This is a genomic window from Mammaliicoccus sp. F-M27 (genome assembly GCF_022387115.1).
GTDB lineage: Bacteria > Bacillota > Bacilli > Staphylococcales > Staphylococcaceae > Mammaliicoccus > Mammaliicoccus vitulinus.
On sequence record NZ_JAJNIE010000003.1, the window covers coordinates 115,344 to 230,686 of the forward strand.

Annotated in this window: 119 protein-coding genes, 1 tRNA gene, 3 pseudogenes and 1 other annotated feature (2 of these 124 cut by a window edge); of the genes and pseudogenes, 33 read left to right on the plus strand and 90 right to left on the minus strand. The window is 33.0% G+C overall.

From position 1 onward, the window contains the following. The 6 genes from LQ598_RS05015 to pgsB all read right to left on the minus strand — a co-directional run. On the minus strand, positions 1-752 hold the 5' end (the start) of the coding sequence (locus LQ598_RS05015) for a flotillin family protein (protein ID WP_119609405.1). 766 nt of this gene lie to the left of the window's left edge; 752 of the gene's 1,518 nt are visible here — the first part of the coding sequence; it begins with the start codon at positions 750-752; its stop codon lies off the left edge, out of view. A gap of 472 nt (positions 753-1,224) precedes the next feature. Continuing rightward, positions 1,225-2,802 carry a gamma-glutamyltransferase gene (locus LQ598_RS05020; protein WP_119596286.1) on the minus strand — a complete coding sequence of 526 codons (1,578 nt, stop codon included), beginning with the start codon at positions 2,800-2,802 and terminating at the stop codon, positions 1,225-1,227. A 5-nt stretch (positions 2,803-2,807) separates the two neighbouring features. Beyond that, the gene (locus LQ598_RS05025) at positions 2,808-2,966 is read right to left on the minus strand and encodes a hypothetical protein (RefSeq protein ID WP_016912238.1); all 159 of its coding nucleotides are present in this window, start codon (positions 2,964-2,966) and stop codon (positions 2,808-2,810) included. Further along, positions 2,950-4,002 (minus strand): CapA family protein, encoded by a 1,053-nt coding sequence (locus LQ598_RS05030; protein WP_016912237.1) that lies wholly within the window; start codon positions 4,000-4,002, stop codon positions 2,950-2,952. The genes LQ598_RS05025 and LQ598_RS05030 overlap by 17 nt, the downstream gene beginning before the upstream one ends. 15 nt (positions 4,003-4,017) lie before the next feature. Further along, positions 4,018-4,470, minus strand: a complete 453-nt coding sequence (gene pgsC, locus LQ598_RS05035) for a poly-gamma-glutamate biosynthesis protein PgsC (RefSeq protein ID WP_016912236.1) — start codon at positions 4,468-4,470, stop codon at positions 4,018-4,020. A gap of 1 nt (position 4,471) precedes the next feature. Further along, on the minus strand, positions 4,472-5,629 hold the full coding sequence (pgsB, locus tag LQ598_RS05040) for a poly-gamma-glutamate synthase PgsB (RefSeq protein ID WP_016912235.1): 1,158 nt from the start codon (positions 5,627-5,629) through the stop codon (positions 4,472-4,474). A gap of 404 nt (positions 5,630-6,033) precedes the next feature. Here pgsB and LQ598_RS05045 point away from each other — a divergent pair, with 404 nt between their 5' ends. Further along, positions 6,034-6,606 (plus strand): GNAT family N-acetyltransferase, encoded by a 573-nt coding sequence (locus LQ598_RS05045; protein WP_119596285.1) that lies wholly within the window; start codon positions 6,034-6,036, stop codon positions 6,604-6,606. Between the two features lie 435 nt (positions 6,607-7,041). On the opposite strand, the gene LQ598_RS05050 is transcribed toward LQ598_RS05045, so the two are convergent. Continuing rightward, on the minus strand, positions 7,042-7,179 hold the full coding sequence (locus tag LQ598_RS05050) for a hypothetical protein (protein ID WP_158278555.1): 138 nt from the start codon (positions 7,177-7,179) through the stop codon (positions 7,042-7,044). Between the two features lie 347 nt (positions 7,180-7,526). Between LQ598_RS05050 and LQ598_RS05055 the strand changes: the two genes are divergently transcribed. Beyond that, entirely contained in the window at positions 7,527-7,736 is a 210-nt protein-coding gene (locus tag LQ598_RS05055) for a hypothetical protein (RefSeq protein ID WP_119609463.1), read from the plus strand. Positions 7,737-7,751: 15 nt separating this feature from the next. After that, positions 7,752-8,084, plus strand: coding sequence for a hypothetical protein (locus LQ598_RS05060; RefSeq protein WP_119596283.1), 333 nt, complete (start codon positions 7,752-7,754; stop codon positions 8,082-8,084). 233 nt (positions 8,085-8,317) lie between these two features. On the opposite strand, the gene LQ598_RS05065 is transcribed toward LQ598_RS05060, so the two are convergent. Then, on the minus strand, positions 8,318-9,256 hold the full coding sequence (locus LQ598_RS05065; RefSeq protein ID WP_119596282.1) for a helix-turn-helix transcriptional regulator: 939 nt from the start codon (positions 9,254-9,256) through the stop codon (positions 8,318-8,320). Positions 9,257-9,369: 113 nt separating this feature from the next. Here LQ598_RS05065 and LQ598_RS05070 point away from each other — a divergent pair, with 113 nt between their 5' ends. Then, positions 9,370-9,999: a DJ-1/PfpI family protein gene (locus LQ598_RS05070; RefSeq protein WP_107537496.1), complete on the plus strand. Its 630-nt coding sequence runs from the start codon at positions 9,370-9,372 to the stop codon at positions 9,997-9,999. Between the two features lie 436 nt (positions 10,000-10,435). On the opposite strand, the gene LQ598_RS05075 is transcribed toward LQ598_RS05070, so the two are convergent. The 5 genes from LQ598_RS05075 to LQ598_RS05095 all read right to left on the minus strand — a co-directional run bounded on the left by LQ598_RS05075 (position 10,436) and on the right by LQ598_RS05095 (position 14,387). Beyond that, positions 10,436-10,774 (minus strand): hypothetical protein, encoded by a 339-nt coding sequence (locus LQ598_RS05075; RefSeq protein WP_119596281.1) that lies wholly within the window; start codon positions 10,772-10,774, stop codon positions 10,436-10,438. Between the two features lie 665 nt (positions 10,775-11,439). After that, positions 11,440-11,652 (minus strand): VraH family peptide resistance protein, encoded by a 213-nt coding sequence (locus LQ598_RS05080; protein WP_107537504.1) that lies wholly within the window; start codon positions 11,650-11,652, stop codon positions 11,440-11,442. 375 nt (positions 11,653-12,027) lie between these two features. After that, positions 12,028-12,216 carry a hypothetical protein gene (locus LQ598_RS05085; RefSeq protein ID WP_119596280.1) on the minus strand — a complete coding sequence of 63 codons (189 nt, stop codon included), beginning with the start codon at positions 12,214-12,216 and terminating at the stop codon, positions 12,028-12,030. Between the two features lie 355 nt (positions 12,217-12,571). Next, entirely contained in the window at positions 12,572-13,819 is a 1,248-nt protein-coding gene (locus LQ598_RS05090) for an aminoacyltransferase (RefSeq protein WP_119609429.1), read from the minus strand. A gap of 85 nt (positions 13,820-13,904) precedes the next feature. Further along, positions 13,905-14,387: a CHAP domain-containing protein gene (locus LQ598_RS05095; RefSeq protein WP_016912229.1), complete on the minus strand. Its 483-nt coding sequence runs from the start codon at positions 14,385-14,387 to the stop codon at positions 13,905-13,907. A gap of 190 nt (positions 14,388-14,577) precedes the next feature. On the opposite strand from LQ598_RS05095, the gene LQ598_RS05100 reads away from it, so the two are divergent. The 4 genes from LQ598_RS05100 (at position 14,578) to LQ598_RS05115 (ending at position 18,116) form a co-directional block, all read left to right on the plus strand. Then, positions 14,578-14,668 (plus strand) — tRNA-Lys (locus LQ598_RS05100). Between the two features lie 501 nt (positions 14,669-15,169). After that, entirely contained in the window at positions 15,170-16,267 is a 1,098-nt protein-coding gene (locus tag LQ598_RS05105) for an efflux RND transporter periplasmic adaptor subunit (protein WP_107537080.1), read from the plus strand. Further along, on the plus strand, positions 16,264-16,944 hold the full coding sequence (locus LQ598_RS05110) for an ABC transporter ATP-binding protein (protein WP_107537079.1): 681 nt from the start codon (positions 16,264-16,266) through the stop codon (positions 16,942-16,944). The genes LQ598_RS05105 and LQ598_RS05110 overlap by 4 nt, the downstream gene beginning before the upstream one ends. Then, entirely contained in the window at positions 16,941-18,116 is a 1,176-nt protein-coding gene (locus LQ598_RS05115) for an ABC transporter permease (protein WP_107537078.1), read from the plus strand. Before LQ598_RS05110 ends, LQ598_RS05115 begins: the two co-directional genes overlap by 4 nt. A gap of 279 nt (positions 18,117-18,395) precedes the next feature. Here LQ598_RS05115 and LQ598_RS05120 read toward each other — a convergent pair whose 3' ends face one another. After that, a complete protein-coding gene (locus LQ598_RS05120; protein WP_016911901.1) occupies positions 18,396-18,857 on the minus strand; it encodes a nuclear transport factor 2 family protein in 462 nt (153 codons plus the stop codon). Positions 18,858-18,879: 22 nt separating this feature from the next. Then, positions 18,880-19,620, minus strand: coding sequence for an oxygen-insensitive NADPH nitroreductase (nfsA, locus tag LQ598_RS05125; protein WP_107537077.1), 741 nt, complete (start codon positions 19,618-19,620; stop codon positions 18,880-18,882). A gap of 131 nt (positions 19,621-19,751) precedes the next feature. On the opposite strand from nfsA, the gene LQ598_RS05130 reads away from it, so the two are divergent. Then, positions 19,752-20,102, plus strand: coding sequence for a winged helix-turn-helix transcriptional regulator (locus tag LQ598_RS05130; RefSeq protein WP_016911903.1), 351 nt, complete (start codon positions 19,752-19,754; stop codon positions 20,100-20,102). A gap of 139 nt (positions 20,103-20,241) precedes the next feature. Here LQ598_RS05130 and LQ598_RS05135 read toward each other — a convergent pair whose 3' ends face one another. Continuing rightward, positions 20,242-21,084 carry a LysR family transcriptional regulator gene (locus LQ598_RS05135; RefSeq protein ID WP_107537076.1) on the minus strand — a complete coding sequence of 281 codons (843 nt, stop codon included), beginning with the start codon at positions 21,082-21,084 and terminating at the stop codon, positions 20,242-20,244. Positions 21,085-21,181: 97 nt separating this feature from the next. Here LQ598_RS05135 and LQ598_RS05140 point away from each other — a divergent pair, with 97 nt between their 5' ends. From LQ598_RS05140 to LQ598_RS05150, 3 genes are all read left to right on the plus strand, one after another. Beyond that, on the plus strand, positions 21,182-22,168 hold the full coding sequence (locus LQ598_RS05140) for a YeiH family protein (RefSeq protein WP_239745335.1): 987 nt from the start codon (positions 21,182-21,184) through the stop codon (positions 22,166-22,168). Between the two features lie 60 nt (positions 22,169-22,228). Beyond that, positions 22,229-23,050, plus strand: a complete 822-nt coding sequence (locus tag LQ598_RS05145) for a trypsin-like serine peptidase (RefSeq protein ID WP_107559238.1) — start codon at positions 22,229-22,231, stop codon at positions 23,048-23,050. Positions 23,051-23,125: 75 nt separating this feature from the next. Beyond that, positions 23,126-23,542, plus strand: coding sequence for a DUF2188 domain-containing protein (locus LQ598_RS05150; protein WP_016911922.1), 417 nt, complete (start codon positions 23,126-23,128; stop codon positions 23,540-23,542). Positions 23,543-24,105: 563 nt separating this feature from the next. On the opposite strand, the gene LQ598_RS05155 is transcribed toward LQ598_RS05150, so the two are convergent. The 4 genes from LQ598_RS05155 to LQ598_RS05170 form a co-directional block, all read right to left on the minus strand. Further along, positions 24,106-24,480: a nuclear transport factor 2-like protein gene (locus tag LQ598_RS05155; protein WP_016912981.1), complete on the minus strand. Its 375-nt coding sequence runs from the start codon at positions 24,478-24,480 to the stop codon at positions 24,106-24,108. A 68-nt stretch (positions 24,481-24,548) separates the two neighbouring features. After that, positions 24,549-24,758 carry a hypothetical protein gene (locus LQ598_RS05160; protein WP_016912980.1) on the minus strand — a complete coding sequence of 70 codons (210 nt, stop codon included), beginning with the start codon at positions 24,756-24,758 and terminating at the stop codon, positions 24,549-24,551. A 139-nt stretch (positions 24,759-24,897) separates the two neighbouring features. Next, complete coding sequence (locus tag LQ598_RS05165; RefSeq protein ID WP_107559237.1) at positions 24,898-25,674, minus strand: GH25 family lysozyme; 777 nt, start codon at positions 25,672-25,674, stop codon at positions 24,898-24,900. A gap of 34 nt (positions 25,675-25,708) precedes the next feature. Then, complete coding sequence (locus tag LQ598_RS05170) at positions 25,709-25,912, minus strand: DUF6440 family protein (RefSeq protein ID WP_107559236.1); 204 nt, start codon at positions 25,910-25,912, stop codon at positions 25,709-25,711. A gap of 71 nt (positions 25,913-25,983) precedes the next feature. Between LQ598_RS05170 and LQ598_RS05175 the strand changes: the two genes are divergently transcribed. Further along, positions 25,984-26,298: a thioredoxin family protein gene (locus LQ598_RS05175; RefSeq protein WP_016912977.1), complete on the plus strand. Its 315-nt coding sequence runs from the start codon at positions 25,984-25,986 to the stop codon at positions 26,296-26,298. Positions 26,299-26,300: 2 nt separating this feature from the next. Here the strand turns inward: LQ598_RS05175 and isaB are convergent, their stop codons facing one another. From isaB to LQ598_RS05200, 5 genes are all read right to left on the minus strand, one after another. Next, entirely contained in the window at positions 26,301-26,852 is a 552-nt protein-coding gene (gene isaB, locus LQ598_RS05180) for an immunodominant staphylococcal antigen IsaB family protein (protein ID WP_016912976.1), read from the minus strand. A gap of 129 nt (positions 26,853-26,981) precedes the next feature. Then, entirely contained in the window at positions 26,982-27,191 is a 210-nt protein-coding gene (locus tag LQ598_RS05185; RefSeq protein WP_107559235.1) for a hypothetical protein, read from the minus strand. A gap of 14 nt (positions 27,192-27,205) precedes the next feature. Next, complete coding sequence (locus tag LQ598_RS05190) at positions 27,206-27,391, minus strand: helix-turn-helix transcriptional regulator (RefSeq protein WP_016912974.1); 186 nt, start codon at positions 27,389-27,391, stop codon at positions 27,206-27,208. A 13-nt stretch (positions 27,392-27,404) separates the two neighbouring features. Continuing rightward, positions 27,405-27,728, minus strand: a complete 324-nt coding sequence (locus LQ598_RS05195; RefSeq protein ID WP_107559234.1) for a hypothetical protein — start codon at positions 27,726-27,728, stop codon at positions 27,405-27,407. 389 nt (positions 27,729-28,117) lie between these two features. Then, positions 28,118-28,450 (minus strand): YflT domain-containing protein, encoded by a 333-nt coding sequence (locus LQ598_RS05200; protein ID WP_239745336.1) that lies wholly within the window; start codon positions 28,448-28,450, stop codon positions 28,118-28,120. Positions 28,451-28,602: 152 nt separating this feature from the next. Here LQ598_RS05200 and LQ598_RS05205 point away from each other — a divergent pair. The 8 genes and pseudogenes from LQ598_RS05205 to istB all read left to right on the plus strand — a co-directional run bounded on the left by LQ598_RS05205 (position 28,603) and on the right by istB (position 38,446). Beyond that, positions 28,603-29,597: pseudogene (locus LQ598_RS05205) on the plus strand (siderophore ABC transporter substrate-binding protein). Positions 29,598-30,192: 595 nt separating this feature from the next. Beyond that, entirely contained in the window at positions 30,193-31,701 is a 1,509-nt protein-coding gene (locus tag LQ598_RS05210) for a PTS mannitol transporter subunit IIBC (RefSeq protein ID WP_107556710.1), read from the plus strand. A gap of 24 nt (positions 31,702-31,725) precedes the next feature. Then, positions 31,726-33,771, plus strand: coding sequence for a BglG family transcription antiterminator (locus LQ598_RS05215; protein WP_107556709.1), 2,046 nt, complete (start codon positions 31,726-31,728; stop codon positions 33,769-33,771). A 6-nt stretch (positions 33,772-33,777) separates the two neighbouring features. Further along, positions 33,778-34,212 (plus strand): PTS mannitol transporter subunit IIA, encoded by a 435-nt coding sequence (locus LQ598_RS05220; RefSeq protein ID WP_016912938.1) that lies wholly within the window; start codon positions 33,778-33,780, stop codon positions 34,210-34,212. Next, positions 34,212-35,330 carry a mannitol-1-phosphate 5-dehydrogenase gene (locus LQ598_RS05225; RefSeq protein ID WP_016912937.1) on the plus strand — a complete coding sequence of 373 codons (1,119 nt, stop codon included), beginning with the start codon at positions 34,212-34,214 and terminating at the stop codon, positions 35,328-35,330. The genes LQ598_RS05220 and LQ598_RS05225 overlap by 1 nt, the downstream gene beginning before the upstream one ends. A gap of 373 nt (positions 35,331-35,703) precedes the next feature. Further along, a complete protein-coding gene (gene sarA / locus LQ598_RS05230) occupies positions 35,704-36,072 on the plus strand; it encodes a global transcriptional regulator SarA (protein WP_103323373.1) in 369 nt (122 codons plus the stop codon). Between the two features lie 332 nt (positions 36,073-36,404). After that, a pseudogene (istA, locus tag LQ598_RS05235) lies at positions 36,405-37,689 on the plus strand (IS21 family transposase). Beyond that, positions 37,682-38,446 (plus strand): annotated as a pseudogene (istB, locus tag LQ598_RS05240) (IS21-like element helper ATPase IstB). Before istA ends, istB begins: the two co-directional pseudogenes overlap by 8 nt. 253 nt (positions 38,447-38,699) lie before the next feature. Here the strand turns inward: istB and LQ598_RS05245 are convergent. The 22 genes from LQ598_RS05245 to LQ598_RS05350 form a co-directional block, all read right to left on the minus strand. Then, complete coding sequence (locus tag LQ598_RS05245) at positions 38,700-39,482, minus strand: alpha/beta fold hydrolase (RefSeq protein ID WP_107536932.1); 783 nt, start codon at positions 39,480-39,482, stop codon at positions 38,700-38,702. A gap of 131 nt (positions 39,483-39,613) precedes the next feature. After that, entirely contained in the window at positions 39,614-40,330 is a 717-nt protein-coding gene (locus tag LQ598_RS05250; protein ID WP_016912476.1) for a hypothetical protein, read from the minus strand. A gap of 94 nt (positions 40,331-40,424) precedes the next feature. Further along, complete coding sequence (locus LQ598_RS05255; RefSeq protein ID WP_016912475.1) at positions 40,425-40,952, minus strand: SA0570 family protein; 528 nt, start codon at positions 40,950-40,952, stop codon at positions 40,425-40,427. A gap of 123 nt (positions 40,953-41,075) precedes the next feature. Continuing rightward, a complete protein-coding gene (locus LQ598_RS05260; protein WP_107536934.1) occupies positions 41,076-41,855 on the minus strand; it encodes an alpha/beta fold hydrolase in 780 nt (259 codons plus the stop codon). After that, complete coding sequence (locus tag LQ598_RS05265) at positions 41,852-42,547, minus strand: HAD family hydrolase (RefSeq protein ID WP_016912473.1); 696 nt, start codon at positions 42,545-42,547, stop codon at positions 41,852-41,854. Before LQ598_RS05265 ends, LQ598_RS05260 begins: the two co-directional genes overlap by 4 nt. Before the next feature lie 148 nt (positions 42,548-42,695). Beyond that, complete coding sequence (locus LQ598_RS05270; protein WP_107536936.1) at positions 42,696-43,673, minus strand: FecCD family ABC transporter permease; 978 nt, start codon at positions 43,671-43,673, stop codon at positions 42,696-42,698. Beyond that, entirely contained in the window at positions 43,666-44,553 is an 888-nt protein-coding gene (locus tag LQ598_RS05275) for an ABC transporter substrate-binding protein (RefSeq protein WP_107536937.1), read from the minus strand. Before LQ598_RS05275 ends, LQ598_RS05270 begins: the two co-directional genes overlap by 8 nt. Before the next feature lie 96 nt (positions 44,554-44,649). Continuing rightward, positions 44,650-46,308, minus strand: coding sequence for an arginine--tRNA ligase (argS, locus tag LQ598_RS05280; RefSeq protein WP_107536938.1), 1,659 nt, complete (start codon positions 46,306-46,308; stop codon positions 44,650-44,652). Continuing rightward, positions 46,305-46,721 (minus strand): YwiB family protein, encoded by a 417-nt coding sequence (locus LQ598_RS05285; protein ID WP_107557317.1) that lies wholly within the window; start codon positions 46,719-46,721, stop codon positions 46,305-46,307. The genes argS and LQ598_RS05285 overlap by 4 nt, the downstream gene beginning before the upstream one ends. Before the next feature lie 205 nt (positions 46,722-46,926). Beyond that, positions 46,927-47,439 (minus strand): YwhD family protein, encoded by a 513-nt coding sequence (locus tag LQ598_RS05290; RefSeq protein WP_107536939.1) that lies wholly within the window; start codon positions 47,437-47,439, stop codon positions 46,927-46,929. Between the two features lie 68 nt (positions 47,440-47,507). Beyond that, positions 47,508-48,806, minus strand: a complete 1,299-nt coding sequence (locus tag LQ598_RS05295; protein ID WP_107536940.1) for an HD domain-containing protein — start codon at positions 48,804-48,806, stop codon at positions 47,508-47,510. A gap of 23 nt (positions 48,807-48,829) precedes the next feature. Beyond that, the gene (locus tag LQ598_RS05300; protein WP_107536941.1) at positions 48,830-49,591 is read right to left on the minus strand and encodes a 2-keto-4-pentenoate hydratase; all 762 of its coding nucleotides are present in this window, start codon (positions 49,589-49,591) and stop codon (positions 48,830-48,832) included. Between the two features lie 13 nt (positions 49,592-49,604). After that, positions 49,605-50,081: a GNAT family N-acetyltransferase gene (locus tag LQ598_RS05305; protein WP_103323525.1), complete on the minus strand. Its 477-nt coding sequence runs from the start codon at positions 50,079-50,081 to the stop codon at positions 49,605-49,607. Positions 50,082-51,012: 931 nt separating this feature from the next. Beyond that, the gene (locus LQ598_RS05310) at positions 51,013-51,339 is read right to left on the minus strand and encodes a YuzB family protein (RefSeq protein ID WP_016912389.1); all 327 of its coding nucleotides are present in this window, start codon (positions 51,337-51,339) and stop codon (positions 51,013-51,015) included. Between the two features lie 78 nt (positions 51,340-51,417). Then, positions 51,418-52,257, minus strand: a complete 840-nt coding sequence (locus tag LQ598_RS05315) for a lipoate--protein ligase family protein (protein WP_107537057.1) — start codon at positions 52,255-52,257, stop codon at positions 51,418-51,420. Between the two features lie 2 nt (positions 52,258-52,259). Further along, a complete protein-coding gene (gene pta / locus LQ598_RS05320; RefSeq protein ID WP_107537056.1) occupies positions 52,260-53,246 on the minus strand; it encodes a phosphate acetyltransferase in 987 nt (328 codons plus the stop codon). A 119-nt stretch (positions 53,247-53,365) separates the two neighbouring features. Continuing rightward, entirely contained in the window at positions 53,366-54,022 is a 657-nt protein-coding gene (locus LQ598_RS05325) for a hypothetical protein (protein WP_107557316.1), read from the minus strand. Between the two features lie 97 nt (positions 54,023-54,119). Continuing rightward, the gene (locus LQ598_RS05330) at positions 54,120-55,919 is read right to left on the minus strand and encodes a purple acid phosphatase family protein (protein ID WP_107537054.1); all 1,800 of its coding nucleotides are present in this window, start codon (positions 55,917-55,919) and stop codon (positions 54,120-54,122) included. A 274-nt stretch (positions 55,920-56,193) separates the two neighbouring features. Beyond that, positions 56,194-57,102 (minus strand): ABC transporter substrate-binding protein, encoded by a 909-nt coding sequence (locus tag LQ598_RS05335; RefSeq protein ID WP_107537053.1) that lies wholly within the window; start codon positions 57,100-57,102, stop codon positions 56,194-56,196. Between the two features lie 93 nt (positions 57,103-57,195). Next, a complete protein-coding gene (locus LQ598_RS05340) occupies positions 57,196-58,002 on the minus strand; it encodes a MetQ/NlpA family ABC transporter substrate-binding protein (RefSeq protein WP_107537052.1) in 807 nt (268 codons plus the stop codon). A gap of 7 nt (positions 58,003-58,009) precedes the next feature. Beyond that, on the minus strand, positions 58,010-58,681 hold the full coding sequence (gene emtB / locus LQ598_RS05345; protein WP_016912396.1) for a metal ABC transporter permease EmtB: 672 nt from the start codon (positions 58,679-58,681) through the stop codon (positions 58,010-58,012). Further along, entirely contained in the window at positions 58,678-59,400 is a 723-nt protein-coding gene (locus LQ598_RS05350; protein WP_107592893.1) for an ATP-binding cassette domain-containing protein, read from the minus strand. The genes emtB and LQ598_RS05350 overlap by 4 nt, the downstream gene beginning before the upstream one ends. 199 nt (positions 59,401-59,599) lie before the next feature. Here LQ598_RS05350 and hemQ point away from each other — a divergent pair, with 199 nt between their 5' ends. Further along, the gene (hemQ, locus tag LQ598_RS05355) at positions 59,600-60,352 is read left to right on the plus strand and encodes a hydrogen peroxide-dependent heme synthase (RefSeq protein WP_016912398.1); all 753 of its coding nucleotides are present in this window, start codon (positions 59,600-59,602) and stop codon (positions 60,350-60,352) included. Between the two features lie 140 nt (positions 60,353-60,492). Here the strand turns inward: hemQ and gltS are convergent, their stop codons facing one another. Next, positions 60,493-61,701: a sodium/glutamate symporter gene (gene gltS / locus LQ598_RS05360; protein ID WP_016912399.1), complete on the minus strand. Its 1,209-nt coding sequence runs from the start codon at positions 61,699-61,701 to the stop codon at positions 60,493-60,495. Positions 61,702-61,996: 295 nt separating this feature from the next. On the opposite strand from gltS, the gene LQ598_RS05365 reads away from it, so the two are divergent. Next, a complete protein-coding gene (locus tag LQ598_RS05365; protein WP_103322674.1) occupies positions 61,997-63,352 on the plus strand; it encodes an APC family permease in 1,356 nt (451 codons plus the stop codon). Positions 63,353-63,882: 530 nt separating this feature from the next. Here LQ598_RS05365 and LQ598_RS05370 read toward each other — a convergent pair. The 4 genes from LQ598_RS05370 to LQ598_RS05385 are packed head-to-tail and all read right to left on the minus strand — an operon-like array spanning position 63,883 to position 66,791. After that, positions 63,883-65,361 (minus strand): APC family permease, encoded by a 1,479-nt coding sequence (locus LQ598_RS05370; protein ID WP_107592892.1) that lies wholly within the window; start codon positions 65,359-65,361, stop codon positions 63,883-63,885. A gap of 51 nt (positions 65,362-65,412) precedes the next feature. Beyond that, positions 65,413-65,775: a DUF423 domain-containing protein gene (locus tag LQ598_RS05375; RefSeq protein WP_016913136.1), complete on the minus strand. Its 363-nt coding sequence runs from the start codon at positions 65,773-65,775 to the stop codon at positions 65,413-65,415. Positions 65,776-65,796: 21 nt separating this feature from the next. Further along, positions 65,797-66,135 (minus strand): DUF5327 family protein, encoded by a 339-nt coding sequence (locus LQ598_RS05380; RefSeq protein WP_103322672.1) that lies wholly within the window; start codon positions 66,133-66,135, stop codon positions 65,797-65,799. Then, complete coding sequence (locus LQ598_RS05385) at positions 66,132-66,791, minus strand: uracil-DNA glycosylase (protein WP_016913134.1); 660 nt, start codon at positions 66,789-66,791, stop codon at positions 66,132-66,134. The genes LQ598_RS05380 and LQ598_RS05385 overlap by 4 nt, the downstream gene beginning before the upstream one ends. A 114-nt stretch (positions 66,792-66,905) precedes the next feature. Here LQ598_RS05385 and thiD point away from each other — a divergent pair, with 114 nt between their 5' ends. Then, on the plus strand, positions 66,906-67,736 hold the full coding sequence (gene thiD / locus LQ598_RS05390) for a bifunctional hydroxymethylpyrimidine kinase/phosphomethylpyrimidine kinase (protein ID WP_103322671.1): 831 nt from the start codon (positions 66,906-66,908) through the stop codon (positions 67,734-67,736). 308 nt (positions 67,737-68,044) lie between these two features. On the opposite strand, the gene LQ598_RS05395 is transcribed toward thiD, so the two are convergent. From LQ598_RS05395 to LQ598_RS05410, 4 genes are all read right to left on the minus strand, one after another. Next, positions 68,045-68,380 carry a hypothetical protein gene (locus LQ598_RS05395; RefSeq protein WP_213017701.1) on the minus strand — a complete coding sequence of 112 codons (336 nt, stop codon included), beginning with the start codon at positions 68,378-68,380 and terminating at the stop codon, positions 68,045-68,047. Between the two features lie 95 nt (positions 68,381-68,475). After that, positions 68,476-69,216 (minus strand): glucosamine-6-phosphate deaminase, encoded by a 741-nt coding sequence (gene nagB / locus LQ598_RS05400; protein WP_107559089.1) that lies wholly within the window; start codon positions 69,214-69,216, stop codon positions 68,476-68,478. A gap of 2 nt (positions 69,217-69,218) precedes the next feature. Then, entirely contained in the window at positions 69,219-69,887 is a 669-nt protein-coding gene (locus LQ598_RS05405; RefSeq protein ID WP_016912557.1) for an N-acetylmannosamine-6-phosphate 2-epimerase, read from the minus strand. An 18-nt stretch (positions 69,888-69,905) separates the two neighbouring features. Beyond that, positions 69,906-71,438: a PTS transporter subunit EIIC gene (locus LQ598_RS05410; RefSeq protein WP_016912558.1), complete on the minus strand. Its 1,533-nt coding sequence runs from the start codon at positions 71,436-71,438 to the stop codon at positions 69,906-69,908. A gap of 125 nt (positions 71,439-71,563) precedes the next feature. Here LQ598_RS05410 and LQ598_RS05415 point away from each other — a divergent pair, with 125 nt between their 5' ends. The 4 genes from LQ598_RS05415 to folE2 all read left to right on the plus strand — a co-directional run bounded on the left by LQ598_RS05415 (position 71,564) and on the right by folE2 (position 74,386). Beyond that, positions 71,564-72,370 (plus strand): MurR/RpiR family transcriptional regulator, encoded by an 807-nt coding sequence (locus LQ598_RS05415; protein ID WP_016912559.1) that lies wholly within the window; start codon positions 71,564-71,566, stop codon positions 72,368-72,370. A gap of 78 nt (positions 72,371-72,448) precedes the next feature. Beyond that, on the plus strand, positions 72,449-72,808 hold the full coding sequence (locus LQ598_RS05420; RefSeq protein WP_016912560.1) for a YojF family protein: 360 nt from the start codon (positions 72,449-72,451) through the stop codon (positions 72,806-72,808). A gap of 12 nt (positions 72,809-72,820) precedes the next feature. Then, complete coding sequence (gene bshB2, locus LQ598_RS05425; RefSeq protein WP_107536368.1) at positions 72,821-73,489, plus strand: bacillithiol biosynthesis deacetylase BshB2; 669 nt, start codon at positions 72,821-72,823, stop codon at positions 73,487-73,489. Between the two features lie 18 nt (positions 73,490-73,507). After that, positions 73,508-74,386: a GTP cyclohydrolase FolE2 gene (gene folE2, locus LQ598_RS05430; RefSeq protein ID WP_016912562.1), complete on the plus strand. Its 879-nt coding sequence runs from the start codon at positions 73,508-73,510 to the stop codon at positions 74,384-74,386. A 53-nt stretch (positions 74,387-74,439) separates the two neighbouring features. Here the strand turns inward: folE2 and LQ598_RS05435 are convergent, their stop codons facing one another. The 3 genes from LQ598_RS05435 to tadA all read right to left on the minus strand — a co-directional run bounded on the left by LQ598_RS05435 (position 74,440) and on the right by tadA (position 76,538). Beyond that, the gene (locus LQ598_RS05435; RefSeq protein WP_107536369.1) at positions 74,440-75,021 is read right to left on the minus strand and encodes an NADPH-dependent FMN reductase; all 582 of its coding nucleotides are present in this window, start codon (positions 75,019-75,021) and stop codon (positions 74,440-74,442) included. Positions 75,022-75,126: 105 nt separating this feature from the next. Then, entirely contained in the window at positions 75,127-75,996 is an 870-nt protein-coding gene (locus LQ598_RS05440) for a Cof-type HAD-IIB family hydrolase (RefSeq protein WP_239745337.1), read from the minus strand. Between the two features lie 59 nt (positions 75,997-76,055). Then, the gene (gene tadA, locus LQ598_RS05445; protein WP_103322198.1) at positions 76,056-76,538 is read right to left on the minus strand and encodes a tRNA adenosine(34) deaminase TadA; all 483 of its coding nucleotides are present in this window, start codon (positions 76,536-76,538) and stop codon (positions 76,056-76,058) included. 68 nt (positions 76,539-76,606) lie between these two features. Here tadA and LQ598_RS05450 point away from each other — a divergent pair, with 68 nt between their 5' ends. Both LQ598_RS05450 and LQ598_RS05455 read left to right on the plus strand, forming a co-directional pair. Continuing rightward, positions 76,607-77,221, plus strand: a complete 615-nt coding sequence (locus LQ598_RS05450) for a deoxynucleoside kinase (RefSeq protein WP_103322199.1) — start codon at positions 76,607-76,609, stop codon at positions 77,219-77,221. Further along, the gene (locus LQ598_RS05455; RefSeq protein ID WP_016912566.1) at positions 77,211-77,879 is read left to right on the plus strand and encodes a deoxynucleoside kinase; all 669 of its coding nucleotides are present in this window, start codon (positions 77,211-77,213) and stop codon (positions 77,877-77,879) included. Before LQ598_RS05450 ends, LQ598_RS05455 begins: the two co-directional genes overlap by 11 nt. Before the next feature lie 332 nt (positions 77,880-78,211). Here LQ598_RS05455 and LQ598_RS05460 read toward each other — a convergent pair whose 3' ends face one another. From LQ598_RS05460 to LQ598_RS05475, 4 genes are all read right to left on the minus strand, one after another. Continuing rightward, positions 78,212-78,922: an HAD family hydrolase gene (locus tag LQ598_RS05460; RefSeq protein WP_107557147.1), complete on the minus strand. Its 711-nt coding sequence runs from the start codon at positions 78,920-78,922 to the stop codon at positions 78,212-78,214. A 63-nt stretch (positions 78,923-78,985) separates the two neighbouring features. Then, complete coding sequence (locus LQ598_RS05465; protein WP_016913184.1) at positions 78,986-80,080, minus strand: branched-chain amino acid aminotransferase; 1,095 nt, start codon at positions 80,078-80,080, stop codon at positions 78,986-78,988. Positions 80,081-80,186: 106 nt separating this feature from the next. Beyond that, entirely contained in the window at positions 80,187-81,149 is a 963-nt protein-coding gene (locus tag LQ598_RS05470) for an L-threonine 3-dehydrogenase (protein ID WP_239745338.1), read from the minus strand. A gap of 527 nt (positions 81,150-81,676) precedes the next feature. Continuing rightward, positions 81,677-82,864 (minus strand): glycine C-acetyltransferase, encoded by a 1,188-nt coding sequence (locus LQ598_RS05475; protein WP_107536371.1) that lies wholly within the window; start codon positions 82,862-82,864, stop codon positions 81,677-81,679. Between the two features lie 153 nt (positions 82,865-83,017). On the opposite strand from LQ598_RS05475, the gene LQ598_RS05480 reads away from it, so the two are divergent. Genes LQ598_RS05480 through LQ598_RS05490 form a run of 3 tightly spaced genes read left to right on the plus strand, consistent with a single transcriptional unit; the run spans position 83,018 to position 86,548 of the window. Beyond that, positions 83,018-84,187, plus strand: a complete 1,170-nt coding sequence (locus tag LQ598_RS05480) for an amidohydrolase (protein WP_103322203.1) — start codon at positions 83,018-83,020, stop codon at positions 84,185-84,187. Positions 84,188-84,189: 2 nt separating this feature from the next. Beyond that, positions 84,190-85,389 (plus strand): amidohydrolase, encoded by a 1,200-nt coding sequence (locus LQ598_RS05485; protein WP_239745339.1) that lies wholly within the window; start codon positions 84,190-84,192, stop codon positions 85,387-85,389. Next, on the plus strand, positions 85,373-86,548 hold the full coding sequence (locus tag LQ598_RS05490; RefSeq protein ID WP_016911149.1) for a M20 metallopeptidase family protein: 1,176 nt from the start codon (positions 85,373-85,375) through the stop codon (positions 86,546-86,548). The genes LQ598_RS05485 and LQ598_RS05490 overlap by 17 nt, the downstream gene beginning before the upstream one ends. Before the next feature lie 68 nt (positions 86,549-86,616). Here the strand turns inward: LQ598_RS05490 and tuf are convergent, their stop codons facing one another. The 27 genes from tuf to LQ598_RS05625 form a co-directional block, all read right to left on the minus strand. Then, a complete protein-coding gene (gene tuf / locus LQ598_RS05495; RefSeq protein ID WP_107536373.1) occupies positions 86,617-87,807 on the minus strand; it encodes an elongation factor Tu in 1,191 nt (396 codons plus the stop codon). A gap of 134 nt (positions 87,808-87,941) precedes the next feature. Continuing rightward, positions 87,942-90,020, minus strand: a complete 2,079-nt coding sequence (fusA, locus tag LQ598_RS05500) for an elongation factor G (RefSeq protein WP_107557148.1) — start codon at positions 90,018-90,020, stop codon at positions 87,942-87,944. A gap of 142 nt (positions 90,021-90,162) precedes the next feature. Continuing rightward, complete coding sequence (rpsG, locus tag LQ598_RS05505) at positions 90,163-90,633, minus strand: 30S ribosomal protein S7 (protein WP_016911152.1); 471 nt, start codon at positions 90,631-90,633, stop codon at positions 90,163-90,165. 85 nt (positions 90,634-90,718) lie between these two features. After that, positions 90,719-91,141, minus strand: a complete 423-nt coding sequence (gene rpsL, locus LQ598_RS05510) for a 30S ribosomal protein S12 (protein WP_016911153.1) — start codon at positions 91,139-91,141, stop codon at positions 90,719-90,721. A gap of 91 nt (positions 91,142-91,232) precedes the next feature. Continuing rightward, positions 91,233-91,487 (minus strand): ribosomal L7Ae/L30e/S12e/Gadd45 family protein, encoded by a 255-nt coding sequence (locus LQ598_RS05515; protein WP_016911154.1) that lies wholly within the window; start codon positions 91,485-91,487, stop codon positions 91,233-91,235. A 133-nt stretch (positions 91,488-91,620) separates the two neighbouring features. Then, on the minus strand, positions 91,621-95,238 hold the full coding sequence (gene rpoC / locus LQ598_RS05520) for a DNA-directed RNA polymerase subunit beta' (protein WP_107536375.1): 3,618 nt from the start codon (positions 95,236-95,238) through the stop codon (positions 91,621-91,623). 100 nt (positions 95,239-95,338) lie between these two features. Beyond that, a complete protein-coding gene (rpoB, locus tag LQ598_RS05525; protein WP_016911156.1) occupies positions 95,339-98,893 on the minus strand; it encodes a DNA-directed RNA polymerase subunit beta in 3,555 nt (1,184 codons plus the stop codon). Positions 98,894-99,099: 206 nt separating this feature from the next. Further along, positions 99,100-99,708 carry a class I SAM-dependent methyltransferase gene (locus tag LQ598_RS05530; RefSeq protein ID WP_107557149.1) on the minus strand — a complete coding sequence of 203 codons (609 nt, stop codon included), beginning with the start codon at positions 99,706-99,708 and terminating at the stop codon, positions 99,100-99,102. 82 nt (positions 99,709-99,790) lie between these two features. Next, positions 99,791-100,153, minus strand: a complete 363-nt coding sequence (gene rplL / locus LQ598_RS05535) for a 50S ribosomal protein L7/L12 (RefSeq protein ID WP_016911158.1) — start codon at positions 100,151-100,153, stop codon at positions 99,791-99,793. 40 nt (positions 100,154-100,193) lie between these two features. Next, a complete protein-coding gene (rplJ, locus tag LQ598_RS05540; RefSeq protein WP_107536376.1) occupies positions 100,194-100,700 on the minus strand; it encodes a 50S ribosomal protein L10 in 507 nt (168 codons plus the stop codon). 43 nt (positions 100,701-100,743) lie between these two features. After that, positions 100,744-100,884, minus strand: a sequence feature (ribosomal protein L10 leader region). 43 nt (positions 100,885-100,927) lie between these two features. Beyond that, positions 100,928-101,620 carry a 50S ribosomal protein L1 gene (gene rplA / locus LQ598_RS05545; protein ID WP_016911160.1) on the minus strand — a complete coding sequence of 231 codons (693 nt, stop codon included), beginning with the start codon at positions 101,618-101,620 and terminating at the stop codon, positions 100,928-100,930. A 115-nt stretch (positions 101,621-101,735) separates the two neighbouring features. Continuing rightward, on the minus strand, positions 101,736-102,158 hold the full coding sequence (gene rplK / locus LQ598_RS05550) for a 50S ribosomal protein L11 (protein ID WP_016911161.1): 423 nt from the start codon (positions 102,156-102,158) through the stop codon (positions 101,736-101,738). Positions 102,159-102,305: 147 nt separating this feature from the next. Then, a complete protein-coding gene (nusG, locus tag LQ598_RS05555) occupies positions 102,306-102,854 on the minus strand; it encodes a transcription termination/antitermination protein NusG (RefSeq protein WP_016911162.1) in 549 nt (182 codons plus the stop codon). Positions 102,855-102,868: 14 nt separating this feature from the next. Then, a complete protein-coding gene (gene secE, locus LQ598_RS05560; RefSeq protein WP_016911163.1) occupies positions 102,869-103,048 on the minus strand; it encodes a preprotein translocase subunit SecE in 180 nt (59 codons plus the stop codon). Between the two features lie 14 nt (positions 103,049-103,062). Beyond that, the gene (rpmG, locus tag LQ598_RS05565; RefSeq protein ID WP_083840509.1) at positions 103,063-103,203 is read right to left on the minus strand and encodes a 50S ribosomal protein L33; all 141 of its coding nucleotides are present in this window, start codon (positions 103,201-103,203) and stop codon (positions 103,063-103,065) included. A 50-nt stretch (positions 103,204-103,253) separates the two neighbouring features. After that, positions 103,254-103,868: an RNA polymerase sigma factor gene (locus LQ598_RS05570; protein ID WP_107536377.1), complete on the minus strand. Its 615-nt coding sequence runs from the start codon at positions 103,866-103,868 to the stop codon at positions 103,254-103,256. A gap of 78 nt (positions 103,869-103,946) precedes the next feature. Next, a complete protein-coding gene (locus tag LQ598_RS05575) occupies positions 103,947-104,465 on the minus strand; it encodes an NYN domain-containing protein (protein ID WP_016911165.1) in 519 nt (172 codons plus the stop codon). After that, a complete protein-coding gene (rlmB, locus tag LQ598_RS05580; protein WP_239745340.1) occupies positions 104,465-105,211 on the minus strand; it encodes a 23S rRNA (guanosine(2251)-2'-O)-methyltransferase RlmB in 747 nt (248 codons plus the stop codon). The genes LQ598_RS05575 and rlmB overlap by 1 nt, the downstream gene beginning before the upstream one ends. After that, positions 105,204-105,593 (minus strand): Mini-ribonuclease 3, encoded by a 390-nt coding sequence (locus tag LQ598_RS05585; RefSeq protein WP_162829036.1) that lies wholly within the window; start codon positions 105,591-105,593, stop codon positions 105,204-105,206. The genes rlmB and LQ598_RS05585 overlap by 8 nt, the downstream gene beginning before the upstream one ends. Positions 105,594-105,606: 13 nt before the next feature. Continuing rightward, the gene (gene cysS / locus LQ598_RS05590; RefSeq protein WP_016911168.1) at positions 105,607-107,010 is read right to left on the minus strand and encodes a cysteine--tRNA ligase; all 1,404 of its coding nucleotides are present in this window, start codon (positions 107,008-107,010) and stop codon (positions 105,607-105,609) included. Continuing rightward, positions 106,994-107,635 (minus strand): serine O-acetyltransferase, encoded by a 642-nt coding sequence (cysE, locus tag LQ598_RS05595; protein ID WP_016911169.1) that lies wholly within the window; start codon positions 107,633-107,635, stop codon positions 106,994-106,996. The genes cysS and cysE overlap by 17 nt, the downstream gene beginning before the upstream one ends. Positions 107,636-107,890: 255 nt before the next feature. Beyond that, positions 107,891-109,345 carry a glutamate--tRNA ligase gene (gltX, locus tag LQ598_RS05600; protein ID WP_016911170.1) on the minus strand — a complete coding sequence of 485 codons (1,455 nt, stop codon included), beginning with the start codon at positions 109,343-109,345 and terminating at the stop codon, positions 107,891-107,893. Positions 109,346-109,360: 15 nt separating this feature from the next. Continuing rightward, positions 109,361-109,840 (minus strand): 2-C-methyl-D-erythritol 2,4-cyclodiphosphate synthase, encoded by a 480-nt coding sequence (ispF, locus tag LQ598_RS05605; RefSeq protein WP_107557150.1) that lies wholly within the window; start codon positions 109,838-109,840, stop codon positions 109,361-109,363. Further along, positions 109,833-110,519, minus strand: coding sequence for a 2-C-methyl-D-erythritol 4-phosphate cytidylyltransferase (gene ispD, locus LQ598_RS05610; RefSeq protein WP_016911172.1), 687 nt, complete (start codon positions 110,517-110,519; stop codon positions 109,833-109,835). Before ispD ends, ispF begins: the two co-directional genes overlap by 8 nt. A 1-nt stretch (position 110,520) precedes the next feature. Beyond that, positions 110,521-111,579 (minus strand): PIN/TRAM domain-containing protein, encoded by a 1,059-nt coding sequence (locus LQ598_RS05615; RefSeq protein WP_016911173.1) that lies wholly within the window; start codon positions 111,577-111,579, stop codon positions 110,521-110,523. 22 nt (positions 111,580-111,601) lie between these two features. Next, positions 111,602-112,972 carry a DNA repair protein RadA gene (gene radA, locus LQ598_RS05620; RefSeq protein ID WP_103322210.1) on the minus strand — a complete coding sequence of 457 codons (1,371 nt, stop codon included), beginning with the start codon at positions 112,970-112,972 and terminating at the stop codon, positions 111,602-111,604. A 155-nt stretch (positions 112,973-113,127) separates the two neighbouring features. Continuing rightward, positions 113,128-115,343, minus strand: partial view of an ATP-dependent Clp protease ATP-binding subunit gene (locus LQ598_RS05625; RefSeq protein ID WP_107536380.1) — the 3' portion only. 247 nt of this gene lie beyond the right edge of the window; 2,216 of the gene's 2,463 nt are visible here — the last part of the coding sequence; its start codon lies off the right edge, out of view — the gene reads right to left on this strand; it ends in the stop codon at positions 113,128-113,130.

Below are 115,343 nucleotides of genomic sequence, written 5' to 3' on the forward strand. Positions count from 1 at the left end.
ACGTTCATTTGACGAGAAATTTTTTCTTTCTCAGTTAATTCCGTATTTTCTGCTATTTTCATTTCAGTTTCTCGTGAAGCATCACTTTCAGCAATATCAGCCTTTTTCTTAATCTTAGCAATCTCAGGTTTACCTAAGTTTTCTAAGTAACCTTCATTATCACTAATATCAGATAAGCCTAATGAAGTAATACTAAAGCCCATATTGTTGAGCTGTTCTTGAGCAACCTCAGTTACTTTATTATTAAATGCTTCTCTATCTGAGTTGATTTCCTCAACTGTCATTTTAGATAAGATAGCACGTAAGTTTGTATTTAAGACTTGCGATATCTCATCAGATACTTCGTCTTGTGACTTACCTAAGAATTGTTCAGCATATTTAACGATACCTTTTAATTGATCTGCAACCTTAACTGTAGCGACCGCCTCAGCTTCAATGCCGACACCAGCTTTAGTCCAAACAATAGGCGTTTTGATTTCTAATTGGAATGATTTTAATGAAACACGCGTTGATGATTGGAACATTTTCATTCTATAACCGCCACCACGTATCACTCTCATATGACGACCTTCATCATCTTGATAAACATTCGACTCAGTTTTTGGATCGCCGATGTTTGGCCCTGTAATAATTAAAGCTTCATTTGATGGAACCGTCTTAAATCTTGCTTTCATGTAAAGATACCAAACTATAGCTACAATTACTACAAGTCCGATTACGGCTGCAATGCCGATTAATATTAACAAATTCATATGACTCGTCTCCTATTTCTATATTTTATAATTGTTCACTTTAATTATTTTATTATAAATATAGTTTCAAGTATATAGAAGAATATATTTTTATAATTATTATTTTATTACACATATTTTTTTAAGTATTTAGTAGACTATAATTGTTTTTTGTAATTACTATTTTATTTATTATAAATAGTAATTATTAGTGTACCGTGATTTTATGTTTTTGTTTTTGTTTTCATATTTCTTACAAGCACTTTCCACTCCATGTACGTTCACTTAACAATTAGCTTCTCATTCTGCAATGGCGCTCATCTCTGTCCAAAACCATGAACAAAAGGATTTTCACGTTGTTTTAAATTATAATAAAAAGAAGCGTCTCTATAACGAGAACGCTTCTTTTTACTTGCCTACGCGCAATGTCTTCCCTTGTTTGTTTTTCTCCCATTAAAACTATAAAAACCATCGCTTCAGTAATAACTAATTGCTATCTATTACCTACATCTCTACCAGTTTCTACAGCATTATTCTCTTTGTTTAATATTGCAGCTTGTACACTCCCAAAATACGGTGTGTCTTTACCTTGTTTTACTTTATACCCCATTTTTTTAAACTGTTTAAGATAATCATCATCTATATCTTTTTCATAATAAACAGTATCTCCATCATTGTAAAATCTAGGTTTATCAATAATATCCTGTATACTTTTATCATCATTAAAATACTGTATCATTACTTGATTTAAAATCGTAGGTATTTTATTACCCCCTGGTGAACCAATACCCATTGTAAAGTCTTTACCTTCTATTATAGTAGGAGCTGTGTATGATCTAGGGAATTTATGTTTATCTCCCCTATTTGGATTTTTACTACCTTTTGAAAAATTATTCAAAGAATCATTTAAATAAAAGCCCTGATCTACAAATTTACCTGTGCCAAAATAGCTTGCTAAACTATTTGTAGTACTTGTAACTTGCCCTTCTTTATCTATAACTACGAAGTGTGTCGTGTTACCATCTGTACCATCTGAAGGTTTCATACCATTATATTTATCTAGGTCTTTATATTTATCAATTATATAGTCGCGCTCTAAATAATTATTGTATGCAGATTCTTGATCATTCACTATTTCTTTATTTTCTAAAACTAAATTTCTCCCTGAAATTATACTATTTACATATTCTTTTTTAGTATTTTTTTTATTAATAATCTCATCAAGTTTCAGTCCTTGAGCCATTAGTGTTCCGCCCAGTGGATTAGAAGCAGAATATATTTTATTCCCTTTGTAATCAGTTTCTATAGCTTCTTTATCTGCGGGTTGATAATTTTTAAAATCTTTTTTCTTAAGGTGACTATCCGCCTGATCTGCTATGTCACCAGCGATATCATCGTAAAAATAAGATACCCCATTATCACGTATACCTTCTAACGTTTTTGTTAGTGCTTTTTGCTTAACAATGTCCCCTTCTTCAAGTGGTTCAGAATCTTTAAAGAATGGAGAATCCTTATCTATATCGTCACCGTATATTTTGAGGCTTCTATCTAATTCATCATCAACTTCAAAACCATCTTTAGCTAGTGGTATAACATAATTCATTATCTTCTTCTCATCCATTGATCCACCATTTTTATGAGCTTGATGAAGACCACTTACTAATCCGGGTACACCCGTTTCATCACTCTTTTTATAGTTATATCCAGACATATCTTTATATTCTAGCAACCTTGGTTTTTCAAATTTCGAATTATTTTTAGTAATCATGGCTCCACCTCCGCCAAGACCTGAAGTATGAGGCTCTGTAATAGCTAAGGCGTATGAAACACCAATTGAAGCATCGACAGAGTTTCCTCCATCTTCTATAATTTTTTCTCCAATTTTAACTGCAATTGGATTATTGGATGCGACACCATAGCTTTTCTTTTTTGAATTTTTAGCTTCCGATATTTTGTTTTCGTACAAATTATCTTTATCTGACTTTTTTTGTGTACTACATAAATAAATTAAGGTTGAAATCAATAAAACTATGATCATGCTAATAAATAAGAATTTGCGATTATATATCATAAGATTTATTCTCCCTGATTTAAATAGTTAATTTTTGCTGCTTCAAGTTCAATTTTCTCTTTTGAGTATAATTTTTCATCTGAATGCATTGCTATAGTTAAAGTTAATGCGCCTAATATAGTAATAACAACAGTTGCATTAAGTAACTTATTTGCTAGTTTCATTGATAAATTCTCCTTTTTTCGTTGTCCAATCCATACTTGAGTCTTTAATATAATTCAGCATTTGATTATTTTTAATGACATTATCATTATTATTAGAAAGATAACCGCCCTTGAAATTAACTGGAATAACCTTTGTTTTTAATTTTTCATTTTCAATTTCTTGCTGAACAATAATGCTTTCATTATTTTTTGATAAAAAGTCTTGTGAAGTTAAATTTCCTAAGCTATAAAATATATGAGAATCTTTGTAACTTTCTATTTTTTGAATTACATTATTATTACCAATTATGACATCCGCTCCAGCGTCAACTAATGCATGTGCATATTCTCTTTGTCTTTCTGACACTGTCCTTTCATCCGGTACTCCCCAGTTCACACGAACTATTACTAAATCATTATTTTTATCTAAATCTTTAATTAAAGGAATAAAAGTTTTAGGATTCAATTTTATAGAAGTATTATTTTCTGAAGCATCTATAAATTTAGAGCTTGTATCACTAAAGGAAACAGTAGCTATTTCTTTCCCTTGATGAAATTGTTTTGAGATATTGTTATTAATAATATTTATTCCTTCATCAGATAAAAGGTTTGGATTGGATTGATCAATACTTTTAAATATACTTTGTGTATTCTTAAAATTCATATTATTGCTATTACCCAATGTCAAACTGTTAATATTATTATTACTAAGTGTTTTAATATCTTTAATATCTTTTTCGGGATTACTACTACTTAATTTTAAATTTGCAGATGTATAATTACTGTTATTTGTTAGATTTTTTAAAGGACTTAATATTTTTGATAAACTTTCCTTTTGACCTTTTTCTGCTAAATTAATATTTCCTAAATAAGTCACTACTAATTTATCATCCTCTTTTAAGCTACCAAATATATTTTTACCTTTATAAATATAGTTACCAAATATCATAAAACATACTAGTATAACTAATAATATTACAATATGCTTACTGGTTTGTTTTTTGTGCTTTTTCGATTTTTTTAATATTTGTTCTCCTATTGTAAGTTTTTTAGCCATTGCTTTTCTCCTTATTTATGTAATGAAACTATAGACAAATAATATTAAATAAGTAACAAAACTCAATAAAATTGTTGTTGATAACGTGATTATGACGCCTTGCTTTTGAATCGTATTGGCAATAATACCAGGTATAACTACACCGATACCACTTAACTGGAGTATCTCAAATGGCGCAATTGGATATATTAAGTCAAACATAAACTTAATAATCATGCCTGTTAATATCATAGCTGCAAATTTTCTTCTTCCATATAATATTGTTATTTTTCCAATTCCATGTACAACGATTATATAAGTCAAACAACTAATTAAAATAACTGATATTAACATTAGTGGTTGGTCGAATACTAACGCCAAATAACCTGGTACAACTAATCCTGCTGGATTTATGCCAAACTTTTCTGCAAAAATTAAACTTAATATAACACCTACAAATAACGAGAAGTATAATTCAGAACCTATCATGTTAGCTTTTCCCTTCTATGAAATTTACGATACTTTTTCCATTACCGTGGATATTACCTACACAGAATATTAAAGATTTTTGAGATTCTTTTAAAATTCTATCTTGGACTTCAGAAAATTCTTTACCTTCAAAATTGTAATAATTTATTTCTGGATAATCTTTCATTACTTCAGTAACCATTTGAGTGGTACTACCAGTTACGATTAACGTATCTATTTTGATTTTAGGAATGAATTTTTCTGTAAATAAGTATGTTCTATCTACCCTGTCATATCGGCAGTTCAAAATAATCACTACTTTTTCAAACGGATAGTTATAAGAATAAACCTTATCTAATATTGCTAAACTTGACTCCGGTTCATTAGCTGAAAAAGCATTTATGAAAATATTTGTATTATTATTAGCTTCATAATATTTTACTCTTACAGCCCCAGAATCTGGAGGTGCATTCAGCATGCCTTTCATTGCAACATCCTCATTTATACCTAAAGACTTAGCTACACCTAAAGCAATTGCAACATTATCTGGAAATACAATATAATCAAATTTTTTCAAATAATCTTCTGATATTTCATTTTTATCAACGACTATTAAGTCGGTTTTTCTATCTTGAGCGATTTTTTTATAATAGTTTGTATATTCATCTTGCATAACAACTGCCTTACCATTAAACGGTATAGTTGCAGCAAATGCTTCAGCTACCTCATCAAGAGTAGGCCCTAAAACATCCATATGATCTTCAAGAACGTTTACAATTACGCCAACGTTAGCCTTTACTAGATCATTCTGGAAAGTAATTTGGTAATCAGGATTAACAGCCATGCATTCATTAACCAATGAATCTGCATTTTGATGAACCACATGCCTCATAATAGCCTTTTGTTCACCAATATTAGCTCCTTGTGGCTTTCTTATTATTGGATCCTCTTTATCGGTATGCCAATATAAAATGCGCGCATCTGTTCCGGTAGTTTTAGCAATCACATTATGTTGATTTTCTTTTAAAATGCTAAAAATCAATCTCGTAATTGTAGACTTACCTCTAATTCCATTAATATTAATTCTTATGGGTATTTTTTTTATATTAGAATTGTGTTTGATCTTTTCTAATACACCTAGAGAAATAATAAGAAGTGTTAAGATTATTATTAATAACAAATTTCTAATTTCCTTTCTTTTTTTATTTCCCGGTTTTTTAGTGTGAATATTACTTTTTGAAGTGAATTTAATTTAGCTGTTTCTCTCGTGGATCTAAATTAAGGGGGGTATAAAATAGGTCAAAGAATTCCCATATCCTTTGAGTGATACCTGCGATTTAAACAATATCACAAATGAATATTATCATAGACTCTATTTATATACAATAAAAGAATTATTTTTAAACTTGAATAATATTTCTAATATTAATAATCAGACTATTTTGTTCTTAATTGTGTATAATAAACTTAATTAAGTTTACAAAAAATTTACTTTTACATACAAATGTACTCATATTTATAAAAGTAAGATTTTTATTCACTACGTTATAATAAATATATTCCAAAACAATAGGTGGTTTTTATATGAATAACAAAAATTTAACTTTTACTACGGATCGTTTAGAAATAAGACCGTTAGTAAATTCTGATTATGAAAGTTGGCTTAAAGGTTTTTTAGATAGAAACCCTTCCCAATATCAATATGACGATGGGTTAATAGATATGTCTGTCTGTACTAAAATTTGGTTTGAGGATTTGGTAAAAAAACATCATGAGTTAATAAAAAATGATGAGATGTATATTTTAGCTATATTTGATAAAAATAATCAGCATATAGGTATGATTGATTTAGTAACTATTAGACGTGGAATTTTCCAATGGGGAGAATGTGGATACTTTATACACAATCAATTTTGGAGAAATGGTTATGCCTATGAAGCATTAAGAAAAACTTTATATATTGCTGATAAAGAACTCGAATTCCATAGACTTGAAGCACATGTGAATTTAGATAATGATCCATCAATCAAGCTGTTACAAAAATCAGGTTTTGAATATGAATGTACTAGAAAAAACTTTATATATGAATTCGAACAATGGACTGATAATCACATTTATTATATTAATTTTGATGATAACAACAATCAACAAAATTAACATAATATAATCGTTTCTTCATCGAATAGAACTAGTGAATAAATTTAGAGAGATCTAAACGGTCCCTCTAAATTTATTCATTTTCAATATAAGTATATTATTAAAGGGGATAAGCGGCTATAATTCCAGTGTATATTTAAGGAGAAATTAAGGTTGTCTTTATTTTTACATAATTCTTATGATAAAGTTTGCTAAAAGGAGTGATAGTTTTGAAATTGTTTTTATTTATTGTGCAAATAATTTTGGCGATTTTTTTAGCATTTTTTGCCTATAAACAAATGAACCAAAATCATTTAGATACATGGTTTACTGTTTTTATAGTATTCTTTTCTATTTTCGTAATTTGGTATGATGACCGGTATCAAAAAAATTAAACTGAGCTTTTATGCCGAGAAAAAGGAGTTTTTGTCTGTTAACTAAAAATATTAAATATCCCTACGTAAAATTCATTTTTGATGTTGTCGGTATTCTTACTAGTGTTGGTATTTTATTAATGTTTATCTTCAATACATATGCTAATTTTAAATCTAATGGTAGTTCTTCATTTGGAATAAATATTATAGGTTCTAACATGATTTTATTATCTATTTTGATCTTGATTGTTGTTGTATGCGCTGTTTTTTCTTTCGTTTTGAAATTGATAAAAAAAGAGCGTTAATTTTAGGGGTATTTAATAAGTCTTGTGACAAAGTTTGATTAAAAAGGAGACAAAGAATGTTGATATTCTTATTTATTTTAGCTAGTGGTCTTTTGGGTTATTTTATGATCAGTCGTTCAAGAAAAAGGTAGGACACATATTTATGCCAAGAAAAGTTATTTATGTTAAGGATTCCGAGACTCAACATAAATAAAGCAATTTGAATAAAGCAATTATGTTGAGTAACATAAAAAATAAAAAAGCTATTTTTTATGGAGTTAAAATGATAAGTCTACGTGGAAGAAAATCTTCAGAAAAACGTTGGGATAAACATGTAGAACCGGCTTTAAAGAAAATTTTAAAACAAGAACAAGCTACATGGAAAAATATAGAAGGTCAGGTTGCACAAGCGTTAATGGGTACTGGTATTAAGGATTCTTCAGCTCGTAGTATTGCTTATTGGGTATCCGAAGTAAGTCAAACTTTAATATAAAGGAGTGTAATTTTTGTGAACAATGAAGAATTAGAGTATAGACTTTTATTGATTAAACAATCAATTGATGTTTTACAAGAAGAGTTAGCACCAAACTTAAAAACAAGAGATTTAGTCTTGTTACGTTATGGTTATAATTTGGATGAAATAAACAAGTTAGATGATTATTTATTTAATTTAATGATGGATAAGCGTGATATTACAAAGAAAGATTTTAAAGAAAAGTTATGTCAAATAAGAGAACTCCCAGAAATTCCAAACGGACAAGTTGATGATATTTTGGAAGGTTATAAAAATAGTGGTCTTTATATAAAGTTGATTGGTAATATTTTAAAAAAGGGCAATTGATCTTGGGGCTTTTTAAACGAGTGGAACGAGTTTCTTCTTGTCTTGAATAAAATATAATAAAGTTAAATAAGAAAACACTCTCATATTATTGTGGATGTTTTCATATTTAACTTTTTTTGTTATTTTTTATTTTAACCCTTTTTTATTATTTATAAATCTGAATAATAAAGCAGTAATTCCCATAATAATACTGTAATGAAAATTGATATCAAGACAATTAGTTAAAATTCTAACTAGTTTTCATTACTATACAAGTTAGCTAATTGCTCTATTTTTTGTTTTACTTGTGATCTAACATTCAATGGCCATAAACATTCACATTTATTCCCAAAGCTTAAAATCATATTATAGTAGTAATCGTTTTCTATAAATGGAAAGTTAACTATATAGTGATCATTACCATCTGATAAGCAATCTTCATATTTACAAAAATCAAGTACTCTATCTATAATCAATTTATGAATACGCAATTTTATAGTAATTTGTTTTGCTTTTAAAATATCAGAGAATTCTAATGTAGCTTTTTGAAATTTACGCGGTGTAAAAGCTTCATTCTCTAATTTTAAATTGGATATTCTAGACAGTTTAAATAATCGAAAATCATTACGATAACAACAATAACCATAAAAATACCATTGACTCCCTTTTAATATAATTTGATAAGCTTCAACTTTACGATACGATTTATTTCCATGTAGATCTATATAATCAAATGAAATTATTTTTTTCCTAGCAATGCTGATTTTCATTAATTCTAGATACGATTGTAAATTTCTATAACCTACCCATTGTGTTAAATCTATGAGTATTTGTTCTGTTTTAAATGCTATTTCCTCGGTTTTATCATTTGGAATAAAACTTTTCATTTTTACAATTGCATTGACTAATTCTTCATTCCCAACAAAATTTGTTAAGCTAGAAAGCCCCGTAAGTATAGTTGATATTTCCTCAGTTGAAAAAACACTTTTATCTACTTTATATTTTTCCATTATTTCAATACCACCATTTACTCCTGGAGTCGAAACTATTGGAATACCCGCGATGTTAATTGCATCTATATCGCGATAGATTGTACGGGTTGATACTTCAAATATATTTGAAAGCTCCTGTGCACTCACACGTCCTCTTTCAAGTAGAATCATAATAATACTTACCAGTCTGCTGATTTTCATTTATGAATACCCTCTTAGATTATTTTTTAATTGTTGACATAAAGTAGTCAACAATAAGTCTGTATAATTATAGTTGAATAAGCAATCTATCACAATTAAATGGAGGAAATACGATGAAAATAATATATATTTATATTCTTGATACTTTAGCCGATTGGGAAATAGCACATATTGTTGCAGAATTAAATTCAAAACGTTTTTTCAAGAAAGATGCTGCTGATATCTCAATAAAAGCTGTGAGTTATTCTGAAAGCCCAATTAAAACAATGGGAGGAATTGAGATGTCTCCAGATGTATTAGTCGATGATGTAGTTCTAAATAAAGAGAATATACTGTTACTCCCTGGGGCTGATACATGGAATGAATCAAAGCATGATTGTATTCTTGAGAAAGCTAAAACTTTACTTTCATTGGGGGCAACCGTTGGAGCAATTTGTGGTGCTACAGTTGCTCTTGCAAATAAGGGACTATTAGATGAACAACTTCATACGAGTAACGGGGAAGGTTTTCTTGAAATGCTCAGCTCAGAGTATATGGGGCGAAAGTTTTATATAAATGAACCGTCTGTTTCATCAAATAATATGATTACTGCTGGATCAACGGATAGTCTATCATGGACAAGAGATATTCTTGAAAGTTTAGATATATTTAATTCTAATACTTTAGAAGCTTGGTATAATTACTTTAATACAGGTGAAGCTAAATATTTCTTTGACCTAATGGAGACATTACCTTCTATGTAATAATGATTAAACAAAAATGTAAAGAAAAGCATAAAGGGCACTAGAATAAACTTATAACCATTAAGTATAGCTCTTTATTATTTTCAATTTTATTGCTAGGTTCAATTCCAAGAGACATCTTGAGATATTTGAACAGTCAATTAAAAGGGAAAGCATTCTACTCACATATTTCCCCAATGAGCCCGTTAAAAAGACTGTGACTTGTTAAATTATAAAATTAAAATAAACCATCTCAAAACTTTTCAAAGTTGTACGAGATGGTTTATTTTTTCGTTCTTTTTTACACCATCTTTTATTGTGAAGCAATCCAGTAATTGACGTTTATGACGAGAAAAATTAAAAAAAGAAAAGAACCCTAAATTAAACCGAACGATTGACACGCTTTTGGGTTTTTAGGGTTCAAAGTTTCTGTTCAAAAAGGAAATTGGAATAAATATTATTCATAAGAATTTAGTATTTCTTGACTTTTTTCTTGGAACATTTCAGAAATAATAAATGACTTTAAAATAGAAATTATATTTCTTCTTTTGAAAATAGGATTAATTTTCAAAGCTTTTTGTTCTAAAGCAAAATTATTACCGTTATAGTTTTTTATTAGTGTAGAGAATTCTCTTAAGTCTTTTTTAGATAAATCAAACAAAACTACAGTTTCCTGGATTGTAGGTTCTTTCATATCCTCAGCATGTAGTAGTCCAATAAGTGTTAATAAGCTAGTGTTGTGAAATCTTAATTTTTCAATTTCATCTAATAATAATTTGTATTCATTGCTTTCCAAAGAAATCTCTCCTTATAATAAAAATGCGTCTATAGCCCAAGCGATATTTCTAGCATAAGTTGTTGGAACTCCTGCAGAAAGTAAAGATTGGTAAATTTCACCGTGAATCATATTTTCTTATTAGTATATTTGGGTGGATACAATAAAAAATATAGAGATAAGTGATGAAAAAAATTTTTGTTTTTCATGTCTTGATAATAAGGGTAACTATTGTCGGGAAGGCTAGTTGCCCTTAAAGCATTGGTACGTCTAGTTTCAACCACAAGTTTTGAGTTTTTAGGGTTCAAAGTTTCTGTTCAAAAAGGAAATTGGAATAAATGTTATGAAAATAGTTTTGATTCTTATTATCAGTTTCTCTATTTTTAAGGTACTAAAATTTGAAGTACTAGAGAAATAAGGCATATAGTAATAGAAAAAATAGTTGAAAATATAAATACGTTTTTCCATGGAAGTCTTTTGTCATTGCGATTTAAAAAATTAATAGCAGTAGATATAATAAAAGTGGAGATTATAAATATCATAAATTCTGTAAAAGTTACCAAAAAATCGTCATCCTTTTGATCATAGTTTTGCGAGTTTCTTCTTGTCTTGATAATAAGGGTAACTATTTCGATTTGAAATGGTTACCCTTAATGTATTGGTATATCTAGTTTTGACCAAAAAAGTTACTTTTTATTTTCTAAATCATATTTTTTTGCTTCTTTTTTAGTTTCATCGCTTACTTCAAATAATAAATAATAAATTACAATACCGATTGGAACACCTAAGAATGGTGTTGTGAATGTACTTGCTATTAAAATCATAAGAATTAGCGAAATTAAATCCTCCCCATTCCATTTTTTGTTTAATAAATTATCTAACATTTCCTTAATCGACATAAACTAAACTCCTCCTTTTTAAAAACCTTTATCATATGTTCCGCTATATTAATAACAACTTCAAAGAGAAAATTAGAATGAAAATTTAAGTGTTTTTTTGTTTATTATATTTAATGAACCTTACTAAATATAATATATAAGCAATAAAAATAAATATATTAGCTAATAGAATTTGAGTAGTATTTATGTTGCCGAATTTGATACTAATTATTGTCCAAGATGTTATTACTATAAATAATAATAAACAAATCCATATATTAAAAAGTTTCTTCATAGTCTCACTCCTAAAATATTAGCAGAAAGTTGCACCGCCTGTTAAGCGATAAAATGCGCCAAAACCCTACCATGGAATTGGTTTAACTTTTGCTCTTTTAATCACTTTGCTTTTTTGTTATTTATAAATCTGATTAATAAAGCAGTAATTCCCATAAAAATAATTAAAATAAGCATGCTGATGTTAATTATTATTTTATATTGCTCATCACGTACAAATATTGAATTAATGATTATAGTTAAAGAAATAAGAATCAAAAGAATTGTAAAAATATTATATGTTTTTTTCATATTTATTTAACTCCTTGCTTTTTCAGCATACTTTTGTAAAGAATACTTCTTACTTCAAAAATATTTTATTTATAAACGAAACTAAACTGTAGATTAGGAAAGGTATTAATGAATAAATTATAATAATTATTATGTTGTCTTGCTGTTTAAAAACAAAATAAAACATAATAAAAACTAACAAGCTAGTTATTAAGCCTATTATAGGTAAATATTTGTAGTAAGTTTTTAAATTATTCTTATGTTTTTCGTTCATATGAACTCTCGCTTTTTTTATTTAGGTTCTCCAAAATTCATTTCAACTTTATCATATGTTCCGCTAAATTAATAACAACTTCAAAATGAATAATGGCATAAATTATTTAATTTTAGCTATCATTTTACTTATGAAATACCAATTTTTCTTTATCGGTTTTATGAAATCTCCTATATATTCTTCGATATCAGCGTTAAATCCTTTTTTAAATTGTTGAACGCCATAATCTTCAGATGTATCTGAAAAATCTCCGGTAACACCGTAAAAATTATATCTATTTATATTATGTTCTTTACTGAATTTGATCATATCCCCTTGGAGTTTGTAAGCACCCATAAACTCATTGTATCTTGGATTAGATCCACTTGATAAATAGTACATTTCATGATCATTATATACATATAACGCTGCTGCTAAGTCGATTTTTTCGCCATCTGTTTCTATTAAATTTTTAATTTTAGTCATTTTCTTTTCAGAACTTTTAAGTCTTTGCAACAGATTGGTCATAGCTGTCTTTTGTTTCTTAGAATTAGGATTTTCGTTTAATTTAGTTTCAGCTAATAGAACTTCTTCTTTTAGATTTTCGTTTTGTAAGTCTAATGTCTGTAAATATTCTTTTAGGTTAACTGTAGCTATTTTCAGCATAGAATTATCATGATATATTTTTTGCATTTCTTTGAAATATTCAAAACCTCTAAATGAAAAACCATGTTTTTCCTCAGCCATTTTAAATAATTCAAAAAATCTTTCTGTTTCGTTTATATTCAAATTTTCAATTTGTACGTTCATTTCTTCTGTTTTTTTGATATTGCGTCTTGTTTGGTAATTCATTTCTTTAAGTAGATCTTGTTCTGTTTTGTTTTTTAAGTCTAGTACAGATAACCAGCGTATTTGACTCATTGGTTGGTAACCAACTGAATACCCTTTATGTTTGTAACCTAGAGATTCTAAAATTGCTTTGAAATTTTGATGGTCGTACTCTTTTATAATTTGGCCATCAGCTGTGTGTGTTTTTATGACTAAGTATGGATCTACTAAAACAAATAGACAATTTTGTTTTAGTAGGTATTTCGTTAAGTTTTTAAAGAAGAAATTAACTAATTCTTTATCTTGGTAGTCCATTACAGGACCTCTATGTGAATAAAAGTATTTAAAAAATCTTAGTGTACGTGCTTCTGACAATAAAGAAGCTGCAACTATTTGATTATTTTCATCTTTTACTCCGACAATATGTACATCTTTTTTATTTTCATTTCGATATTCGAAGTGATTCGCGCTTTGAGTATAATGCGAAAAATTTTCTTGTGTGAATCTTTCGAATTCTTGTTTTGTAAGTTTTAAAAATTGCATAATATCACCTTTTCATATACATTAAAATAATATGGATATAAGTAATATATCCATATATTGGGTTCTAATTTTTTATTTTTTTGGATTAGTAAATATAGTTATAAGTTGCAGCTTGAGCTTTTGTTAAAGTTCTTGTTCCATAACCTAAACTAACATTGTAATTGTACTCTGATATTTGAATACTGCCATTTGCATTAACTTTTTCAACATAAGCTACGTGGCCTAGTCCGCCACCACCTTTTGAAGTTTGTAAAATAGCTCCTGCTACTGGTTTTCCACCTGTGCTAAAACCTGCATTTTGGGCTTCGCCTAGCCAATTTTTAGCATCCGTAAAACTTGATGGTAAATAACGTTTTGTTTGATTACGTTTATTATGTACATACCAAGTACAATTATTATTCCAATGGTAATTAGTTTGTGCTGTTGTGATTGGTCTTGGATAGTTATCTATAGCTGCAGCATGAGCTTCATGCTTTGAGAAGTTTGTTACTCCTGTATCTATATTTGTAACTCCTGTTAAAACTAAAGTTGATAAAATTGTGTATGTTGCTATTCTTTTAATACTCAATATATTCTCTCCTTGAATATTAGAACCCTCCAAAAGAGTATAACAATTATTTATAATTTTCAATGATTTTCATTAAATTAAAATATATGTTGTATTCTTTTATTATTATTGTTGTATTCATTGGTTATTTATGATATATTCTTTAAGTAATTAATTTATATTCTTTAAATATTTTATTTATATCATTTGTGGAGGGATACTCAAGCCTGGTTTAAGAGGATTGCCTTTTTAGGCAATTAGGAGCAGTAATGCTTGCGTTGGTTCAAATCCTTCTCCCTCCGTATACTAACCATTATTTATGTATTTAAAAGAGAGACCTAAACGGTCTCTCTTTTTTTGTTTATTTATTTCAATATTATTATTTTTGGATGCTAATAGTCATATTTATACCGTTTATTGTTATTTCTATTAATTATTTTTAGAATTTTTCGTAGGAACTATAAACCTAAGAACACATGCTAAGACGAATAGCGTTACTATAATGATTGTTCTAAATTGGCCACTCATATCTAAAAATAATGTTACTAGTATTATTAAAAAACCAATGATATATAGATTTTCTTTGAAACTTTGTTTCATAATGAACACCTCAATTAAAATTTATTAACACATAGGCGATATTACTACTAGCATGCCCACACTTCAACAGCGCATAATAATATTTGAAATAATTTATTATATAATTAATATTCTTAAATTTTATAAATCTTATTTTTAATTTATTCCAACTATGATAACATTTTTGTTGTGTGATTATAAAATGAGTATAGGAGTGTAACATTTTGAAGAAAAAAGTTCTTTGGATAATCGGTATTATCGCTCTTCTATTATTAGTCGGAGTTGCTTTTATTATTAAGCAGACGACAGCTGAAGGTGGAGATGATGATAAAAAAGATGATTATGATACATATGAAGTTAAGGAAGAATCCCCTTTAAATATATCTGGGAAAGCTGCACCTACTAAAATTAAAACGTATAACAATAATGATCAGTTAGGCGATTTTGTTAGCACTGTCGTTGAAGATGGTCAAAAGGTTAAACAAGGTGATCAGTTGATTAATTATAATATTAATGATCAAAAGCGCCAAGATTCACAAGAAAAAGTCGATGAGGCTCAAAAAAAGGTTGATCAAGATTACCAAAATATCAATCAACAGCCTAATAATAATGATTTACAAAAAACATTATCTAAAGACTTGGATGTCCTAAATGATACTCAAAAACAATTGTCTAAATATAATAGTCAAGTGAATGAAAGTATGTATGCATCGTTTGATGGTAAAGTTGAAATGGACAATGATAATGAAGCCAATAGCGGAGAGCCTGTTTTAAAATTAGTATCTGATGAATCTCAAATTAAAACATCTATTTCTGAATTTGATATTAATAAAATTAAAGTCGGAGATTCAGTTAATGTTTCAGTGAGCAGTACTGGTGATGAAGGTAAAGGTAAAGTTGCAAAAATTTCTGAATTACCTACTAGTTATGAAGATAAGAGCCAAGAAAGTGCAATGGGTGCATCTGAATCAGAAGGTGAAACGCCAGAGACGTCTAACCCTACTTCTAATAATCCTAGTGTCGGAAAAGACAATTCAAAATATCAAGTAACTGTTGGTAAGATTAATATTCCTATCCGCAGTGGCTTTTCAACTGAAGGTAAAATACCTTTAGATGCGATTAAATTACCTAAGTCTGTATTAGCAAAAGGCAACCATGTATTTGTTTTAGATAAGAACAATAAAGTTGAAAAACGACACATCAACATTACACGTCAAAATGGTGAAATTTTTGTTGAGAAAGGACTAAATTCTGGAGAAAAACTCATCGTTTCACCTAAGAAAACGTTAAATAATGGTGAAAAAGTTGAGGTATCTTCATGATAAATTTAGTGAATGTTAATCGACACTTTAAGAACGGAGAAGAAACAAACCATATTTTAAAAGATATCAATATTTCAATTGATACGGGTGAATTCATTGCCATTATGGGCCCATCTGGTTCAGGGAAAAGTACACTGATTAATATTTTGGGTTTTATAGATAGAGGTTACACAGGTCAATACTTGTTTAATGATGAAAACTATCAAAATGTTTCTGATAATAAACTTGCGTTTGTCAGAAATAAAACAGTTGGCTTTGTCTTTCAGAATTTCAAACTTATACAAAATAATACGATTATGGAGAATGTCAGTATTCCCCTATTATATTCAGGAATGTCTTCAAGAGAACGTAAGCAGCGTGTAGAATCTGTTTTAAGAGACGTAAACATTGAAGATAAAAAGAATTTAGTACCGAAAAAATTGTCTGGTGGTCAACAACAACGTGTCGCTATCGCTCGTTCTATTGTTAACAAACCAAAGTTCATCATTGCCGATGAACCAACTGGCGCACTCGACTCGCAAACATCTAAAGATATTATGGATTTATTCATACGTCTTAATCGTGAACAAAATACAACGATGATTATCGTTACGCATGATCGTAAAGTAGCAGAACAAGCCGACCGTGTTATCCATATTTTAGATGGACGTGTACAACGAGAAGAGGTGATTGAATGAAGAACTTACCAAATATCATCTCAATTTCACTTAAATCCATCATGAAAAATAAACGACGTAATATTTTTACAATGATTGGTATTATTATAGGTATCGCTGCAGTTATTACCATTATGTCGCTTGGTAATGGCTTTAAAAAGACAGCATCAGAAGAATTCGAAGACACGGGTGCAAGTAAAGGACAAGCCATGATTACCTATATGCCAGATGGTATGGAAGCTTCAGAAAACAACCCCTTCGATAAAGAAGATATTGAGCTCGTCAAACAAATTGACGGCGTGAACGATGCCAAAATCAAAGAAAATGAAGATGAAAGTTACTCTGCAGAAATGACGAATGCACAGAAACAATCTGATATTAATGTTTTCAAAAAAGAACAAGCAACTGATACATCAGAAGGCAAAGGTTTCTCTAAAACAGATAATGATTTAAATGAAAAAGTCGTTACGATAGATAATACTATAGCTGAAAATGTATTCAATAATGACGCTGTCGGAAAAACATTATTCATTGATGACCAAGGATTCAAAATCGTTGGCATTGTAAATAACGCTTTGTATGAAAATAGTGTTAATATGCCTAGTTCTACTTTCAACCGTTATATGAAAGACTTAAATCAAGATTTTCCACAGCTTGAATTAAAAATTTCTGATGATGGTAAGAAAAAAGAAATTGCAGATAAAGCAGCCAAACAATTAAACAAACATGGGTCTGGAATGAGCGAAGGTAGTTATCAATATTCAGATATGGAAGATGTCATGAAGAGTATTACACAAGTATTCGATGCCATCACTTATTTCGTAGCTGCCGTAGCAGGTATTTCACTCTTTATCGCAGGTATAGGTGTTATGAATGTGATGTACATATCCGTCGCAGAACGAACAGAAGAAATAGCCATACGACGAGCATTTGGTGCTAAAGGACGAGACATTGAAATCCAATTCTTAATCGAAAGTATCGTCTTATGTCTCATAGGCGGACTGATTGGCTTGATCATCGGTATATTAATATCCAAATTAGTCGCAGCCGTTACACCAGACATGGTACAAAGTGTCGTCAGCGTAGGTTCAATACTATTAGCAGTTGGCGTTTCAACACTCATCGGAATTGTATTTGGTTGGATACCAGCAAGATCCGCATCTAAGAAAGAGTTAATAGATATTATTAAATAAAATATAATTTTAAATAAAGTAATAAAGAGTACGGGCCATAAATGTCCTGAAAATTAAAAAGCAGTAGAAATTCATTATTAAAATTGAATTTCTACTGCTTTTCTTATTTAAAGTCCTTTTGGTAGCACTTAGAGCTACCATTTTTTATATTTTTTCGTTTGTTCTTTTAAGTACATGCTCTATATGTTGCAAGACTCACCAGACAAGCAACATACAAAACAATTAAACCTAAACTATCGTTTTTGATTCAAATACTTTAATACCTAACATTTAAAGATATTAATCAAGTAATGTCACATTTTCTTTACCCCAATATGCTTTTTGTTCAGTGACTTCACCTTGTTCGTTAAATTCGAATACATCTATTATATCAATAGAGATATTTTGTCCATTTACATCTACATATAGTTTAAATGCCATGGCTGCCGCATTTCCAAAAGAAGTACTTATAGGAGATATCAACTCTGCTCTTTGAGGTGTGAATGGTACATCAAAAATTTCTTTTAATTCATTAATCATATCTCCACCTCCAGTGGTAATAGGAGCTGTACCGACTGGATCTTCTCCTTTGAAATCACTGGAATAAGTAGCTCCAACACCTTTATGATTAATTGCATCAATGTGACTTTGCATTACTTGTTTCATGTGTTCTTCTGAAGGTTGGGCAGGTGCTATATTTAATTCTTCTTTTTCTTCTGTAAGATCTTCCATAAATGCTTTCCAACTAAAACGCTTATTCATATTTAAAACTCCTTTTTAATGATTATTTTATAGCATAACCTTGTTTATTAAGATAATTTAACATGTCCGGTTGAATGCTTCTTGCTAAATGATCATCAATATGATCGCTCCATCCTTTTATTTTTCTCGCAGTAAATGGTGCTGTTATTGGTCTACTCTCATAATACGCTCTCATTTGTTCATCATACGTTTTTATATCTTCTACATCAAAATCTTCATATTTATTGTTATGCATAACGACTTCTTGAGGTAATCTTGGTTTTAATGGGGCTTTTTCTTCTGCATGATGGCCGATACATAACCCTACTAACGGTATAACATACTTAGGTAATTCAAGTAGTTCAGATATTTCTTCAATATTTAGCCTAATACCACCGATATAAACACCACCTAATCCCATTGATTCAGCTGCTGTTAAAGCATTTTGTGCCATTAAACCAACATCAACAGCACCGATTTGTAAAAATTCTGTATAACTAATATCTACTTCCGGTGCTATTTGATGATTTCGATTAAAATCTGAACAAAATACCCAAAACTCTGCCGCTTCACCTATATAAGTTTGATCCCCACTAAGTTTCATCAGTTTATTGCGTACTTCTTTATCTGTTATACGAATAATCGATACAGCTTGTAGCAAACTAAATGATGAAGTTTGATTAGCAGAATTAAAAATATGATTAATTTGTTCTTCAGTTAATTGTTTATTTTCAAAGCTCCTTACAGAACTATGATTTTGTAGTAATTTTATTGTTTCATTCATGATAAATCCCTCTTTCTTTTTAATACTTTCTGATATACAATATATTAAAATACATAGTACCATAATGTAAGTAGGCAATAAAAAATGACATAGTATCAAAATTCGTACTAATGTGAATTGGAGGGGGTTATATGGTGAAAATATGTAATTATGGCTTTGACGAATCATTCGTGGAAGAACATAGAGATATGCATGGGATAGCATATACTCAAAATGTTTTATCTGGAAGATATAAAAATTTAATATTATGGTACTTAAAAGAAAATGATCGTAGATTTGGGGAAATCAAGAAATTTCTCACAAGCGTTTCACAAGGGTCTTTAACAAAACAACTTAGAGAATTGGAAAGTGATGAAATCATCACAAGAACAGTTTATCCAGAAGTGCCCCCTAAAGTTGTTTATGGATTATCCAAAAAAGGAAAAGATCTCATGCCAATAATAGATATGATGGAAGAATTCGGGAAGAAACATGGTAGATAAATTAATATATGCTTGAACTTCAATAAAAAAAGCTCCCTATCCGTGGAAATTAAATTCCGGATTGGGAGCTTTATTTTGATTTAAAAATTGTTTATTTGTATTTCTTTAAGTTGTATCACCTTAGATTACTCTTACTTCACTACCTAAAGTTATATGACTTAATTTCATCTATGATCGTATTGTATTTATTTGTTTTGTACCTTGCTTTGTTAGATACGATGAAGAAATTACGATATAAGTCTAAATCCGTTGTCGTTATAAATTCTTCATCAAATGACTTAATGGAGAAATTAGACAATATTGTATAACCCATATTTTGTTTAACGAGTTCTAAAATTAATTGGTTATCATTTATGACGACTTTACGTGACGTGAGGTTAAGTTGTTGTAATAACATATCTTGATAATATCTAATGCCAGAGCCTGTTTCTCTGACATAACATCTCATATCATTTAAGTTTTCATTAATCTTTTTATTTTTCACAAGTAATAACTTATCTCTTGTTAATACTTCGCTACTTATTTTGTCGTCTATTACTGGCTTCTCAATGATCCCTAAATCTATGGAGTAATCTTTTAAGCGACTTAAAATATCTGCTGAATTATATACATAAATATGTATGTTTAATTTTGGATACTTTGTTTGCAAGTGAATGGTTAAATCTAACAACATAGACTGTCCAAATGTATGACTTGTTCCTATTACAAACTTCCCTTTCACTTCTTCTTTATGCTGATTAATTTTTGTATATAATTGTTCATCTAATATCGCTAATTGACAGGCATAGTTATATAATTCTCTACCTTCTTCTGTTAATATGATTTGCTTTCTCGTATTTTCAAATATTTTAATTTGATACTTTTCTTCAAGTGTTTTGATATCTCTACTTATGGACGGTTGGGACTTAAATAGTTTTTCTGCGGCCTTTGTAAAACCGTCTTCTTCTACGATGAGTTTTAATATCTTCAATTTATCTTCCAACTTATCCACCTCATATCATTTTTGTTATATTATATATTTAAAAATAGCATTTCACAAATAATCAACTGCCCATTAAACTGTAGTTGAGGTGAAAGCTATGGGCATTCAAATGAACAAAAATTTCTTATTAGGTGTAGGATTCACATTTATTATAGCTATTGTGAGTATTTTGTTATCTAACTTACCTATTTTGAATAAAGTTGGCGCTTTAGCAATCGCCATCATAACAGCAATTATGTATAGACATTTTAAAGGTTATCCAACACAAATCGAATCGGGTATCGCTTTTTCTTCTAAGAAACTTTTAAGACTCGCCATTATACTTTATGGGTTAAAACTTAATTTATCTACGATTATTCATCAAGGAAGTACACTTTTAATATTTGATGTAGGTGTTGTCGCTTTTGCGATATGTTTTATTATGTTGCTTAATAAAATCATTAAAGGTGATAAAAACTTAGTATTATTATTAGGGATTGGTACGGGCGTATGTGGTGCAGCGGCTATTGCGGCAATTTCACCAATATTAAAATCTAAAGAGCGTGATATTGGTATAAGTGTTGGTTTAGTTGCGATTATGGGAACAATTTTTTCATTAACTTATACATTATTATTCGCTTTATTTCCTATGGATCCAACAGCTTATGGTATTTGGTCGGGTGCCAGTTTACATGAGATCGCACATGTCATATTAGCTGCTGATGCAGGTGGTTCAGAGGCACTTAGTATCGGGCTATTAACTAAATTAGGGAGAGTATTCTTACTTATTCCTTTAAGCATTATTTTCTTAGTTATCGTAAATAGAAAGAAATCTAATAAAGTTGCTCAAAAAATTGATTTTCCTTACTTCTTAATTGGCTTTTTAATAATGATTACTGTTAATACATTTGTGGACATTCCAGACGGCGTCTTAAATGTTATGAGCACATTTACAACATTAATCTTAATTATGGCAATGGTAGGCTTAGGGTTAAATGTATCGTTCAGCGACTTAAGAACAAAAGCACTCAAACCAATGATTGCAATGGCGATTACATCAGTCGTACTTTCAGTCATCACATATTTTGTAGCTGGCATTTTATAAACATTATATTAGGGTATAACATAGACAATATCTAATTTTGAGAAAGATTGTGATAAACCTATGTTATACCTTAAATTATATTTAGTACTTCTCATATCGGTATTTAATTATATTTTTGTACCTAATGACGAAACAGCAACTTATAAAGATACATTCACGAAAGCAACACATTCAGATTATGATGATGCTTTTAACCTTGGTTCACAAATACCAAATGATTCACTAACACTTAAACCATACAATACACATAGCAAAAATCATATCCAAGGAATTGGTAAAGTATCATCAGATGACACAGGCAAATCAGGAAGCGGCGCAACTGGTTTTGTCATTGATGACCATACCATTATTACCGCTTCACACGTAGCAAGTGATGACGATGGTAATAAAGAAACAAAGCAATTTTATTTCTATCCATCTAAATCAGATCAACAAATTCCTATGAAATTTAAAGTTAAAAAGTTTTATAAGTCATATGAAAGAGATGTAGCCGTACTTATTACAGAACAACGTTTATCTAAAAAAGTAAAACCGTTACAACTAGCATCCGAACAAGAAATAAAAAATATGAAATCTAAAGAACCACTGTACATGTTAGGATATCCGAACGAACATCAGTACAATGGTCAACTTATGTATCAATCAAAAGGTTACTTCCTTAAACCAACTAAAGATTACATTGAGTATATCGGACATTTGCATAGAACAGTCGGCTTTTCAGGGTCACCGGTGTTTAATAAAGACAATCACGTTGTCGGCATACATGCACATGGCATACGACCAGAAATAAAAATGAACCACCAATCAACAAGAGACATTTATACAGGTGGTCCACTCCTTACAGGAAAAACAAGAGATTTCATCAATCAACATCGTGAATGATAAGACGAAATTGTTTCACTTCATATATAAGTGGTAAACAATAAATGTATGTAAATATCGAAAGGATGATTATTTATGCCTTGGACAATGGATGATTACCCACAAAGTTGGAAAAATTTCGACGAGCTTAAAAGAAAAAAAGCTATTGATATTGGAAACGCTATGTTGAAAGACGGTTATAAAGAACAAGATACAATCCCTATTGCTACTAAACAAGCTGAAGAATGGTATAAAGATGCATCAAAAGAAGATTTAAACAAACTCAAAAATAAAAAAATCACACAACACGATGAAGATCGTTCTGCAAATCCTAAATTAAATGAGAAAGACGTACATGTATACTTTGAAGACGACGAATGGAAAATTAAAACAGATGGTGCTAAACAAGCAAGCGAAACATTTGATAAGAAAGAAGACGCGATGAAACGTGCTCGGAATATCACATCAAATCGAGATACAGAAATCATCGAGCATAAGAAAAATGAAAATTAAACACAAATAGAGTTAGGACATAAACGTCTTAGTTTAATGTTGATAGCCATTAAAGCTCAAGCAATTTATTTACTGTAGATGTCTTTACCAAAAACGCACAATATCTTCTGAGTCTTTGTGCGTTTTATCCAGATTTTACCAAAATCGCACGATATCTTCTGAGTCTTCGTGCGTTTTATCCATAATTTACCAGAATCGTACAATATCCTTTGAGTCTTCGTGCTTTTTATCCATATTTTACCAGAATCGCACAATATCTTCTGAGTCTTCGTGCGTTTTGGCCGTAACAATCATTGAACAACGTAATTCTAATTTCACTTGGATTCGTTCTCTACGATTTTGTAAAGTGCTGACGCCCGGGGGAATAGTATGAGAGAGAGACTACAGGCTCGAACCATACCCCCAGGCAAGCATGTACTTTCAAAATCGTAAGATTTTAAAATATAAAAAGATCTCTTCACTAGGCTAACCTAATGCAGAGATTTTTTATTTTGAGAATGGTTATTTATGTCCCAGAATCATTGGCATATTATCTATGATTCATTAAAGTTCTAATCATCATTTTATTGATTTGAGAATAATTGATCGTCTTTTGGTTGGTTTTCTAAATACACAATTTTTCCATTTGCATCTAATCTCGCAATATCTTTACCTTCTTGGGTATAAACGCCGGTCTCATATCTATTACCACAAATTGCCCAATGCGTTTCGAAACTACCATCTTCGTTTTGTGTCCAACCGTTATGCATATGTTTCAAGTCTTTGTTTGTTGTATACACACTTTTTACAAACTGTGTCCAAGCTTCTTTACCTTTAAATGTCTTATTATTCAATACAAATTCAATATCATCACTAAATAATGCATTTAACTTCTGGAAACTTTCTTCACTATATCTTGCTTCATCAAATAATATAAAATAGTCCTCTAATATTTTCATTTATTCACCTTCTTTTCATGTGATTATATCTTGCACATCGTTGGAAATAAATGATATCGACTTATGATTTAAATAACAAAATAAAATAAAACAATTAAACATATAAATAATAACAAGACACTTGTAAAGAATATCCACCCTTTATTTAATTCAGATTGATTTCGATTATTTTTAGACAGCATTGAATATATCATGCCGTCTTTCCCCATTAATATGATGATAGAATATGCTAGTAATATAAATAGAATAATGGCTAAAATAATAAATAATAAGTACATATGTTACACCCCTTTTTTCAAGTGCATCTATCTTACTATCCATTATAGTATATATTGTAACTATACACTCAATTATTCGATGCAAATAAAACTAGGATGAGATATAAATGTCCTAAACTCTAGATTTTTATAAGATTTTCTAAATAAACCAACTTGTTTGTACGTTTGGACCTAATACATTAGCATCTACATTTTGATCAAGTTCTTCTGAGTAATAACTATCTGTATACTGCCACAGCACGTGCTCTCTTTCAGGTTGTGCATCTTGATATGCTGCTAACCAATATCCGTCATATGACTGTACAGCAGTAGCGGTATGATTCAGCATAAAGTCTTCGTATGAATATAATAGTACTTTCTTATTTCCTGAATACTTTCTCATTTCATCTAACCATGCTTGTGTGCTCTCATCAGAGGTTCCTGATGTTACAGTTTCTTCTTCGTAATCATTAATGTAGAAGCTTGCGTTTGGTGCTCTATTGTACAATGCCTTTGCTTCTGTTCTTGCATCGCTAGCATTTTCGTACATACTATATGAATACACACCATATTTCATATTATTTTCTGCTAATAATTTTGAGTTTGTTGCAAAAGTTGCATCTTTATAATCTGAACCATATTGTGCTCTTAATATTATAAAATCATAATTCGCTTTTAATTTTTTAACTTGAGCGGATGTTAATGCTCCTTGCCACTCTGATAAATCTAGTATTGACTGATCTTTAGGAACGACTGCCGCTTCTTCAGTTTCTTGATTTTTTCTCAGTTGTGTATCTTTTTTATTTTCCATGTATTTCTTATAGCCATTACCCATTGTACCTTCTTCTTTTGATGCTTCTGCTACTTTTGATGATGTATTTATCATAATCATCAATAAAGTTATAGCTATTATGACACGCACAATTCTTTTAGACATTTAAATACTCCTTTTACTGTTATGGAAAACTCAATTATATTTTATCTATTATAGGGTTACCATTCTCATCTAATAAAGGCGTTAAACTGCTTCCAGCTCCTACCCATGCATGTATGTAATTTACGCCTGTTTCACGATCTACTATTACAGAGAATCTACCTAATGACTTAACTGTTTCTTTAGATTTTACGTAAAACCTTTCGTTATTTTCTTGATTGCTCTCTTTATTACCAAACATCTGATTCACTCCTTTTCTCATGTAATGGTATAATATTTGCTACTATATTTAAATGATAGGAGAATATTTTTATGAAAATTATTGATTCTTTTGACAAATTAAACGAAAAAATTGATGCACATGCATTCACTTTAATATATGTTTCTAGTGAAAATTGTTCAGTATGTAAAGCTGATCACCCAATCGTACAAAAAATGACTGAAGATTATCAAATTCCAGCTTATGAAATTGTTGCCGATCAAGTACCTGAAGCAGTTGGACAATTAAACTTGTTCACTTCACCCGTTGTATTACTTTATTACAATCAAAAAGAAGTCCATCGACAAGCCCGAATAATAGACTTTGATGAACTTCAATATCGTATTGAACAAATTACAAATTTATAACATTACTCGACTATTGTATAAAAATCAATTTTCGTTATCATACCATTTCCATCAGATGTGAAGGCAATTTTGTAACCATTTAAATCATAAGAATATTGACCTACTATACTACGAGGACTTCCCGTTTTAGTATAATCAAATCCATAAGATTCTCTAACATCATCTATAGATAAGTTAAATTGATTAGCGTTCGTCGGTTGTGCATTTGCATCTAAACCGTAATTACTATAAACATTTAAATTCTGATCATATAAATTAATATTTTTAGCTTCATCTTGATGTTCTTTAGCATAATCTTCATGTGCTGGTGTTTCATAACCATTTAATGAAAAGTTCCCTGATTCAAACCCTTTTTTGAAAGTGTCCGTTATAAAGAATCCAGGGTCATAACTTGCATATCCATTATAATAAGAAGTATAAGGTTGAGACGCTTGGCTTTCCATATTACTGTCGCTTGCTGCTTCCACTGTGTTCCCGTTGCTCGCTGCACCTACTGTAAATACTGACGCTAATGCTAAACCGCTTGAAACAAAAATCTTAGAAAATTTGTTCATTCGATTCCTCTCCCTTTTATAGATTATGTATCATAAATTGATACACCTTCATGCTACTACTTTAAAATTCAATTACAAGGGGTATAGAAGTAAACATTTATTGTTTTTTTATACTTTTGTTTAATAGTATTAATTTCGTGTAACGAATTTGAAATATGTTTGGATACTTGTAAATAAAATGATGCCAATTAATAATATTATCCAAACAACATTATATTCACCTGTGGTAAATTTTGTATATAAATTATAAATGACTAAAGCGAATATAAAATACACGACCGTATATTTAGATGCTATCAGTATATGTTGTTTTTCCATTTCATCTTGTTTTTTCAACACTATATTCCTTTCCTTTAAGAGAACAATTCATCCACCGTCACATTGAACGCTTTCGCTAATTTAAAAGCTAACGCCAAAGTTGGATCATATTTATCATTCTCAATTGCATTAATCGTCTGTCTCGTCACTTTAACGTTTTTACTTAACGTATCTTGTGACATCCCCATTTGCTTACGATATTCCTTAATTTTATTTTTCACGACTTTCCTACTTTCAACTGTATTTCTTCTTAACTATTAATACATTCATTGCATATACAATAAATAATATCACAACAAAGAATATCTCTGGATATTGAGTGAAAATATTATGCGCGTTTCCACTTATACCAGACAGTTTAATCGCTATATAAGACATTATCATCAAGAACATATAGCCAAACGTGTTAGACAATATTTCGAGTCTTATTCTTAATTGTCTTTCATCCAGCTGTCGTTCTTTTTTAAATTCTTTAGTATTAATTGCTATATATTTATAATAAACCGTCCACATCATCAATGTAATCATAATAAAAATCAACCACTTCAAAGCTATCAAATTAGCACCTCCAAATGTCAAAAACTTTTTACATTTATTATTCTAACATCTGTGCTAAATATGTCAAAAACTTTTTACATTTTGAGTTTGCGACAAATAAATATGAGCCAGGACATTAACATCCTAGATTAATATAAAAGAGCATGAATTCTTTGGAAAATAAGAATTCACACTCATTTTAACTGTCTACTTTGAAGTGAGCATATCAAGTCTTCGTGCGTTTTATCCAGATTTTACCAAAATCGCACGATATCTTTTGCTAGGCAAGCATGCACTTTCAAAATCGTAAAATTTAAAATAAAAAGATCTCTCCACTAGGCTATAACCTAATGGAGAGATTCTTTATTTTAAGCACGGGTATTTATGTCCCAGCTTCTTATACTATCTGATTATTCTAGTACTTCTTTTGCTTTATCATCTTTTGAGATTAAGAATACTTTATCTTCGTCCATTTTCTCTTCGTAGTCTTCTGCATCTTCTTTAGATAAACCTATTTCTATAAGTTTTGCTCTCAGTTCATCACCTTGTTTATCAAATGCTTTGCCAATATCTTTATTGTTGTAATCTATATTATTATAATCTGTATGTTCTACGATTCGTGCTGTACGGTCATCATCATGTGATAATACAAACACATCTGTCGGGTCGATATTTAATTCTTTCAGTTTGTTAATATCACGCTCTAATGATTCATCATTGATATAACTTTTTACTACTGTCATGAATAAATCCCCCATTTTCTATTTGATACTTGTTGTCTTCCCGTCTTATTTTTTATGAAACATTTTCACTTTTATTCAAATAACAGTTGTTATTTGTTGGTTCTTTTGTATAATTGATAATAATTATCAATTACATATTAAGGAGAACACCTATGAAAGAATACATCGTTGCAATTATATGCATGGTTTTATTACTATCTGCATGTAGTAACCACAATAAAAAAGAAGAAACGAACAATAAAGATACTGTCACGATTAAGAAGACTTATGAATATAAAGATAAGAACAAAGATCATAAACGAGGTCAGAAAAAAACTGAAACAATAAAAATTCCTAAAAATCCTAAAAAAGTTATTGTAATGGACTACGGAGCTCTTGATATCATGCAAGATTTGAACTTACAAAATCGTATAACTGCCATTCCTAAAGGTCCTAATGGTGATTTTTTACCAAGCTATTTATCAAAATTTAAAGACGATAAATATACCAACTTAGGTAATCCTGGAAGACCTAACTTCGAAAAAATTGCAGAAGAAAATCCTGATTTAATTTTAATTTCATTTAGACAAGCTTATACTAAAAATTTAGAAGAATTTAAGAAAGCAGCACCAAATGCTAAAGTGTTATATGTAAGCCCAGATGATGATCGATACTTAGATTCTATTAAAGAAAATGCAAATAATATCGGTAAAATATTTGAAAAAGAATCAGAAACAAAATCACTTATTAAAAAACTAGATAAAAAAGTTTCAACTGTAAAAAATAAAATTAATAATGACACAGTGATGTTTGCAAATATTGATCAAAAAGCATCAAAACATACGGTCAAACCGGGAGATACGGTGGCTTTTTAAGCGGTGACTTAGGCATTAAGCATATCGATCCAGACATGCCTGCAAACTCGAGCGGACAAGTCGTATCATATGAATATATAGCGAACAAGAATCCAGACAAAATCTTCTATATTAATAGAACAGATCAAGATACAAAAGACTTGCCACAAGCATTAAAAAATCCCGTCATCAAAAATGTGAATGCTATCAAAAATAATGACATCCTCAAGTTCGACGCAAACTCATGGTTCTTTGGTGCAGGTGGAATTAGCGCTACGATTAAACAGTTAGATGATATAGAAAAAGCATATTAATGAAGAAGAGTTTGGAGTGTATGGCGGGAGCTGGTCGGGGTCTGAATGTTGCTTGTTTGATCAGTCTTGCAACTTACAGTCCTCCTATGTTGCTTGTTTCGTCAGTCTTGCAACTTAGAACATGTACTTAAAAGAACAAACGAAAAAATTTTAAAAAAATGAATATTAGTAACGATTTTGTAAAGTGCTGACGCCTGAGGGAATAGTATGCGTGAGAGACTACAGGCTCGAACCATACCCCTAGGCAATCATGCACTTTCAAAATCGTAAGATTTCAAAAAAATAACAACTCATATCTAGCTGAATAAATCAGTGAAATGAGTTGTTATTTTTTTGAGTAGAATTTTATGTCTCAGCCTCTATGTAATATGAGTATTCTATCAAAATTAATTTCATAACATTATGAAGGAATCGCACAACAGTGTATAATTACATTGAAAACATTTTCATTCAAAAGCTTCAATTAAATTTGCTTATGGCACACATGTCAAAGTGGATGTGACAAAGTCGCGTTTACTATTCATTGTGTATGGGCTTACATCTTCGTATGATTAAGGTACAAAATACTTTTTATGTAAGGGAAGGTGTGTTAAATATGGCAGAACAAACAGAAAAGAAAAAAGGCATTGGTCCTAAGGTTCAAGCTTTTGGTTCATTTTTAAGTAGTATGATTATGCCAAACATTGGTGCTTTTATTGCTTGGGGGCTTATTACGGCACTGTTTATCGAAGATGGTTGGTTGCCTAACGAAGAGCTTTCTTCTATGGTAGATCCAATGATTAAATATTTAATTCCATTATTAATTGCATTTAGTGGTGGACGTTTAGTTCACGGTTTACGCGGTGGTGTCGTTGGTGCGACTGCTACGATGGGGGTTATCGCAGCATTCCCTGATACGCCGATGTTAATTGGTGCAATGATTATGGGTCCATTACTTGGTTGGTTAATGAAAAAAGTGGACGAATTCCTAGTACCTAGAACACCTCAAGGCTTTGAAATGTTATTCAACAATTTCTCTGCTGGTATTCTAGCTTTCATTATGGCAATCATTGGTTTCAAAGGCTTAGCGCCATTAGTTGAAGGATTAATGAAGATTCTTGGTATGGGTGTTGATTTCTTAGTTTCTCATCACTTATTACCACTTGTAAGTATTATTATCGAACCAGCTAAGACTGTATTCTTGAACAATGCAATTAACCACGGTGTACTAACACCTCTTGCATCTGAACAAGTAACTCAAGCTGGTAAATCTATTCTATATACATTAGAGTCTAACCCTGGACCAGGTCTAGGTATTTTATTAGCGTATATGATATTCGGTAAAGGTACAGCAAAAGCAACATCATATGGTGCTGTTATTATCCACTTCTTTGGTGGTATTCACGAAATTTACTTCCCATATGTGTTAATGCGTCCTTTATTATTAGTTGCAGTTGTATTAGGTGGTATGACTGGTGTCGCTACATTCAGTTTATTCGACTTCGGTACTACTGGACCTGCATCACCGGGTTCAATCCTAGCCTACTTTGCAATTACGCCTAAAGGTAGTTATTTAGTGATGTTACTAGGTATCTTCTTAGCGACATTAGTTTCATTCGTCGTTGCATCTCTCATATTAAAAGTTACTAAAGATCCTGACAGCGACATCGAATCAGCAGCAGCTGACATGGAAGCTCGTAAAGGTAAAAAATCTTCTGTAAGTGGTGCTTTAACTGGTGCTGAAAAAGAAGAAACAGAAACTTCAGATGATGCAGAAGAAAAAGATGAATCAGGCGAATTATTAAATGACTATGACACTGAAAATGTAGATGCTCATGATTTCTCAAATGTTCAAAAAGTTATTTTCGCTTGTGATGCTGGTATGGGCTCAAGTGCTATGGGTGCTGGCATGTTAAGAAACAAATTCAAAAAAGCTGAATTAACGGATATAGAAGTGACGAACACTGCTATCAACCAATTACCAGACGATGCAGATGTCATCATTACACAAAAAACATTAACAGACAGAGCGATTAAAAAGAATCCTAAAGCGATTCATATTTCAGTAGATAATTTCTTAAATTCACCAAGATATGAAGAGTTAATTAACGAATTGAAAAAATAATTCTAAACAAAGGAGTGAAGGTCGATGATGATAAGTAACCGGGAAAAAAGCATTCTCAAATTACTATCTGAGCGTCTTCACTCTTTTTTGACCATTCATGACATTGCACAAGCTTTAGGTATCTCATCAAGAACGGTTCATAGAGAAATGAAAAGTGTTGAAGATACGCTTCATCAATACCACCTCTCCTTAACGAGAGTACCAAAATTAGGTTTGCGTATTGAAGGTGAACCAGTAAACATTGATGATTTTGTCCAATCTTTAAATGAGCAACATACAATCGATTTATCTGATGAAGAAAGAAAAGTTATTATTCTATACAACTTGATTCAGTCTAAAGATCCAGTAAAATTATACAGTTTAGCAAATGAAATCGGTGCATCAACGCATACACTTAATAAAATAATTGAACAGTTAGAACCCGATTTAGAAACGGTCGAGCTTTCGTTAGAACGTAGACGTGGTGAAGGATTAATTCTGAATGGTGAAGAAGTTAACAAAAGACAATTGTTAGCTAGAATCATGTTAGAAAAGCTAGACGGCGACAGCGTCTATTCTGTTGTTGAAGATCACTTTGTCTATCACACATTAAATGAAACTCATCTTAAAGGTATTGTTGATATAGACAGATTGTTTAATGTTGAACGTTTGCTCATGGACGAACTCGGCATACTGCCCTACACATTAACAGAAGCCAGTTATTTAACGTTGACGATTCATATTGTTTTAGCAATTGAACGGATTAAACAAGATGGTCACGTAGAAATTGAAGATGATATTCTAAATGAATTAATTTCAACCGATGAGTTTAAAGTATCAGAAAGGCTTACAAACGTCTTAAGTAACATTTATGATGTCACCTTTAATCATTCTGAAATTGCTTTTATTACGATGCATTTAAGAGGTGCAAGACGTCGACATGAAACAACAGCCTATGAGAACACTGAAATTCATGAACAACATGTAACAGAACTGATTGAATTTGTACAAACACAAGGATTTTCTTTCAAAGATGAAGAATCATTATTCAAAGGCCTTAATTTACATTTAGAACCCGCTATTAATCGCTTGGAAGCTAATATTGAAACCTACAATCCGCTTACCGAGATGATAGAAACATATGATAAAGAACTATTTGACGCTGTTTCGTCAGGTTTAAAGATTGTATTCAACAATTATCATTTCCCTAAAAGCGAGGTCGCGTATATCGCCCTTCATTTTGGTGGCATGTTAAAAGCAAAACAAAGTCGCTCATTACACGTATTGGTCGTATGTAGCAGCGGAATTGGTACAAGCCGTATTCTCTCCAACCGTTTGAAACAGCATTTTTCAGAAATCACACAAACGACTGAAGTATCAGTGAGCAGCTTGAAGTCCATTGATTTTTCAAAGTATGATGGCATGATTTCTACTGTCGCGGTTGATACTAAGTACCCGCATATTACAGTGAATCCATTATTACCAGAACAAGATGCAGAAAATGTTAAGTACTTCTTAAAATTACAGCAATCTATTGTTCAAGGGCAACGTGATAGCCAAAGTAAAGCAGAACCACTATCACATAAAGATTATGACCGTACAGTTACTTTTATAGAAGAAAGCTTATCAGTAATTCAAAATATGATCGTCGAAAAGAAAAAAGTAACTCAGCTCAATCGCTACTTAGCTCAAACATTATCTAAACATCATATTATTGAAAATACGCATAGTTTTATTGAAAAACTCAATAATAGAATGGAACTTCAAGGCTTTGCGTTATCAGGATATCCTGTGGCTATCCCTCACCTATCAGATGATGTTATTAAAAAGCCACAGCTCATCATAACTGAATTAGCCCAACCTTTAACGCTTAGAACAATAGAGCATGAAGAACAAGAAGTAACTTGGCTTGTATGTATGTTCATACCGAAGAATTCAGAACAAGGTCAACTTATGAGTGAAGTATCATCTTTAATTACAGAGCATTTGGATGATATTGATCAGTTGTTAAATGATAGAGTGCTAATAGAAAATACACTCAAATCATTTTTCTTAAATAAATTAAAACAAAAACTAACGAAAACGGAGTGACTTAAAATGACAAACTTATTCAAACCAGAAAACATTTTTATGAACTTATCAGTAAATTCACAAGACGAAGCAATCGAAAAAGTAGGACAAGCATTAGTTGAAGACGGTGCAGTAACTGAAAAATATACTAGTGCAATGAAAGAACGTGAACAAATCGTCACTACTTATATGGGGAACTTCTTAGCAATTCCTCACGGTACTGATGATGCGAAAACAGAAGTTTTAAAATCAGGTCTTGTATTACTTCATATTCCAGATGGCGTTGATTGGGATGGCAACGAAGCAAAAGTTGTTGTAGGTATTGCTGGTAAAGACGGTGAGCATTTAGATATCCTTTCACAGATTGCAATCGTATTTAGTGAAGAAGAAAATGTTGAGCGTGTTATCAATGCTCAATCTAAAGATGAAATTATCGCGATCTTTGAGGAGGTTGAACTTTAATGAAAGCCATTCACTTTGGAGCCGGTAATATCGGACGCGGATTTATAGGAAAAGTGTTAAATGACAATGGCTATGAAGTAACTTTCGTAGACGTTAATGAAAATGTTATTAACCAAATTAACGAAGAGCAAGCTTATCAAGTTGTCATCGCTAACGCAGAAAATACGAAAGAACCTGTATCAGGTGTTAAAGGTATCAATAGTATTACTGAAACAGATAAATTAAAAAAAGCCATTTTAGAAGCGGATGTTATTACAACTGCTGTTGGTGTTAATATCTTACCTATTATCGCTAAATCATTTGCACAATTTTTAAAAGAGCGTCAACCTGGTAAAGCCTTAAATATTGTTGCTTGTGAAAATGCCATCATGGCAACAGATCAACTTAAAAAAGCGATTTTAGATATTACTGGACCTTTATCTGATGACATTAGTTTCCCTAACTCAGCAGTAGACCGTATTGTGCCACAAGGTCAAAAAGAAGGATCATTAGATGTATTAGTCGAACCTTTCTTTGAATGGGTTGTTGAGGCTTCTAAATGGCAAGGTACACAATTAGAAGATGTTCATTATGTGGATGATTTAACACCATATATTGAAAGAAAATTATTAACTGTAAATACAGGACACGCTTATTTAGCATATTATGGTCAATATAAAGGTTACAACACAATTCTTGAAGCGATTCAAGATAAAGAAATAAATGATGGCTTACACGAAGTCTTACAAGAAACAAGTGAATATCTTGTTTCAAACTTTGATGAATTCACAAAAGCCGACCAATCTTATTATGTTGAAAAAATAATTGGCCGTTTCAATAACCCATATTTATCTGATGATGTAACAAGAGTTGGACGCGGTGTACTGCGTAAAATTGGACCAAACGATCGCATCGTTAAACCTCTCGTCGCTTTATCAAAAACAAATAAAAAGCATTCAGAACTCGTTAAAGCAGTATGTTATCTATTAGAGTATCAAGATGCAAATGACAAAGAAACTATAGAAAAGAACGATTATATCAAATCAAATAGTGTTGCTGAATTTTTAAACAAATATGCAGAATTAGAATCAGATATTATCGAAGAAGTTATTATTCAATACACTTCAATTCAAAAATAATCTTTTGAAAAGCCGTATTTTTGTATACGGCTTTTTCCGTGGTTCAAATTTATAATATCCACATTTAATATTAGGATAATTCGTAATTTTCCATTTATTTTATTAGTAGAATTAATAATAATCATGCACTTATATTTTTTAAGATTATATTATACGCTCCTTTCGTTTGTGACAGTTATATTATTTTTATTATTATTTAATTAAATCCTACTCTTATTAGTTTACATACAGTTATATTTAGGCTAAAATAAGTAAATAATTGATAAACTTAAATTATGAACCAAAAACTAAAAGCGCTTCCAAAACGATAATACAGGGCGTTGTATTATTTCAATTAATGAAGCAAATACTCAATATACTAGGGGGATTCAAAATGGCAATTTCTAAAATAGAAAATTGTTCGGACTTATTATCGCTTGTTACTTACGTAGATAAATTAAAATCTATTATTAAAAAGGATTTTTCACTTAGCTTTGAAGAATTCGCTGTATTAACTTATATTAATGAAACTGATGAAGAAGAATATCATTTAAAAAAAATCATTAATAAATTGAACTACAAACAACCACAAATTGTGAAAGCCGTTAAAAACTTATCACAACAAGATTACTTTACTAAAAGAAGAAATGAATATGATGAACGTACTGTTTTAATTTTAGTTAATAAAAAACAACGCAAATCAATCTCAGAAGTTCTTGAAAAAATTGATAAAGAAATCGCAAAGACTGACATTAACGACTAATATATAAATCATGTAACAAAAATGACTTAGGACATCTATGCCCTAGCAACTTAAAAAGAGCAGAAATTCATTGTTAAAATTGAATTTCTGCTCTTTTTTGTTTTGAGTGGATCATGATATTTGAGTCTTCGTGCGTTTTACCCAATATTTACCAAAATCGCACAATATCTCTTGAGTCTTCGTGCGTTTTACCCGTATCCCTCACTGAACACCGTAATCCTAAATTCACTTAGATATTACTTGGAAATGATAATTTAATAATGTACACTTTTGATTGTTTAAGTATGTACAATTTTAAAAAATTAGCGATAATTTTATTGAGGTGAATATTAATGAAATTATCGTTAAATATAAAAAAGAATTTTAAAGTTGAAAGTCTGGAAGACTTAGCGGATTTTAAAATAGTAATGGAGAGCTTAAATATGAAAATAAACAAGAGTGAAGTTGCAAGACAGATGGGTGTAGACAGAAGAACGGTTGAAAAATACCTAAAAGGTTATAAGCCTAGTCAAAAAAGGAATAAACATTCTCAAATAGATAATTACTATAATGAGATTAAAAAGTTATTATCTGATAAATGTGAACAAAAATTCTACTATAAACGCATATTATGGCAGTATTTAAAAGATAATTACGGACTTAATTGTGCTTATTCTACATTTAGAGCATATATCATAAAACATGAAGAATTAGATCATTATTTTAAAAAAGGAAAACATAAGTTGTCGCCAAGTGGCACAACTAGATATGAGACAAAGGCAGGTCACCAAGCGCAATTTGATTGGAAAGAAGATATTAGATTTAAGACTAAAGACAATCAAGAATTATCATTAAATATTGGTGTATTACTTTTATCTTATTCCCGATTTAAAATTATGCAAGTTACAATGAGTAAATCAAGCGAAGTATTACATAATTTATTAGTAAATGCATTTGAAGCGATTGACGGTGTTCCTCATGAACTCATTACAGATAATATGAAGACTGTTATGACACAACCTAGAACAGAATTTTCAAGTGGTCAAATCAATCGAAGATTTAAACAATTCGCTGATGATTTTAGTTTTAAAGTAAGACCATGTATCGCAGGAAGACCAAGAACAAAAGGTAAAGTAGAGTCTATTATGAAAATTTTAGATGAGATTCACGCATATCAAGGAGAATTATATTTAGATGAGGTTCCGACATTTATATCAAATTTAAATGATCGTTTAAATTACTCTGTCCATGTAGGTACTGGGAAAATACCGATAATCGAATTAGAAAAAGAAAAGAGTTCCCTACAGCCACTACCAAATGCGCATGTAAGAAACTCATATAAAGTGAAACATAAATATTTGAAAGTCAACCGATCGAATATGATAACATATCAATCCAATCAATATTCAGTACCAGCTGAATACTGTGGTAAAACAGTTGAAGTTCAAATTTATGATCAAATATTACATGTATATTATAACACCAAATTAATCGTTGAACACCCTATTACACGTCGCAAATTGAATTATCAAAAACAACATTACCTTGAAACTTTAGCCCTCCTGTGGAGATCATGATGATATAGATCAAATAGCATTAGATAATTTAAAAACAATAGGAGAACTGTATGATGAATAATTCAACGAATTATAAACGTTTAAAAGAGAATCTAGAATACTTAAAAATGAATCAAATGATAAATCATTTAGATTAAGTTATAGATTTCAGTATCAAAAACGATTTATCATTTATTGATACGTTAGTGAAATTGAGTGATTATGAAATCGCGATTAAAGAGAAAAATATGATTGAATCGATGGTGAAAGTAGCAGCTTTCCCGTTCAAAAAAGACCTATCAGACTTTGATTTTACCTTTCAACCATCGATCAACAAACAAGAAATATTAGATTTTACAAACTTACGATTTATAGAAAATCATCAAAACATTGTATTTCTAGGATCAAGTGGTGTGGGTAAGACACATTTAGCCACTGCCATAGGCATGGCAGCAGCTAAAAAAAGAGTCAGTACATATTTTATAAAATGTCATGACCTAATTCAAAATCTAAAAAGAGCACAGCTAGAAAATAGGTTGGAAAATAGAATCAAACATTATAGTAAATACAAACTACTGATAATTGATGAAATTGGATATTTACCGATTGATAGTGAAGATACCAAATTATTCTTTCAATTAATAGATGTAAGATACGAAAAGAAAAGTACAGTATTTACAACAAATATAAATTTTAATTTATGGAATGAAGTATTTGAAGATCCTAAAATAGCAAACGCTATTTTAGATAGGATATTACATCATGCCAATGTCGTAAAAATCACAGGCAAATCATATCGCCTAAAAAATCATTTACCAAGAGAAATAGAGAAAACTTGATATCAATAATGTACACACATAAACAATCAATAGTGTACATTTTTATATTGACATTTACAATTACTCACGATTTTGTGAAGTGCTGACGCCCGGGGGAATAGTATGCGAGAGAGAATACAGGCTCGAACCATACTCCCAGGCAAGCATGCTCTTTACAAAATCAAAAATATAAAAATCACCCAATCCGAAAGTGAATACAACGGATTAGGTGGTTTATTTTGAGTAAAAGGATGATGTCCCAAGTTCTTTAATTTTATATGGCCTGTTTATCTCTTACTTTTTGATTCAAAAAAGTTGAAACGACTTCTTTAAATTTTTCACTTTCTTCAATAAAGGGTGCGTGACCTGAATGTTCAAATATTTCTATTTTAGCATTTTTAATAGCTTCAGCATCATTATCTATATCGAAAGGATCATATTTCCCTCTTATTATGAGTGTAGGTACTTTGATGTTATCTACTTTCACATTTATCCCGTTAATCGATCTCACTGATATTGCATCTTCTTCGGCTGACATTCGATAATATTTTTTCACTTCTTGATACCATTTAAATGTTGATTTAACATCATGAAATATTTCATTAAATAAAATTAACATCGCTTCTTCTTTACTAAATCCAGCAACTTTATCTCTATGTTTAGCAATTAGTTTAATAAGCGGTTGTTTTCCTTGATTAGATATCGAAGATACTACAACTAACTTATCAACTTTTTTCGGATGTTGATTTGTGAATTCTTCTGCGATGATACCGCCCATATCATGACCTAATATATAAGCTGAATCTATTTCTTCAGATTCCATTAAATCTACAATGTCATTAATATGATTTTGTATAGATATTGTTTGTGGTTTTTCAGATTTACCATGTCCCCTAGAATCCATTGTATAAATCGTATATTGATCTTTCAGAAGTTGTACTGTTGAATTAAATGCAGCTAAATTCATGCTCAACGCATGTAACATAATTAGTGGCTTACCTTTACCGTGTTTCTCATATACAATATGAGTCCCGTCCCTTGTTATTAATTCTCCCATAATGTGTACCTCCCTACTTTACAGTAATAATATACCCCTTTTACAATTTTTCACACTTATACTACTAATTTAATCCTATAAATAAAAATACAGAAAATGATTGTAAGCTACAATTCATTTTCTGTATTTATTTACACATATTTTCTTGTTGAATAGATCATCACAAAGTATAGGATAATAACTAAAATAATTAACCAGCTACTAAAAGTTATGACCGTGATGACTGTTTCATTAATTGTTACTGAAGCGATTGTCTTTTGTATCACTGCCAAGCCCATAGCTGCCACTTCTGGCTTTTTTAAAAATAATGACAAGACAACGAGCAAAATGCCAATCGCGAATATGGTTTGAAAGACGACCAATGGAATAACATACAGCCCAAAAGTTACATTAAATATCTTGAGCACGCACAATATGACACCGATGCTAAATAACAAGATATTCGTCATCATCAGCTTTTGATTAGGATATAGATAACTGTGCTTCTTAATGATTAAATATATAACGAGTGAAATGGAAAGAATAATACTACAATAGAATATATACAATCCAGTTACTGCATTAAACGGAATTATTTTTTTATCAAATAAATATGCCATTAATAAGAAGTTGAGTGTATAAAAAATAATAGGGTTATAATTCACAATCACTAAATTTCGTTCCACAATTTGGAGAATTTCCGCATGAGTCTTATGCCTATATTCAGCATAGTCTATGTCCTTCTCATCAGATTTTTTCATATCTTTCTTTAATGAATGTTGGACTTTATCAATTTGTTTAGGTAATACAGCGACATGCTGTAAATAATCATTAACATTTTCCAGTAATACCTTATTGTTCGGACGCAAATATATACACCCCCTTCATTCTAATATTGTATAAATTAATCCCCCATTATGCAATATGTATATTACATAACGGGGGATTAGATTCGTCATTTATTTAGTATTTACCTAAATCAATACGATATACTTTAAACTGTTTACTGTTTGGTGTTGCTTTAGAAAGTTGGAAGTGCGCTTGTTCGTTATTCACGTAAGCATAACCACCAGTGTATTTATTATTTTGTACACGTTTAGTCGTATTATCACCTAGTAACGAAACAAGTGAATCCAGATTCACATTTGTTAAATCATCGTAAACCATTGTAATTCTTTTCACAGTTTCTTTATTGCCTTGGACTTTTGCTGTAATAATCATATGTCCATTATCAGTATTAAATTCGTAATAATTCTCTCTATCATTACTATCATCAGAGTACGAAAACATTACGTTAGGATATTTAGATTTAATTTTAGAAATCTTGTCACCAATTTTAATATCTTCGATTGCTACTGTACCGTCTTTGTAAGTTTGTACATTATCCTCGTTAATATCTAATTGATTATTAGTTGCAGCATTTGCTTCAGCAAACGGTGAAAATGGTAAAACCATAAGTGTCATCACTATCGTTAAGAGACATTTTTTCATATGAGGTTCTCCTTCATTCTGTGTCTTATATGTTATGCTTTTACTGGCATTATTATAACATATACATTACAAAATGACCACTTTTATTACAAACGTGTAACAAAGAGATTAATACGCTGTAATTTAATCTAAAAATTCAGTGAGCACTTTTAGAAATTTTTCTTTTTCCTCAACGAAAGGCAATTCTCCAGATTGTTCAAACAGTTTAAAATCAGCGTTAGGTAGCAATTCACTCATTCGCTCGCCCTCACTATATAATATCTTTCCGTCATGTAACCCAGAAATGATAAGTGTACACGTTTTAATATCTGGTAATAATGAAATAATATCAAAATCTTTAAATGAGCGTTTAACCGTGATTTCCTCTTCCATCGTTTGTAAATCATTCGTTGGAATATGCGTTTTAACAAACTTTTTAGCCTGTTTAATATTTTTATATCTAAATTTTAATAAATATTTTTCTTTTTCGTGATCAGACATTGTTCTGATTTCATCTGCATGACGATCATAAATACGATTATCTGGGAATGTCGTATGATCGTCAGTTGGATTTATCAAAACCATACCATTTATCAGATCTGGGTTTTTATACGTTAAGCCTGTTGCAATTGTTGCGCCAAGTTCTAAACCAATAACATAAGCTGAATTAATAAATAAAGCACTAAGCAATTGTTGTATATCTGAAATATAATCATCTACGCGACTATCATGAGGTGTGTCACTTAAACCGTGGCCTCTTAAATCAATGGAAATAACTTGATATTGCTTGCTTAATGTTTTAATTAAAGGCGTAAAAACATCCATATCTTGAAAAACGCCATGTAATAAAATGACAGGATACCCATTACCTCTAGTTTTATAATGAATCGCAACATTTTCTTTAGTTAAAAATAAATTCATCATGCTTCACCTCTTTCTATTTTATTACAAACGCCTATTAAATCACTTAAACTTTCAATCGTATAATTCAATTCATTTTCCTCTGGTGTCCCGATAACAGCATTAGCCATCCATACAGTCTTCATACCCATAGCATGCGCAGCCGCGATGTCATTTAAAGGGCAATCTCCGACATACATCACATTTTCAGCTGAGACACCTAGATGCTTCATAATATCTTCGAATATCATAGGGTCTGGCTTTTTAACACCTACTTCATCAGAAGTTGAAACATAATGGATATATGGATATATGCCAATCGCATTCATAACATGTGTGATCTCTTCACTTTTACCGTTAGCGATAACGCCTAACTTATAACCCATATTTCGCAGTTTTTCTAGTGCAAACAACGTATCATAAAATGGAAAATGATATCTATAATGATGCATTTTATAATCATTATAAAAAGTTTTCCATGAAATTCTTTCTATGTTTAATTTTTTCACTAATTCTCGGTATACCCATTCAATATCTTCTAAACCATAGGGATTCAATGTTAAGTATACCTTTTCAAAATCACGTCTTTGGACTGTAACCATCAATTCATGAAATCGTTCAAATTGTTCTTCCAAAAATTTTATTCGTGATTTCTCACGATCTACAAGCGTATCTTCTAAATCAAAAATAATCGCTTGAATATCACACGAACACATGTCATCATCCCTTTCATAGAAATATTTTAAACTATTCCATAAAGAAAGCAATACAAATTTTATAATAGAAAACACCAATCCTTCAAAATGAACATTAAAGGATTGGTGTCGCCATTCTCATTATAAATTTGTATTAGAAATCGTATGTTTAATGATTTTCTTTTTTTCGTTGTTCTGTGATCATTAAATACATCATGATCGGTATCGCAATAATTGATAAGACAATTCCAACAGGTATTTGTATTGGACTGAGTATAACTCTGCCAACTGTATCAGCAATGAGTAATAAAGACCCACCTATTAGTAAATTTAATATCATCTGAATACTAATAGGCACTTTATAGACTCTACGAACCACTTGAGGGACAATCATGCCAATGAACCCTATAATACCTGTAAAGCTAATAATGACCGCTGTCATGATTGCTGCGATTAATAAACAACACCATGAAATGAGTCTCACGTTCACACCAAGCGTAATAGCCTTATCGTCTCCTAATTGAATCATTTTAATGAAGTGACTCATTCCAAATAAAATGAGGATACAAATAAGTGTAACGCCTCCTGTTATTTCCACAGTTAATTTTTCAGCTGAAGAAACACTACCAAACATATAAGAAACCATGCTGTTCACTTTATCCGGTTTTAATAATAAGAGGATATAAAGCGCAGAATTGAAAAAAGCGCCTATAAATATACCTGATAATATCATCGTTGCGACATGAAACGTCTTAACCATCGTTTCTGTAATGAATACAATTACAATAAGTGTTAATAAACTAAAGAAAATCGAAAATAATGGTACAAACCATACAGAAACACCTATAAATACTGCTAACGCACTTCCAAATGTTGCGCCACTTGCTAAACCTAATGTGAAACTATCTGCCAAAGGATTATTTAAAATCGTTTGATAAATTTGTCCACTTATTACAAGTCCCATACCTGCAATTAATGCTAATAAAGTTCTAGGGACTCTTAACTTATAAAATATCGTCCAATCAAGTTGATTATCAATTTTCCAAGTGACACCTGTTGACCCTACAAACAAAGAAATCGTAATAGCAAACAATAGAATGAGAAACCATAATGCGATCAGTCCAGAGATTTTAGCGCTTTTAGTCATAAACTTTATCTAAAAGTTCTTTTAATCCTTTAGCAAGTCTTGGTCCAGGTCTTGAAATCATATCTGCGTTTAAAGCATGAACATGTTTCTCTTTAACAGCATTAACTTGATCAAAGCCAGCTCTATTGTTATTTAATTGTTGATATTCCTCTTCACTTTGTCCACTAGTCGTAATCATCACGTCTGGATTTCTTTTCAAAATATTTTCTTTATCTGTTTTAATCCATCCTTCTTGATCATGATAAATGTTTTCTGCTTTTATAGAATTTAACATATCATCATAAAATGTATGCGTTCCAGATGTATAAATGTCTGGTTGTGAAGATATTTCCATAAAGACTTTTTTACCTTGCTGATCTTTAGGCACTTCTTTAATCACATCTGCCATTTCATTTTTAACTTTATCTACAAGTTTATCAGCCTCTTGCTCTTTGCCAGCCACTTTACCAACTTGTCTAAATGTATCATACATTTCATCAATAGAATTTGCATCATCTATGTAAACAACTTTAATACCTGCATCACTCAATTTTTTCAAATCTTTTTCTTGAGTAGATTTATGAGATTCGTGTGCTAATACCAAATCTGGTTTAGTTTTCAGCAGTGCTTCTGTATCTAATTTAAATGCATCAAATTGCTTTTTATTCTTAACATCTTTAGGATAGTCATCGACTGTAGAGACACCAACCACTCTATTTCCAAGTCCTAATCCATATAATATTTCAGTGTTGCTTGGAATAAGCGAAACAATGCGCTTATATTCCTTCTTATCAGTTGATTCTTGCTTTGTGTCGTTATCATGATTAGATTGACCGCTTTGGCAACCTGATAATATAATCATCGCCACAAAAATCAAATAAATGACTTTTATTCCTTTCATAACATCTCTCCTAGTCATGTTTATTAAAAAATGGTACACAAAAAGGCACAGCTCAAATAAGATTGAGCTGCACCTCAATTAAGACAATTTATTTAATTACATAGATTCTGGAGCTGAAACGCCAATTAAAGCTAGTGCATTACGTAGTGTAATACGTGCCGCTTCAATTAAAGCTAAGTGTGCTTTTGTCTTATCTATATCATCAGTTAATACTTTTTCTGCATTGTAGAATTTATGGAACTGTGCAGCTAAATCTTGAATATAATTTGTGATGCGATGTGGACTGCGTGATTCAGCAGCACCAATAATCATAGGTTCAAATTCAGCAATTTTTTTCAATAAATCATAAGATTTTTCATGTGATATGGATGATAAATCCACGTTTTGATCAAATGTGATACCTTTTTCTTCAGCTTGACGAATAATTGAAGAAATACGAGCATGTGCGTATTGTGCATAATAAACAGGATTATCTTGTGATTTTTTCTTCGCAAGTTCCATGTCAAAATCAAAGTGTGTATCCGGACTACGCATCGTTAAGAAGTAACGTGCAGCATCATTGCCTACTTCATCCATAATGTCTCTTAAAGTGATGGCATTTCCAGTACGTTTACTCATTTTCACTTCAACACCATCTTGTAATAATCTTACCATTTGCATAATTTGTATTTCAAGACGTTTTGAATCTACTCCGAAAGTTTCTAAAGAAGCTTTTAGACGATTAATATAACCATGATGATCTGCACCAAACAAGTTGATTAACTTGTCATAACCACGATCAACTTTATCATAATGATAAGCAATATCTGGTAAGAAATACGTATACGTACCATCTTGTTTAATAAGTACACGATCTTTATCATCACCAAATTCAGTTGTTTTCAACCATGTTGCGCCATCTTGTTCATAAGTAAATCCTAACGCTGTCATCTTATCTAACACTACAGAAATTTTGTTCGTCTCATATAATGATGTTTCACTAAACCAGTTATCAAAATGAATATTAAAATCAGCTAAGTCTTGTTTCAATTTAACCATTTCATAATCTAAACCAAGTTTACGGAACGTTTTAATACGCTCATCTTTAGGTTGGTCTTTAATTTCAGGATGCTTTTCCGCTAAGTCTTTACCGATAGAGATAATATCTTTTCCGTAATAACCATCTTCAGGTAATTCTGCGTCTAATCCTAAAGCTTGATGATATCGTGCTTCAATAGAGTGCGCTAAATTCTCAATTTGTTTACCTGCATCGTTTATATAATATTCACGTGTAACATCATAACCTGCTGCATTTAAAATATTTGATAGCGTGTCACCTACAGCTGCATTACGCGCATGTCCAATATGTAAATCTCCTGTTGGATTCGCTGAAACATATTCAACAATGATACTTTCATTTTTGCGTGCTTCTGATTTACCAAACGCTTCACCTTTAGTTAAAGCCGTTTTGATAATGTCTGTTAAATATTGTTGATCTAAATAAAAATTAATAAATCCTGGGCCAGCGATTTCAACTTTTTTAACGTTTGCTTTAGTCGTGTCTAAATTTTCTACAATTTGGTTTGCAATTTCGCGTGGGTTTTTGCGGGCAAGCTTAGTTAACACCATTGCAATATTTGAAGCGTAATCACCATTTGTTGGATCTTTAGGCGTTTCTATTTTGATTTCTGGAACTGAATCAACAAGTTCAGCTTTTAATATACTTGCTTTAATTTCTTCAATTAATGTCTCTTTAACTTGGTCAATAATATTCATTCATTTATCTCCTTATAATTAATTTGAAATTGATATGTTCCGAGTAAACCTGTTTGGTCACTTAATTGATAATGTATCCTCAGTTTGCCCTTAATATCGTCTATATCATGTTTAATGGACAATGTTTTGACATTCATAGTCATGCGTCCAGCTTCTGTATCATAATAACTGATCGTCTCTTGCCCTTCGACAAAATGAAATACAGTTTTAACAGCGCCAGTACGGTGAATCTTCACGCCATTATTTTCTATTTTAAGCATATTTTTTACTATTTGGTTATCAATCGTTTCTTCATACCTAATAATATCACTATTCCTTCTATGATATGTACCGGAAGTGCTCGTTTGAAACGTTGACTTTTCGCCATTTTGTTTTACGACTTGTTTAATATTAATATGAATATTTTCTTCCATAGTTGGCCACCTCACCGTTTAAGAACGTCTCTCATTATAGCATATTTGACAAATAAAATTAAAAAAAGCAGGGCTAAAAGCGCCTGCTTTTTTTAGTGTCCTAGCTATAGTAGCTATCAACTATTTTACTTATGAAATTGTGAAAAGACAATAGCTATTTAGTTGAATTGTTAGAATTCACAATTAAGTCACAAATTAGACATATTTAATCAATCGCAAGTGATGATTTTAATTCGTCACTGCTGTTACGCCACATCTCTTCACTATGTTCTTGAAGGAATTTTTTAAGGACAATTCTATTTTCATCACCAATTTGGTCAATTTTCACATGATGTTTCATAGATCTATCCATCATATTAACGTGTTCTGGCATACTTTTATAGCCACGTTTTTTAGGTTTGTTAACCATTAAGTAACAACCTGTTAAACCTGCATAATAAGGGCCTTGTTCGCCACGTTCCGTTGTAACCCAACATAGCCAATATTCTTTCGCTTCTTCGCCTTTTACTTCTTCTATATCTTTAACCCATTTCACACGCTTTTCTACTTCAGCTCTTGCGTGCATTGCGCCAACATCTATAAAGGCCGTTTTTTCAGCTACATCAACAAATACAGGTGCAACATTATCTAAACTGATTGAACCAATATTTGTACCTTTATGTCCATCCAATGGGTCATTTTTAATGATGTTAAATTGAAATCCTTTCTTTTCAGCCACTTGTTTCACCTCATTTAATTCATGTTTACATCATACTAGAGTATCAGACTGACATTCAAGTTTGTAATCTATACGAGTTCATTTAATAGATTAATAATATCTCCTTTAATATCTTCATCTTCCATCTCTAAAATTAATTCTTTTGGATAATACAATTTATAATCAAGTCGTTTAATACCTGTAATACTATGAATGATAACAGACTGACTACTAATTTCTTTAATATGACCACTCTTTTGCAACAAATGAATCGGTTGTCGATTTGAGCCTGGTCGATCATAGTCGTACGGTAAGTCAGAAAAAGAATCACAAACAAAGTAGTACTCTGGATCAATACCGCCCTTTTCAAATAAATCTGTCAGTTCACCAATCGTAATAATAGAACCATCAAAAGGTAAATATTTAAATAAATCACGATTCACAAAGCGTTTACTCAAATCGCTCAATATTTGATCACCTTCTTCAGTCCACTCTTCTAAATAATACATGACGACTGTTTCATCTAAACGTATATAGTCTTCAATAGAGACGTCACCTTCAAAAAATGGAATTAAATATTTAGGCTTTTCTTTAAATGAATACCCTTCGTCATAGAGCGCTTTTGCCCGTTTGAAACATCTATTAAGCAACACTTCTCCACCGCGACTTACAGGATGGAAATAAATTTGCCAATACATTTGATAACGACTCATCAAAAAGTTCTCTACTGCATGCATACCACTTTCTTTAATAAGCACTTCGTCTTTAGAAGGTCGCATTAAACGTAGTACACGCTCCATATCAAACTGACCGTAACTCACACCCGTGAAATAAGCATCACGTTGTAAATAGTCCATTCGGTCTGCATCTATTTGAGAAGAAATCATTGAAATGACTAATTTATTTTCATGTGTTTTGTTAATTACTTCTGCTACTTCAGTTGGAAAATCAGGCGACACTCTTCTTAACACTTCATTAACTTCTGTATCACCTTTAATAATCATCTGAGTAAAAGCTTCATGATCCGTTAAAAATATTTTTTCGAAACAATGGGAAAATGGACCATGACCTAAGTCATGTAATAATGCTGCACATAATGCAAGTGGTCTATCTTTATTATCCCAAGATGGTCTTCCATCAAATACTTCGTCTATCATTCGTCTCACAATTTCATAGACACCTAATGAATGTCCAAAGCGACTATGCTCAGCTGTATGGAAAGATAAATAAAGTGTTCCAAGTTGTTTAATTCTTCTTAAGCGTTGAAATTCTTTCGTTTTAATTAGATCCCATATTAATTGATCGCTAACATGTATATAACGATGAACAGGATCTTTAAAAACTTTTTCTTCAGGTAATTTTTTCGTTCCATAAGCTTCCTGTGTCACTCTGTTCCCTCCATTTCTTCTCTTTATTCAACCGTAAATTCAATGTCACCCACATTTTCATATTCTGCTTTATAAACACCTTTTGTTAATGGTTTTGGTAAAATAAATGTCCCACTTGATACAAACATTCCAGGCGTTAAAGAACGGTTATATTCCTTAATCTTAGAAATGAGCCATTGAACAGCTTTAGCAGGATGACCTTCTACTTCTGTACTATAACCTGATGCAATCTCGTTACCATCTAACAACAATGTTCCTTTTATATTATCAATATCTTCATATGTTAATTTCTTAGGTTCACCATAAATAATGCCACCACTAACCGCACTATCTGCAATAATCTCTGTGACAGTTAAATTAGGGAACCAATTAGAAAATCGAGAATCTGGAATTTCGACTCCTGGAGCAATAAGACATTTATTCATAATGTCTTCTAAACTGTCTTCTTCCGTCAATTCCTCTTGCACGATAAAGACTAATTCTAATTCTGCTAAAGGTTCGTTTAAATCATTTAAATAAATACGTGGACCAAAAATAGTTGTCTCACCCATCGCCCCATATAAAGGCGTCGCTGATGAGAATATATTTCTCGTTTCTTGACTCGTTAAACTAATTTTATAGCCTTTATGAATCTCCGTCTCTTCCTTACGTTGCAACACACCTTCTTGAATATCGTATGCCGCATATTCAGTAATATTCGAAGGTAAAATACCATTTGGAATAATTGATTTATTTTCATATGCTTCATAAAACTGAGAAACCCATTTATTTAGTGATTGTTCCATTACAAACGACCTCCTAAAAAGTTTTTTTCATTAGTGTTGTACACATTGTATCGCCAAACAATAACTCTTCGTACTCACGTATTACTTCAAAGCCTTCCTTTTTATAAAAGGCAATACCAATATCGTTCTTGCCATCAACCTCTAAGTAAACCTCATTGTATAAACCTTTATATTGATCTAGACCAGCATAAAGGAGCGCTTGACCATATCCCTCACGCTGCGCTTCAGGTAGAACATAATGAGACGATAGATATAGCTCCGTACCTTTAATAAAGTTAGCAAAACCAACAATCTTATTACCATCTTCTGCGACAAAGAAATCCGAATCATTAATACGCTTCTGAAGCATCTCCTTAGAGTATGACGCATTTAAGAATGCCGTCACAGTACTAGCCGTATAAATATTGGTATACGTGTCATACCAAGCCTTAGATGCTACATTTTTAATGCCTGAATAATCTTCTATCGTTGCTTTTCTTACATTTGCCATAAATATCTCTCCTCTATCTACCTTCCACATCAAGTGAAACACTTGATGTCTATTATTCTAAGTTTGAATCTTCCCTGTATTTCACTATATTCACTGTGTAGATTTTAAATAACTTTATATCTACCGTTATAGATAATTATATCATTTATATATAAAAAACTATAATATTCAGAATACTTAATTATACCCGAAAACCCTTTAGAAATGTATTATTTGTTAAGTAAGTTAACACATAATACAGTTTAAATTTAATATCTGAGTTTGTCATGTAAATATGAGATGTGTTTATAATCTTTTTCAGCTGTATAAATATTTGTTTTTTTAAGTTGATCATGATATCTCCTGAGTCTTTGTGAGTTAAGTATGGAGTTAATCCAAGATATTGCCCAAGTCGTGAGTTAAATCCACAGTTAATCCAAGACATTGCCCTACTCGTGAGTTAAGTCCAAAGTTAATCCAAGAAAAATCCTAAGTCGTGAGTTAAGTCTGGAGTTAATCCAAGACATTGACCAAGTCGTGAGTTAAATCCACAGTTAATCCAAGACATTTTTGTACATACTTAAATCGTCATTTTTGTGCTGATTTTGTAAAGTGCGGACGCCCGGGGGAATAGTATGCCGCGCGCGACTATAGGCTCGAGCCATACCCCCAGGCAAGCATGGACTTTACAAAATCGTAGCTTTCCTAAAAAATAACAACTCATTTCTATCGAGAGACTTCTATGTTGCTTGTTTGCTCAGTCTTGCAACATTTAGACCTTCTATGTTGCTTGTTTGCTCAGTCTTGCAACATAGAGCATGGACTTTACAAAATCAATAATATAAAAATCACCCAAACCGAAAGTGAATACAACGGATTGGGTGATTTTTTTGAGAAAGGGAATAATGTCCTAATCTCTTTTACGAACTGATTCCAGCTCGTATTTTTCTTTTTATTTATTCAACTTTTTATTCAACTTGTCGTCGAGCTCTTTTTGTCGGCGTTTTCGTTCTTCATTTCTAAGACGCAATCTTTCTTCTTCTTCTGGATCGCGTTTCTTTTGAAGTTGTTTTTGGATTTTTTCCATAAGTTCTTCTTCTGTTAATGCGGCACATGGGCGGTTATTAACGAATGCGAATGTTTTTCTTCTGCCCGGTCCACAATAAGACTGACATGCTACTTCTACTTCCGCTTCTGGATCTAATTTCTTTAATTTTTTCAGTAGTGACGGTAAATTGACAGCTTGGCAATCATCGCAGACTTGGAATTTATTTCGCATTTGTTTTCCCACCTTTCTCATTTTCTATTTTAGCAATAAATTATTATACCACCTTAACAGTTGTTTGAGAATGTCATTTTATTGTTTTTCCATATTTCGAATCATTTTATCATTTCGCTCAATCATTCTTTCGAAATATTTATCATATAGTGCCCATTCTTCTGTTGTGACGGGATTCATATTTAATGTTGCGCCTAATGTTTTTAGGCTTCCTAACAGTTTGAACAGTATGTCATTGGTCGTATATTCTTTATCTAACAACTCATTTAATGATGCCATGCTTTCAGGAATGATTGTTGGATAGATAAATTTTGTTTTTTCGTTTTTAAGTGCATGTTGATAGAATTCTTTCATCATTTCTGCGCGTTCTGCTCCAGAGCCTTCAACACATAAATAAATTTGTACTGCTATACCACCTTTAACTCTTCGTTGTGATATACCTGCAAATTTTCTATTATTGATACTTAAATCATAGCTACCTGGGCAGTATGATGCCGTGATTTCTTTATTTTCAATAGTATTTGTTTCTTCTTTAAACATTTCACGTATGAGACGTAACATCACTTCATATCCAGTATCAATGGATACATCATGCTTACCTTTAAAAATCAAAGATATATTTAGGACACCTTTATCTAACACAACTCCTAAACCGCCTGAATTTCTTACGATTGCACTATATCCTTTAACATCGTTTAAAAATTCAATGCCATCCTTTAAAAAAGGTAATCTAGAGTCATGTATACCTAATATCACGACGTGGTTGTGTATCCATGTCCTTACGACACTTGGACTTTTATCATTTCCTACTTGATCACAAAATGTATCATCGAAACTAAAGGACTGCATCGGCTGCAGTCCTGAAGTGTGGTCAATGTATCGCCATTCTTGTGTAAAATAATCTTGCAAAGTTGCCATGATTATATTGTTTGAGCAGCTGTAATAATAGAAAGACTGTATACGTCTTCTGCTGAACAGCCACGTGATAAATCGTTAACTGGTGCGTTTAAGCCTTGTAATACAGGACCAACTGCATCAAATCCACCTAAACGTTGCGCAATTTTGTATCCAATGTTACCCGCTTCTAAGCTAGGGAAAATAAATACGTTTGCATCACCTTGAATGTCAGAGTTTGGCGCTTTTTTAGCCGCCACTTCTGGTACGATTGCAGCATCAAATTGGAATTCTCCATCTAATACAACATCTTTCAAGTCTGTTTCTTTCAAGTTTTCTTGTGCAATTGTAACAGCTTCAGATACTTTTTCAGTATCAGGTGATTTTGCTGAACCTTTAGTTGAGAAGCTTAACATTGCAACTCTAGGAGACATGCCAAATGCTTGAGCAGTTTTAGCACTTTCGATTGCAATTTCAGCTAAATCTTGTGCATTTAGTTCTGGGTTTATCGCACAATCACCAAATACATATTGTTCTTCACCTTTAGTCATGAAGAATACACCTGATGTTTTAGTAACGCCTGGTTTTGTTTTAATGATTTGTAGCGCTGGACGCACTGTATCAGCTGTAGAATGTGCAGCACCACTTACAAGTCCATCTGCTTGGTTAGTGTAAACGAGCATTGTACCGAAGTAGTTTACATTGTTTAATAATTCTTCAGCTTGTTCTACTGTTGCTTTACCTTTACGACGTTCAACAAATTTTTCTACTAAATCAGCTTTTAATTCGCTTTTTTCAGGATTGATAATTGTGATGCCATCGATTGATAAATTAGCACCAGCTGCAGTTTCTTTAATTTTTTCTTCATTTCCAAGTACGATTGGTGCAACCAAATCTGTAGCTTGTAATTTAACTGCTGCTGTTAATACACGAGCATCGTCACCTTCTGGTAATACGATACGAACATTCTTACCTGATAGTTTGTCACTTAGGACATTAAGTAAATTAGACATAATTGCCTCCTATATATGATTGCTATTATTTTTCCATTCATCATTATAACATTTTTTCATAAATTTTCACGTATACGAACCTTGAATTGGCTTTGTAAAAATAGCAGACATTATATTTTTTATTTTGATAATATTTTTTTCCATTCTTGAACTAATTCTTTATCTTTAACCTCTGTAAACATAACGTTCGGTTTTAAGTTTGGATCTTTGCCATTATAATCTTTAGCGGCAAATCCGGTAGATAACGTAACATCTTCATTTTGAGTAAATTGATGTTGATATACATTCCCATTATCTGCAAACAAATATTTAGTAATTGGTTTGCTCACATCTGCCACGTCATTATAACCTTGAATGTTCGTTAAATCTTGAGCTTGTTCATCGTAGCCTTTCACTTGATTGTTAGAATGATATGCAGAAATCCCCACAACATTATGTATTTTAAAAGCTTTTTCTCCTGGTTTGTCATGATTCGTAATTTGTAATTCGCCATCTTCAGTCATTGCATAGCCATCACCTTTAGTGTGTTCACTACTGCTAAAATAACGATTAGATATCGCTAAACCTTTTTCTTCACCATATTGGTCAACATAGTTTAGTACTTTTTGCTTTAATGCATCTTTCTCTTTATCCGATAACTCAATTTCTTTAGCTTTAACTTCGTTTGTTTCCATTTTATGCTGCGTTTCTTTCTTTTCAGTTGATTCATTACTACAACCACTTATTAAACAAATTAAGATGATAAAAGTGCTCAAGTATTTAAATTTATGTTGCAAGATAATCTCTCCTTCTATTTACAAATAGACGTCTCCACAAAATATTATTTGCAGGAGACGCCTCATGTTTATGTTGATATCACTTTAACAATGATGCTTACTTCTTAATGCCGAATTCATCTACTAATTTAACTTGTCTTTGTTCACCTTTACTAATATCTCCATGCAATTGATAGATTTTAACTACGAGTTCATCACCTGATACATCATAAACTGAGAAGTTTTGGTCAGATGAATCACGGTTATTTTCATGACTATCATTAAATGCATCTGTTTTATGAGGTTGCTCACCTAATGCAAACAAACTATTATAATGATCTAATTGCTCTTGTGTTAAGTCTTTTAATTCAGGTCTTACCTTTTTAATATGTTCTAACGGACGATCATAAATGCTATCGTATGCTTTAGTTCCCCCTGTGTTAGGTAATACATATACAGAACCTTTAGGATTATCATAATACGTCACATTATCTTTGCCACGTATTTGTTTAGCATCTTCTTTTTTCGCATTTACAAAGCTATTTTTTGTCGTTGTATGTTCAAGTGGTTTAGTACGGGAAAGTACATGGTCATGACCTTGAAGTACTAAATCAACATCTAAATCATCGATTTGTTTAGTCAGTTCATCACGAATTTTAGCGACATCTTCATCTGATAATGCATGATAAGATTTAGAATACATCGGTTTATGAAGGTTTAAAATAACCCATTTCGAACCATTCTTTCTTGCATCTTTGATATCCTGTTTAATCCATTCCATTTGCTCTTTCCCAATTGCTTTTTCATCTGGATTATCTTTTGATTTTTTGTTGTCATTCGTATTAGCGACAACCATATGTGCACCATTATAATCAAATGAATAATATGAACCACCATTTACTGCGTTATTTTCTTTCGGCACATTGACATGATCGTTATAAGTCGTTAACAATTTTTCATCATCTTCGCTTAGTGCATATTCATCATGGTTACCAGGTGCAGAAGCTATCGGTAATGACATAAATGATGGACGTGATTGATCATATAAATCGCTCCACTCGTCTTCAATCTCAGCAGTCTCTACAAAATCTCCTGTATGAAGTGCAAAGTTAGGATTACCAGCTGTTTGAATCGCATTACTTAGTGTATCAGCACCAAATTGCGCTTCATTTCTTACATTTTCATTCCAGTATGCATTTTGAGTATCTGTATATTGAACAAATTGGAAGTGATCTCCTTTGTTTCCTGATGTTTTAAATTGACCAACTTCACTTTGAGGACCACTCGCACTACCAACGCGATAATAATATGTAGTATTTGGTTTTAAATCATTTGCTTCAGCTTTATAGCTATATTCTGGAACTGTCGTTAACTCTGACTTTCCGTGTTTATCACCGCGTGTCCATTCTGGTCCTTCAGCATTTTTATCTGTGTAATAGCCTTTTATCTTTTCTTTCCCATTCTCATCTTTAATTGGTTCACCTTCGTCATCTTTTTCCAAATCTGCAAAGATGAAATTCCCATTCTTATCACGCTCTACATATTTGGAATTAACTTTTTTAGATGTAGCATCAAAAGAACGTGCGTCATCAAATTGACCCGTTTCAGAAACCCATACTTTAGCATCTTTAAATTGATCGGTTGTATACCAATTAAAAGCCATTTCCGTTTTAGTGTCACCTTTAAAGTTCGTAATAATACGGTTAGGTTGATTTTTCTTCGGCACAGGTGCTACCTCAGGCTTTTGAGCTGTCACTTTAATTTCAGAATCATTCGCCTTATCCACTGTTTCTGATGTGCTTACTCTCGGATTTCCTGATCCACTTGCTTCTGCCGTTCCAGATGTCGAAATCCCTAATAATAACATCATACATGCTGTACCACTTAAGAATCGTTTTGCTATTGACTGATTATACATATGTACACTTCCTCCTAATTAACCCTAGTGATTTTAAATGCGCTATATAAAGAAGTGTATCAACCGTAAGTTAACCTTTTGTAAAGATAGTATGAGTATTGTATGAATATCATTTTAAGTTACCCAATTGAAGATGTATGAACCTACAGATCCGAAACTATCTTTAGACATACTTTACAAAACGATATATAAAAATCTCCCAATCCAATTGTTAAATCCAATGGATTGGGAGATTTATTAGCGTTTGATATTTCAAACGCTTCAACATTATATTCTATTTTTTCAATAGTTCTTTCTTAAATGTTTCAGCTTGTTTCTCAACGGAAATTAAGTCACCATATATGGCTTCATCACTTGTATAATAAATAACATTTCCGTTTTTCACTGCTTTATTATTTTTCCAAATTGTTGATTCAGTAAATTCTATATTAGGCTTTTTACCATCCTTAGTTGGGATGAATAAGTAGTCACCTGAATAATCATTAAATTTTTCTTTTGGAACTTTCATAAATTTCTCAGCTGGCATTGCTTTTTTAGCTTCTGGATCTTCTTTCAATTTAAACCCGTCATATATGGCATCACTACCTCTACCAAATCGAGCTCCGAATTGATAAATGTCTTTTGCTTGTACGTCCATTATTGATGCAGTCTTATCTTCACCAATATGTTTTTTAATTTCTTTGCCATCTTTTAATAATTTATCTGATAAATCTTCAGCTTGTTTTTTTGCTTTTTCTTCTTTGTTTACTAATTTACCGTATTCAATATGCGTACCTTTATAATCAGTATCTTGTACTTTTAATGAAACAGTCGGTGCAATTTTTGAAAGCTTATTATTATTTTTGTTCTCTTTATATGTAACAATTAAATCTGGTTTAAGTTTTGCTGCAGCTTCAACATCTTCTGGATCTACTTTTTTAACATCTTTCATGTCTAAATATTTCGAGTCTGGAAATACACTCGTTATCCCGATTGGTTCTACTCCTAATTTTTTCAGATTACCATAATTAGCAGTAAGCAATAGAATACGTTTAGGATTTTTAGGTATTTTGACTTTATCTCCACTTTCAGTAGTAAACGTTCTTTCTTTGCTATCATTTTTACTACTAGAAGCTTCATTTTTATTCCCGCAAGCAGCCAATAATAAAGATAAACACAACACAAAGCTTAATATTTTTTTCATTTATTGCACCTCTTCTTTTAATTGATAACTATTATCAATTATATACGATTAATCAACTTATTCAATATATATCGAAAAGTAAATATTGTACGATTAGAATGACGGTATTAATGTATCTTTATGTTGTTCTTTTAAATATTTTTTCACTGCGTCACTTTTCATTGCTTTATTTAATGCTTTAATTTTTTCGGAATCTTTATTATCTTCTCTCGCAACTAATTGTATAGAAAAGCGGTTATCAATATTTTTTTCTAAGAATAATGCGTCAGCTGGTTTTAATCCTATTTTTGAAATATAAGTTGGATAGTTATAAACAAGTGATACATCTTTCTCACTATAAGTTTCTGCTAAATTAAGTAAGTCTACTTTTAACCATTTAAAATCTTTAGGATTTTCTATAATATCTTTAGTTGTTCCGTTGACGCCAACGCCATCTTTTAATTTGATTAATCCTTGTTCTTCAAGAATTGCTAAAGCTCTTCCCTCGTTTGAGATGTCATTAGGTATCGCAACTTTAGTTCCTTTTGGTATCGCGTTAATATCTTTATATTTTTTAGAATAAAAACCTACCTTTGCATCGTAAATCGGTTGTATCGTTGCTAAGTTAGCATCTCTTTCTTTATTGTATTTTTCCATAAAGGGTTTATGCTGAGCGAAACTTGCATCCGCTTCTTTACTACTAACCATGTCGTTATAAGCAACATTATCGTTAACTTGTACGAGTTTGATTTCCCATCCGTCTTTTTTAGCCTCTTTAGCTGCTTCTTTTACAACATCTGTCATAGGAGGTGCTTGTGAAGCGACTTTAATAACTTTGTCTTCATTATCTTTCTTATTCGCGCCACAACCAGAAATGATCACACTAAACATTAATATAAAAACAAATAAACTTTTTTTCATATCTACACTACTTCCTTTTGTCTAATTTTCGGGAAAGATTGTTCCCTAACATTTGAATGATAAATACACTAATAATAATGATAATAATTGAAAAATACATCACTTCATTTTCATAACTTTGGTAACCGTAGCGAATAGCAAAATCTCCTATGCCACCTCCGCCAACAATGCCCATAACAGTTGAATAAGAAACCATACTCACTGTTGTCGTCGTGTAAGCTAATATAATACCACTACGTGATTCTACTAATATAAAATTCCAAATATATTTTAGTTTGGTAGCACCTAATGATTCTGCCAACGTCTTAATATCACCAGGTATATCTAGTAATACTTGTTCAACTAACCTTGAGAATATTGCGATGCCAACAATACTCAACGGTATTATAGATGGATAAGGCCCAAAAGCACTTCCTAAAATGAGTCGCGTTAATGGTATTAAACTGATTACAAATAATAAATATGGGAATGAGCGAATAAAAGTAATCAAGAAATTAAAAGACCAATAATAGTTGATATTTAATTCTTTAATACTTGGATTCGATAAAAACAGTGCAATTCCTAGAGGTAGACCTATTAATAAAGTCATAATCATTGAGTACCCTAGCATAATACAAGTCTCTTGTAATGATTGAATCAGTTCCGGTAAATAATAATTGATTTTTTCTAAAAAAGTCATCCTTCAATACTCCGTTTAACGTTTTCTAAATAAGAAGCAGTGTTCTTTTCTGCACTTTTATTTCTATTCTCAATAATATCTAGCAATTGACCGTCCTCCATAACACAAACTTTTTCACATAATTGTTTCACAACACTCAACTCGTGTGTAACAAAGATGATTGTAATATTGAATTCATTGTTAATATTTTTGAGCATTTTAATAATGGTTTCAGTGTTGTTCTCGTCTAAACTACTCGTTGCTTCATCACATAATAGAATATCTGGATTTCTAACTAAAGCGCGTGCCAATGCAACACGTTGCTTCTCTCCTCCAGATAATTGTGAAGGATAGCTTTTCGCTTTATCTTCTAAGCCAACAAATTGTATCAGTTCATTCACTTTATGCTGATCTTCTTTGTTGATGATTTTCAGAGGTAAAGCTATATTCTGATAAACATTCAAGTTATTCAATAAATTATAATTTTGAAAAACCATACCGATTTTTTCTTTATATTTTCGAATGACCTTTTTAGATGCATCATTAATTGCTTTTTCATCAAAAATAATTTGACCTTCAGTTGGCTGCTCTATAAAATTAAGCATCTTTAATAAAGTCGATTTCCCTGATCCACTCTTTCCTACAATCCCTGTTATAGAACCTGATTCTATAGTTAAAGAAAAGTTTTGAACAGCATACTTATCGTTATATTTTTTTGATACATTTTCTAATTTATACAAATTTTTACTCCTAGTTAATATTTTTAAAATTGATTCTATAATCATTATCCAATAATTGAAATCGATAATCAATGTCAATAAATTTCATTTTCACGATATTTTCCTTTCACAACAATGTAAACAGTTGAGTCATATATTCGCTTTCTAGTATGATAGACTTATAAAGAAGATATTATTTTCTAAAAGGAGCGAAAGTAAAATGAACGAAGCAGCAAAAACATTAGATGGTTGGTACAGCTTGCATTTATTTTATGCAATAGATTGGACAAGCCTTAAAACTGTACCAGAAGATGATAGAACTACAATGATTAATGAATTCAAAACTTTCCTTGAAGCATTAGAAACAGTTCATAATAACAAAGAAGGTTCACATGCTTTCTACAACATTACAGGTCAAAAAGCAGACTTAATGTTATGGTTCTTACGTCCTGACGTTAAGCAATTGAACGTTTTAGAAAATGAATTTAACAAATTAAACATCAGTGATTTCTTAATTCCTACTTATTCTTATGTTTCAGTAGTAGAACTTTCAAACTATCTTGCTGGTGATTCTGATGAAGATCCATATGAAAATCCACATGTAAAAGCAAGATTATATCCAGAAGTTCCACGTTCTGAATACGTGTGTTTCTATCCAATGGATAAAAGACGTGACGGTGATGATAACTGGTATATGCTAGATATGGATCACAGACGTAGCTTAATGCGTTCTCACGGTTTAATTGGACGTAGCTATGCAGGCAAAGTAAAACAATTCATTACGGGTTCTGTAGGCTTAGACGACTACGAATGGGGTGTAACATTATTTAGTGATGACATGTTACAATTCAAAAAATTAATCTATGAAATGCGTTTCGATGAAGTTTCAGCTAAATATGGTGACTTCGGTGCATTCTATGTAGGTAACATTTTAAATATTGATGAATTAGATACATTCTTTCAATTAAATTAATATCTAGTAGTTGAGACATTACGCTCAACTTAAAATAAATAAACATATCACGCTACTGATTTTACGCAGTAAATCGTGATATGTTTATTTTTTATTCATTCTTATGATTTTTGTATGAATCATTTATATCATACTAGTTTTTAGCTAAATAGATTAATAAATAACGTAACGATTGGAACACCTAATAAATCAATTAGGAATGCGCCAACTACTGGTACGACTAAATAAGCTTTTGGCGAGGCACCAAATTTCTTCGTAATAACATCTAAGTTTGCCATCGCGTTCGGTGTCGCACCTAATCCATGGCCAATAAATCCACCGATCATAACTGCTGCGTCATAATTTTTCCCTAACCCTCTGAATACGACAAAGACTGAGAACAGTACGATAAACACGATTTGCGCTAATACGATAATCGTTAATGGTAGAGCGAGTTGGTATATTTCTGTTAACTCAATACTCATTAAAGCGATTGATAAGAATAAACTTAATGTAACGTCGCTTACTCGATTGGTAATTTTCATATCAATGATATTTAAATTACCATAATCCGAGATATTTCTAATAATTACTGCCACAAACATCGCGCCTACATAAACTGGAATATTGATACCTGTTAAATCCGTAAATCCTTCGCCAATAAATGTACCAATAGCCATACAAACAGCGATAATTGTAAACTGAACGATAAACACTGTAGTTGGATTCATTCTACTATGTAAATTTTCATTGTATTCTACTTCACTATAATCTAAACCAGAATCTTTAGCGTCTTCAGGTTTTAGATCGAACTTTTTAATTAAATATTTAACAACTGGTCCACCAATTAATCCACCGGCAACCAACCCTAATGTAGCTGCTGCAAGTGCTGCTGTTACAGCGGAATTAACACCTAAACTTTCTAAAGTTTGACCATAAGCTGCTGCATTCCCATGTCCACCTTCCATCGACATAGAACCAGCAGTTAAGCCTAGTAAAGGTGGTATATTTAATACTTTTGCTAATGAAACACCTATAACGTTTTGACAAAATGCTAATACGCCACAAAAGACGAAGTATAGTATTAACACTTTACCACCAAGTTTTAATAATTTTAATGATGCTCCTAAACCTATTGTTGTAAAGAAAGCGAGCATAAAGAAGTTTTGAATAAAATCAGAATCTAACTTAATCGTTATGATATTTGTTGATTGTAAAATTGCTACTAATATTGCAAATAATAATCCACCAATTACTGGAGCAGGAATACATAAACGTCTCAAAATAGAAACATTACTTACTACCGCTTCTCCTAATAAAAGTAGGATACATGCTAGTGCCAATGTTGTAATAGCATCGAGCTCTAACATTTTACATTCCTCCTTAAACAACAACATTATTTCTATTGTGCTTTATCAATTTTAAAGAAATCGCTTTCAATCCATGATGAACATTATACATACCGATTATTAAAAAATCTACCATATATTTTTTAAAATAAAATAAATTTTCAAACTATATATTTATCTAAATTTTCAGATATTAATACATCAAATAAAAAATTCTTTAATATTAAAATTTCCGATATACAAATATGCTGTATCGTGTATATTAGGCTATATAAAGATATATCATTCATTGAAATTTTATACATAAGGAGTAGTTATGAAACATAATCAAGAACAATCATTACAGAAATCAATCGGATTAATGACTGCTATTACTATTGTTGTTGGTACGATTATCGGGTCAGGTGTATTCGTGAAACCAGCTGTTGTTTTAACATATGCTGGTACTAGTAATATGGCAATTCTTGCTTGGGTTGTTGGGGGCGTATTAACTTTAGCTGCTGGTTTAACAATTTCTGAAATCGGAGCTCAAATTCCCAAAACTGGTGGATTATATGCTTATATTCGTGATATTTACGGTCCATTTTGGGGCTTCTTAACAGGTTGGGTTCAAACGATTATATATGGACCGGCCATTATCGTATCACTTGTATTATTTTTCGGTATACTTGTCACAAATTTCTTTAGTATTAGTAACAATATGAGCGTTTGGGTTGGATTACTCGCACTCATCTTTTTAACAATTGTAAATATTTTAGGTACAAAGTTTGGCGGACTTATGCAAAACGTCACAACTATTGCTAAACTCATTCCTGTATTTGCAATTATCATATTCGGATTACTTTGGGGTAACGAAGGTATTTTCGGTCAAGATGTAACATCACTCATTAAAACGGACGGAGAAATAAACTTCGGTCGTGCTGTCCTTGCAACGTTATTTGCCTATGACGGTTGGATCATGTTAACGAATATGACTGGAGAAATGAAAAAGCCACAAAGAAATTTACCATTGGCAATGTTAATCGGTTTATTAATTGTAACACTTGCTTATGTGCTCATTAACATCGCTGTATTTCATGTGATACCTGCAGCTGAATTAGTAGGATTAGGAAACACAGCTAGTGCAGAAGCTGCAAAAACATTATTCGGTGACATAGGTTCAAAAATTGTGAATATCGGTGTCATCATTTCAATATTCGGTTGTTTAAACGGAAAAATCATTACCTTCCCACGTATTCCATTTGCTATGGCTGAAGATGGTTTATTACCAATGCATAAGTTTGTGGGATATATTAGTCCTAAATTCAAATCACCATTAGGCGCATTAACAACTGTATTCGGAATCTCATTCTTGCTCATCATCTTAACATTGTTATTCCCAGAAACAGTGAATGCAGACTATTTATCAGAAGTAACCATATTTATTATTTATATTTTCTATATGATGGCATTCGTAGGGTTATTTATTCTTAGAAAACGCAACAAAGACGTTAAACGAGCATATTCCGTACCGTTGTATCCTTTCATTCCATTATTAGCACTGCTAGGTGGCGCTTTTATTATTATCAATACACTCATCTCAGACTTTATGGGCTCATTATATTCATTGATAATATTAGCAATAGGTATTCCGGTTTATATGTACTTAAAAAACAAACAAAAAACAGACTAGTTTCTAGTTTGTTTTTTTGTCTTTTTTACATGTTTCATTCAAATATTATACTAAAAGAGTTCATATTTTTGGGTTCAGTACAGACATTGCCTATGTCGTGAGTTAAGTCTGAGGTTAATCCAAGACATTGCCTATGTCGTGAGTTAAGTCCAAAGTTAATCCAAGACATCGCTCAACTCGTGAGTTAAGTCTGAAGTTAATCCAAGACATCGCTCAACTCGTGAGTTTATTCCGAAGTTAACCCAAGACATTTTTGTACATACTTAAATTGTCATTTTTGTGCTGATTTTGTAAAGTGCTGACGCCCGGGGGAATAGTATGTGAGAGAGACTACAGGCTCGAGCCATACCCCAGGCAAGCATGCACTTTACAAAATCATTATAGGTTAGGACATTTATGTCTCAGTTTCTTATCAACTATCTTATTCAAATAGAACCTTGAACTCAAAGTTTTAATTGAGACTCAACAAAAAAAGACTGCCAACATGTTCACTTTAAGTAACTTTGTTGGCAGTCTGTTTTTTGTTTTATCTATTTTTTCACATCTGTTTTGGCTTCTAAATCTATCATTTCTTCTTTAGTCTTATCTAAGACTAAGTAGTTTAATTCATCGTTTGTCATTTTTTTAAGTGATGGGTATCTGATCATAAAGAATACAATTCCAAGCACTAACCAGACAAATAATGCAATGTAAGATGGTAATGATAAGCTTGCGGGTGATCCTGGAATAAGTAATAAGCATAAGAATATTCCTGCGATAACCGCCCCGATGATCGCAAATGTTTTATATTTCGGATGATACATCATACTTCTTTTGTCATATGAGAACAGTTTGAATGCTGATAAACATGTTATGAAATATGCGATTGATACGCCTGTTGAAGACATATCTACAATCCATGTTAAAGCCGTTCTACCTAACCAAGGTGCTACTAATGCAAGCACTAATATAAATATAATACTGATATATGGCGTATTATATTTTGGGTGTAATTTTTTAAAGACACTTGGCATAACAGATGCTCTACCCATAGAGAATAACAATCTACTAGAACTCATAAAGAATCCGTTCAAACCTGTAAATATGCCCATCATGATTGCCACAACTAACACTGCTAACCCTACGAACGAGAAGGCTTCTTGAACGACTGATCCAGTTATCCATAAGTTTCCACCAACTGCTGATGCGTCTTTAAATAACCAACTTGTCAACAATATCATCATGACATAAGTTAATGCTGAAGCGATTAAACTAAATACGATTAACTTAAATGTCTTACTTGGTGCAAAGTTAAATTCTTCTGCTGTTTGAGGGATATTATCAAACCCTACATATGCCCAAGGTGCAACAGCTAAAATGATTACAATAGATGAGAGCCAACCTTCGTCATTATTAACGACTGGATTAACGTTAGAGAATGAAAAATCTTGAGTGAAAAATGAACCTGCAAATAACAATATAACGACAACTGCTAAAATCACGCAGAATACATACTGTAAACTACCTGAAAAACTTGAGCCTTTTATACTTATCCAAGCAAAAATTAATAGAATAAGTGACGATAGTAAAATTTCTGTTATGTACACGTCCCAACCTGCGACTGTATATAATTTACCTTGTTCTAAAAATCCTGGCATAATAAATTTGAAAAGCAGACTAAATGCTGAAGCATTTAATGCAACGATACATATATAACCAAATGTTAGAAACCAAGATGAGAAGAAGGATACATATTTACCGAATCCTAAATATCCAAAAGCAAAAGCACCACCGGAAACCGGGAACTTCTCAACTAGTGCGCCATAACTTACTGCGATAACAATCATCAGTAAAGCGCCGATAAAGATACCGATTGATGCACCTAACGGCCCAGCTTGAGCAATCCAATCACCAGGTAGTATAAATGCACCCCACCCGATACTCGAACCGTATGCAATAGCCCATACAAATTTTTCTGATAAATTTTTATCTAAATTTCCTCTTGATAAATCTTTCTTATTCCTTGCCATAAATGTTCCACCCTTATATTTATATTTCGTGAAACGTCATTAAACTTCTTCTTAAACTTTCCAAACTGCAATTACAAGTAATATCCAACTTGCAATAAACAACACGCCGCCAATTGGTGTAATAGCGCCTAATATTTTAATTTGTGTAACAGCTAATATATATAATGAACCACTAAAGAATACGATACCAAATGTCATCAACCAACCCGCGACATTTAAACTAGCTGAAGTTGTCCCTGTAATAATACCAATTAAAATTAAACCTAAAGCATGATACATTTGATATGTTGTAGCTTTTTCCCATATATCTAAATATTTAGCCGACAATTTATTTTCTAATCCATGCGCACCAAACGCTCCAGCTGCTACTGCGATCATTGCATTAATTGCACCAATAATAATAAATAATTTCATTTTTTACCTTCCTTTCTATTCTTAAAACTCAAATAGTGAATCTCCGTTACCTATTCCATCATCTGTTGTTAACTGCTTATCATTCGCATCAACTGATGATGAATGAGATACTTTTCCACCCATTTTTCTAATTTCTTCATTAGAAACTTGAGGTTTTTCTTTTTTAACTGGCTTTGTTCGAGTTGAAGAGAAGTTTTGTTCCACTTTTATATCGTGTTTAATACCCTCTTCTTTATCAAATAATCCACTTAAAGTATGAATTGCATGCATATGTCGATTAAAAATTTCATTTGTTGAGGCGTTATCAGCGCCTACTAATTCTTCTTCAATGGCCGCAATTAATTGATCTCTACTAATCATAAATTGTCACCTCCACACCAATTTATAGGTTCCTTCCCGCTTGCAATCAAATATTCATTCGTTTTGCTAAATGGTTTAGACCCGAAAAAGCCTCTGTATGCTGACAACGGACTTGGATGCACTGATTGTATAATATGATGTCGTTCAGTATCAATCAGCTTAATTTTAGATTGTGCCGGTTTACCCCATAAGATAAATACAACATCATCCAACTCACGAGAAACACTTTTAATAATTTCATCAGTGAATATTTCCCAGCCAATATTTTTATGAGAATGTGCTTGATGTGCTTCTACAGTTAAAACAGTGTTTAACAACAACACACCTTCCTTAGCCCAATCTTGTAAATGAGGTGTTTCTCGTTGACACCCTATGTCTGCCTCTAATTCTTTATAAATATTTCTTAAAGAAGGCGGAAACTTCCCAGTTGGTTGCACCGAAAAAGCTAAGCCATGTGCTTGATTAGGACCATGATACGGGTCTTGACCAAGTACGACAACTTTCACGCGATCTAAAGGTGTTAAATCAAACGCTTGATAAATATTTTCCTTATCTGGATAAATCGTTTTATTTTGATAAGCTTTTTCTAAAAATGACTCCATTTCAGAAAAGTCATGCTCAGATTTTATATTGTGAAATATTTCTTGCCAATCCATATAATTCACCTCAATAAAAATGATAACATAGCACTAATGAAAAGGTCATAACTATTTTTTACAATTAAAAAACATGATATGATAAAACATATGAAATATTGGGAGGAATCATCAATGGCATTAAAAAAAGTCTTAACAATCGCAGGATCTGACACAAGTGCTGGAGCTGGAATGCAAGCTGATTTAAAAACATTCCAAGAACACGATACTTACGGAATGGTTGCATTAGCAGCAGTCGTTACGATGGACCCACAAACTTGGGCACATGACGTAACGCCATTACCTCTTGATTTATTAGATAAACAGTTAAATACTGCTATTTCAATAGGTCCTGATGCAATAAAAACAGGTATGCTTGGTTCAGAAGAAGTTATTAAACGTGCGCGTCAAGCATATGATGAATCTGGATCTGAAATCTTTGTAGTAGACCCTGTAATGGTCTGTAAAGGCGAGGACGAAGTACTTAACCCAGGAAATACTGAAGCAATGATTAAAGAACTATTACCAAAAGCAACAGTAGTAACACCTAACTTATTTGAAGCAGGTCAACTTTCAGGCTTAGGTAAACTGACTTCAATTGATGATATGAAAAAAGCAGCAGAAAAAATCCATGAATTAGGTGCTCAATATATTGTTATTAAAGGTGGAAAAGCATTAGAATCAGATAAAGCTTATGACTTATACTATGACGGTCAAAAGCATATACTGCTCTCTACTGACAAATTCCAATCTAGTTATAATCATGGTGCAGGATGTACATTCGCAGCAGCAACAACAGCTAATTTAGCAAATGGCGAAACACCAGAAGAAGCCATTAAACACGCTAAAGCATTTGTTGCATCTGCAATTAAAAACGGTTGGAAAATGAATGACTTTGTAGGACCAGTAGATCACGGTGCTTCAAATCGCATTGAAAAAATCGAAGTATACACTGAAGAAGTGTAATAAGAGAGACTGGAACATCGTTCTCAGCTCAAAATCAATAACAACTCATTCCACTGATCTATTCAGCTAGAAATGAGTTGTTATTTTTTTATAATTGGATGAGGTAGGAGCAAATTGGAATCTGAATGTTGCTTGTTTGCTTAGTCTTGCAACATTCGGACCTTCTATGTTGCTTGTTTCGTCAGTCTTGCAACATAGAGCATGTACTTATAAAACAAACAAAAAAAATATAAAAAAAGAGAGCTGATTGAATTTCCATTGTTCAATCGGCTCTCTTTTTAGCTAGAATTTCTATCCCGGCTTCATTATTAATTCATTATGCTAAATTCTGCTGTAACTTTGGCTACAACTTTACGACTCTTAAATAATGTCATTTGGTATTGATAAAATGCATTGTCTTCATGCTTAGTTTCTTTAAGGCATGCTAATTCTGCAGTGTAATTTTCTAGTGTCATAATACGCTCAGTTTGTTCGAATTCACTTTTAATCTGTTTGAGTTTCGTATTATTGCCCATAAATGGCTTGAAACTATTGAATTCTCGAAGAATACTTAATAAATATTGTACCGGTACTTCTTCATAATACTGATACCCCATAATATTACAATAATCCAATACCGCTTCATCATTAAATGAAATACGCATTGTTTCCACTACTTCCACCCGCCATTTCTTAAGGCTAATCTCAGTAGTAATTGTACTTTAAAGCTTATAATCATTCAAGAGAATTTTAATAACGGCTATTCATCATCTTCTTCGCTCAAGTATGCGTTATTATCCAATATAATTTCCACATTCGGATGATTATACAAAGCTGATGCTGGTAAATCCGTTGTAATTTCACCAGTCATTAATTTGCGAATGGCATCAGCCTTTTTAGGTCCATAAGCTAATAGAATAATACGTTTTGCTTTTAATATTGATTGAATACCCATTGATATTGCTTGTTTAGGCACTTCTTCAATTGCTTCAAAGTATCTGCTGTTTGCTTCAATTGTAGACTCTGTTAAATCTACAATACTTGTTAAACTATCAAACGATGTTCCTGGTTCATTAAAGCCGATATGTCCATTTTCACCAATTCCAAGTATTTGAACATCAATCGGCCCTTCTTTATCTAACAAACTTTCATAATGTTTTGTTTCTTGTTGAAGATCTTCAGCTGAACCATTTGGTAAATGAATACGTTCTTCATTCCAAGTTGATAAGTGATTAAACAGAACATCGTGCATATACGTATAATAACTTTCAGAATGGTCATAATCTATTCCAATATATTCATCTAAGTTAAAAGTTGTGATTTCATTTAAATCAAGCTCATTAATTCTAATTAAGTTAACGAGCTGTTCGTATACACGAACCATCGTTCCACCAGTCGCTAAACCTAGAACACTTTTTTTATTTGAAATAATTTGCTTTAATAACTCATTAGCAACATAATGACACGCTTCCTCTTTAGAACCTAAATTAATGATTTGCATTATTATCCCTCTATTTCTTTAATAAATCGCTTTGCTATTTCTAAAGGTCTTGTGATTGCGCCTCCAACTACTGTACAGTGCACACCTAAATCTGTAACACGTTTTAACATTTCTGGTGTCATAACATTGCCTTCAGCTATGACTTTTGCATCCACATGGCTTAGCACATCTTTTAAAAATTGAAAATCATTTTCGTATAGAACATGTCCTTTAGTATAATCCGTATAACCTCTTAATGTCGTACCAACGTAATCAAATCCAAGCTTATCAGCATAAACCGCTTCCTCTAAATCTGATACGTCTGCCATGATTTCTACATTTGGTGCATGTTCTCTAATATATGAAACAAGCTCTTCTAGTGATTCTTTAGGTCTTTCTTGTTTTGTTGCATCTAAAGCTATCACGTCACAACCACTTGCAATTAATTCATCAATTTCTTTTGAAGTAGCTGTAATAAAAACTTTAGAGTCTTTATAATCACGCTTTACAATGCCGATCACTGGTAAATCCACTTCTTCTTTTATTGCTATGATATCTTCTTTCGTATTTGCTCGGATACCTTTAGCACCAGCTTGATACGCTGCTAATGCCATCTTACTCATTATAAATGATGAATGCAATGGTTCTCCCGGTAAAGCTTGGCATGAAACAATTAATCCTTGAGGTAACATTTATATAACACTCCTTCTTTATTCTTCTAAAGCTTCTTCTACTTCATTTTTTATTGTCGTAACATGTGGACCGTATATAATTTGTACACCTGTCCCTTTTCTCACAACACCTCTCGATTCAGTTGATTTAATCACATCTTCATCGAAAAGCTTCTCATCATGAATGGTTACTCTAAGTCTTGTTGCACAACAATCCACAATATCTATATTTTCTTTTCCGCCTAAACCTTTGATAATTGTCTTTGCACGATCGCTTGCATCAACAGACTGTATAGCATCTTCATCTTCACGTCCAGGTGTCTTAAAATTAAACTTCGTAATTAAGAATCTAAATGTCACATAGTATAATAAGAACCAAACAATACCAATTGGAATAACAAGTAAGAAGTTGGTCTTACTATTGCCTTGTAGCACACCAAATAGAATGTAATCAATAAAGCCACCACTAAATGTTTGTCCTATAGTTATGTTAAATATATCCGCCATCATGAATGCTAATCCATCAAATATTGCATGAATAACATATAAAACTGGCGCTATAAATAAGAAACTAAATTCTAATGGCTCTGTAATTCCAGTTAAAAATGACGTCAAAGCTGCTGAAAGCATTAAACCACCAACGACTTTTTTCTTTTCTGGTTTAGCCGTGTGATAAATTGCTAGCGCCGCCCCTAGTAGTCCGAACATCATTGTAATAAATCGACCAGACATATATCTAGAAATACCTGAATAATAATGCGTTAAATTTGCATCTCCCAATTGTGCGAAGAAGATGTTCTGAGTACCTTGCACAACTTTTCCATTAATCTCCATCGTGCCACCTAATGCAGTTTGCCAGAATGGTAAATAGAATATGTGGTGCAAACCAAATGGTCCAAGCATACGTAGAATAAACCCATAAATAAATGTACCGATAACACCTGTTTTATTAACTAGACCACCCGCATTGAATATCCAACCTTGAATCGTTGGCCAAACAAAGAATAAAATGACACCTAGTCCTATAGAAGCAACAGAAGTGACGATAGGTACAAATCTTGACCCGCCGAAGAAACCTAAAAACGGTGGCAATGAAATTTTGTTGTACTTATTATGTAGCATTGCCGTCATAATACCTACAATAATCCCACCAAACACCCCTGTTTCGACAGTTTGAATGCCTAAAACCATCCCTTGACCAGCTTTAGCTAATCCTTCTTGTGCCGCGACATTGTCCGTAATGGTTAATAAAGCGTTCATAGTAGCATTCATAATTAAGAAACCGAGCATAGCGGCTAAACCTGCTGTGCCTTTATCACTTCTCGCTAAACCTATTGCTACCCCGATTGCAAATAATACTGGTAAGTTAGCGAAAACGATATTACCGGCTGAAGACATTAATATAAATATATATTGCAACAAATCAATATCCAAAACTGGATATGCCTTTATTGTGTTTGGGTTGCTCAAAGCGCCACCAATACCTAATAGCAGACCTGCTGCTGGTAAAATAGCAATTGGTAACATAAATGATTTCCCGAATTGTTGTGCTTTATCAAAAACTTTACTCATGTGAACACCTACCTCCCTGTTTAGCCTAAATATAACACCGTGAAAAACATAGTCAATATTATTATTTGTTTTGAAAAACCTTTTCAATTATACTAATCATTATTATATAAATTGAGGTGTAATACATGAATTTTGAAAATCGTATTCAACAATTTTCATACCTTTTCACAAAAGCTGATGAAAAAATAGCAAGTTATATTCTTGATCATCCTGTAGGAGACCATTTTTCTACAATCACATCATTGGCACATGCAATCGAAGTGTCTACTTCTAGCATCACAAGATTTAGTCATAAATTGAACTATCAACACTTCCAAGATATGAAGTTTAATATACAACACACTTATGAAAAATCTGATATTCAAAATGTTCCACTTATCAAAAGAATTCACGAATATCACCAAACGCTCATTCAACAAACGGGCGAATTTATATCCAATCAAAAAATTAATCAATTGATCGATATTCTATCCAATAGCGAACAAACGCTATTTGCTGGTTTAGGAAGTTCTGGCTTAACTGCAACAGAGTTTTACTATCGAACAATGAGAATGGGCATAAATGGTAGTGCTGTAACAGATGCTCATCAAATGAAAATAGGTGCATCATTACTATCAGAGAACGACGCACTTATCGCATTTTCTAACAGCGGTAAGACTGAGGAACTGATTAGTGCTGCAAAAATTGCGAAGTCACAAAACGCTACTGTCATTGCTATTACAAACTATGCTGGTAGTGAACTTACCGCAAATTCTGATATTGTCATCATGACAATTGATCAAACAAGAGTAAACGACAAACAGTTTATTAACACTCAAATTTCCGCACATTTTCTGATTGATGTTGTGAGTTATATGTTGTTAGAACGTCCAAATAATATGAATCGTTATCAACACACTAGAGAAGTTATATTAAAAGATAATAAATCTTAGTGTTGTGAGCAGATTGTATATAAATTTACTCGAGAATTTAGTAGAATAGTAAAGTATATACTATGAGGAGTGAAAGGCATGGAATTAATTCAAGTAGATCAAGTACAAACGCTAATATCAGAGTATGAAAATAAGCCAGTATATCTCCATGTAGAAACAACAAATGGTGCTTACGCTAACCATTTTGATAACAAAGTATTTAATGCTGGCACATTTTTGAGAAACATCCAAGTTACATTTACACATGCTCATTTAACTGGTGGGAATAAAGAACCTTATCGTGTTGGATTAAAATTAGACAACAATGGTTGGGTCTATGTACAAGGTTTAACACATTATGAGGTAACTGAAGATAAAGAACTATTATTAGCAGGACTAAATTATGAAGGACAGCTTGCTGCAACATTAGAAATAAGTAGCAATCCTTTCAAGGATTAAGAGGTGAATACAATGAATGATGAAAGACAAGTATTAGTTATTTTTCCACATCCTGATGACGAAGCATTTGGTACATCTGGTACCCTCAGTAAATTTGTAGATAATGGGACGCCTGTAACTTATGCATGCTTAACTTTAGGACAAATGGGACGTAATCTTGGTAATCCACCTTTTGCTACACGTGAATCTTTACCATATATTAGAGAACGTGAATTGGATGCAGCTGCAGCAGCAATTGGTATTACAGATTTAAGAAAAATGGGTTACAGAGATAAAACAATTGAATTTGAACCTAAAGATGAATTAGATAGTATGGTAAAATCATTAATAGATGAACTTAATCCATCACTTATTATTTCGTTCTATCCTGGTTATTCTGTTCATCCTGACCATGAAGCAACTGCAGATTCAGTTATAAGAACGGTCAGTCGTATGGATGAATCAGCTAGACCTAAATTACATTTAGTAGCATTTAGCAATGACACATATCGTGATTTAGGAGAACCGGATATAAATATAGATATTACTGGTTATGAAGAGCGCAAGATGAAGGTCCTTCAAGCTCATGCGTCTCAAACCGGTCCAATGTTACAAAACCTCGCTTCAAATACACAAGAGGGTGAAGCGGCTAAAGATATGTGGTTGAAGACAGAACATTTCTGGACATATCATATTGAATAGATAGTGGAGGCAATGTGAATGACACAATTAGATTTATCAACACGTGAAGCGCGATGGAAACACTTTGGTTCAGTTGACCCTATCAAAGGCAATAAACCAACTGAAAAAGAAAAAATGCCTGACTTACAGAGCTCTAAGAAAGATTTCCTTTTCGAGATTGAACATGTTGGTATTAAAAACTTAATTTACCCTGTCAGAATAGATGATTTTCAAACTGTTGGGAACTTTGAATTTTCAACAAGTTTAAACCAAGATGAAAAAGGTATTAATATGAGCCGTATTATAGAAAGTGTTGAAAAACATTATGATAACGGTGTGAAATTAGAGTTCGATCATTTAACTACATTATTAAATACCCTTCAATCTGTTATGCTCCAAAATACTGCTTCATTAGATGTTACAGCTAAATGGTTCTTCAATCGTTATAGCCCTATCACTAACCAAAAAGCAGTCGGTCATGCAGATATTAGATATATCCTTTCTGTTTCAGATGATAAAGTGACTCAAAAATCTTTAGGCATTGAAGTGCCAGTCACAACTTTATGTCCATGTTCTAAAGAAATTAGTGAATACTCCGCTCATAACCAACGCGGAATTATCACAGTCCTAATTGATTTGAACCCTGAGATAGACTTACCCGATAATTACAAAGATATCGTATTAGACGGTATGGAGGCTAACGCAAGTTCAATGTTATACCCAATATTGAAACGTACAGACGAAAAAGCCGTAACAGAAAGAGCATATGAAAATCCAAGATTCGTTGAAGACTTAATTAGATTAGTAGCTGCTGATTTAGTAGAACTCGACTGGATAAAAGGATTCGAAATAGAATGTCGTAACGAAGAATCCATACATCAACACGATGCATTTGCAAGATTAAAATATACGAAATAGTATAAAATCATACACAAAAAGGCAACAGCGCTCGCTGTTGCCTTTTTGTGTATTTATAAATTTACTTCTTCTTCTGCTTCAGCCCACGGATTATTTTTAACCAGTTTCGTAATTTGCTCTGTAAATAATTTAACACGCAATTTAATGTCATCTACATCAATATAATATGTGCCACTTTCAGTTTTACCGAAATCAGCATCTTGTGTAGAGATTTGAACTGGAACTGCAATCCCTAATAAGTTTCTCATAATGATTCGCAAATGTGATAACGGTTCTGTGCTTCGCATACCACCACTATTACATATTAAGCCAACAGGTTTCATTTTAAATTGATCCATTGTTAAATGATCTAATGCATTTTTCAAAACGCCCGAATATGAACCGTGGTAATTCGGTGTACCAATGATAATTGCATCTGCTTCTTCAGCTTGTTGTCGTAATTCATTCACATTAATTTTAATACGTTCATCATTTAAATGTCGACCTGATACATCTAAGAACGGTATTGGCTTGTCATATAAATCAAACAAAGTTACTTCTGCACCTTCGTCTTCTAAGTTTCCTCGAACAAATTGTGCAAGGGCATGTGTATGTGAATATTGTTTTGCGCTACCTACAATAAGTAATACTTTCACTGTTGTCACCTCAAAATTTTAATGATATTTCATTACGTATCATTATAACATACTAAAAAACTAAGAATTTGATTTTCAAGAAAAATCATTCTTATGGACGATGTATTAACGATCATAATCTTTTAATGCATGTATAATCGCATTCCCTACACCACTATGTTCGTTACTGTCGGTAATATAATCAGCCATTTCTTTTACTTCAGGTGCTCCGTTTTCCATTGCAACAGCATAACCTGCTTTTTCTAACATTGATACATCATTCAAGTTATCCCCGATTGCCATGACATCTGACATTGGAATGTTTAATTGATCAGCAATTTCTTCTAATGCGATACCCTTTTGTGCATCAGAATGTGTAATTTCAATATTCCCTCTTGAAGATGATGAAACGGCTAAACTTTGAGATTCTGAAATTTCCGATTTAGCTCTATCAATTTTAGATAAATCACTTGAAAAGGCTAATATTTTCAAGATAATCTCTCCTGGACGATTTTCGATTTCATCATAACTATCCACTGTTTTTAACGTGCCATTATCAATTCTACTTTGAATGTTTGCTCGAATCTTTTTAACGTCAGCTTTTTGACCAGCTTTTTCAGCTATATCTATGTATATTTCCAAGTCTTTCTCTGAATCTTCAGTGTAGATACCAAAGTTCGTATAAACTTGATAATAAATATCTTCTTTTTTCAAAACTCCCGTGATTTTATTGATTAAAGGACGTGTTAATTTAGAAGTATGGACGATATTAAATTCCTCATCCCTTACTTCTGCTCCATTTAAACAAATATATGGTAACGATAAGTCTGTTTTTTCAATCGGGCCATTTGCCTCGTAAAACGCTCTACCAGTAGCAATAACTACAGTTATACCTTTAGACTGTGCATATTTTATCGCTTCGTAATTTTCATTAGAAACTTCATGTGCTGCGTTCAATAAAGTACCATCCATATCTGTTGCGATTAACCTTATCATGAAAGTAACCTCTTTTCTTTATATTCAACATAAATTTTAACAAATAAAAGTAATAATCTCTATGAATCTGTATTATTCTGTTTAATTTGTTTTTTTAAGTTCCTTTTTTCTCTAAAAAAGTTTCGAAGCATGTCACCACATTCTTGTTCAAGTATCCCTCTTTCAACCGTAGCGCGATGATTAAAGCGCGTATCTTCTATTAAATTCATAAGGCTACCACTACAGCCACCTTTAGGGTCAGTTGCACCATAGACAACATGAGGTATTCTACTCATTACAATTGCACCTGAACACATGACACAAGGCTCTAAAGTAGCATATAATGTCGTTTCTTCTAATCGCCATGAATTAAGATATTTCGCCGCCTCTTGTATCGCAATCATTTCAGCATGTGCAATCGGACTTTGATCATTTTCTCTTAAATTATGTCCTTTACCAATCACTTCACCTTTATATACGACAATCGCACCAATTGGCACTTCATCCATTTCCCAAGCTTTTTTCGCTTCTTGAATTGCAAGTTTCATATAATTTTCATGCACGCTACATTTCACTCCGTTTAATTTGTGATAGAATAAGTATGTCTATTTTAACATCTGGAGAGATATATATGAAAAAAACCTTTATCGCAATAGAAGGACCAATAGGAGTCGGGAAAAGCTCCTTAACTAAAAAGCTTGCTAAAGCTCTAAATTACACTGAAGAATTTGAAATTGTTGATGAAAATCCATACTTAAGTAATTTCTATGAAGATATTTCTAAATGGAGTTTCCAAACAGAGATGTTCTTCTTATGCCATCGCTACAAACAGTTAACTGATTTAGAAAATATTAATGGTATCGTTAGTGACTATCACATTTTCAAAAATAAAATTTTCGCAAAAAACACTTTAAACGATACTGAATTTGATAAATTTAGTAGAATTTATGATATCTTAACTGAAGATATTCGCATGCCTGACCAAATTATCTTTCTCGATGCATCATTAGAAGTCCTTCAACAACGCATTGCTCATCGAAATAGATCTTATGAAACACAAATTGAAAATAATTACTTAGCACAACTCAAAAGTGATTATAATCAATTCTATGAAGAAGTAAAAAGTGAAATTGATACTATTCAAATAGATACATCTCACTTAGATTTCGTCAATAACACCACAGATTATCAACAAGTATTAACATTATTACAACCTTTGATTGGAGAGATTACACATGACAAATAAAGTCATACCTAGTGATGCTATTATCACAATTGCTGGTACTGTTGGTGTTGGAAAATCATCTTTAACACAAGCACTTAGCGAACGACTAAACTTTAAAACATCATTTGAAAAAGTCGATAACAACCCATATTTAGAAAAATTTTACCACGACTTTGAACGTTGGAGTTTTCACTTACAAATATACTTTTTAGCTGAACGTTTTAAAGAACAAAAAAGAATGTTTGAATACGGTGGAGGATTTATACAAGACCGCTCAATTTACGAAGACGTGGATATATTCGCAAAAATGCATGAAGAACAAGGAACAATGACTAAAGAAGACTATGCGACTTATAGAGATTTGTTTGAAGCAATGGTTATGACACCATATTTCCCTAAACCTGATGCCTTAATATACTTAGAATGTGATTATAACGATGTTATACAACGTATACAAAATCGCGGTCGACAAATGGAAATTGAAACAGATGAAGAATATTGGAAAAAACTATTCTCACGCTATGATAACTGGATTAACAATTTCACAGAATGTCCCGTCGTTCGTGTAAATATTAATGACTATGATTTATACGAAGATCCAGATTCAATCAATCACATTATAGATAAAATCGCTCATGTCATTGAAACTCATCGTTCAATTGATACACGAGTAAAATAAAAGAAAGCTCAACGTAGAACGTTGAGACCAGACTGTCAACAAAGTCACTTAAAGTGAACTTGTTGGCAGTCTTTTTTGTTGAGCCTCAATTAAACCTTTGAGTTCAGCGTTCTATTTGAATAAGGTGATTGGTAATCTTAGACTATGGCAATGTCTTGGATTAACTTCAGACTTAACTCACGACCTTGGCTATGTCTGTACTGAACCCCAAAATATGAGCTTTTGTAGTATGATATTTGAATGAAACATGTAAAAAAGACAAAAAAACCAAACGTTTGTACACATTTGGTTTGTCCACTATCTAAGTTCAACGTAGAACATTGAGCTTTCTTTTATTTATTCCATTCCGCTTCTTGCTTATAAAATTCATTAATATCTTGATAAATATAATCTGCGTCTGCTAAATCTTCTTTATTCCCCGTACCGCTAAGGACACCGACAACTGCTCTGAAGTGTGCGTTTTTACCCATTTGAATATCGGTTGGTGTGTCTCCTATAATCGCAATTTCATTTGGTGATACGTCCCATTTTTTATAAAAGTCTTCTACCATTTTAGGATTTGGCTTTTGATAGCCATTTATGGATGCTGTGATTTTTTCATCAATTAAATGTTCGACACCTGCATCTTTAATGAATCTTTCTGTACCGTCTATGTCATCACTTGTAATGATTGCAATATTATATTGTTTATCTTTAAAAGCTTTTAACGTATCCATCAATCCTTCAATGACAATTGTTTCAGGTTCATATTCACTTATTAAGTCTTTACTTAATTGAACCGTCCATTTTTCAAGTTCTTGTTTGTCGTTTTCTTGTGCATATTTCGTAAACACATTAATGATATCTGATAATGTGCCTGATGCTAGTATGCCACTTGATAAAAATCTATCATTTACATAACCTAGTTCTTCTTGTAAAGATTGCTTATGATCAATGTGATATTTTTCTACAAATCGGTCTATCATAACTAATGAAATTTCTGACCACGTTTCATCAAATTCAAGCAATGTACCGTCTTTATCAAACAATAACCATTTAATCATCTTTTTTTCTCCTTTAAAAAGAGCGACACTACATTTAGTAGGCCGCTCAAGATTATTCAGCTCTTATACTGTTTCGATATGACTTTCTTTTCCTACTACAACTCTCCAACCATGTTTATCTTCTTTTTTACCTGTTTGAATTGCTGTATATTCATCAAATAACGTTTGAGTAATTGGACCAGTCTCATTATTATTAATCGTAATTTCTACATCGTCGTATTTTAAGAATCCAACTGGAGAAATAACTGCTGCTGTTCCTGTACCGAAAATTTCTGTTAAACGACCGTCTTGATGTGCATTAATAATATCATCGATAGATAATCGTTTCTCTTCAGTTTCATAGCCCATTTCTTGAGCAAGTTCCAGTACAGTTTTGCGAGTAATACCTGGTAAAATACTGCCATTTAATTCAGGTGTTACAACTTTACCGTCAATAACGAAGAATATATTCATACTTCCCACTTCTTCGATATATTTTTGTTCAACACCATCTAACCACAATACTTGGTCGAAGCCTAATTCATTAGCACGTGTTTGTGCAATTAAACTAGCCGCATAGTTACCTCCACATTTAGCAAAGCCAACGCCACCTCTTACTGCACGCACAAATTCATCTTCTACATAAATACTTGTTGGTTTCATTTGCTCAGCACCATAATAAGCGCCTACTGGAGAAAGAATCACTAAAAATTCATAGTCCGTAGAAGAACGCACACCTAAGTAAGGTTCTGTAGCGTATACAAATGGTCTAACATATAAAGATTGTCCTTCTCCACTTGGAATCCAATCACGCTCTAAATCTACAAGTTGTAATAAACCATTCAGCACTTTTTCTTCATCTATTTGAGGCATTTCAAGTCTTTTTAAAGATAAATTAATTCTCTTGAAATTTTGATCCGGTCTAAATAATGTAACATCATCGCCGTCTTTATATGCTTTCATACCTTCAAATACTGTTTGGCCATAATGGAGACCTTGCGCACTTGGTGATAAAGTAATCGGCCCGTATGGAATAATTTTAGGCTCTGACCAGCCTTCACCCTGTTTATATGACATAGATAGCATATAATCAGTAAAGATTTCGCCAAAGACCAAATTTTGAAAGTCCGGTTTTTCTTTGAGCTGTTCACGCTTTTCTACGTAAAATGTTTCTGACATAATGATTCCTCCTAGGCTAATTAATAATTAATGTTAACAAGTATATCAGTCATGGAGGCGTTATTCAATGAATTTTTGGAAAATTTAAAAAATAAACACAATAAAGTTAGCTTCTTGCTAAATTATCTTTTTCTTTAATCGCTTTTAGCATTAATTCAGTCATACTATCTAAGTCATAATTTGGTGAAAATCCCCACTCTTCTTTAGCACAAGTTGAATCAATAGCGTTTGGCCAGCTATCAGCAATTGCTTGGCGTTCTGGATCAACATCATAACCTAATTCAAATTCAGGCATTTTCTTTTGAATAGATGCTTTGATTGTTTCCGGATCAACACTCATTGCACTAACATTATATGCATTACGATTGATTAATCGCTCACTGTCCGCTTCCATCAACTGAATGATTGCATCGATTGCATCATCCATAAACATCATATCCATATACGTATCTTGCGCAATATAACTGTCGTATCTGCCTTCACGTATCGCTTTGAAATAAATTTCAACTGCGTAATCCGTTGTACCTCCACCTGGTTCTTTTACATAAGAGATTAAGCCAGGGAACCTCATACTTCTCGTATCTACACCAAATTTAGTGAAGTAATAATCACATAATAATTCACCTGATACTTTATTCACACCATACATAGATGTTGGTCTTTGTATGGTAACTTGAGGTGTCATATCTTTAGGTGTATTAGGACCGAATGCACCAATTGAACTTGGTGTGAAGAATTGCATATCGAATTCACGTGCTATTTCAAGTGCATTTACTAATCCACCCATATTTAAGTTCCATGCAAATAATGGATTCTTTTCTGCTGTAGCTGAAAGTAATGCAGCCATATGCATTAAAGTATCTCCTTCAAATTCCTTTACCAATACTTGAAATCTATCATGGTCGGTTACATCTAATATTTCAAACGGACCGTTATTTATTTCACTATCACTTTCTGGTTCTCTAATATCTGTTGCTAGAATATTATCGTTACCATATTTCTTTCTTAGTTTTATCACTAATTCAGTCCCGATTTGCCCTAACGCTCCAGTGATTATGATCTTTTTCATTTTAAAATCCTCCTGTATTGTTGGAATGTTCATTTGTACTCCGGAGAAAAACAAAAGCGCTTTCTTTAATGTCATTCTACATTATTTTAACGATTTTGTATACTTCAGAAGTACACAACGAAGATAAAAAAGTTACTTAATACATAAAAACAACAGATCACGATACTGTTTTTAGTATATAGTGTGATATGTTTTAAAAATTTTACGATTTTGTTCGTGCATGCTTGCCTAGGGGTATGGTTCGAGCCTGTAGTCTCTCTCACATACTATTCCCTCAGGCGTCAGCACTTCACAAAATCGTGAGGAATATTATAAAGAATTTTTGCTATTTATCATGTGGAGCTTGACTTGATAAATTCAACGGCTCTATTTATCATGTGGACCGCGACATGATAAATTCACAGCCAAATCGCACGAAGACTCAGAAGATAAACTAAAAAGAGCGCAAATTCTTTAAAATCAAGAATTTACGCTCTTTTACATTAATCTAGGATGTTAATATCCCATCCCTTTGTTAAAAATTAAATTTATATTAATCCTAATTCTTTACCAATTTTTTCGTAAGTTTCAATGGCTTGATCAAGTTGTTCTTTAGTATGTGCGGCAGTAGGCATGTTTCTCACACGGCCAGTACCTTTTGGAACTGTTGGGAATACAATTGCTTTCGCATATACGCCTTCATCCATTAATCGTTTACTAAATGTTTGAGCTTCCTTCTCTTCGCCAATAATAACTGGCGTGATAGGTGTTTCAGAATGACCAATATCAAAGCCTTTTGCTTTTAAGCCTTCTTTTAAGTAATGAGCATTATCCCATAATTTATCATGCAATTCAGTTGAAGCCATTAATTTTTTAACTGACTCTGTAATTGCTTTCGTATCTCCAGGAGCTAAAGAAGTAGAGAATAAGAATGGTCTTGATGCAACTTTTAACCAATCAATTAAATCTTTAGTACCTGCTACATAGCCCCCTACTACACCAATAGCTTTAGAAAGTGTACCAATTTGGAAGTCTATTTTATCTTGTAAACCAAAATGTTTAACAGTTCCGGCACCTTTACCCATTACACCTGAACCATGCGCATCATCTACATATGTGATTAAGCCAAATTCTTCAGCTATTTCAACAATTTCAGGTAACTTAGCAACGTCCCCATCCATTGAGAATACACCGTCTGTGATGTACATTACTTTATTATACTGTCCAGATTCAACGACTTCTTTCGCTTTAGCTCTTAAATCTTCCATATCTGAATGATTCACACGAATGATTTTCGCTTTAGATAAACGACACCCATCAATAATTGACGCGTGATTCAATTCATCAGATAGTATTGCATCATTTTTATTCATGACAGCTGAAATAGCAGCCATGTTACAGTTAAATCCTGATTGATATGCAATCGCACTTTCCGTACCTTTAAATTGCGCTAACGTTTCTTCTAATTCTCTATGCAAATCTAATGTTCCATTAATAGTACGAACTGCACCGGCACCTACACCATGTGTATCAATAGCAGCTTTAGCAGCTTTTTTCAAATCTTCGTCTGTAGCTAATCCAAGATAGTTGTTTGATGATAAGTTGATATAACTTTTACCGCCGATTGTAATTTCAGCACCGTTCGCACCTTCAACGATATCAATTTCATTATATAAACCATTGTCCTTCAATTCATTTAAGTTAGTTGTTAAGAATGTATTTAATGTTTGGACCATTTTCACTGTCTCCTTTAGCACTTTTCATCAATCATAACACATCAAAATCAAAGAATTAAGCGTTATCATAGTAAATTGAATTGTTTAAATTTTCTATAAACTTTGCTACAATAGGCATACTATATTTTGATGGAATTGAAAGAAGGTTTATTCATGGTAAATTGGAAAGAAAAAGTAGAAAATAAATTCGATCGTTTAGTCGACATCAGACGATATATGCATAAGAATCCAGAACTATCATTTCATGAGGAAAAAACTCATGATTTTCTTTTATCTGAACTAAAAAAGTTAGATAAATTATCTATTAGAGAGCGCGTTGGAGAGCGTGGTATTGTCGCCAAGTTAGAAGGGAATCAACCTGGTCAAACAATCGCATTCCGAGCTGATTTTGATGCTTTACCGATACAGGACGAAAAAGACGTTCCATATAAATCAACTGTCGACGGTGTTATGCATGCTTGTGGTCACGATGGTCACACGGCAACACTTTTAACATTTTGCGAATTACTTCATGAACATCAACATTTACTTAAAGGTAATGTTGTCTTTATTTTTCAATATGCTGAAGAATTAAATCCCGGTGGTGCAAAAGCAATGGTGGATGATGGCGCACTAGATGGCGTGGATAAAATTTATGGAAACCATTTTTGGAGTGGTCATGAAACATCATCAATCAAGACAAAGCCTGCTGAAATGATGGCTTCTCCTGACTTTTTCGAAATAACGATTAAAGGTAAAGGCGGACATGGTGCCAAACCACATACTTCAATTGATCCAATTGTTATTGTAGCTGAATATATTTCTAGCATACAAAAAATCATATCTCGTCATATCGATCCGATTGATAGAGGCGTTATAACTGTTGGTAAAATAGACGCAGGAAGTGCTTTTAACGTAATAAGTGATACTGCTACAATTGAAGGTACCGTTAGAACTTTTAAACCTGAAGTTAAAGACACGATTGAAAAAGATCTTGAACGCTTATTAAAAGGTTTATGTATAGCCAATAACGCCACGTATGAATTTAATTATCGCAGAGGTTATCCTACAGTTGTAAACCACGATGCTCAATATAATGTCGTAAAAGAAGCAGCATCATCGTTAAATTTAACTTACGAAGATATTTCACCCATGATGATTGGCGAAGACTTCTCCTATTATCTGCTCAATCGTCCAGGCTGTTTCTTCTTAACTGGTAGCGGTAATGAGGACAAAGCTTCATTAGCACCTCATCATCACCCTATGTTTGATTTAGATGAAGAAGCAATGAAGACAACAACTGAAATGTTTATCAAAGTTCTTGAGATAGAAGGTGTTCTATAATCATGAGAAATATACTATTACAAAAAGTTGAAGACTATTATGATGAAATGATAGAAATTAGGAGACATTTACATATGTATCCAGAACTATCTTTTGAAGAAGTTAAAACACCTGCTTATATCGCTAACTATTTAAGAGATTTAGGTATCGATGTACAAGAAGGTGTTGGTGGACGTGGTGTAGTTGGCACGCTCAACAAAGATAAAGATGGTCCAACATTAGCCTTGCGCGCTGATTTTGATGCTCTACCTATACAAGATGAAAAAGACGCACCATACAAATCTACCGTTGATGGCGTCATGCATGCTTGTGGTCATGACGCACACACTGCAGTGCTCTTGATGACTGCTAAAATATTATCTGAACATAAAGATGAAATTAATGGTCGCGTCGTATTTATTCATCAACATGCTGAAGAAGTAGATCCTGGTGGTGCCATCCAAATGATCGCTGACGGCTGTTTAACAGGCGTTGATGCCATCATTGGACAACATGTATCAAGTAGCTTAGATGTCGGGAAAATAGGCTATAAATATGGTACAACGACAGGTATCCCAGATGACTTTTGGATTACTTTAAAAGGTAGAGGTGGACATGCCGCTCACCCTGATCAACTTATTGATCCATTAGCTGCAGGTATCCAATTATGTAATGATCTACAATATATTGTTTCACGTAAAACAAGTGCTTTGTCCCCTGCTGTATTATCTATCACAATGTTTAATGCTGGAGAAACAAATAATGTCATACCTGATACTTGTAAGATTGGTGGTACGATTAGAACTTTCGACGCCAATACTCAAATGAGCGTGATTGAAGGATTTAAAAAAGTACTCGAAGGTATCGCTACTTCTACAGATGTCACATACGATTTAAAATATAGTAAAGGTTACCCTCCTGTTGTAAATACTGAAAGAGAAACTGATTTAATATTAGAAGCTACTAAAGAAATATCCAGTGTTCAAGAATTAGTGGAATTGGAAGCAAGTTTAGGTGGAGAAGATTTTTCTTATTATCAACAGCGTGTACCTGGTGCATTTTTCTATACAGGAACACGAAACGAACATTTTAAAGCGGACTATCCACACCATCACCCTAAGTTCGATATTGATGAACAAGGACTCATTAATGCCGTACGAGTATTTTTATTAACTACATTTAAGTTTATGGAAAGGAATTATCAAAATGAATTTAACGTCTGAAGTTACAGAATATATGGATGAATTAATAGATATTAGAAGACATTTGCATCAACATCCTGAATTATCTTTTCAAGAAGAAAATACAAAAAAATATATCGCTGATTACCTTGAGAATTTAGGTATTGAAGTTAAAAAAGATGTAGGTGGTAATGGCCTTCTAGGATATATTAAAGGTGGCCATGAAGGTCCGACTATCGCTTTAAGAGCTGACTTTGATGCGTTACCTATTCAAGATGAAAAAGACGTACCGTATAAATCGACAGTTGACGGTGTCATGCATGCTTGTGGTCACGATGCACATACAGCAAGTTTATTAATAACTGCTAAAATTCTTAAAAATCATGAAAAAGACATTCACGGTAATGTCGTCTTAATCCATCAACATGCCGAAGAGTCACTTCCAGGTGGCGCAAAATCTATGATAGAAGCTGGTGCGCTTAATGGTGTAGATTATATCTTTGGTACGCACACTGCAAGTCATATAGAGGCAAATAAAGTTGGTTTTTGTTCAGGACCAGCATATGCAGCGGCTGATTCATTTGAAATCGATATCCAAGGTTTAGGTGGTCATGGTGCCATGCCACAGCTAGCTAAAGACCCAATTGTTGCAGCGTCTTCACTTATCGTTCAAGCACAAAGCATTGTATCTAGAACGATAGATCCTTTAGAGTCTGCCGTTGTCACATTTGGTACATTTAAAGGTGGTAATGCATTCAATGTTATCGCTGATAAAGTACAACTGACAGGCACAATTAGAACATACTTACCTAGCGTGAAAGAACAAATTAAAGAACGATTGAATGGCATATTAAACGGCATCGAATCAAGCTATGGTGTTAAATGTCATTTGAATTATCATGATGGTTATCCACCCGTTATTAACCATAAAAAAGAAACAGAGTGGGCTAAAAGTCTTGCAGCTGAAATTGATACCGTAGAAGAAGCTTATGACTTCCCTCCATCACTCGGTGGAGAAGATGTTGGTTATTTCTTACAACATGTACCGGGAACTTATTTCTTCACAGGTGTTGGAAATGAAACACTTAAAGCAAATTATCCTCACCACCATCCTAAGTTTGATCTAGATGAACAAGCTCTACAAAATAGCGTTAAACTCTTTTTATCAATAATTGAACATAGTTCAGAATTAGAACAATAAAAAAAGCTTGCTATGAGAAAACTCATAGCAAGCTTTTATTTGTTTAATCAAGATTGTTCAATATCGAATTAAGCTTCGATAACTGAAACAACACCTGATCCAACTGTACGTCCACCTTCACGGATTGAGAAACGAGTACCGTCTTCAATAGCGATTGGTGAAATTAATTCAACATTCATTTCGATGTTGTCGCCAGGCATAACCATTTCAACGCCTTCTGGTAAGTTAACTACACCAGTTACGTCTGTAGTACGGAAATAGAATTGTGGGCGGTAGTTTGTGAAGAATGGAGTATGACGTCCACCTTCTTCTTTTGATAATACATAAACTTCAGCTTTAAATTTAGTGTGAGGTGTGATTGAACCTGGTTTAGCTAATACTTGACCACGGTTAACGTCTTCACGAGCAACACCACGTAATAAAGCACCGATGTTATCTCCAGCTTCAGCGAAGTCTAATAATTTACGGAACATTTCAACACCAGTTACAGTTGTTTTAGAAGATTCTTCAGTTAAACCGATGATTTCAATCTCTTCACCAACTTTGATTTGACCACGTTCAACACGGCCTGTAGCAACAGTACCACGACCAGTGATTGAGAATACGTCCTCAACTGGCATCATGAATGGTTTGTCAGAATCACGTTCTGGAGTTGGGATGAATGAATCTACTGCATCCATTAATTCCACAATTTTGTCTTCGTAAGCTTCTTCGCCTTCTAAAGCTTTTAATGCTGAACCAGCGATTACAGGAACGTCGTCGCCTGGGAAGTCATATTCAGATAATAAATCACGAACTTCCATTTCAACTAATTCTAATAATTCTTCGTCGTCAACCATGTCAACTTTGTTTAAGAATACTACTAATGCAGGAACACCTACGTTACGTGATAAAAGAATGTGTTCACGAGTTTGAGGCATTGGGCCGTCAGCAGCAGATACTACTAAGATACCGCCGTCCATTTGAGCAGCACCAGTGATCATGTTTTTAACATAGTCAGCGTGTCCTGGGCAGTCAACGTGAGCATAGTGACGTTTTTCAGTTTCATATTCGATGTGTGAAGTATTAATTGTAATACCACGTTCTTTTTCTTCTGGAGCGTTATCGATTTGAGCGTATGAACGAGCTTCCCCGTCACCAGAACGTTTTGCTAATACAGTTGCAATAGCAGCTGTTAAAGTAGTTTTACCATGGTCAACGTGACCGATAGTACCAATATTGGCATGTGTTTTTGAGCGATCAAATTTTTCTTTAGCCATTATGAAATCTCTCCTATTCATATTAAAATTATTTTTTATTTAAGCCTCATGATGGTTACTCACCATCATGAGGAAACCTATATCTAATTTATAAATCATTTCGATGAAAAAATCAATTTATTAAAATGAATTAATTATTCACCTTTGTTTTTCTTGATAATTTCTTCTGAAATTGATTTTGGTACTTCTTCGTAGTGATCAAATACCATAGTATAAGTACCACGACCTTGAGTGTTAGAACGTAAGTTTGTAGCGTAACCGAACATTTCAGATAGTGGAACAAATGCACGAACAACTTGAGCGTTACCGCGTGCTTCCATACCTTCAACACGTCCACGACGACTTGTTACGTCACCCATGATGTCACCCATGTATTCTTCAGGCATAACGATTTCAACTTTCATCATTGGCTCTAAGATTACAGGATCACATTTTTTAGCTGCTTCTTTAAGTGCTAATGAAGCAGCTACTTTGAAGGCCATTTCTGATGAATCGACATCATGATATGAACCGTCATAAAGTTTAGCTTTAACATCAACTAATGGATAACCAGCTAATACACCGTTTTCCATTGAATCTTTAAGACCAGCTTCAACTGATGGAATGTATTCACGAGGAACTACACCACCGACAATAGCGTTTTCGAATTCGAAACCGCCACCTTGTTCGTTAGGTGTGAATTCAATATGAACATCACCATATTGTCCACGTCCACCTGATTGACGAGAGAATTTACCTTGTACTTGAGCAGATGTTTTGAACGTTTCGCGGTATGATACCATTGGAGCACCAACAGTACATTCAACTTTGAATTCACGTTTCATACGGTCTACTAAAATATCAAGATGTAATTCACCCATACCACCGATGATAACTTGTCCAGTTTCATGGTCAGTGTGTGCATGGAATGTTGGATCTTCTTCTTGTAATTTCACTAATGCATTAGTCATTTTATCTTGGTCAGCTTTAGATTTAGGTTCAACTGACAAGTGGATAACTGGTTCTGGGAAGTCCATTGATTCTAAGATGATGTCATCTTTTTCATCACATAAAGTATCACCAGTTGAAGTATCTTTAAGACCAATAGCACCAGCAATGTCACCAGAATATACTGTAGAAATCTCTTCACGAGAGTTAGCGTGCATTTGTAGGATACGACCTACACGTTCACGTTTACCTTTAATAGAGTTTTTAATGTATGAACCTGATTCCATTGTTCCTGAATATACACGGAAGAATGTTAATTTACCTACGAATGGGTCAGTCATTACTTTGAACGCTAATGCAGCAAAAGGTGCTGAGTCATCAGGTCTAGCAATTACTTCTTCGTCTCCGTCAGTTCTATGTCCAACAATTGGTTTAACATCTAATGGAGATGGTAGGTAATCAATAACTGCGTTCAACATTAATTGAACACCTTTGTTTTTGAATGCTGTACCACAAAGTACTGGGTAGAATTCAATGTCACAAGTAGCTTTACGGATAGCCGCTTTAAGCTCTTCGACCGAAATTTCTTCTCCAGCTAAATATTTTTCCATTAATTCATCATTTGATTCAGCAACAGCTTCGATTAAAGCTTCACGAGCTTCTTCCGATTGTTGTCTATGAGATTCTGGAATCTCAACTTCTTCAATTTCAGTACCTAAATCGTTATTGTATTGGAAACATTTCATTTCTACTAAGTCAATAATAGCGCTGAAATCATCTTCGGCACCGATAGGTAATTGAATTGGGTGAGCGTTTGCTTGCAAACGATCATGTAATGTACCAACTGAATATTCAAAGTTCGCACCCATTTTATCCATTTTATTAATGAATACAATACGTGGTACTCCGTAAGTTGTAGCTTGGCGCCAAACAGTTTCTGTTTGAGGTTCAACACCTGATTGCGCATCAAGTACAGTTACAGCACCATCAAGTACACGTAATGAACGTTCAACTTCAACTGTGAAGTCTACGTGTCCTGGTGTATCGATGATGTTTACACGGTGACCATCCCATTGTGCAGTAGTCGCAGCAGAAGTGATTGTAATACCACGCTCTTGCTCTTGATCCATCCAGTCCATTTGTGAAGCACCTTCATGTGTTTCACCAATTTTGTGGATACGGCCTGTGTAATAAAGAATACGTTCAGTAGTCGTTGTTTTACCAGCATCGATGTGTGCCATGATACCGATATTACGAGTGTTTTTCAAAGAAAAATCTCTTGCCATAGTATTCTTACTCCTTCCAAAACATTGGATATTTGGTTGTTGCTTGTATAGATACTTTGATACCCTAAGAGTTTAAAAAACTAGAGATGACCTTAGTAAAGGAATCTTTATGATTTTAACGCTTAGGGTCCTAAGTTCTATCTTACCAACGATAATGAGCAAATGCTTTGTTAGCTTCTGCCATTTTATGAGTATCTTCACGTTTCTTAACTGCGCCACCAGTATTGTTGGCAGCATCTAAGATTTCATTAGCTAAACGCTCTTCCATAGTTTTTTCACCACGAAGACGAGCATAGTTAACTAACCAACGTAAACCTAAAGTTGTACGACGCTCTGGACGTACTTCTACAGGTACTTGATAGTTTGAACCACCTACACGGCGAGCTTTTACTTCAAGTACAGGCATAATGTTGTTGATAGCTTCATCGAATACTTCGATTGCATCTTTACCTGAACGTTCTTGAACAAGTTCAAATGCTGAATAAAGAATTCTTTGAGCAGTACCACGTTTCCCATCAAGCATGATTTTGTTGATTAATTTAGTTACTAATTTTGAGTTGTGAATTGGATCTGGTAATACATCTCTTTTTGCAACTGGACCTTTACGAGGCATAATCGTAATCCTCCTTCCTTATTATAAAGTTTATTTGATTTATCGTCATTTAAAAAACTGTTATTTACAGAAATTTAACGTTAGATTATTTTTTTGCAGCTTTTGGTTTTTTAGTACCATAATGTGAACGACTTTGCATACGTCCATCAACACCAGAAGTATCTAAAGCACCACGTACGATATGATAACGCACACCAGGTAAATCTTTTACACGTCCACCACGAATAAGTACAACACTGTGTTCTTGTAAGTTGTGGCCAATACCAGGGATATACGCGTTAACTTCGATGTTGTTTGATAAACGAACACGAGCATATTTACGTAAAGCTGAGTTAGGTTTCTTAGGTGTCATAGTTCCCACACGAGTACATACACCACGTTTTTGTGGAGAGTATACAGTAGTCATTTTTTTCTTCATGCTATTGTAACCTCTGTTTAACGCTGGTGAGTTTGATTTTTGTGATTTACTAGTACGAGGTTTACGTACTAATTGGTTAATAGTAGGCATCTTTAATGTCCTCCTCTCTTCATTTCTTAATTCCACACATCCAGGTGGTTCATTTAAAGGTAAATAAAAATAGTAAGCACAGCTTACAAATTTATTTGAGCAATGCAACAACTGTCGCATTTACTTCTATTCCATAGTGCGATCCAAGTTCTTGTCTGCTAGGACTATAACTTATTGGAACGTCTGTCTCAAATGCTACAGTTAACACTTTAGACAAAATATGAATATTTACATCTTGAGCAATGATTACTTTACGTACCTCATGCTTCAATAATGCTTTAGTGGTCTGTTTTAAACCAATGACATAACTGTCTTGATTTAAGCTTAAGGCTTTTTCATTAGACATTTGATATCCTCCAAAGCGTCTGCTTTCATCAACCTTAACAATAATAACATCGTACAGTCGTAAAGTCAATATATTTCAAGGTGTTTTTATAATAAAATATAAGCTGTTCTAGATACTAGAACAGCTATATATATTAGTCAGTAACGACTGGTTCTTGAGGTGAAACTTTTTTCTCAACTTTTTCAAAGTCAACGCCAGTATATCTTCTCATGCCTGTACCAGCAGGAATCAATTTACCGATGATAACATTTTCTTTAAGTCCAAGTAAGTTATCACGCTTACCTTTAATGGCAGCATCTGTAAGAACTCTTGTTGTTTCTTGGAATGAAGCTGCTGATAAGAAACTTTCAGTTTCAAGAGATGCTTTAGTAATACCAAGTAATACAGGTTTTGCAGTCGCCGGACGTTTACGTGTAGCGAATACTTCTCTGTTAGCATCAGTAAATGTATGAATATCAACTAATGCACCTGGTAATAATTTAGTATCTCCAGCTTCGATAATTCTTACTTTACGAAGCATTTGTCTAACCATAACTTCAACGTGTTTATCTGAAATTTCAACACCTTGCATACGGTAAACTTTTTGTACTTCTTTAAGTAAGTATTTCTGTGTAGCATTTAATCCTGCTACTGCTAGTAATCCTTTAGGTTCAATTGAACCTTCTGTCATTACTTCACCACGTTCAACGTATTGTCCTTCTTCAACTTTAAGTCGAGAAGTACCAGGAGCGTTATAAGTACGGATTTCATTTTCGCCTTTAACTTTAATTTCTTGTTGACGATCTTTAACGATAGTAATTTCAGTTACTTCACCGTTAATTTCAGAAATTACCGCTTGACCTTTAGGATTACGCGCTTCAAATAACTCTTGAATACGAGGTAAACCTTGGGTAATATCGGCTCCTGCAACACCGCCGGTATGGAATGTACGCATTGTAAGCTGAGTACCTGGTTCACCAATTGATTGTGCAGCAATTGTACCAACTGCTTCACCAACTTCAACTTGTTCACCAGTTGCTAAGTTCTTACCATAACATTTTTCACATACACCATGACGTGTGTTACAAGTGAATGCTGAACGGATATGCATTTCAGTAATACCAGCATCAATGATTATTTTAGCAATTTCTGCTGTTATAAGTTCGTTAACTTTAATGATCACTTCGTCTGTTTCTGGATGACGTAATGTTTCTTTAGAGTAACGACCTTCTATACGTTCAATAAATGGCTCAATTAATTCTGAACCTTCTCTTATATCAGAAACTAATAATCCTCGGTCAGTACCACAGTCTTCTTCTCTGACGATAACATCTTGTGCTACGTCAACTAGACGACGTGTTAAGTAACCTGAATCGGCAGTTTTCAGTGCTGTATCGGCAAGACCTTTACGAGCACCGTGAGTTGAGATGAAGTATTCAAGTACTGTTAAACCTTCTCTGAATGAAGATTTAATCGGTAACTCGATAATTTTACCAGATGGGTTAGCCATCAAACCACGCATACCAGCTAGCTGAGTGAAGTTAGATGCGTTACCACGCGCTCCTGAGTCACTCATCATGAAGATTGGGTTTAAGCTGTCTAATGACATCATTAATTTAGCTTGAATATCATCTTTCGCTCTAGTCCAAATTTCAATAATTGCTGCATAACGTTCGCTTTCAGTGATTAAACCACGGCCAAATTGTTTTTGTACTTTTTCAACTTTAAGGTCTGCTTCTCCGATAATTTCTTCTTTCTCAGGAAGAACCACGATATCAGAAACACCAACTGTAATACCAGCACGAGATGAATATTTAAATCCTAAATCTTTCATCTTATCTAGCATCATTGAAGTATCTGTAATATGGAATTTATTGAAGATTTCAGCAATGATTTCACCTAAGAATTTTTTGTTGAATGGTTTAACAAGTTCAACATCTTCTAAGTATTCAATCAAGCCACCTTCTGGTAAATCAGTAGGTGAAACAAAATATTTATCTGGTGTTGATTTTTCTAGATTGAAATTAGTCGGTTCATTTAAATATGGGAATGATTCCGGCATAATTTCATTAAAGATAACTTTACCAACAGATGTAAGTAATAATTTGTTATTTTGATCTTCAGTGAATGTTGGATTTTTTAATGATTTTGCTTGAATTGCTATACGTGAATGTAAATGTACATATCCATTTGCGTAAGCTTTAATAACTTCATTTGTTTCACTAAAGATATCTCCAGCTCCCATTGCACCTTTACGTTCAAGTGTTAAGTAATAGTTACCTAGTACCATATCTTGAGAAGGTGTAACAACTGGTTTACCATCTTTAGGGTTTAAAATGTTTTGTGCTGCAAGCATTAACATACGCGCTTCTGCTTGTGCTTCTTTTGATAAAGGAACATGGACAGCCATTTGGTCACCATCAAAGTCAGCGTTATAAGCAGTTGTAACAAGTGGATGAAGTCTTATCGCACGACCTTCTACTAATGTAGGTTCAAACGCTTGGATACCTAGACGGTGAAGCGTTGGTGCACGGTTTAGTAATACTGGATGTTCTTTGATAACATCTTCTAGTACGTCCCAAACTTCTTCTTCCATTCTTTCAATCTTGCCTTTTGCATTCTTGATGTTAGTCGCTATTTCTCGCTCAACAAGCTCTTTCATGATGAAAGGTTTGAACAATTCAAGCGCCATTTCTTTCGGTAAACCACATTGGTACATTTTAAGGTTAGGACCAACTACGATAACTGAACGACCTGAATAGTCGACACGTTTACCAAGTAAGTTTTGACGGAAACGACCTTGTTTACCTTTTAACATATGTGATAGTGATTTCAATGGACGGTTACCAGGTCCTGTAACAGGACGACCACGACGACCATTGTCGATTAACGCATCTACAGCTTCTTGTAACATACGTTTTTCATTTTGAACGATAATACCAGGTGCACCTAAGTCTAATAAACGTTTCAAACGATTATTACGGTTAATAACACGACGGTATAAATCATTTAAATCACTTGTTGCGAAACGACCACCATCTAATTGAACCATTGGACGGATTTCAGGTGGGATAATTGGTAACACATCTAAAATCATCCATGATGGTTCGTTACCTGAGTGACGGAATGATTCAACAACTTCTAAACGTTTGATTGCTCTAGTTAATCTTTGTCCAGTTGCTGATTCTAATTCTTCACGTAATGATTTTAATTCTTTTTCTAAATCAATATTATTTAATAAATCACGGATGGCTTCTGCACCCATTTTTGCTGAGAATTTACCAGGATATTTATCGTAGTATTCACGATATTCGCCTTCAGTTAATAGTTGTTTCTTATCTAGCCCAGTTGGACCTGGATCGATTACAGTATAAGAAGCAAAGTATATAACTTCTTCAAGTGAACGTGGTGACATATCAAGTAATAGTCCCATACGACTTGGGATACCTTTGAAGTACCATATATGAGAAACTGGTGCTGCTAATTCAATGTGCCCCATTCTTTCGCGACGCACTTTTGATTTCGTAACTTCTACACCACATCTGTCACAAACCATGCCTTTATAACGTACTCTTTTATATTTACCACAACTACATTCCCAGTCCTTAGTTGGACCGAAAATTTTCTCACAGAATAAGCCATCTCTTTCTGGTTTTAACGTACGGTAGTTAATTGTTTCTGGTTTTTTCACTTCACCAAATGACCAAGAACGGATCTTCTCAGGTGAAGCAAGTCCTATTTTCATGTAATGGAAATTATTTACATCAATCAAGGAGCCTACCTCCTTCAATTTAAATTAGTTGTGCCGGTTGATTGATAATGTATAACAAATGAAAAGCGCAAATGTCTTACCAAATGCGCTTTATTAACTTTTAATCAGTTACTTGTTGTCCTTCTATTGCTGCATCTTGTGAAACACCTAACTCAACTTTCTTGTCCATCATTTCTTCATCTTCTAAATCACGCATTTCGATTTCGTTATCATGTTCGTCCATAACTTTAACGTCTAGACCTAAACTTTGTAACTCTTTCATTAACACGCGGAATGATTCAGGAACACCCGGTTTAGGGATGTTTTCACCTTTTACGATGGCTTCGTAAGTTTTAACACGACCTACAGTATCATCAGATTTATAAGTTAAAATCTCTTGTAAAGTATATGCAGCACCATAAGCTTCAAGTGCCCATACCTCCATCTCACCGAAACGTTGTCCACCAAACTGTGCTTTACCGCCCAGTGGTTGTTGTGTAACAAGTGAGTATGGTCCAGTAGAACGTGCGTGCAATTTGTCATCTACCATGTGTGCAAGTTTAAGCATATACATAACACCTACAGATACACGGTTGTCAAACGGTTCACCAGTACGACCATCGTAAAGTACAGTTTTACCATCACGGGCCATACCTGCTTCTTCAATAGTTGACCAAACATCATCATCGTTTGCACCATCAAATACTGGTGAAGCAACATGAATACCTAAATTCTTAGCTGCCATTCCAAGATGAAGTTCTAATACTTGTCCGATATTCATACGAGAAGGTACACCTAGTGGGTTTAACATGATATCAATTGGTGTGCCATCTGGTAAGTAAGGCATATCTTCTTCTGGTAAAATACGAGAAATAACACCTTTGTTACCATGACGACCACACATTTTATCTCCGACATGTATTTTACGTTTTTGAACGATATATACACGTACTAATTGGTTAACACCTGGAGATAATGAATCATCGCCTTCTTCTCTATTAAATACTTTAACATCTAATACAATACCACCTGCACCATGAGGTACACGTAATGATGTATCACGAACTTCACGAGCTTTTTCACCAAAGATTGCATGTAATAATCTTTCTTCAGCAGTTAGTTCAGTTACACCTTTAGGCGTTACTTTACCAACAAGAATATCCCCATCTTTAACTTCTGCACCAACGTAAACAATACCACGATCATCTAAGTTTTTAAGTGCATTATCAGAAACGTTAGGAATATCACGTGTGATTTCTTCAGGTCCTAATTTAGTATCACGAGCTTCTGATTCATACTCTTCAACGTGAATTGAAGTGTAAACGTCATCTTTAACTAAACGTTCACTCATGATTACAGCATCCTCGTAGTTATAACCGTCCCATGTCATGAAACCAACAACTACGTTACGACCAAGTGCCATTTCACCTAATTCCATTGAAGGACCATCAGCTAAAATTTCACCTTTATCCACAATGTCACCACTCGAAATGATTGGACGTTGATTATAACAAGTACCAGAGTTACTACGTTTGAATTTAGATAATGGGTAACGGTCTAATTCCGTTTCGATTTCTTTACCATTTTCTTCAACAATACGTCTAACTAAAATTTCTTTAGCTTCAACGTGTTCAACTCTACCTTTAAATTTCGCAACTACAGCTGCTCCTGAATCACGTGCAGTCACATGTTCCATACCTGTACCAACAAATGGCGCTTCAGGATTCATTAAAGGCACTGCTTGACGTTGCATGTTTGCACCCATAAGCGCACGGTTAGAGTCATCGTTTTCTAAGAAAGGAATACATGCTGTCGCAGCAGAAACAACCTGTTTAGGTGATACATCCATGTAATCCATACGTTCTTTAGGTTTCGTAGTATTATCCCCACGGAAACGACAAAGTACTTCATCATCAACGAATTTACCTGTTTCATCAAGTACTGAGTTTGCTTGCGCTACAACATAGCTGTCTTCTTCGTCAGCTGTTAAATAGTCAATTCTGTCAGTAACTTGGTTTGTTTCGATATTAACCTTACGATAAGGCGTTTCAATAAAACCAAATTCATTAACTCTCGCATAACTTGATAAAGAGTTAATTAAACCGATGTTTGGTCCCTCAGGTGTTTCAATTGGACACATACGACCATAGTGAGAATAGTGAACGTCACGTACTTCCATACCAGCACGTTCACGAGTTAAACCGCCGGGTCCTAATGCTGATAGACGACGTTTATGAGTTAACTCAGCTAATGGGTTTGCTTGGTCCATGAATTGAGATAATTGAGAACTACCAAAGAATTCTTTAATAGACGCAATAACTGGACGAATATTAATTAATTGTTGAGGTGTAATTGATTCAGTATCTTGAATTGACATACGTTCACGTACGACACGTTCCATACGTGATAAACCAATTCTAAATTGGTTTTGTAATAATTCGCCTACTGAACGTAAACGACGATTACCTAAGTGGTCAATGTCATCTGTATAACCTACACCATGTAACAAGTTAAAGAAATATGATAATGAAGAAATAATATCTGCTGGAGTAATACATTTCACTGCTTCATCAGGGAACGCATTACCAATCACTGTTGTTGTACGTTTTTCTTCATCACCAGGAATGTAAATTTTAACTGCTTGTACTTCAACTGGTTCATCTAATACGCCACTATTTAATTCATATACATGAATATTAGCGTTAGATTCTAATACGTCAATAATTTTATCTAAATTACGACGATCTAGTACAGTACCTTCTTCAGCTGCAATTTCACCTGTTTCAACATCAACGATAGGTTCAGCTAACGTTTGGTTGAATAAACGGTGTTTAAGATGTAATTTTTTATTCATTTTATAACGACCTACGCTTGCTAAATCATAACGTTTTGGGTCGAAGAAACGTGAATATAATAAACTTTTAGCGTTCTCTACTGTTGGTGGTTCTCCCGGACGTAAACGCTCATAGATTTCAAGCAATGCTTGATCTGTTGTTTCAGTATTATCTTTGTCTAATGCGTTTCTAAGGTATTCATTATCACCAAGTAAATCAATGATTTCTTGATCAGATGAGAAACCTAGTGCACGGACTAATACTGAAATTGGTAATTTACGAGTTCTATCTATTCTTACGTAAGGAACATCTTTCGCATCTGTTTCATACTCTAACCATGCACCACGGTTAGGAATTACAGTTGTTCCAAAACTCACTTTACCGTTTTTATCAACTTTTTCATTGAAATAAACGGATGGTGAACGTACAAGTTGAGATACAATAACACGTTCTGCACCATTAATTACGAAAGTACCAGTGTCAGTCATTAATGGGAAATCACCCATAAATACTTCTTGGTCTTTTACTTCGCCTGTTTCTTTATTGATTAAACGGACTTTAACGCGTAATGGCGCGGAATATGTCGCATCACGGTTTTTAGACTCCTCTAAATCATACTTCGGTTCACCTAAACGGTAATCTACGAATTCTAAAGATAAGTTACCTGTAAAGTCATCAATTGGAGAAATGTCTCGGAACATTTCAAGTAAACCTTCTTTAAGAAACCATTGATATGATTTCGTTTGAATCTCGATTAAGTTAGGTAGTTCTAAAATTTCGGAAATTCTCGCATAACTTCTACGAACACGATGTCTTCCATACTGGATAAGTTGACCTGTCAACAGATTCACCCCTCAAATATTGTGAATATAACTTTGCGCCTTACAAAATAAATATAATAAGACAAAAAGAAAACGGAAAGTCAATGATTCCATTTTCTATTTCGTACGACTTATTCCTAACATTCAATTAAGGGCGACGCAAAAGTACACACTTATTGAATATAATTTTTAACATTCTATTACTATATCAGAACAAAACACCAAAATCAAGTTTTTACACTTTTTAAAATGTAATAACCCTTGCTTTTTTCTATTGTTTCTGCATTGCCATAAAGGGCTTGCATTTTCTTCTTCGCAGAAGGCATTCCTTGTTTCTTTTGAATTACGACCCAAAGCTCTCCACCACTAGTTAATACATCATCACTTTGTTCAATTATTCGATGTACAACTTCTTTTCCAGCTCTTATAGGTGGATTTGTTAGTACATAATCAAATTTCAAATCTAATACAGCATCTAAACAATTGCTCGTTTTTATGTCTGCATTGCTAATTTGATTAATCTTTTTATTCTCTTTCGCTAAGTCCAATGCGCGTTCGTTAACATCCACTAATGTTATTTCACTATGAGGAAGTACTTTTGCACACATTAAACCTATAGGACCGTATCCGCAACCTACATCCAATATTTTCTTTTTAGGACCAGGGGGGTTAGCATTTAAAAAAGTAGAAACTAATAAATCAGATCCAAAATCTATTTTCCCTTTTGAGAAAACACCATGATCTGTCTGAAGGGAGAGTTTGATGTCGCGGTAGAAATAATCGAAATTTTCTCGTTCCGACTTCACATTTGGATCATTATCAAAATAATGACTCATTACGCCACCTCTTTATTGCATTTAATGAGTAAAGAAAAACCCGTTATCATGATAATAACGGGTTTTTGATTTAATACGGAGATTATTTTACTTCTACAGATGCGCCAACTTCTTCTAATTTTTCTTTTAAAGCTTCAGCGTCTTCTTTAGATAAACCTTCTTTAACAACTTTAGGAGCGTTGTCTACGATTTCTTTAGCTTCTTTTAAGCCTAAACCAGTTATTTCTTTAACTGCTTTAACAACTTTAATTTTTGAATCTCCAGCTGAAGTTAATTCAACGTTGAATTCAGTTTGTTCAGCTGCTGCGTCTGCACCAGCTGCGCCAGCTGCTGCTACTGGAGCTGCTGCTGTTACACCAAATTCTTCTTCAATAGCTTTTACTAAGTCGTTTAATTCTAATACTGACATTTCTTTGATTTCTTCGATAATTTTTTCATTAGTCATGATATATATCCTCCATTAATTGATTTTATTTGTTGCTGAATTATTCAGCACTTTCTTCTTTTTGTTCTCCAACAGCTTTAACTGCATAAGCAAAGTTACGAACTGGAGCTTGTAATACAGATAGTAACATTGATACAAGACCATCTTTTGATGGTAATGAACCGATTGTGTTAACTTCTTCTGCAGAAACAACTTGTCCTTCAATAACACCTGCTTTGATTTCTAATGCTTCGTTTGCTTTAGCAAAGTCAGCAAGAATTTTCGCTGGCTCAACAACTTCTTCATTTGAAAAAGCAATTGCGTTAGGACCAGTTAATGATTCTTCTAAACCTTCGATTCCAGCAGCTTCAGCAGCACGACGAACTAAAGTATTTTTGTAAACTTTATATTCGATACCAGCTTCACGTAATTGTTTACGTAATTCAGTAACTTGCGCAACTGTTAAACCACGGTAATCCACAATAATTGTTGAAACAGAATTTTTAAATTGTTCTGAAATTAGATCAACTTTTTGTTGTTTTACTTCAACGATTTTTGAATTAGACATCTTTACACCTCCATATTATTTATCACGTGCTTTTATGATGAGGTTTCTCAACAAAAAAGCACTTTTTACCTACGGCAAAAAGTGCTTGAAATTTATACGTTCAAGTCAATTTAGGCCTCGGTAGGATTAACTTTTAAGTCCAAAAATGAACTCCTACTGTCTTAGGTTAAATATTACACATCAAAAACTATAACGCGTTTCGGACGTGAAGTCAATATATTTATATTTTAAAGTTTGAAGCTTGAAGTATCAACTTTGATACCAGGGCCCATTGTTGTTGTAACAGCAACAGACTTGAAGTAAGTACCTTTAGATGATGATGGTTTAGCTTTTGTTAATGTATCTTTGATTGTTTTGAAGTTTTCAACTAATTGTTGCTCTTCAAATGATACTTTACCAATAGATGCATGAACAATACCAGATTTTTCAGCACGGTATTCTACTTTACCTGCTTTAATTTCTCCGACTGCTTTTTGGATATCCATAGTAACTGTACCAGTTTTAGGGTTTGGCATTAAACCTTTAGGTCCTAATACACGACCAAGTTTACCAACTTCACCCATCATATCAGGTGTAGCTACGATTACATCAAATTCGAACCAACCTTGGTTGATTTTATTAATGTATTCTTCACCTACATAGTCTGCTCCAGCTTCTTCTGCTTCTTTAATTTTATCGCCTTTAGCGAATACTAATACACGTTGTGTTTTACCAGTACCGTGTGGTAATACTACAGCACCACGGATTTGTTGGTCATTTTTACGAGTATCAATACCTAAACGAAATGCAACTTCTACAGATGCATCAAAGTTAACAGTACTTGTTTCTTTTGCTAATTTGATCGCTTCTTCTATTTCATATGTTGAATTACGGTCAACTTTAGCAATTGCTTCTTGATACTTTTTACCTTTTTTAGCCATATTGTTTTTCCTCCTTTAGTGGTTTTAGCGGAATGTTACCTCCCACGTGCATTGCTATAAAGACAATGCAATAGCAGACAGCGAAACAGCCGCCTGCTTAAACTTAAAATTTCGATTATTCTACGACAATACCCATACTACGTGCAGTACCTTCAACGATACGTATAGCTGCTTCTTCAGATGCTGCATTTAAGTCAGGCATTTTAGTGTTAGCAATTTCACGTACTTGGTCTTGAGTTACTGTTGCAACTTTAGTTTTGTTAGGTTCACCTGAACCTTTTTCTACTTTAGCTGCTTTTTTAAGTAATACTGCTGCAGGTGGTGTCTTAGTGATGAAAGTAAATGAACGATCTTCAAATACTGTAATTTCAACTGGAATGATTAAACCTGCTTGCTCTTGTGTACGAGCGTTGAATTCTTTACAGAATCCCATAATATTCACACCGGCTTGACCTAATGCAGGACCAACTGGTGGTGCTGGATTCGCTTTACCTGCAGGAATTTGCAATTTAACTACTTTAACTACTTTTTTAGCCACGATGTGCACCTCCTTGATATCGTGATGTGGTCATGGGGTAATGATATTTTACCCTCCCACTCTTCATTTCGTAATGAAATGGTTGCGCATAGTCCGAGCGCGACCTTTAAATAATAACATTGAAATTTTAAAATTTCAAGTGTTTTTTTACAACTTTTCAATTTGGTCGAATTCTACTTCAACCGGTGTTTCTCTACCAAACATATCTACAAGTACAGTTAATTTATACTTCTCAACATCTATTTCTTTAATTTCACCAACTTGGTTACTAAACGGACCACTTGTTACACGAACTTGCTCACCTAGTTCAACTTTAACATCGACTGTTTTTTCTGACATACCCATTTGTTTCAAAATAAATTTCGCTTCATCAGGTAATAGTGGGTTAGGTTTAGAACCTGCACCTGCAGATCCAACAAATCCTGTAACACCAGGTGTATTTCTGACAATATACCATGATTCATCTGTCATGATTAATTCTACTAATACATAACCTGGAAATGTCTTTTTAATTGTTGTTTTCGCTTTACCATCTTTAATAGAAGTTTCTTCTTCTTCTGGAATTACAACTCTAAAGATTTGTTCTTGCATATTCATTGTATCTACACGCTTTTCAAGGTTAGTTTTAACTTTATTTTCATAACCTGAATAAGTGTGGACTGCGTACCATCGTTTAGCGCCTATATCTTCTGACATTTTGCCACTCCTTACTATCTAATAAAATTAATTAATTCTGTAATTCCTAAATCTAATGCATAGAAAAAGATTAAGAAAAAGATTACTGTACACACCACTATCGTTGTATATTTAACAAGTTCTTTGCCTGTTGGCCAACTTGTTTTTTGCATTTCGGATTTTACGCCTTGAAAGAAGTTTTCTTTTTTAGCCATTGATTTTCCTCCTTTTAGATGGATTCTTTATGCAATGTATGCGTATTACAAGTTTTACAAAACTTTTTTAGCTCTAATCGTTCATCTGTATCTTTTTTAGGGACTGTATAATTCCTAGCTCCGCATTTCTCGCAATTTAAAGGGACTTTTCTCATCTTATCACCTAATTCATTCTAATCCTAGATTAATATACAAAACAAAACACCTAATTGTCAAACAGAGCTGAAGTAATTTCAGCTTTATTGAGTTTCTTTTTTAATTGGTATTGTGCGTTATATATATGCTTCACTGGGATATTTAATTCTGTCGATATTTCTTTTTTTGTTTTTCCTTGCAAAGTTAATTTTACTACGTTTGCTTCCATAGTAGTTAACTTTTTACATTTAAATAAATATAATAGAAAACTTTCTATTAACACAGCATCTTCAAACGACGGAGCATTGATATCATAGATACGTTCCGCTAAACTATACGATTCACTACTTAACTCATCTATACGCAACGATTCTGTATGCAGTTTATATTTCTCGCTTTTTGTTTTACGTATATAATCAATTTTAGCATTTTTAATAATAACGTTCACACAATGAGCAAAAGACTCCTCCTTTTGAAAATCAAAAGTCAGCGCTTGCTTATATAATTTATATCTAATCACCTGTGCAATATCTTCTTTATCTTCAATAGATAACCTTAAAGCGTTCAATCTTTTTATGATGTCTTTTTCAAAAACATTTAATAGTTGATTAAATGTTTCTTTTTCACCTTGTTGTATAGCATGAATCCATTTTAAAAGTTGTTGCTCTGTAATTATGTCATACATGATGTCCATTCCTCGTATTAGTGATGAACATATTTTACAGAGCACAGTACTTTTTAATCAAACTTCAAAAAATAATGTTTACTTGTTATTTCTTCTCCATTTTTCAAATTGCTGCAGAACTTCATCTGGCAAGTCCAATCTGTTTCTAGGTGTTTTTGTTTCTATTTCTGATAAGTGTTTCGTTACTACAGATTCTTGATTGGCAATCGTCGACCACATTTCTCTCGAAGAAATTCTATATGCACCCGAACCAAAAATAGCATGTTGTTCACTCATATCACTTGTTACTACTGTTATATGTGTGATGTGCTTTCTATATAATTCATATGTTAATTTCTCAATGTAGCTATCTGCCGTTTCTTTACCTTTTGTATAAACTACTTTTACACCATGTTTAATTTCAATAGATTCTGTGCCTTCTACGCCATAAGCATCAAAAACTACAATCATCTCACCATCATGTTGTGTATTGTAATTAATAAGTGTGATTAACAGTTTGTCTCTCGCTTCTTCTAAAGAAACTTGAGCAATTGAAGATAACTCCTTTGACTGCCCTATTAAATTATAGCCATCGATAATTAAATAGATATCTTTCATTATGACTGACCTATAGGATGCCTTTTACGATATACTTCATACATCAATAGACTTGCCGCAACTGATGCATTTAAACTGTTTACGTGCCCGACCATTGGTAATTTAATAAGAAAGTCACACTTATCTTTAACTAGTCGACTCATTCCTTCACCTTCACTACCAATAACAATTACTAACGGCATTCCAGCATCCATTTGGCGATAGTCTGTTGCATTCTTAGCATCAGTACCCGCAACCCAATAGCCAACATCTTGAAGACGTTCAATAGTATGCGGTAAATTTGTAACTCGAATTACTGGAACATGTTGAATTGCGCCAGTAGACGCTTTAGCTACAGTTGCATTTAGCTGAACTGATCTTCTTTTCGGTATGATAATTCCATCAATGCCGATAGCATCAGCAGTTCTCATTATTGAGCCTAAATTATGTGGATCTTCTAAACCATCTAACATTAATAAGCAAGGTTGATGATCTATATCTTTCGTTTCGGAAATGAAATCTTCCAGTTCTTTATATGGATATGGTGCAATTAGTGCAGCAATCCCTTGATGTGGAACATCTGTCAGGTAATCAATTTTTGATTTAGGTACAGTTTGAACAACTATTTTTTTAGTTTTTGCAATTTTTAAAATTTCACCAATTTGTTTCTTATTGATACCTTCTTGAATAAGCACTTTATTAATTGTATGCCCTGAAGTTATAGCCTCTTTTACCGCATGTCTACCAACAATGATGGATTCATCCATTCGCACTCACCCTTTCTTCTGTAATTTCTATCATTTTATTTATTAGTGCTTCTAATCGTTCTGTTTCATCTATTAAAAATAAATAGCCAAGAACCGCTTCAATTGCCGAACTTTTTCTATAGGTCTGAATGTCTGTATTCTTAGCTTTCGTATAACTCTTTGCATTTCGACCACGTTTAATAATATCTAATTCTTCTTCATTAAAAAAAGATTCTTCTATCAATATATTAAGTGCAAAGGCTTGTCCTTTTGCAGAAACATATTGCTTAGATAATTGATGTAAACGATTCGGCTTACCTTTAATTTTAAGAATAATATGCTTTCGAACATAAGTATCTAAAATCGAGTCTCCCATATACGCTAAAGATAAAGGATTTAACATTTTTACTGTTAATTTATCCACGTTTAAACCTCACACCTTGAGCTGTGTCTTCAAGAATAATGTTTTGTTCTTTAAGCGCATCTCTAATTTCATCGGCTCTTTGGAAATTTTTAGCTTTCCTTGCTTCATTACGCTCTTCTATTAACGCTTCAATTTCTTCATCTAACAATTCATTTTGAGCTTTACCAACTAAAGGCACACCTAATACGTCGCTAAAAACTTGATATACTTCTTTAAAGCGTTGAATAGTTTGTGTTGAAGTTGTATTTTCTAATAAGTATTTATTCGCTAATTTATTTAAATCATACCAAGCTGTCATAGCATTAGCAGTATTAAAATCATCATCCATATATGTTTCAAAGTCTAGTAATATTTGATTGATGTTTTCAATATATTGATTCGTTTCATCATTTTCACGTAATGCAAAACTTTCTCTATCCGTTAATGATTTATAACTATTACGTATTCTTTCTAACCCTTTATTTGCCGACTGAACGAGATCCAAATCATAGTTGATTGGATTTCTATAATGCGCACCAACCATAAAGAACCTTAATACATCTGGGTCAATTTCTTTAATAATGTCATGCACTAAAATAAAGTTCCCTAATGATTTACTCATTTTTTCATTATTTATATTTACAAAACCATTATGCATCCAATAATTAGCGAAGGTCTTGTCATTGTGCGCTTCTGATTGTGCTATTTCATTTTCATGGTGAGGGAATTGTAAATCTGTCCCACCTGCATGGATGTCAATTGTATCACCTAAGTGAACTTGTGCCATTACTGAACATTCTATATGCCATCCTGGTCTTCCTTCACCCCATGGACTATCCCATTTAATTTCGCCGGGTTTAGCTTGTTTCCATAATGTGAAGTCTAGTTCGTCTTCTTTTTGTTCACCAGTTTCAATTCTTGCACCAACTTTTAAGTCGTCTAAAGATTGGTGACTTAACTTACCATAGTCATCAAAACGTCGCGTACGATAATAAACATCGCCGCCACTTTCATATGCATATCCTTTTTCCACAAGTACCTTTATAAAAGCAATGATATCGTCCATATGATCCATAACTCTTGGATTAGACGTACCACGTTTACAATTTAATGCCCCAGTGTCTTCGTAGAATGCTTCTATAAAACGATCTGCAATTTCAGGTACTGTTTCACCTAATTCATTTGCGGTCTTAATTAATTTATCATCAACATCAGTAAAGTTAGATACATATTGGACATCATATCCACGATATTCTAAATATCTCCTTACAACATCAAAGGCAACTGTCGCTCTAGCATTCCCTATATGAATGTAGTTGTAAACAGTTGGACCACAAACATACATCTTTACTTTCCCTTCTTCAATGGGAATAAATTTTTCCTTTTGTCTCGTTAACGTATTATATAACGTAATCATCAACAATCTCTCCATTCTTCGTCTTTTCAAGTTGACGTTCCAATTCTTTTAATTGTTCATATATAGGATCTGGTAAATTAGTATGATTAAAGTTCTTACCGACTTTCAATCCATCTTGCTTAACAATTCTACCTGGTATGCCAACAACAGTAGAGTAATCTGGAACATCTTTTAACACGACTGAGTTCGCTCCAATATTCACATTACTTCCAACTTCTATATTGCCAAGTACTTTTGCACCAGCAGCTATTAAAACATTATCACCGATATCGGGATGTCTTTTCCCTCGCTCTTTACCAGTTCCGCCTAGTGTCACACCTTGGTAGATTGTCACATTGTTTCCAATACGACATGTTTCACCTATTACAATCCCCATACCATGGTCTATAAATAACCTCTTTCCAATAGTAGCGCCTGGATGAATCTCGACACCCGTAAAGAATCGAGATATTTGCGATATTGATCTTGCAATAAAGTACATTTTCTTTTTAAAGAACCAATTTGCAATCAAATAACTCCATATAGCATGCAGCCCTGAGTAAGTCATAACGATTTCAAATGAAGACCTTGCTGCTGGGTCTTGATCAAATACCATTTGAATATCATCTTTGACTCTTCTAAACATTTAAATCCCCCCTCAGATAACAAAAAGGCGCCTCTAACAATAGTTGCTAGAGGTGCCTTTTTGCACGGTTCCACTCTTTTTAGCATTTTAAAATGCTCACTCATTTAAATATTGATATATTTACCTTGTATAATAAAGGTGCATTCGTTTATATAATGTGGCACATTTTCAGCAACCATGTACTCTCTAATTTCACATTATCCAAACTACTTATCCTTTAAGTCATTTTCATCATAGAGTCTTGTTTTAAAAAAATCAAACGAAACGTTTTAATCTTGCTAACACTTTATCTCTACCTAATAACTCGATTGTGTTAGGTAACTCTGGGCCATGTGTTTGACCTGAAACAGCAACTCGAATAGGCATAAATAATTGTTTACCTTTGATGCCTGTTTCTTTTTGTACTGCTTTAATAGATTTTTTAATTTCGGCTGATTCAAATGGCTCTAAAGTTTCAAGTTGTTTTACAAGCTCAGCCATTACAGTTGGTACTTGTTCACCATCTAAGACTTCTTGTGCTTCTTCAGTGAAATCAAGATGTTCTCTGAAAAATAGTTCAGATAACGGAACAATTTCGCCTGCATAGCTCATTTGTTGTTGATATAAACCTACTAAATCTCTTGCCCAAGATAATTCCGCTTCTGAAGGACTTTCTGATAACAAACCAGCTTTAACCATATGTGGAATTGTCATTTCAAAGACTGTTTCAGAATCTTTTTCTTTCATGTATTGGTTATTAATCCACTCTAATTTTTTCTTATCGAAGAAAGCTGGTGATTTTGAAAGGCGTTTTTCATCGAAGATTTTAATGAATTCTTCTTTAGAGAAGAGTTCTTCTTCGCCTTCTGGAGACCATCCTAATAATCCGATAAAATTAAAGATTGCTTCAGGTAAATAACCTAAATCTTTATATTGTTCAATAAACTGTAGAATTTGTCCATCACGTTTACTTAATTTTTTGCGGTCTTCATTAACGATTAACGTCATGTGCGCAAATTGTGGCGGTTCAAAACCTAAAGCTTCATATATCATAAGTTGTTTAGGCGTGTTTGAAATATGATCATCACCACGAATAACGTGAGAAATTTCCATATAATAATCATCAATTGCAACAGCAAAGTTATAAGTTGGTATACCATCTTTTTTACAAATAACCCAGTCACCAATACCATTTGAATCAAATGCAACTTCACCTTTAACGATGTCGTCGAACTTATATTCAGTATTTTGTGGTACTCTGAAACGAATACTTGGTTGTCTGCCTTCTGCTTCAAAAGCCTCTTGTTCTTCTTTAGTTAAATGTGCGTGTTTACCACCGTAACGAGGCATTTCTCCTCTAGCGATTTGTTCTTCGCGTTCAGCTTCTAATTCTTCTGAAGTCATATAACATTTATAAGCTTTATCTTCGGCTAATAATTGGTCAATTAATGGTTGATATAAATGTCCGCGCTCTGATTGGCGATATGGACCATATCCTCCGTCTTTATTGACAGATTCATCCCATCCTAATCCTAACCATTCAAGGTTAGAAAATTGTGACGCTTCTCCGTCTTCTAAATTTCTGGCTATATCAGTATCTTCAATACGTATAACAAAATCCCCATCATAATGTTTAGCAAATAAATAGTTAAATAATGCGGTTCTTGCGTTACCGATGTGTAAGTAACCAGTCGGACTTGGCGCGTATCTTACTCTTACTTTGTTACTCATCGTCTCACTCCTGTTTTATTCTTTACTTGTTAATAATACCACAGCTTGCGCTTGTATGCCTTCTTCTCTTCCTAGAAATCCTAATTTTTCATTAGTAGTCGCTTTCACATTTACATCCTCAATAGACACTTCAAATATTGAAGCAATTGCGTCTCTCATCTTATCTATATGGGGTCTAAATTTTGGTTGTTCAGCTATAATTGTAGCATCTACATTTCCAAGTTTATATCCCTTTTTCAAAACTTGTTTATAAGCTTCATTTAATAACCGTTTTGAATCCGCATTTTTAAATGCAGGATCTGTATCTGGAAAAAGTTTACCTATATCACCGAGACTGGCAGCACCAAGAATAGCATCCGTAATTGCGTGGAGTAATACATCAGCATCACTATGCCCTTTTAATCCGTGAGTATATTCTACTTTAATGCCACCAATTATAAGCGGCCTTGTTTGATCAAATTCATGTACGTCATAACCATAACCTATTCTAAACATCACAATTACCTCGTCTTTCTAATATAGAATCAGCAATTATTAAGTCTTCATGGGTTGTAATTTTGATGTTATCATAATCTCCATTTGTAATATGTACCTTGTACCCTGCTCGCTCTACTAACGAAGCATCATCAGTACCTATAAACCCATCTTTTTCAGCTAAATTATAAGCCTGTAAAATGACATTCCTACTAAAAGATTGAGGTGTTTGTACTTGAAACATAGTCGCTCGATCATAAGTTTCTTCTACAACACCATCGATTACTCTTTTTATTGTATCTTTAGCCTGTACTGCTAATATAACAGCATTGTTTTTTAAAGTTTCTTGATAAAGCTGATTTATTTTTTCGTGCGTAATAAATGGTCTAGCACCATCATGAACCATAACAACTTCTGTATCTATTAATACTTTTAATACTTCATTGATACTATGTTGTCTTTCTTTACCACCAGGAATAACTCCAGCAACTTTACTGAAATCTTTTAAATGTTCCTCCATTAAATGAACTTCATTTGGATGTGCAGCAATAAAAATTTGTTCACATTTCTCAATTTCTTGAAAAACAGACACGGTTCTTCGAATAATTGTTTCTCCATCAACTTCCAGGAATAATTTATTTATTTCGGTTCCCATTCTTTTGCCTTGCCCAGCTGCTGGTATTATCGTAGTAAACCCCAATTTATGACACCTTCTTCGCAAATATGATTCTACCAGAGGACGTTTGTAATAAACTCATAACCTCAACTGTAATTGTTTTACCAATACATTCTCTACCTTTTTCAATAACAACCATTGTCCCATCATCTAAATACCCGACACCTTGATCATCTTCTTTACCAATTTTCGTGATTAATAAATCGAAAATATCTCCTTGATGTAAGACAGGTTTGATAGCTTCTGACAAATCGTTAACGTTCAATACTTTAATCCCTTGCACAGCACAAACTTTATTCAAATTATAATCTGTCGTAATAATACTCGCGTTATATTTTTTAGCTAAAGTAATTAATAGCGCATCTACATCTTTATGTGTAGAAGTTGGTTCAATTATTGAAATTGAGAAATCCGTTTCCTTAAGTGAATTTAAAATATCTAATCCACGTTGACCTTTATCTCGTTTAACACTATCTTTAGCGTCAGCAATTACTTGCAACTCTTCTATAACACCTTGAGGAACAAGTATTTCACCATCTATAAAACGACATTTCACAACATCTAAAATTCGTCCATCAATAATCGCACTTGTGTCTAAAATTTTCGCGTATTTTGAAGTTGTTTGTCTCATTAATGAATTTGATATGCTTTCTGGAAATAATCGTAATATCTCTTCACGCTTTTGCAAGCCAATCTGAAATCCTAAATAACATAAAAAAGCAGCAATAATTATTGGTAAAATATGTTTCAAGACTGGCGCACCGATCATTTCTAATATAAATGAGACCATCACCGCAATCATTAAACCAATCATCACACCGATAGTAGCAAAAAATATTTCAAGAATACTTCTCTTTAATAAATACTTTTCTCCTTGATCAGCCATGTCTACAATTTTATCTATTAAAAATCCAAACAATAAGAAAATGACAACTGCTCCAATAAGACCATCAATATAAGAATTAGTGAGCACTTCTTCGGGTTGGATACTAAACGCATTAATCAGTTCTGGAATCACCATAATACCAAGCGAGGAACCTATGACTAAGTAACACAATATGATTAGTCCCTTTAAAATTTTCATACGTTATCCTCCTAATGGTTAATTATGCATTAAAAGCAAGTTTCAATGCTTCTCTTGTCGTTGATACACCAATCACTTCAGTGCCTTCTGGAAATTCTAAACCTTTAATATTATTTTTAGGTATAATAATACGCTTAAATCCGAGTTTAGCAGCTTCTTGGACCCTTTGATCAATTCTTGCTACCCTTCTTACTTCACCCGTCAAACCAACTTCACCAACGTAGCAATCATCACCTTTAGTTGGTTTATCTTGGAAACTTGAAGCTATCGCTATGATAATGCTTAAGTCTACAGCAGGCTCGCTCAATTTAACACCACCAGCAATTTTAATATATGCATCTTGCTGTTGTAATAAGAAGTTTTCTTTTTTCTCTAGTACGGCCATTAACAAGCTTAATCTATTATGATCTATACCTGTAGCCATTCTTCGTGGGTTATGGAATGTTGTAGGTGTTACAAGTGCTTGGACTTCAACTAATATAGGTCTTGTCCCTTCCATCGTCGCAACAATGGTCGAACCAGACACATGTTTCGTTCTTTCTTCGAGAAACATTTCTGAAGGGTTCGTTACTTCATTAAGCCCAGTTTGTTTCATTTCAAAAATACCCATTTCATTAGTTGAACCAAAACGGTTTTTAACTGCTCTCAATATACGATAAGCATGATGTGTATCACCTTCAAAGTATAAAACGGTATCTACCATATGTTCTAATAATCTTGGACCAGCTATTTGTCCATCTTTCGTTACATGTCCAACGATGAATGTAGCTATATTCATTTGCTTAGCTATGTGCATTAAATTTTGTGTACATTCTCTCACTTGAGAAACTGAACCTGGCGCAGATGTAACTTCTGGATGATAAACAGTTTGAATAGAATCGATAACTAATACATCTGGTTTTTCTTTTTGAACCATACTGTGTATAATCTCTAAATTCGTTTCTGCATATACATTTAATTCTCCAGAATCTTCAACTAAACGCTCTGCTCTTAGTTTAGTTTGTTTTACCGATTCTTCACCTGATACATATAACACATTCTTTTGTTGGGATAGTGCCGCACATATTTGTAATAGTAATGTAGATTTCCCAATTCCGGGGTCTCCACCTATTAATACAAGTGAACCTTGTACGACTCCCCCACCTAAGACACGGTTAAATTCATTGATTTTAGTTTTTATTCTAGGTGTATCTTCTTCTTTAATATCTTTTAATTTTTCTATTTTTTGAACTGGAACATCTGACTTAAATGTGTTTTTAGGTCCTTTAGTTTCTTTTTGTTCAATAGATTCTTCCATTTGATTCCACGCACCACAATTCGAGCATTTACCCATCCATTTAGGAGATTGAAATCCGCAGGCTAAACATTCAAATACTACTTTCTTTTTTGCCATCCATGTTACCTCCGTATTAATTGAATAGTTATATTTTAAACTTGACTGACTGTAAAAACAAATTAATATACTTTAAAACAAACATAAAAAGTCCGCAGACTATTAATAGCAATAGTTTGCGGACTCATTATATGATTAAAATTACATTTTAATTTTTAAGCTTGTGAAGTTTCTTGTTCTGTTTCGTCTTCTTTATGATCTGATATATCAAATTTAAATTCATCTTCTCTGTAATCAACCATGACATCTTTACCTACTAAGTCTTGGCCAGATAAAATTAATTCACTTAAGTTATCTTCTACATGTTTTTGAATAGCACGCGTTAATGGTCTCGCACCGTATTCAGGATCAAATCCTTCATCAGCAATTTTTTCTTGAGCTGGATCAGAAAGTGTGATGTGAATACCTTGTTCTGATAGACGTTTAGTTAAGTTGCCAGCCATCTTAGCAACAATTTCTTTAAGATGTGACTTTTCTAGTTTGTGGAATACGATAATATCATCCACACGGTTCAAGAATTCTGGTCTGAATTGTTGTTTCAACTCATCCATCATTGTTTTTCTGATTGTTTCATAATCAGGTCCACTATCTTTCGCACCAAAGCCTACAAATCTAGCGTTTTGTAGCTCTTGAGCACCTACGTTAGATGTCATAATAATAACCGTATTTCTAAAGTCTACTTTACGACCTTTAGAATCTGTTAAATGACCATCATCCAACACTTGTAATAAGATATTAAATACATCTGGATGTGCTTTTTCAATTTCATCAAATAAAATAACTGAATATGGTTTACGTCTTACATTTTCAGTTAATTGACCACCATCATCATGACCTACATAACCTGGAGGAGAACCTACTAATCGACTGACAGAGTGTTTCTCCATGAACTCACTCATATCAACTCTGATCATTGCATCTTCTTCACCAAACATTGCATCAGCTAGTGTACGAGCAAGTTCCGTTTTACCAACACCAGTTGGACCTAAGAATATGAAGCTACCAATTGGTCTCTTAGGATCTTTCAATCCTGCTCTTGCACGTCTAACTGCTTTAGAAATAGATTGAACAGCATCATTTTGACCGATTACACGACCATGAAGTATAGACTCTAAGTTTAATAGTCGTTCTGATTCTGTTTCATTTAATTTTGTAATTGGAACACCTGTCCAATTTGCTACTACTACAGCAATATCTTCAGCCGTTACACAAGTATTCTTCTCACCTTGTGCTTTTTTCCATTCGTTTTTCGTATCTTCTAATTGTTTTTCAAGTTTTGTTTGTTTATCTCTTAAGTTAGCAGCATTTTCAAATTCTTGAGAGTGCACTGCTGCATCTTTTTCTTTCTTAACTGTTTCTAGTTCTAATTCAAGCTCTTTAAGACTTGGTGGTGTCGTATAATTTCTAAGTCTCACTTTAGAACTTGCTTCATCAATTAAGTCGATTGCTTTGTCTGGTAAGAATCTATCAGAAATATAACGATCACTCATATTAACAGCCGCTTCAATTGCTTCGTCTGAAATGTTGATACGGTGATGCGCTTCATAACGATCTCTTAATCCTTTTAAGATTGAAATAGAATCTTTAGTATTTGGTTCATCAACTTTAACTGGTTGGAAACGTCTTTCTAACGCTGCGTCTTTTTCAATATATTTACGATACTCATCTAATGTTGTAGCACCGATACATTGTAATTCACCACGCGCTAGTGCAGGTTTCAAGATATTAGATGCATCAATCGCACCTTCTGCACCACCAGCACCAATAAGTGTGTGTAACTCATCAATGAATAACACGATGTTACCAGCTTGATGAATTTCTTCCATTACTTTTTTCAATCTTTCTTCAAATTCACCACGATATTTAGTACCAGCAACAACTGTTCCCATATCTAACGACATAACACGTTTACCTTTTAATGTTTCAGGCACTTCGTTTTGTACAATTGCTTGTGCTAGTCCTTCGACAATCGCCGTCTTACCGACACCAGGTTCCCCAATTAGAACTGGGTTGTTTTTAGTTCTTCTACTTAATACTTCTATCACTCTTGTGATTTCGTCTGAACGTCCAATAACTGGATCTAAAGTTCCATCTTCAGCAATCACTGTTAAGTCTCTAGCTAATCCATCTAAAGTAGGTGTTGCTTGATTTTTAGTAGTTTGTGCATTTTTCGAACCTTGTTCTGGACTACCTAATGATTTCACAACTTGTGCTCTTGCTTTTGTAATATTTAAATCTAAGTTAGCAAACACACGAGCAGCGACACCTTCGTTTTCACGAATGAGTCCTAATAAAAGATGTTCTGTTCCTACGAATGTATGGTTAAGCTTTCTTGCTTCATCCATAGAAAGTTCGATTACTTTTTTAGCTC

Coding starts and splice junctions, on each gene's coding strand:
- isaB (WP_016912976.1), bottom strand. CDS start 26,852: ATGAACAAATTTTCTAAGATTTTTGTTTCAAGCGGTTTAGCATTAGCG.
- nusG (WP_016911162.1), bottom strand. CDS start 102,854: ATGTCAGAAGATATAGGCGCTAAACGATGGTACGCAGTCCACACTTAT.
- rlmB (WP_239745340.1), bottom strand. CDS start 105,211: ATGGATGAATCCATCATTGTTGGTAGACATGCGGTAAAAGAGGCTATA.
- LQ598_RS05365 (WP_103322674.1), top strand. CDS start 61,997: ATGAAACATAATCAAGAACAATCATTACAGAAATCAATCGGATTAATG.
- LQ598_RS05370 (WP_107592892.1), bottom strand. CDS start 65,361: ATGGCAAGGAATAAGAAAGATTTATCAAGAGGAAATTTAGATAAAAAT.
- LQ598_RS05465 (WP_016913184.1), bottom strand. CDS start 80,080: ATGTCAGAAACATTTTACGTAGAAAAGCGTGAACAGCTCAAAGAAAAA.
- emtB (WP_016912396.1), bottom strand. CDS start 58,681: ATGACTTTTTTAGAAAAAATCAATTATTATTTACCGGAACTGATTCAA.
- LQ598_RS05405 (WP_016912557.1), bottom strand. CDS start 69,887: ATGTTACCTCAAGGATTAATTGTTTCATGCCAAGCTTTACCGGGAGAA.
- rplA (WP_016911160.1), bottom strand. CDS start 101,620: ATGGCTAAAAAAGGTAAAAAGTATCAAGAAGCAATTGCTAAAGTTGAC.
- bshB2 (WP_107536368.1), top strand. CDS start 72,821: ATGAATGATGAAAGACAAGTATTAGTTATTTTTCCACATCCTGATGAC.
- rpmG (WP_083840509.1), bottom strand. CDS start 103,203: ATGAGAAAAGTCCCTTTAAATTGCGAGAAATGCGGAGCTAGGAATTAT.
- ispF (WP_107557150.1), bottom strand. CDS start 109,840: ATGTTTAGAATAGGTTATGGTTATGACGTACATGAATTTGATCAAACA.
- LQ598_RS05110 (WP_107537079.1), top strand. CDS start 16,264: ATGATAAATTTAGTGAATGTTAATCGACACTTTAAGAACGGAGAAGAA.
- nfsA (WP_107537077.1), bottom strand. CDS start 19,620: ATGAATGAAACAATAAAATTACTACAAAATCATAGTTCTGTAAGGAGC.
- LQ598_RS05530 (WP_107557149.1), bottom strand. CDS start 99,708: ATGAGTCATTATTTTGATAATGATCCAAATGTGAAGTCGGAACGAGAA.
- LQ598_RS05260 (WP_107536934.1), bottom strand. CDS start 41,855: ATGATGAATTTATTTTTAACTAAAGAAAATGTTGCGATTCATTATAAA.
- secE (WP_016911163.1), bottom strand. CDS start 103,048: ATGGCTAAAAAAGAAAACTTCTTTCAAGGCGTAAAATCCGAAATGCAA.
- LQ598_RS05460 (WP_107557147.1), bottom strand. CDS start 78,922: ATGATTAAATGGTTATTGTTTGATAAAGACGGTACATTGCTTGAATTT.
- argS (WP_107536938.1), bottom strand. CDS start 46,308: ATGAATATTATTGACCAAGTTAAAGAGACATTAATTGAAGAAATTAAA.
- sarA (WP_103323373.1), top strand. CDS start 35,704: ATGGCAATTTCTAAAATAGAAAATTGTTCGGACTTATTATCGCTTGTT.
- LQ598_RS05215 (WP_107556709.1), top strand. CDS start 31,726: ATGATGATAAGTAACCGGGAAAAAAGCATTCTCAAATTACTATCTGAG.
- LQ598_RS05020 (WP_119596286.1), bottom strand. CDS start 2,802: ATGATATATAATCGCAAATTCTTATTTATTAGCATGATCATAGTTTTA.
- LQ598_RS05315 (WP_107537057.1), bottom strand. CDS start 52,257: ATGGCAACTTTGCAAGATTATTTTACACAAGAATGGCGATACATTGAC.
- LQ598_RS05415 (WP_016912559.1), top strand. CDS start 71,564: ATGAATTTTGAAAATCGTATTCAACAATTTTCATACCTTTTCACAAAA.
- tuf (WP_107536373.1), bottom strand. CDS start 87,807: ATGGCTAAAGAAAAATTTGATCGCTCAAAAACACATGCCAATATTGGT.
- rpsL (WP_016911153.1), bottom strand. CDS start 91,141: ATGCCTACTATTAACCAATTAGTACGTAAACCTCGTACTAGTAAATCA.
- LQ598_RS05085 (WP_119596280.1), bottom strand. CDS start 12,216: ATGAAAAAAACATATAATATTTTTACAATTCTTTTGATTCTTATTTCT.
- LQ598_RS05155 (WP_016912981.1), bottom strand. CDS start 24,480: ATGAAAATATTAGAGGACTATTTTATATTATTTGATGAAGCAAGATAT.
- LQ598_RS05515 (WP_016911154.1), bottom strand. CDS start 91,487: ATGTCTAATGAAAAAGCCTTAAGCTTAAATCAAGACAGTTATGTCATT.
- LQ598_RS05585 (WP_162829036.1), bottom strand. CDS start 105,593: ATGTTAAATCCTTTATCTTTAGCGTATATGGGAGACTCGATTTTAGAT.
- LQ598_RS05115 (WP_107537078.1), top strand. CDS start 16,941: ATGAAGAACTTACCAAATATCATCTCAATTTCACTTAAATCCATCATG.
- rplJ (WP_107536376.1), bottom strand. CDS start 100,700: ATGTCTAATTCAAAAATCGTTGAAGTAAAACAACAAAAAGTTGATCTA.
- LQ598_RS05265 (WP_016912473.1), bottom strand. CDS start 42,547: ATGTGTTCGTGTGATATTCAAGCGATTATTTTTGATTTAGAAGATACG.
- LQ598_RS05160 (WP_016912980.1), bottom strand. CDS start 24,758: ATGTACTTATTATTTATTATTTTAGCCATTATTCTATTTATATTACTA.
- gltX (WP_016911170.1), bottom strand. CDS start 109,345: ATGAGTAACAAAGTAAGAGTAAGATACGCGCCAAGTCCGACTGGTTAC.
- LQ598_RS05385 (WP_016913134.1), bottom strand. CDS start 66,791: ATGGATTGGCAAGAAATATTTCACAATATAAAATCTGAGCATGACTTT.
- LQ598_RS05380 (WP_103322672.1), bottom strand. CDS start 66,135: ATGATTAGTAGAGATCAATTAATTGCGGCCATTGAAGAAGAATTAGTA.
- LQ598_RS05410 (WP_016912558.1), bottom strand. CDS start 71,438: ATGAGTAAAGTTTTTGATAAAGCACAACAATTCGGGAAATCATTTATG.
- LQ598_RS05145 (WP_107559238.1), top strand. CDS start 22,229: ATGTTATACCTTAAATTATATTTAGTACTTCTCATATCGGTATTTAAT.
- LQ598_RS05485 (WP_239745339.1), top strand. CDS start 84,190: ATGAGAAATATACTATTACAAAAAGTTGAAGACTATTATGATGAAATG.
- LQ598_RS05270 (WP_107536936.1), bottom strand. CDS start 43,673: ATGACTAAAAGCGCTAAAATCTCTGGACTGATCGCATTATGGTTTCTC.
- LQ598_RS05570 (WP_107536377.1), bottom strand. CDS start 103,868: ATGTATGACATAATTACAGAGCAACAACTTTTAAAATGGATTCATGCT.
- LQ598_RS05255 (WP_016912475.1), bottom strand. CDS start 40,952: ATGAAAAAATGTCTCTTAACGATAGTGATGACACTTATGGTTTTACCA.
- LQ598_RS05055 (WP_119609463.1), top strand. CDS start 7,527: ATGATAAGTCTACGTGGAAGAAAATCTTCAGAAAAACGTTGGGATAAA.
- hemQ (WP_016912398.1), top strand. CDS start 59,600: ATGAACGAAGCAGCAAAAACATTAGATGGTTGGTACAGCTTGCATTTA.
- cysS (WP_016911168.1), bottom strand. CDS start 107,010: ATGATTACGTTATATAATACGTTAACGAGACAAAAGGAAAAATTTATT.
- LQ598_RS05070 (WP_107537496.1), top strand. CDS start 9,370: ATGAAAATAATATATATTTATATTCTTGATACTTTAGCCGATTGGGAA.
- gltS (WP_016912399.1), bottom strand. CDS start 61,701: ATGTTAGAGCTCGATGCTATTACAACATTGGCACTAGCATGTATCCTA.
- cysE (WP_016911169.1), bottom strand. CDS start 107,635: ATGTTTAGAAGAGTCAAAGATGATATTCAAATGGTATTTGATCAAGAC.
- LQ598_RS05420 (WP_016912560.1), top strand. CDS start 72,449: ATGGAATTAATTCAAGTAGATCAAGTACAAACGCTAATATCAGAGTAT.
- LQ598_RS05170 (WP_107559236.1), bottom strand. CDS start 25,912: ATGTTTGGTAATAAAGAGAGCAATCAAGAAAATAACGAAAGGTTTTAC.
- LQ598_RS05050 (WP_158278555.1), bottom strand. CDS start 7,179: ATGTTAGAACCTATAATATTTATTCCAAATGAAGAACTACCATTAGAT.
- folE2 (WP_016912562.1), top strand. CDS start 73,508: ATGACACAATTAGATTTATCAACACGTGAAGCGCGATGGAAACACTTT.
- LQ598_RS05080 (WP_107537504.1), bottom strand. CDS start 11,652: ATGTCGATTAAGGAAATGTTAGATAATTTATTAAACAAAAAATGGAAT.
- LQ598_RS05305 (WP_103323525.1), bottom strand. CDS start 50,081: ATGGCAAATGTAAGAAAAGCAACGATAGAAGATTATTCAGGCATTAAA.
- LQ598_RS05450 (WP_103322199.1), top strand. CDS start 76,607: ATGAAAAAAACCTTTATCGCAATAGAAGGACCAATAGGAGTCGGGAAA.
- LQ598_RS05220 (WP_016912938.1), top strand. CDS start 33,778: ATGACAAACTTATTCAAACCAGAAAACATTTTTATGAACTTATCAGTA.
- LQ598_RS05335 (WP_107537053.1), bottom strand. CDS start 57,102: ATGAAAAAAATATTAAGCTTTGTGTTGTGTTTATCTTTATTATTGGCT.
- LQ598_RS05245 (WP_107536932.1), bottom strand. CDS start 39,482: ATGGGAGAATTAATAACAAGGGACGGGACTCATATTGTATATGAGAAA.
- LQ598_RS05030 (WP_016912237.1), bottom strand. CDS start 4,002: ATGGCTAAAAAACTTACAATAGGAGAACAAATATTAAAAAAATCGAAA.
- LQ598_RS05470 (WP_239745338.1), bottom strand. CDS start 81,149: ATGAAAAAGATCATAATCACTGGAGCGTTAGGGCAAATCGGGACTGAA.
- LQ598_RS05285 (WP_107557317.1), bottom strand. CDS start 46,721: ATGGAAGAAAATATTCATATTAATATTAAACAAGTCGTAAAACAAAAT.
- LQ598_RS05300 (WP_107536941.1), bottom strand. CDS start 49,591: ATGGAACAATCACTAAATAAATGGGTTTCTCAGTTTTATGAAGCATAT.
- radA (WP_103322210.1), bottom strand. CDS start 112,972: ATGGCAAAAAAGAAAGTAGTATTTGAATGTTTAGCCTGCGGATTTCAA.
- LQ598_RS05210 (WP_107556710.1), top strand. CDS start 30,193: ATGGCAGAACAAACAGAAAAGAAAAAAGGCATTGGTCCTAAGGTTCAA.
- LQ598_RS05440 (WP_239745337.1), bottom strand. CDS start 75,996: ATGATAAGGTTAATCGCAACAGATATGGATGGTACTTTATTGAACGCA.
- pta (WP_107537056.1), bottom strand. CDS start 53,246: ATGTCTAATTTACTTAATGTCCTAAGTGACAAACTATCAGGTAAGAAT.
- LQ598_RS05275 (WP_107536937.1), bottom strand. CDS start 44,553: ATGAAAGGAATAAAAGTCATTTATTTGATTTTTGTGGCGATGATTATA.
- LQ598_RS05025 (WP_016912238.1), bottom strand. CDS start 2,966: ATGAAACTAGCAAATAAGTTACTTAATGCAACTGTTGTTATTACTATA.
- LQ598_RS05200 (WP_239745336.1), bottom strand. CDS start 28,450: ATGACAGTAGTAAAAAGTTATATCAATGATGAATCATTAGAGCGTGAT.
- LQ598_RS05340 (WP_107537052.1), bottom strand. CDS start 58,002: ATGAAAAAAAGTTTATTTGTTTTTATATTAATGTTTAGTGTGATCATT.
- LQ598_RS05165 (WP_107559237.1), bottom strand. CDS start 25,674: ATGTCTAAAAGAATTGTGCGTGTCATAATAGCTATAACTTTATTGATG.
- LQ598_RS05490 (WP_016911149.1), top strand. CDS start 85,373: ATGAATTTAACGTCTGAAGTTACAGAATATATGGATGAATTAATAGAT.
- LQ598_RS05475 (WP_107536371.1), bottom strand. CDS start 82,864: ATGGTCCAAACATTAAATACATTCTTAACAACTAACTTAAATGAATTG.
- LQ598_RS05065 (WP_119596282.1), bottom strand. CDS start 9,256: ATGAAAATCAGCAGACTGGTAAGTATTATTATGATTCTACTTGAAAGA.
- LQ598_RS05120 (WP_016911901.1), bottom strand. CDS start 18,857: ATGAATAAGCGTTTTAGTTGGAAAGCATTTATGGAAGATCTTACAGAA.
- rpsG (WP_016911152.1), bottom strand. CDS start 90,633: ATGCCTCGTAAAGGTCCAGTTGCAAAAAGAGATGTATTACCAGATCCA.
- nagB (WP_107559089.1), bottom strand. CDS start 69,216: ATGCAAATCATTAATTTAGGTTCTAAAGAGGAAGCGTGTCATTATGTT.
- LQ598_RS05225 (WP_016912937.1), top strand. CDS start 34,212: ATGAAAGCCATTCACTTTGGAGCCGGTAATATCGGACGCGGATTTATA.
- LQ598_RS05310 (WP_016912389.1), bottom strand. CDS start 51,339: ATGCGAAATAAATTCCAAGTCTGCGATGATTGCCAAGCTGTCAATTTA.
- LQ598_RS05045 (WP_119596285.1), top strand. CDS start 6,034: ATGAATAACAAAAATTTAACTTTTACTACGGATCGTTTAGAAATAAGA.
- LQ598_RS05575 (WP_016911165.1), bottom strand. CDS start 104,465: ATGAAAGATATCTATTTAATTATCGATGGCTATAATTTAATAGGGCAG.
- LQ598_RS05480 (WP_103322203.1), top strand. CDS start 83,018: ATGGTAAATTGGAAAGAAAAAGTAGAAAATAAATTCGATCGTTTAGTC.
- LQ598_RS05130 (WP_016911903.1), top strand. CDS start 19,752: ATGGTGAAAATATGTAATTATGGCTTTGACGAATCATTCGTGGAAGAA.
- fusA (WP_107557148.1), bottom strand. CDS start 90,020: ATGGCAAGAGATTTTTCTTTGAAAAACACTCGTAATATCGGTATCATG.
- LQ598_RS05090 (WP_119609429.1), bottom strand. CDS start 13,819: ATGCAATTTTTAAAACTTACAAAACAAGAATTCGAAAGATTCACACAA.
- pgsC (WP_016912236.1), bottom strand. CDS start 4,470: ATGATAGGTTCTGAATTATACTTCTCGTTATTTGTAGGTGTTATATTA.
- LQ598_RS05615 (WP_016911173.1), bottom strand. CDS start 111,579: ATGAAAATTTTAAAGGGACTAATCATATTGTGTTACTTAGTCATAGGT.
- LQ598_RS05455 (WP_016912566.1), top strand. CDS start 77,211: ATGACAAATAAAGTCATACCTAGTGATGCTATTATCACAATTGCTGGT.
- rplL (WP_016911158.1), bottom strand. CDS start 100,153: ATGACTAATGAAAAAATTATCGAAGAAATCAAAGAAATGTCAGTATTA.
- LQ598_RS05330 (WP_107537054.1), bottom strand. CDS start 55,919: ATGTATAATCAGTCAATAGCAAAACGATTCTTAAGTGGTACAGCATGT.
- LQ598_RS05150 (WP_016911922.1), top strand. CDS start 23,126: ATGCCTTGGACAATGGATGATTACCCACAAAGTTGGAAAAATTTCGAC.
- thiD (WP_103322671.1), top strand. CDS start 66,906: ATGGCATTAAAAAAAGTCTTAACAATCGCAGGATCTGACACAAGTGCT.
- LQ598_RS05140 (WP_239745335.1), top strand. CDS start 21,182: ATGGGCATTCAAATGAACAAAAATTTCTTATTAGGTGTAGGATTCACA.
- LQ598_RS05175 (WP_016912977.1), top strand. CDS start 25,984: ATGAAAATTATTGATTCTTTTGACAAATTAAACGAAAAAATTGATGCA.
- LQ598_RS05375 (WP_016913136.1), bottom strand. CDS start 65,775: ATGAAATTATTTATTATTATTGGTGCAATTAATGCAATGATCGCAGTA.
- LQ598_RS05395 (WP_213017701.1), bottom strand. CDS start 68,380: ATGCGTATTTCATTTAATGATGAAGCGGTATTGGATTATTGTAATATT.